95 protein-coding genes and 3 pseudogenes are annotated in these 112,682 nt (G+C 49.8%); 16 read left to right on the top strand and 82 right to left on the bottom strand.

Annotated features, from left to right (window positions below):
* The 15 genes from G358_RS0120645 to G358_RS0120575 all read right to left on the bottom strand — a co-directional run.
* Window positions 1–353 (bottom strand): hypothetical protein (locus tag G358_RS0120645; RefSeq protein ID WP_026342387.1); only part of this gene is annotated, 353 nt, incomplete at its 3' end.
* 445 nt (window positions 354–798) lie between these two features.
* Entirely contained in the window at window positions 799–1,440 is a 642-nt protein-coding gene (gene spoIIIAG / locus G358_RS0120640) for a stage III sporulation protein AG (protein WP_019639159.1), read from the bottom strand.
* Between the two features lie 15 nt (window positions 1,441–1,455).
* On the bottom strand, window positions 1,456–2,517 hold the full coding sequence (gene spoIIIAF, locus G358_RS31845) for a stage III sporulation protein AF (RefSeq protein ID WP_019639158.1): 1,062 nt from the start codon (window positions 2,515–2,517) through the stop codon (window positions 1,456–1,458).
* Window positions 2,518–2,531: 14 nt separating this feature from the next.
* Window positions 2,532–3,671, bottom strand: coding sequence for a stage III sporulation protein AE (gene spoIIIAE, locus G358_RS0120630; protein WP_240480078.1), 1,140 nt, complete (start codon window positions 3,669–3,671; stop codon window positions 2,532–2,534).
* Between the two features lie 80 nt (window positions 3,672–3,751).
* Window positions 3,752–4,141, bottom strand: coding sequence for a stage III sporulation protein AD (gene spoIIIAD / locus G358_RS0120625; RefSeq protein WP_019639156.1), 390 nt, complete (start codon window positions 4,139–4,141; stop codon window positions 3,752–3,754).
* Window positions 4,142–4,152: 11 nt separating this feature from the next.
* Entirely contained in the window at window positions 4,153–4,356 is a 204-nt protein-coding gene (spoIIIAC, locus tag G358_RS0120620) for a stage III sporulation protein AC (protein WP_019639155.1), read from the bottom strand.
* A 64-nt stretch (window positions 4,357–4,420) separates the two neighbouring features.
* Entirely contained in the window at window positions 4,421–4,939 is a 519-nt protein-coding gene (gene spoIIIAB / locus G358_RS0120615) for a stage III sporulation protein SpoIIIAB (RefSeq protein ID WP_019639154.1), read from the bottom strand.
* Complete coding sequence (spoIIIAA, locus tag G358_RS0120610) at window positions 4,932–5,933, bottom strand: stage III sporulation protein AA (RefSeq protein WP_019639153.1); 1,002 nt, start codon at window positions 5,931–5,933, stop codon at window positions 4,932–4,934. The genes spoIIIAB and spoIIIAA overlap by 8 nt, the downstream gene beginning before the upstream one ends.
* A gap of 115 nt (window positions 5,934–6,048) precedes the next feature.
* The gene (locus G358_RS0120605) at window positions 6,049–6,315 is read right to left on the bottom strand and encodes a YqhV family protein (RefSeq protein ID WP_019639152.1); all 267 of its coding nucleotides are present in this window, start codon (window positions 6,313–6,315) and stop codon (window positions 6,049–6,051) included.
* A gap of 197 nt (window positions 6,316–6,512) precedes the next feature.
* Entirely contained in the window at window positions 6,513–8,942 is a 2,430-nt protein-coding gene (locus G358_RS0120600; RefSeq protein WP_019639151.1) for a glycogen/starch/alpha-glucan phosphorylase, read from the bottom strand.
* A gap of 248 nt (window positions 8,943–9,190) precedes the next feature.
* Window positions 9,191–10,444: an aspartate kinase gene (locus G358_RS0120595; RefSeq protein WP_019639150.1), complete on the bottom strand. Its 1,254-nt coding sequence runs from the start codon at window positions 10,442–10,444 to the stop codon at window positions 9,191–9,193.
* 276 nt (window positions 10,445–10,720) lie between these two features.
* On the bottom strand, window positions 10,721–11,278 hold the full coding sequence (gene efp, locus G358_RS0120590) for an elongation factor P (protein ID WP_019639149.1): 558 nt from the start codon (window positions 11,276–11,278) through the stop codon (window positions 10,721–10,723).
* Window positions 11,279–11,357: 79 nt separating this feature from the next.
* Window positions 11,358–12,434 carry a M24 family metallopeptidase gene (locus G358_RS0120585; RefSeq protein ID WP_019639148.1) on the bottom strand — a complete coding sequence of 359 codons (1,077 nt, stop codon included), beginning with the start codon at window positions 12,432–12,434 and terminating at the stop codon, window positions 11,358–11,360.
* Entirely contained in the window at window positions 12,434–12,883 is a 450-nt protein-coding gene (gene aroQ / locus G358_RS0120580; RefSeq protein WP_019639147.1) for a type II 3-dehydroquinate dehydratase, read from the bottom strand. The genes G358_RS0120585 and aroQ overlap by 1 nt, the downstream gene beginning before the upstream one ends.
* A 76-nt stretch (window positions 12,884–12,959) precedes the next feature.
* On the bottom strand, window positions 12,960–13,463 hold the full coding sequence (locus G358_RS0120575; protein ID WP_019639146.1) for a YqhR family membrane protein: 504 nt from the start codon (window positions 13,461–13,463) through the stop codon (window positions 12,960–12,962).
* Window positions 13,464–13,619: 156 nt separating this feature from the next.
* Here G358_RS0120575 and G358_RS0120570 point away from each other — a divergent pair, with 156 nt between their 5' ends.
* Both G358_RS0120570 and G358_RS0120565 read left to right on the top strand, forming a co-directional pair.
* Window positions 13,620–14,615 carry a DUF1385 domain-containing protein gene (locus tag G358_RS0120570; protein WP_019639145.1) on the top strand — a complete coding sequence of 332 codons (996 nt, stop codon included), beginning with the start codon at window positions 13,620–13,622 and terminating at the stop codon, window positions 14,613–14,615.
* 7 nt (window positions 14,616–14,622) lie between these two features.
* Window positions 14,623–14,949, top strand: a complete 327-nt coding sequence (locus G358_RS0120565) for an SA1362 family protein (protein WP_019639144.1) — start codon at window positions 14,623–14,625, stop codon at window positions 14,947–14,949.
* Window positions 14,950–14,963: 14 nt separating this feature from the next.
* Here the strand turns inward: G358_RS0120565 and G358_RS0120560 are convergent, their stop codons facing one another.
* From G358_RS0120560 to G358_RS0120530, 7 genes are all read right to left on the bottom strand, one after another.
* Complete coding sequence (locus G358_RS0120560; protein ID WP_019639143.1) at window positions 14,964–15,929, bottom strand: patatin-like phospholipase family protein; 966 nt, start codon at window positions 15,927–15,929, stop codon at window positions 14,964–14,966.
* A 72-nt stretch (window positions 15,930–16,001) separates the two neighbouring features.
* Window positions 16,002–17,645: a family 10 glycosylhydrolase gene (locus tag G358_RS0120555; protein ID WP_019639142.1), complete on the bottom strand. Its 1,644-nt coding sequence runs from the start codon at window positions 17,643–17,645 to the stop codon at window positions 16,002–16,004.
* A 159-nt stretch (window positions 17,646–17,804) separates the two neighbouring features.
* A complete protein-coding gene (gene mntR / locus G358_RS0120550) occupies window positions 17,805–18,230 on the bottom strand; it encodes a transcriptional regulator MntR (RefSeq protein WP_019639141.1) in 426 nt (141 codons plus the stop codon).
* Between the two features lie 106 nt (window positions 18,231–18,336).
* Window positions 18,337–19,050, bottom strand: coding sequence for a cytochrome c biogenesis CcdA family protein (locus G358_RS0120545; RefSeq protein ID WP_019639140.1), 714 nt, complete (start codon window positions 19,048–19,050; stop codon window positions 18,337–18,339).
* A gap of 71 nt (window positions 19,051–19,121) precedes the next feature.
* The gene (locus tag G358_RS0120540) at window positions 19,122–19,916 is read right to left on the bottom strand and encodes a metal ABC transporter permease (protein ID WP_019639139.1); all 795 of its coding nucleotides are present in this window, start codon (window positions 19,914–19,916) and stop codon (window positions 19,122–19,124) included.
* Between the two features lie 87 nt (window positions 19,917–20,003).
* Window positions 20,004–20,765, bottom strand: coding sequence for a metal ABC transporter ATP-binding protein (locus G358_RS0120535; RefSeq protein WP_019639138.1), 762 nt, complete (start codon window positions 20,763–20,765; stop codon window positions 20,004–20,006).
* Window positions 20,766–20,796: 31 nt separating this feature from the next.
* Window positions 20,797–21,810 (bottom strand): metal ABC transporter solute-binding protein, Zn/Mn family, encoded by a 1,014-nt coding sequence (locus G358_RS0120530; protein ID WP_019639137.1) that lies wholly within the window; start codon window positions 21,808–21,810, stop codon window positions 20,797–20,799.
* A gap of 490 nt (window positions 21,811–22,300) precedes the next feature.
* Here G358_RS0120530 and G358_RS32535 point away from each other — a divergent pair, with 490 nt between their 5' ends.
* Window positions 22,301–28,657 carry an S-layer homology domain-containing protein gene (locus G358_RS32535; RefSeq protein ID WP_019639136.1) on the top strand — a complete coding sequence of 2,119 codons (6,357 nt, stop codon included), beginning with the start codon at window positions 22,301–22,303 and terminating at the stop codon, window positions 28,655–28,657.
* Between the two features lie 90 nt (window positions 28,658–28,747).
* Here G358_RS32535 and metG read toward each other — a convergent pair whose 3' ends face one another.
* The 10 genes from metG to adhE all read right to left on the bottom strand — a co-directional run bounded on the left by metG (window position 28,748) and on the right by adhE (window position 45,610).
* Window positions 28,748–30,721 carry a methionine--tRNA ligase gene (gene metG / locus G358_RS0120520; RefSeq protein ID WP_019639135.1) on the bottom strand — a complete coding sequence of 658 codons (1,974 nt, stop codon included), beginning with the start codon at window positions 30,719–30,721 and terminating at the stop codon, window positions 28,748–28,750.
* A gap of 412 nt (window positions 30,722–31,133) precedes the next feature.
* The gene (gene yidD, locus G358_RS0120515; RefSeq protein ID WP_019639134.1) at window positions 31,134–31,412 is read right to left on the bottom strand and encodes a membrane protein insertion efficiency factor YidD; all 279 of its coding nucleotides are present in this window, start codon (window positions 31,410–31,412) and stop codon (window positions 31,134–31,136) included.
* A gap of 1 nt (window position 31,413) precedes the next feature.
* Window positions 31,414–31,869 carry a Fur family transcriptional regulator gene (locus G358_RS0120510; RefSeq protein ID WP_019639133.1) on the bottom strand — a complete coding sequence of 152 codons (456 nt, stop codon included), beginning with the start codon at window positions 31,867–31,869 and terminating at the stop codon, window positions 31,414–31,416.
* Between the two features lie 176 nt (window positions 31,870–32,045).
* The gene (locus tag G358_RS0120505; RefSeq protein WP_019639132.1) at window positions 32,046–34,244 is read right to left on the bottom strand and encodes a copper amine oxidase N-terminal domain-containing protein; all 2,199 of its coding nucleotides are present in this window, start codon (window positions 34,242–34,244) and stop codon (window positions 32,046–32,048) included.
* A 188-nt stretch (window positions 34,245–34,432) separates the two neighbouring features.
* Complete coding sequence (gene nagZ, locus G358_RS0120500; protein ID WP_019639131.1) at window positions 34,433–36,112, bottom strand: beta-N-acetylhexosaminidase; 1,680 nt, start codon at window positions 36,110–36,112, stop codon at window positions 34,433–34,435.
* A 31-nt stretch (window positions 36,113–36,143) separates the two neighbouring features.
* Window positions 36,144–37,955: a cache domain-containing sensor histidine kinase gene (locus G358_RS0120495; RefSeq protein ID WP_019639130.1), complete on the bottom strand. Its 1,812-nt coding sequence runs from the start codon at window positions 37,953–37,955 to the stop codon at window positions 36,144–36,146.
* 27 nt (window positions 37,956–37,982) lie between these two features.
* Window positions 37,983–39,356: an extracellular solute-binding protein gene (locus tag G358_RS0120490; RefSeq protein ID WP_019639129.1), complete on the bottom strand. Its 1,374-nt coding sequence runs from the start codon at window positions 39,354–39,356 to the stop codon at window positions 37,983–37,985.
* 260 nt (window positions 39,357–39,616) lie between these two features.
* A complete protein-coding gene (gene pflA, locus G358_RS0120485; protein ID WP_019639128.1) occupies window positions 39,617–40,360 on the bottom strand; it encodes a pyruvate formate-lyase-activating protein in 744 nt (247 codons plus the stop codon).
* A gap of 87 nt (window positions 40,361–40,447) precedes the next feature.
* Window positions 40,448–42,709, bottom strand: coding sequence for a formate C-acetyltransferase (gene pflB / locus G358_RS0120480; protein ID WP_019639127.1), 2,262 nt, complete (start codon window positions 42,707–42,709; stop codon window positions 40,448–40,450).
* 285 nt (window positions 42,710–42,994) lie between these two features.
* Window positions 42,995–45,610 carry a bifunctional acetaldehyde-CoA/alcohol dehydrogenase gene (gene adhE, locus G358_RS0120475; RefSeq protein ID WP_019639126.1) on the bottom strand — a complete coding sequence of 872 codons (2,616 nt, stop codon included), beginning with the start codon at window positions 45,608–45,610 and terminating at the stop codon, window positions 42,995–42,997.
* A gap of 480 nt (window positions 45,611–46,090) precedes the next feature.
* Here adhE and G358_RS0120470 point away from each other — a divergent pair, with 480 nt between their 5' ends.
* Window positions 46,091–46,819, top strand: coding sequence for a Crp/Fnr family transcriptional regulator (locus G358_RS0120470; protein WP_019639125.1), 729 nt, complete (start codon window positions 46,091–46,093; stop codon window positions 46,817–46,819).
* An 89-nt stretch (window positions 46,820–46,908) separates the two neighbouring features.
* Here the strand turns inward: G358_RS0120470 and G358_RS30560 are convergent, their stop codons facing one another.
* From G358_RS30560 to G358_RS30555, 15 genes are all read right to left on the bottom strand, one after another.
* Window positions 46,909–48,570: a response regulator gene (locus tag G358_RS30560; protein WP_019639124.1), complete on the bottom strand. Its 1,662-nt coding sequence runs from the start codon at window positions 48,568–48,570 to the stop codon at window positions 46,909–46,911.
* Between the two features lie 38 nt (window positions 48,571–48,608).
* Window positions 48,609–49,439, bottom strand: coding sequence for a carbohydrate ABC transporter permease (locus G358_RS0120460; protein ID WP_019639123.1), 831 nt, complete (start codon window positions 49,437–49,439; stop codon window positions 48,609–48,611).
* On the bottom strand, window positions 49,439–50,323 hold the full coding sequence (locus G358_RS0120455) for a carbohydrate ABC transporter permease (RefSeq protein ID WP_019639122.1): 885 nt from the start codon (window positions 50,321–50,323) through the stop codon (window positions 49,439–49,441). Before G358_RS0120455 ends, G358_RS0120460 begins: the two co-directional genes overlap by 1 nt.
* Window positions 50,324–50,470: 147 nt before the next feature.
* A complete protein-coding gene (locus G358_RS0120450) occupies window positions 50,471–51,841 on the bottom strand; it encodes an ABC transporter substrate-binding protein (protein ID WP_019639121.1) in 1,371 nt (456 codons plus the stop codon).
* Between the two features lie 205 nt (window positions 51,842–52,046).
* The gene (locus tag G358_RS0120445; protein WP_019639120.1) at window positions 52,047–52,841 is read right to left on the bottom strand and encodes a formate/nitrite transporter family protein; all 795 of its coding nucleotides are present in this window, start codon (window positions 52,839–52,841) and stop codon (window positions 52,047–52,049) included.
* Between the two features lie 252 nt (window positions 52,842–53,093).
* Window positions 53,094–53,417: a nitrite reductase small subunit NirD gene (gene nirD, locus G358_RS0120440; protein ID WP_019639119.1), complete on the bottom strand. Its 324-nt coding sequence runs from the start codon at window positions 53,415–53,417 to the stop codon at window positions 53,094–53,096.
* Between the two features lie 20 nt (window positions 53,418–53,437).
* Window positions 53,438–55,870, bottom strand: a complete 2,433-nt coding sequence (gene nirB / locus G358_RS0120435; protein WP_019639118.1) for a nitrite reductase large subunit NirB — start codon at window positions 55,868–55,870, stop codon at window positions 53,438–53,440.
* Between the two features lie 243 nt (window positions 55,871–56,113).
* Window positions 56,114–56,824 (bottom strand): hypothetical protein, encoded by a 711-nt coding sequence (locus tag G358_RS0120430; RefSeq protein WP_019639117.1) that lies wholly within the window; start codon window positions 56,822–56,824, stop codon window positions 56,114–56,116.
* Window positions 56,825–56,977: 153 nt separating this feature from the next.
* Window positions 56,978–57,676, bottom strand: a complete 699-nt coding sequence (gene ric, locus G358_RS0120425; protein ID WP_019639116.1) for an iron-sulfur cluster repair di-iron protein — start codon at window positions 57,674–57,676, stop codon at window positions 56,978–56,980.
* A 191-nt stretch (window positions 57,677–57,867) separates the two neighbouring features.
* A complete protein-coding gene (locus G358_RS0120420) occupies window positions 57,868–58,434 on the bottom strand; it encodes an FAD-dependent oxidoreductase (protein ID WP_019639115.1) in 567 nt (188 codons plus the stop codon).
* A gap of 57 nt (window positions 58,435–58,491) precedes the next feature.
* Window positions 58,492–58,809 (bottom strand): winged helix-turn-helix transcriptional regulator, encoded by a 318-nt coding sequence (locus G358_RS0120415; RefSeq protein ID WP_026342385.1) that lies wholly within the window; start codon window positions 58,807–58,809, stop codon window positions 58,492–58,494.
* A gap of 262 nt (window positions 58,810–59,071) precedes the next feature.
* Entirely contained in the window at window positions 59,072–60,040 is a 969-nt protein-coding gene (locus G358_RS0120410; RefSeq protein ID WP_019639113.1) for a sugar phosphate isomerase/epimerase family protein, read from the bottom strand.
* 16 nt (window positions 60,041–60,056) lie between these two features.
* Window positions 60,057–61,136 (bottom strand): Gfo/Idh/MocA family protein, encoded by a 1,080-nt coding sequence (locus G358_RS0120405; protein ID WP_019639112.1) that lies wholly within the window; start codon window positions 61,134–61,136, stop codon window positions 60,057–60,059.
* Window positions 61,129–61,899, bottom strand: coding sequence for a sugar phosphate isomerase/epimerase family protein (locus G358_RS0120400; RefSeq protein WP_019639111.1), 771 nt, complete (start codon window positions 61,897–61,899; stop codon window positions 61,129–61,131). The genes G358_RS0120405 and G358_RS0120400 overlap by 8 nt, the downstream gene beginning before the upstream one ends.
* 92 nt (window positions 61,900–61,991) lie before the next feature.
* On the bottom strand, window positions 61,992–63,098 hold the full coding sequence (locus G358_RS30555) for a Gfo/Idh/MocA family protein (RefSeq protein WP_019639110.1): 1,107 nt from the start codon (window positions 63,096–63,098) through the stop codon (window positions 61,992–61,994).
* 149 nt (window positions 63,099–63,247) lie between these two features.
* On the opposite strand from G358_RS30555, the gene G358_RS0120390 reads away from it, so the two are divergent.
* Entirely contained in the window at window positions 63,248–64,066 is an 819-nt protein-coding gene (locus tag G358_RS0120390) for an AraC family transcriptional regulator (RefSeq protein WP_019639109.1), read from the top strand.
* A 162-nt stretch (window positions 64,067–64,228) separates the two neighbouring features.
* Here G358_RS0120390 and G358_RS0120385 read toward each other — a convergent pair whose 3' ends face one another.
* Entirely contained in the window at window positions 64,229–64,936 is a 708-nt protein-coding gene (locus G358_RS0120385) for a TerC family protein (RefSeq protein WP_019639108.1), read from the bottom strand.
* Between the two features lie 351 nt (window positions 64,937–65,287).
* Between G358_RS0120385 and G358_RS0120380 the strand changes: the two genes are divergently transcribed.
* The 3 genes from G358_RS0120380 (at window position 65,288) to G358_RS0120370 (ending at window position 67,245) form a co-directional block, all read left to right on the top strand.
* Window positions 65,288–65,902: a TVP38/TMEM64 family protein gene (locus G358_RS0120380; RefSeq protein WP_019639107.1), complete on the top strand. Its 615-nt coding sequence runs from the start codon at window positions 65,288–65,290 to the stop codon at window positions 65,900–65,902.
* A gap of 81 nt (window positions 65,903–65,983) precedes the next feature.
* Window positions 65,984–66,979: a peptide-methionine (S)-S-oxide reductase MsrA gene (msrA, locus tag G358_RS0120375; RefSeq protein WP_019639106.1), complete on the top strand. Its 996-nt coding sequence runs from the start codon at window positions 65,984–65,986 to the stop codon at window positions 66,977–66,979.
* A 74-nt stretch (window positions 66,980–67,053) separates the two neighbouring features.
* Window positions 67,054–67,245 carry a DUF2188 domain-containing protein gene (locus G358_RS0120370; protein ID WP_019639105.1) on the top strand — a complete coding sequence of 64 codons (192 nt, stop codon included), beginning with the start codon at window positions 67,054–67,056 and terminating at the stop codon, window positions 67,243–67,245.
* A gap of 34 nt (window positions 67,246–67,279) precedes the next feature.
* Here the strand turns inward: G358_RS0120370 and G358_RS0120365 are convergent, their stop codons facing one another.
* A complete protein-coding gene (locus G358_RS0120365) occupies window positions 67,280–67,942 on the bottom strand; it encodes a YitT family protein (RefSeq protein ID WP_019639104.1) in 663 nt (220 codons plus the stop codon).
* Window positions 67,943–68,397: 455 nt separating this feature from the next.
* Here G358_RS0120365 and hmpA point away from each other — a divergent pair, with 455 nt between their 5' ends.
* Window positions 68,398–69,624, top strand: a complete 1,227-nt coding sequence (gene hmpA / locus G358_RS0120360) for an NO-inducible flavohemoprotein (protein ID WP_019639103.1) — start codon at window positions 68,398–68,400, stop codon at window positions 69,622–69,624.
* A gap of 121 nt (window positions 69,625–69,745) precedes the next feature.
* On the opposite strand, the gene G358_RS0120355 is transcribed toward hmpA, so the two are convergent.
* The 7 genes from G358_RS0120355 to G358_RS0120320 form a co-directional block, all read right to left on the bottom strand.
* Window positions 69,746–70,249, bottom strand: a complete 504-nt coding sequence (locus tag G358_RS0120355) for a Crp/Fnr family transcriptional regulator (RefSeq protein WP_019639102.1) — start codon at window positions 70,247–70,249, stop codon at window positions 69,746–69,748.
* 130 nt (window positions 70,250–70,379) lie between these two features.
* Window positions 70,380–71,330: a hypothetical protein gene (locus tag G358_RS0120350; RefSeq protein ID WP_019639101.1), complete on the bottom strand. Its 951-nt coding sequence runs from the start codon at window positions 71,328–71,330 to the stop codon at window positions 70,380–70,382.
* Window positions 71,331–71,366: 36 nt separating this feature from the next.
* Window positions 71,367–72,731 (bottom strand): nucleotide sugar dehydrogenase, encoded by a 1,365-nt coding sequence (locus tag G358_RS0120345; RefSeq protein WP_019639100.1) that lies wholly within the window; start codon window positions 72,729–72,731, stop codon window positions 71,367–71,369.
* Between the two features lie 45 nt (window positions 72,732–72,776).
* Entirely contained in the window at window positions 72,777–73,586 is an 810-nt protein-coding gene (locus tag G358_RS0120340; RefSeq protein WP_019639099.1) for a response regulator transcription factor, read from the bottom strand.
* A gap of 254 nt (window positions 73,587–73,840) precedes the next feature.
* The gene (locus G358_RS0120330) at window positions 73,841–75,217 is read right to left on the bottom strand and encodes a glycosyltransferase family 2 protein (RefSeq protein WP_019639097.1); all 1,377 of its coding nucleotides are present in this window, start codon (window positions 75,215–75,217) and stop codon (window positions 73,841–73,843) included.
* A gap of 43 nt (window positions 75,218–75,260) precedes the next feature.
* Entirely contained in the window at window positions 75,261–76,454 is a 1,194-nt protein-coding gene (locus tag G358_RS0120325) for a HEAT repeat domain-containing protein (RefSeq protein ID WP_019639096.1), read from the bottom strand.
* A 36-nt stretch (window positions 76,455–76,490) separates the two neighbouring features.
* Entirely contained in the window at window positions 76,491–78,716 is a 2,226-nt protein-coding gene (locus G358_RS0120320; protein ID WP_019639095.1) for a glycoside hydrolase family 5 protein, read from the bottom strand.
* 739 nt (window positions 78,717–79,455) lie between these two features.
* On the opposite strand from G358_RS0120320, the gene G358_RS30550 reads away from it, so the two are divergent.
* The 5 genes and pseudogenes from G358_RS30550 (at window position 79,456) to G358_RS31360 (ending at window position 83,207) form a co-directional block, all read left to right on the top strand.
* A complete protein-coding gene (locus tag G358_RS30550) occupies window positions 79,456–79,824 on the top strand; it encodes a YhjD family protein (RefSeq protein WP_019639094.1) in 369 nt (122 codons plus the stop codon).
* Window positions 79,821–81,092 carry a DNA polymerase IV gene (locus G358_RS0120305; protein WP_019639093.1) on the top strand — a complete coding sequence of 424 codons (1,272 nt, stop codon included), beginning with the start codon at window positions 79,821–79,823 and terminating at the stop codon, window positions 81,090–81,092. The genes G358_RS30550 and G358_RS0120305 overlap by 4 nt, the downstream gene beginning before the upstream one ends.
* The gene (locus G358_RS0120300; RefSeq protein WP_019639092.1) at window positions 81,089–81,436 is read left to right on the top strand and encodes a YolD-like family protein; all 348 of its coding nucleotides are present in this window, start codon (window positions 81,089–81,091) and stop codon (window positions 81,434–81,436) included. Before G358_RS0120305 ends, G358_RS0120300 begins: the two co-directional genes overlap by 4 nt.
* Window positions 81,437–81,759: 323 nt before the next feature.
* Window positions 81,760–82,284 (top strand): annotated as a pseudogene (locus G358_RS32530) (IS1595 family transposase); the annotation flags it as partial.
* A 407-nt stretch (window positions 82,285–82,691) separates the two neighbouring features.
* Window positions 82,692–83,207, top strand: a pseudogene (locus tag G358_RS31360) (GrpB family protein).
* A 317-nt stretch (window positions 83,208–83,524) separates the two neighbouring features.
* Here G358_RS31360 and G358_RS0120285 read toward each other — a convergent pair.
* The 8 genes from G358_RS0120285 to G358_RS0120250 all read right to left on the bottom strand — a co-directional run bounded on the left by G358_RS0120285 (window position 83,525) and on the right by G358_RS0120250 (window position 92,934).
* Window positions 83,525–83,812 (bottom strand): stage VI sporulation protein F, encoded by a 288-nt coding sequence (locus tag G358_RS0120285; RefSeq protein WP_019639089.1) that lies wholly within the window; start codon window positions 83,810–83,812, stop codon window positions 83,525–83,527.
* A gap of 156 nt (window positions 83,813–83,968) precedes the next feature.
* Entirely contained in the window at window positions 83,969–84,814 is an 846-nt protein-coding gene (locus G358_RS0120280; protein ID WP_019639088.1) for a MurR/RpiR family transcriptional regulator, read from the bottom strand.
* 29 nt (window positions 84,815–84,843) lie between these two features.
* Window positions 84,844–86,319: a PTS transporter subunit EIIC gene (locus G358_RS0120275; RefSeq protein ID WP_019639087.1), complete on the bottom strand. Its 1,476-nt coding sequence runs from the start codon at window positions 86,317–86,319 to the stop codon at window positions 84,844–84,846.
* A 205-nt stretch (window positions 86,320–86,524) separates the two neighbouring features.
* Window positions 86,525–87,418, bottom strand: a complete 894-nt coding sequence (gene murQ / locus G358_RS0120270) for an N-acetylmuramic acid 6-phosphate etherase (protein WP_019639086.1) — start codon at window positions 87,416–87,418, stop codon at window positions 86,525–86,527.
* A gap of 380 nt (window positions 87,419–87,798) precedes the next feature.
* Window positions 87,799–89,850, bottom strand: a complete 2,052-nt coding sequence (gene recG, locus G358_RS0120265; protein ID WP_019639085.1) for an ATP-dependent DNA helicase RecG — start codon at window positions 89,848–89,850, stop codon at window positions 87,799–87,801.
* 14 nt (window positions 89,851–89,864) lie between these two features.
* The gene (locus G358_RS0120260) at window positions 89,865–90,734 is read right to left on the bottom strand and encodes a DegV family protein (RefSeq protein ID WP_019639084.1); all 870 of its coding nucleotides are present in this window, start codon (window positions 90,732–90,734) and stop codon (window positions 89,865–89,867) included.
* Window positions 90,735–90,777: 43 nt separating this feature from the next.
* A complete protein-coding gene (locus G358_RS0120255) occupies window positions 90,778–92,547 on the bottom strand; it encodes a DAK2 domain-containing protein (protein WP_019639083.1) in 1,770 nt (589 codons plus the stop codon).
* Window positions 92,548–92,574: 27 nt separating this feature from the next.
* A complete protein-coding gene (locus tag G358_RS0120250; RefSeq protein ID WP_019639082.1) occupies window positions 92,575–92,934 on the bottom strand; it encodes an Asp23/Gls24 family envelope stress response protein in 360 nt (119 codons plus the stop codon).
* A gap of 189 nt (window positions 92,935–93,123) precedes the next feature.
* Between G358_RS0120250 and rpmB the strand changes: the two genes are divergently transcribed.
* Window positions 93,124–93,312: a 50S ribosomal protein L28 gene (gene rpmB, locus G358_RS0120245; protein WP_019639081.1), complete on the top strand. Its 189-nt coding sequence runs from the start codon at window positions 93,124–93,126 to the stop codon at window positions 93,310–93,312.
* A 154-nt stretch (window positions 93,313–93,466) separates the two neighbouring features.
* Here rpmB and spoVM read toward each other — a convergent pair whose 3' ends face one another.
* The 6 genes from spoVM to rlmN all read right to left on the bottom strand — a co-directional run bounded on the left by spoVM (window position 93,467) and on the right by rlmN (window position 99,322).
* On the bottom strand, window positions 93,467–93,547 hold the full coding sequence (spoVM, locus tag G358_RS30540; RefSeq protein ID WP_019639080.1) for a stage V sporulation protein SpoVM: 81 nt from the start codon (window positions 93,545–93,547) through the stop codon (window positions 93,467–93,469).
* Window positions 93,548–93,684: 137 nt separating this feature from the next.
* Window positions 93,685–94,353, bottom strand: a complete 669-nt coding sequence (gene rpe / locus G358_RS0120235; RefSeq protein WP_019639079.1) for a ribulose-phosphate 3-epimerase — start codon at window positions 94,351–94,353, stop codon at window positions 93,685–93,687.
* Window positions 94,354–94,357: 4 nt separating this feature from the next.
* Window positions 94,358–95,266 (bottom strand): ribosome small subunit-dependent GTPase A, encoded by a 909-nt coding sequence (rsgA, locus tag G358_RS0120230; RefSeq protein ID WP_019639078.1) that lies wholly within the window; start codon window positions 95,264–95,266, stop codon window positions 94,358–94,360.
* A 56-nt stretch (window positions 95,267–95,322) separates the two neighbouring features.
* Entirely contained in the window at window positions 95,323–97,500 is a 2,178-nt protein-coding gene (gene pknB, locus G358_RS0120225; protein ID WP_019639077.1) for a Stk1 family PASTA domain-containing Ser/Thr kinase, read from the bottom strand.
* Window positions 97,497–98,267, bottom strand: a complete 771-nt coding sequence (locus G358_RS0120220; RefSeq protein ID WP_019639076.1) for a Stp1/IreP family PP2C-type Ser/Thr phosphatase — start codon at window positions 98,265–98,267, stop codon at window positions 97,497–97,499. The genes pknB and G358_RS0120220 overlap by 4 nt, the downstream gene beginning before the upstream one ends.
* 8 nt (window positions 98,268–98,275) lie before the next feature.
* A complete protein-coding gene (rlmN, locus tag G358_RS0120215) occupies window positions 98,276–99,322 on the bottom strand; it encodes a dual-specificity RNA methyltransferase RlmN (protein ID WP_019639075.1) in 1,047 nt (348 codons plus the stop codon).
* Between the two features lie 470 nt (window positions 99,323–99,792).
* On the opposite strand from rlmN, the gene G358_RS0120210 reads away from it, so the two are divergent.
* Window positions 99,793–100,500: a DinB family protein gene (locus G358_RS0120210; RefSeq protein WP_019639074.1), complete on the top strand. Its 708-nt coding sequence runs from the start codon at window positions 99,793–99,795 to the stop codon at window positions 100,498–100,500.
* 438 nt (window positions 100,501–100,938) lie between these two features.
* On the opposite strand, the gene rsmB is transcribed toward G358_RS0120210, so the two are convergent.
* The 12 genes and pseudogenes from rsmB to G358_RS32525 all read right to left on the bottom strand — a co-directional run.
* Window positions 100,939–102,414 (bottom strand): 16S rRNA (cytosine(967)-C(5))-methyltransferase RsmB, encoded by a 1,476-nt coding sequence (rsmB, locus tag G358_RS0120205; RefSeq protein ID WP_019639073.1) that lies wholly within the window; start codon window positions 102,412–102,414, stop codon window positions 100,939–100,941.
* Window positions 102,411–103,352, bottom strand: a complete 942-nt coding sequence (gene fmt, locus G358_RS0120200; protein ID WP_019639072.1) for a methionyl-tRNA formyltransferase — start codon at window positions 103,350–103,352, stop codon at window positions 102,411–102,413. The genes rsmB and fmt overlap by 4 nt, the downstream gene beginning before the upstream one ends.
* 8 nt (window positions 103,353–103,360) lie before the next feature.
* A complete protein-coding gene (def, locus tag G358_RS0120195; RefSeq protein ID WP_019639071.1) occupies window positions 103,361–103,843 on the bottom strand; it encodes a peptide deformylase in 483 nt (160 codons plus the stop codon).
* Window positions 103,844–103,961: 118 nt separating this feature from the next.
* Complete coding sequence (gene priA, locus G358_RS0120190) at window positions 103,962–106,505, bottom strand: primosomal protein N' (protein WP_019639070.1); 2,544 nt, start codon at window positions 106,503–106,505, stop codon at window positions 103,962–103,964.
* Entirely contained in the window at window positions 106,505–107,734 is a 1,230-nt protein-coding gene (coaBC, locus tag G358_RS0120185; protein ID WP_019639069.1) for a bifunctional phosphopantothenoylcysteine decarboxylase/phosphopantothenate--cysteine ligase CoaBC, read from the bottom strand. The genes priA and coaBC overlap by 1 nt, the downstream gene beginning before the upstream one ends.
* 88 nt (window positions 107,735–107,822) lie before the next feature.
* Window positions 107,823–108,050 carry a DNA-directed RNA polymerase subunit omega gene (rpoZ, locus tag G358_RS30535; protein WP_019639068.1) on the bottom strand — a complete coding sequence of 76 codons (228 nt, stop codon included), beginning with the start codon at window positions 108,048–108,050 and terminating at the stop codon, window positions 107,823–107,825.
* 52 nt (window positions 108,051–108,102) lie between these two features.
* The gene (gene gmk, locus G358_RS0120175; RefSeq protein WP_019639067.1) at window positions 108,103–108,675 is read right to left on the bottom strand and encodes a guanylate kinase; all 573 of its coding nucleotides are present in this window, start codon (window positions 108,673–108,675) and stop codon (window positions 108,103–108,105) included.
* A gap of 11 nt (window positions 108,676–108,686) precedes the next feature.
* Window positions 108,687–108,947: an extracellular matrix/biofilm regulator RemA gene (gene remA / locus G358_RS0120170; protein ID WP_019639066.1), complete on the bottom strand. Its 261-nt coding sequence runs from the start codon at window positions 108,945–108,947 to the stop codon at window positions 108,687–108,689.
* A gap of 52 nt (window positions 108,948–108,999) precedes the next feature.
* A complete protein-coding gene (locus G358_RS0120165) occupies window positions 109,000–109,890 on the bottom strand; it encodes a YicC/YloC family endoribonuclease (RefSeq protein ID WP_026342383.1) in 891 nt (296 codons plus the stop codon).
* A 35-nt stretch (window positions 109,891–109,925) separates the two neighbouring features.
* Complete coding sequence (locus tag G358_RS0120160; RefSeq protein WP_019639064.1) at window positions 109,926–111,815, bottom strand: bifunctional homocysteine S-methyltransferase/methylenetetrahydrofolate reductase; 1,890 nt, start codon at window positions 111,813–111,815, stop codon at window positions 109,926–109,928.
* A 74-nt stretch (window positions 111,816–111,889) separates the two neighbouring features.
* A complete protein-coding gene (locus G358_RS33185) occupies window positions 111,890–112,066 on the bottom strand; it encodes a hypothetical protein (RefSeq protein ID WP_157274436.1) in 177 nt (58 codons plus the stop codon).
* Between the two features lie 280 nt (window positions 112,067–112,346).
* Window positions 112,347–112,542, bottom strand: a pseudogene (locus G358_RS32525) (hypothetical protein); the annotation flags it as partial.
* Window positions 112,543–112,682 lie beyond the last annotated feature (140 nt).

Here is a 112,682-nt window from a genome sequence, read left to right as displayed (position 1 = left end):
TAGCCGCCACATCCTGCAATTGTGTTTGAAAAATCATACACATTTACTCGGTAGCTGCCCCATCCTGCAATTGTGTTTGAAAAATCATACACATTCACTCGGTAGCTGCCCCATCCTGCAATTGTGTTTGAAAAATCATACACATTCACTCGGGTAGCAACCTGATACAAGCAGTACGCCAAATCCGCGCCGAGAGGCCGAGAGCTTATTAATTGCTTTTCTGACGAGTTGCCTGCTTTCATTGCAAATTTCTCGGACGGGCAGTTGCTGTATAGCAGCACTGACTTCATCGCCCAACAAATTTTCGCCAAGCCATTCATTTCCTTACTTTCCAGGCCAACGATGCGGCGCATCTTCTCACCACTTACACCTAGATTCAAACTCTTTTTATCTGCAAAAGTTAAATAATTTTAATCATCCATATTCTTGTCTCCTTACTATTCCTAGTTTCCGGCCGCTGCATTCCGGAGCATCCTATTGCTGTCCCCCTGAGATTTATACACAATTTGCCACCCAGGTACTTTGAGTTCTTTGACCCTTGGACATACCACACCTGTTCTCTGTGACTTGTTGCTCCTTTGGCTCTAAGGTATATTGTCCTGTTCGCGGAGGCGTATTGCTCTTGACCCAAGGGGATTTGTTCCCGTTCTCCAAGGCTTGTTGCTTTTTGATTCTGAGTACTTATTGCTTTCCTTATCTCCAGAGCATACTGCCCTGTTCTCTGAGTCTTAGCTCTTCTGTTCCTTGGGTCTTAGCTCTTCTGCTCTCTAAGGCTTACTGTATCTGTTCATTTGGCGCTTATTGAGTCTGCTTTCGAGGAACGACTGAAATCCGGTATTCCGGAACGTTAAGCCCTTTCTCCACCGCATCGACAATCAAGCTTTTCACCGTTTTATTCTCGGCTCCTCTTGCCACGATCAATACACCGCGCACTTTAGGTTTGATTTTTTTCGTCACGATGGGCTTTTCATTTCCGCTCTCTTCATTCGTCACAATTTGACCGTCTCGGGTATACTGGGTAATATGCCTTTTTCCCCCGTCCCTATCGTTTTCCTCCGTTAATTGCTGCATGTCCTTCGTATTTCGTCCGATGATGAGCTCTTCCGTGGAGTCAATCGTTACAAGAACATCAACCGAGCCGACTCCGACTATTTTCTCCAATATTTCCTTAGTCTTATTTTCCAGTGATTGTTCTATGGCCTCGAAAGTGCCTTCAGCAGTTGCCGGATCAGGGCTGGACATCAAAACCTGCTGCTCTGCCGGTGGCTCTCTCCCTGCTCCGCCTGAATCGATTTTCTTCACATTTACAAACGAATTGAACAGCATGATCGCTACGCCGATTAGTCCGAGAATAATCAGTATTCGATAAGTGTTCAGTTTCTTCTTCCCATCCATCCCTTGTCCGAGGAGCTGTTCGAGCTTCTTCCACCATTTCAGCATTTTCATCCCCCCTTGCTACTCGTCATTTCCATTTACGATGACATGCACTACATTTCCGGGAATGCCCCATTCGCGAAATATGATGTCGCTAATATGCCTTGTCAAACTATATGAGCTTGTGACCTGCTGGCCTAGATTGCCGGAAGAATTATACTGGCCTTGTGTCTCGTTTCCCCCGGACTGCCTGGACACTTCATTCTGTGCAGACATTTGTATCTGGCCGGACAATTCGAGCGGTTCTGACACTTCAATATGAACAGGCTCAATCGGAGCAATCGCAAATCGTGATGTTTCATTACGCTGGCGTTCATTAGAGTTCCCATGATCTTCAGCTGCTTCAGATGCTTCATATACCTTTGATGCTCTAGCTGCTTCAAGTGCTTCCAATGCTTTAGGTTTTTCAGACACTCCAGACGATTTTGACTCTTTAAACCCTTCAAATACTCCAGACGCTCCAGACGATTCAGACGTTCCTGACACTTTAAGCACTCCAGGCACTCCAGGCACTTCAGGCATTTTAGGCACTCCAGACGCTTCAGACACATCAACCGCTCCATGCACAATTCCTGCATAGCCATGCTCTTCCGCACTGTTATCCTGCAAAATATAAACTTCTACCGCTTGAATACTTAACCCGTCTGCATTGTCAGAGGATTTGAGCTTATCTTCCGCTCGTTCCCCGGCCTCCTCCAGCTTCACGACAACTCGCTCCACGGTTTGACCTGTTTCCCGCTCGATCTGCTCTTGCATTTGCTTCGCCGCTTGCTCGCTTGCCCACTGCATCGCTTCCTGTTCACGCTTCATCCGCAGTTGCTCCCCCTGCCGCAATATTTCTTCCGTGGTAACGTCAGCCGAAGACTCCTCCCCAGACTGATCCATAAAAGAAAGATCTAGTTTTTTTTCCGCTTCCGGAGAAAAGATACGCATGACTGGTGAGATTAAAGTGAGTAAAATAAGTAAGCTTACGACCAGTTTCACATATCTCTCCATCGAACGATTTGGAAGCAGCAGGTCGATGAAAGCAGCCATCAGAACTACAAAAATGATTTCCTTCAACCATTGTGCAAGCCAGGCCATTCAAGCTCACCGCCTTATCTCATCATCACTGTTACATTGCCTGCAGTCAGCATAATCGTAATGGCCAGAAAGAACATCAGGCCTACCGCTGCAAGGGCAGCAAACACATAGATCATGCTTTTCCCGATCGTCTCGAGGCAAGTTACGATTGGCGTCTCTCCAAGCGGTTGCATTACAGCCGCCGATAAATTGTAGATCAGTGCTAACGTGATAATCTTTATCGCCGGGAACGCGCACAAAAACAACAAGATGATGACCCCGACCAGGCCGATCGAATTTTTGACCAGCAAGGATGCTGAAATGACAGTGTCCGTTGCGTCGGCGAACACTTTGCCTACGACCGGAACGAAATTGCCGGTTAAATACTTGGCCGCCCGCAGTGTCACGCCATCCGCAATCGACCCGGTAATTCCTCTGACGGAAATAACGCCCAAAAATATCGTCAGCATTACCCCGAGCAGCGACATGCTTATCGTCCGCAGCAGATTGGCGAGTTGAGTCAGCTTGTACTTCTCAGATAACGAGCTTACGATGTGCAGAACAGCCGAGAAGAACAATAATGGAAATACGATCGAGTAAACGACAGTCCCTACAGTATGAACCATGAAAACAACGAGCGGATGAGTGACGGAGACGGTCACCATGTTGCCAAGGGAGGCAAGCAGCATGAAGAGCAGCGGTACCATCGCCATCATAAAATCAACCATGCTTCGAATCGCTTCTGTAGCGTACGTAATCGCGACATGAAAACTATTAATGGCCAAAATAAGAATGACCATATAACAAATGGCATAAGCGACCTTGCTGACCTGTTTTCGCTCAAACGCCGACTGCAGCGTTTCCAGAATGCTGCTGAACACGGATAGCAGTACGATGGTCGCCAATATATGCCCGCTGTACAACACCTCATGCCACATATATTTCATCAGGCCAGTCAGGCCTGTTTTCACACTAAACACATCTTTGTTCCCATCCCCGTCCTGAAGCAGCATATCCATAAACGAAGGGATGTTCTGATCGGGAAAAAAACCGCCATATTCCTTCATAAGCTCCTGCCAATAGGATTCCACCTGATCCGTAGGCAGTTCCTCTGCCTGACTCTTCAACCATCCATCCTCTGCTTCTGCAGCAGTATGCGGTAATGGCCACAACATGAAAATTCCGAGGACAATCATTATCAATGAACGTTGTCGCCAAGTCAGTTCCGTCATCTTCATCCCTTGTCCCCATTTCGTTAAACAGGCAGCATCTTTATCACGGTTTCGATAATAATGCTGATAATCGGAATTGCCAGCACCATGATTAGTACCTTCCCAGCCAGTTCGATTTTGGAAGCGATGCTATCCTGACCGGCATCTCTCACAATCTGCGCTCCAAATTCAGCGATGTAGGCAATGCCGATAATTTTCAATATCGTCTTGAGATAAATCATCTGAACACCGGAGGATTCGGCTAGCTGCTCCAATACTTCGATGATTCCGCCAATTTTGCCGACCAGATACATAAATATCATGATGCCTGTGGAGACAGCGATCAGAAATGCAAACATCGGCTTCTGTTCCTTGATGATCAGAATGAGTATGGTGGCGATTAACCCCAATCCTACGATCTGTATCATTTCCACTGCCGGATCACCTACTGGAATAAAAAGATCGATTTAATTTCCTGAAACAGATTGTCCAGCAATCGGATCACCATAAACAGTACAACGACGAAGCCGATCACGGTCACCCAATGCGCCATGTCTTCTTTGCCCATTTGTTTGAGCACCGTGTGTATCATGGCAACAATGATGCCAATCCCGGCAATTTGAAAGATGGCGTTCACTTCTAAGTTCATTGATATGGCACCTCACGATCAATTTTGCAGTGACAATCATCGAGGATGTAGAGGGGAATCATCATCAATAGAGCAAAATAACGATAAACGCTCCGCCAAGCAGTCCCAGACTTCTGGACATTTTTTCGTAGCGGGCTTGTTCTTCTCGGGCGGCCTGTTCCTCGCTCTCCAGCTGGCGGATCGCCGTCGCAATATGCCCGATCTGGTTTTTCCGGTCGCTTGTCCCTAAAGTGAATCCAAGCTGAAGCATCACATCCTTCTCCGCAGATTTCATCGCCGTGTGCTTCCATCCCGTCTCTATGGCGTGCTGCAAGCTTTGCTGCGCGGTCCAGTTCAGTGGCGGAGTCATGTTGCCCGCTGCTCCCTCCATGAGGGACTTGACCGGTTCACTGCACTGATTAGCGATGCGCTGCAAAGCATCCGGCAGCGGTGTAAAGCCATACATGATTTCGGTCTCCAGCCTTTTCAGCGCCAAGATCAGATGACGGATTTGAGCGGGGCGGCTGGCAAACTGCCTTGCCTTCGCAAAACCGAATAAGGTTGCCGCAAGGACAATCAAGGCTGCGCCCAGCATTTTAACCATATTTCTCCCTGCCTTTCCGTGCTGCCTCTCCGTCATATATTCCCCTGAGCTTGTCATCCCATAGACGAAAAGCAAGCCCGCTGTCATTTCGTTTAATAACAGCGTATATTTCAAAAAAAGGCGGATCGGCCAGCTTGGACAACGCGGGGCGTAAAGCTAGCTCATGGACGTCAGAACCGTGGGCAGTGGCAATGACTTTGACGCCGGCATGAAGCGCTTCAGCCAGAGCATCTGCATCTTCCGGGCGGCCGATTTCATCTACGATAATAACGTCCGGTGACATGGAGCGAATCATCATCATGATTCCTTCCGCCTTCGGGCAGCCGTCCATCACATCCGTCCGCGGACCGACATCGAAGCTCGGCACCCCGCGCCTGCTCCCGGCAATCTCGGAGCGCTCGTCAATGATCGCCACTTTAAGGCCTGGCCATTTTGCGTCCGGATGCTGCCATGCGCCGCTGCTAATCCCCCTGGCTAAGTCGCGGATCAATGTCGTCTTCCCTTGCTGCGGCGGGGACAAAATCAAAGTATGATGAATGCTTCTGTGCTTAAAGTCAAGCAGCTTGGGCAAAATGCCGTCGCCTATACCAGGCACTTCCCTTGCAATGCGAACGTTAAAACCGCTAATATCCCTTAGATGCTCAACTTTGCCTCCGCTCAGTACCGTTCTGCCCGCCAAACCAATACGGTGACCGCCGGCAATAGTAATAAAACCTTTACGCAGCTCCTCCTCCATCGTGTACAAGGAATGATTCGTAATCAGGTCGAGAAGGCGGTTGCTCTCCTGCTTGCCTGGCTTGAAGGCAGCGGAGGGATCGCTAGTTATCCCGCCTGCAGAAGTCAGGAAATAATGGCGGCCGGCGGCATTCAGCTCCAATGGACGCCCCTCCCGCAGCCGGATTTCCTCCAGGCCTGAGAACAAAGCAGGCGGCAGCTTGAGTAATAGGGAACGGATATTTTCGGGAAATACAGTCATCCAGCTACAATTTTTCATCGTTGTACCCCCAAAAGAATAAGGCTTGTTTTTCCTGTAACTAAAGGCGGTTCGCCTTACTGAAGCTATATCTCATGTGTATGGCCTGTACTTGATCTTTATGCCGGGAAATCTATCATTTCTTCAAAATCCCGATTAAGAGACACGAAATACCGCATCCAATCCATATCATTTTATTCCATGACAGTTTATCCGCTATTCCGGCAAGCCCGATCATCGTCGTTACCATCAGCACGGTTGGCCCTACAAAGGCAAGCATAGCGTTTACCGCCAGTGCCTTATCGATGCGGCCAAGCCTAAACATGACGAGTGCTGCAATAATTTCGATGGAGCCGGATATGATGCGGATAGCTGCCATGCTAGTTACGTATTTATCAAGCATAGCTTCCAGAACACCCCCTCTTGTCCATGTTTCTCTTATCTTTATGCCCTTTCATCTCTTTTTATTTATAAGTTTTTCTTGCGATTATAGAATTGTTCAGATTCGCTGAAAATGTATAAATTCTATAATCTAAAAAAATAGAAAGAAGGCCCCGAATAAACGGTGACCTTCCAAAATATCGGCTAATTGTCTCTCCCTCAAGTAACGTGCGGCTCGATTCTCCAAATTCCAGAGGCATATTCCCTGATCGTCTGATCACTGGAAAATTTACCAGAATGCGCAATATTCATAATGGATTTCTTCGTCCATTCACTTGCATTTCGATATGCCAGATCAATTTGCAAGTGCGCCTCCACATAACTCGAAAAATCCTTGAGCACAAAAAACTCATCCTGATGATGAAGCACCGATTGGTAAATCGCTTCAAAATGTTGTCCCTCTGCACAAAAGCGGCCCGGATGGATCAGCTGATCCATTACTTCCTTCACCCTGGAATCCACTTCATAAATATGCCGCGGGCAATAATCGCCCTTCTGATTATGCTCCATCACCTGCTTGGCATTCAAGCCAAACAGAAACATATTATCATCGCCCAGCATCTGATGCATTTCAACATTGGCCCCATCTAAAGTTCCAATTGTAATCGAGCCATTCATCATGAACTTCATATTGCCGGTTCCGGAAGCTTCTTTCCCGGCCGTAGAAATTTGTTCACTGATGTCTGCGGCGGGAATTATTTTTTCCGCCAGGGAAACCGAGTAATTTTCCAGAAAAACGACCTTCATTTTTTCGCGTACGGCATGGTCCCGATTGACGGCATCCGCCACCGTATTAATAAGCTTGATGATGCTTTTGGCCAAATAATAGCCGGGTGCAGCTTTGGCGCTGAACAGAAATGTGCGCGGTACGATATCCGCCGAAGGGTTATCCTTAAGCTGATTATATAAGTGCATCATGTGCAGCACGTTGAGCAACTGCCGTTTATATGCATGCAATCGCTTGGCCTGCACATCAAAGATCGAGTCCGGATCGATATGGATACTCAGCTTTTCTTGAACGTATTTGGCCAGCTTCAGTTTGTTATTCCGTCTGACTTCGGTTATTTTTTCCATAAAGCCGGGGTCTCCGGCATATTTTATTAAGCCGATCATTTCCTGGGGCTGAGCAATCCAGCGTGTGCCGATCGCCTCGGTAATGAGCCGCGCCAACTCCGGATTGGCGTGAATTAACCAGCGTCTGTGCGAGATGCCGTTCGTCTTGTTGTTGAATTTTTCCGGATAAAGCTCGTAAAACACCTTCATCTCACGATTTTTCAAAATTTCAGTATGAAGTGCCGCCACACCATTCACGCTGTAGCTGCCTGCGATCGCTAAATTAGCCATGCGGATCTGATCGCCATAAATAATCGCCAGCTGGGATATTCGCTCCTGCTCCCCGGGATAACGCTGCAGCAGCATCGCACAGAAACGGGTATTGATTTCCTCTATGATCATATAAATGCGGGGCAGCAGTTGCTTCAGCATACCGGCCGGCCACTTTTCCAGCGCTTCGCTCAGAGTAGTGTGATTCGTATACGATACCGTCCGGGTCGTAATATGCCAGGCCTGCTCCCATGAGCAGCCTTTCTCATCCAGTAAAATCCGCATCAACTCAGGTATTACGAGCGTAGGATGCGTATCATTGATGTGTACAGCTACTTTATCCGGTAAAGATTGTACAGGCAGCCCCAGCTTGTCATATGTCCTCAGCACACTTTGCAATCCGGCAGAACACAAAAAATATTGCTGCTTCAAACGCAACTGTTTGCCCTCATATTCAGAATCGTCCGGATACAGAAATTCAGATATCGATTCAACGGATCGGTAATAATTTAAATAATTATAGTAGCTGCCATCTTTACTTGCCAGCGGTTTAATCGGCTCATTGCCGGGTCTGGCACTCCAAAGACGCAGCGTATTTACATGGCTCGAACCGCTTCCGACGACCGGAATGTCATAGGGAATTGCCCAAATGCTTTCATAGTCTGTTAGTTCAATTTGAAGGCGATTCTCCCTTTCCGACATATGTACTTGGCCGCCAAAACGAACCTCCACCTTCTTATCCTCACGGCAAACTTCCCAGACGTTGCCTCGCTGCAGCCAGTAATCGGGCAGCTCAACCTGGTGTCCGTCGATGATTTTCTGCTCGAACAACCCATAGCGGTAACGGATGCCACAGCCGTGGCCCGGCAGTTGCTGGGCAGCTAGAGAATCAAGGAAGCAGGCGGCCAAGCGACCTAACCCCCCGTTTCCTAAACCGGGATCATTCTCTTCCTCCTCGGCCGCTGCCAGATCAAAGCCCAACTCCTCCAAACCGTCGCGAACCATTTCCAGCACGCCTAAATTCAGCAAATTGTTCCCCAGCTGACGGCCGATCAAAAACTCCATCGAAAAGTAATACACCTGCCGCGCCTTGGCTGCCTGCAAGGACTGATTCGTATTCGCCCAGTCCGGACCAATCCGCTCCCGGATCAGCATTCCCAATATGCGGTATACGTCCGCATGCGTAGCCTGCAGTACAGGCTTTCCTAATTGACTGACCAGCTCTTTCTTAAACATATCCTTAAAGCTCTCTTTGTTATCAAACACGCATTAGTCCTCCCTGCTGATGTTGCTCAGAGCTTGTAGTGACTCGACAGGTCACCGCCCCTGATCCTATATTATGTTTAAACTGAAGGGCGTGATAAAATAACATAAATGATCATTTAATTTTTATATATCGTGCAAATAACCATTTAATCACTTAAAGCACCTTTACAATCCAACAAACAAAAAACGGCCTCACCTTAAAATTGATAAAAGGTGAGGCCGTTTTTCGATTTGTTCATAGATAAAAATTAACGCCGGTCCTGCGGTCCCCCGACAAATACCTGACTTTCCGCATCGAGCCCATAGGCGGTATGAAGCGCTTGGACCACTTCATGCAGCTTGCTTCCCTCGATGACGCAGGATACTTTAATTTCAGAAGTGCTGACCATCTTAATGTTAACGTCTTGCTTCGAAATGACATCAAACATTTTTGCAGCAACGCCAGGATGGCTGACCATCCCTGCGCCGACGATCGACACTTTCACAAGACCTTCCTCCGAGGTTACTTCATCGAATGGCAAGTTGTCGCGCAGTTTTCCAATGACGTCCAGCGCTTTCTCGCGATCCGTCAATGCTACCGTAAAAGAGAAATCGGCCTTCCCATTTTGCACGCCGCTCTGAACGATAATATCGACGTCGATTTTTGACTCTGCTAAAGAACCGAACACCTGAGCCAATACGCCAGGAATATGAGATACACCTAAAATACTGATTCTGGCTACGTTTTTATCGTAAGCTATTCCGCTGACTACAACACCTTGCTCCATCTTCGCTTCCTCCTTAACAACAGTACCTTCATTATGATTAAAGCTTGAACGAACGATAAGGCGTACATCATTATGCTTTGCATATTCCACCGCCCGCGGATGCAGCACCGCCGCACCCAGGTTCGCCAGCTCCAGCATTTCGTCATAGGAAATTTCCTGCAGTTTGCGGGCATTTTTCACGATGCGCGGGTCCGTGGAATAAATTCCGTCCACGTCCGTGTAAATTTCGCAATAATCAGCCGAAATAGCCGCAGCGAGAGCAACCGCCGTCGTATCCGATCCGCCCCGGCCAAACGTAGTAATCTCACCTTCTTCACTCATTCCCTGAAAGCCAGCGACGACGACGATGCTACCTTCCTGCAGCGCCGCTTGTACACGCTCTGGGCGGATATCCGTAATGCGCGCCCTGGAATGCTCCGCATCGGTCCTGAAACCGGCTTGCCAGCCTGTAAATGAAACGGCCTTCCGGCCGAGCGCATGTATCGCAATCGATAACATCGAAATTGAAATTTGCTCCCCTGTCGTCATCAGCATATCCATTTCACGCAAAGGCGGTTCCTTGCTAAGCAGCTTTGCCTGATCGATCAAATCGTCGGTCGTATCCCCCATTGCCGATACAACGACTACGACTTGATGCCCTTCATCCTGCTTCTCCACGATGCGCCGGGCAACGCGCTGCATTCGTTCTGTATCGCCTACAGAACTTCCCCCAAATTTCATTACGTATAAAGCCAACTCAGACCCTCCCCAATTTAATCTATCTTATTTCTCCCATTTCGCAGTACGGCTTATAAGCTTGATATAATCAATTCATATTTAGGCAGTAAAGCTTTAAACCAGTATAATACGAATGACCGCTAATAATCCATTGCTTTTCATAGCAAAATTCGAAGTTTTCAGCAAATTTCACAGTCCAAAGCAATCCAAAAAAATTCCTCCACTCGCGTAGAGTGGAGGACGATGCAACCCTATTCAAGGCATACATTTCCTCACAAAAATTTGCGCGGGAAATTATGCGCGGGAAATATATTTGCCTTCACGCGTATCAATTAGAAGAACATCATCCTGGTTAATGAACAATGGCACCTGCACGTTTAAGCCGGTCTCCAGTTTGGCGTTCTTCGTCGCACCAGTGGCGGTGTTCCCTTTAATGCCAGGCTCGGATTCCACTACGCGCAGTTCCACGCTGTTTGGCAGGTTAATGCCAAGAATTTCGCCCTGATAGCTGACGATTTTCACGTTCATATTTTCCTTCAGGAAGTTTAATTCCCACTCCAACTGCTCCGAAGACAAAGTAAATTGATCATAGGTTTCATTATCCATGAAAGTATGCTCTTGACCGCTTGCATACAAATATTGAACATCGCGGTTTTCGATCATCGCTCTGCTTACGGTTTCCCCAGCGCGGAATGTTTTCTCCACTGTGTTGCCATTGCGGAGATTTTTTAATTTGGAACGTACAAACGCCGCACCCTTTCCTGGTTTTACGTGCTGGAATTCAAGCACCGTAAAAATATCACCGTCAAATTCGACTGTCAAGCCCGTTTTAAAATCGTTAACTGAAATCACAAGTAGAACCTCCTATAGGATCAAATAAGTTGCACAACTGCTATATGATAATATAAATTACCCAATTTCCATCCGTACATTATGAATTAATGACGGTAAAGTCTTTGCTCGATTCGGTCAGCCTGCGAATTCCGTTCTCAGTGATGACGACATCGTCCTCGATCCGTACGCCGCCAAAGCCTGGAATATAGATGCCCGGCTCTACCGTTACCGTCATTCCCGGCTCAAGTACAGTATCGCTCAACTTGGACAGGCGCGGCGCCTCGTGCACTTCCATCCCAAGTCCATGGCCTGTGCTGTGGCCAAACTGTTCGCCATAGCCATAACGGGCTATTACATCACGGGCTAAAGCGTCGGCCTCGCGTCCGGTCATACCGGGGCGGAGATGCTGAAGCGTATGAAGCTGCGCTTCGAGCACAATATTATAAATTTCATGATGCTTAGCCGATGGTTTGCCAATCACTACGGTTCGCGTAATATCTGAGCAATAGCCGTTGAGAAGCGCCCCGAAATCCATTTTTACAAACTCATCACTTTGCAGAACCCGATCGCTGGCTACTCCGTGCGGCAATGCAGAACGTTCACCGGATGCTACGATCGTATCAAAGCAGCTTGACGTCGCTCCCTGCTTGCGCATAAACACTTCGATTTCAAGCGCCATTTCCCGCTCAGTCACGCCTGGGCGGAGCACATTCAACATATGCATAAACGTCCGGTCAGCCAATTCGGCAGCCTGCTTCATGAGAGTCAGCTCGTGCTCATCTTTATATACCCGTAAACCTTCAACAAGCCCTGCAACAGGCACCAGCTTCACGGGCTTCAAATCCCGCTCATACGCAAGATAAGCAGAGAATACGACGTTCTCTTCCTCGAATCCTAAATGATTCACCTTTTGCTCATGGAGCAGCCCCTTCAGGGTCTCCGTTACAGAAGAGCCGTGCTCCACAATATCAAATCCTGCCGCTTGTTCGGCGGCCTGCGTCATATAACGAAAATCCGTCAATAAATAGGACTTGTCCAGCGTGATCAATACGTAGCCGGAGGAGCCGGTAAATCCCGTCAAATATTGCCGGTTGATATTGCTTGTAATCCATACAGCCTCCAGCTGCTGAAGCTTCATAGCCTCCCGAAGGCGGCTTATTCTCGTATTCGCCATCATAAGCTCTCCTTATTCTCCAGATGACGCACAAGCGCCATTAGCCCCAGCTCATAACTATATGATCCAAAGCCGGAAATTTGTCCGACAGCCAGAGCAGCGGTAACTGAATTGTGACGGAAAGATTCCCGTGCATGAATGTTAGACATATGAACCTCTACAAACGGAATGGTTACCGTGGCAAATGCATCGCGCAGCGCATAACTGTAATGCGTCAACGCGCCTGGATTAATAATAATCCCGTCTATATTGCCTAGGGCCGCATGAATTTTATCAATCAGATGGCCTTCATGGTTCGATTGATAGAACTCCAGAGTATGACCCAACTGCTCACCCTGCTTCAAAAGCCTATCCTCAATTTCACTAAGCCGCTCTGCCCCATATACCCCGGGCTCACGTATGCCCAGCATATTTAAATTCGGTCCGTTCATTACCAGGATACGGTACATCCTTCCTCACCCTTCCTGCAAAATAACCAAAAGTAATTTTAACATAGGTATGAGGCAAATGAGAAGCCTTTATTACTTATTGCAGCGCTTTTTGCGGTTCTCTCTTCCGTTCATCGGTATATTCTACGGCTGTAGTGTAGCCAATAAACAATCCCCACAATAAGTACAGGCAAAATTCACTGATGATTGTATTAACCGGAAGCGCGGAAATCCGCTTCGTTATCCCGAGCATTGGGCCTGCTGCAATAAAGATGACCGCCCACCAGAAAATACCGTAAAGAAGCCCCGGGGCTGGCCCCTTCAATTTGCGGAACAACAAAGTGTACAGCAATGCCGCCAAAATCGAAAACAGGATAAAAAACAACCAGCCGACATAATATCCGGGTTGGCTTTTTAAAAAATGCGTCTTAAAAAATGGCTCTGCCAAATATCCGGGAACGATGACGGTCAGGTTTATAAAGTACATTAATCCTTTAACCCCGCCCCAAATGAATCCTGCAAAAAAACCGAGCTGCAGAGCAAATCCCCAGACATTCGTTTTCGTTGGTTTGTCCTGCTTTTGACGCTGCTGGTTTGACATAGTTTTTCCATCCTTCCTGTGCTTCTCCGTTACTTTCTTTCGCCATTTTAGTATGCTCATTTCCAAAAAGACTAATCAAACTAGAATTTGCCCCCCGGAATCGGGTACAATGGAATTATTCCAATGAATAGACTTTAATCAGGGAAGGTGAAATATTTGCCTCAACAATCTACACCAAACATTTACGGCGGCCAAGCCGTTATTGAAGGCGTCATGTTTGGCGGCAAACACGTTAACGTTACAGCAGTCCGTCGTAAAAATGGAGATATTACTTTTTTGGAGGTCCCCAAGCAGGATAAAGCGTGGGTTAGGCTGCTTCGCAAAATTCCTTTTCTTCGCGGAATTGTCAGCATTATCGATTCCAGTGCAAAGGGCTCCAAGCATCTGAATTATTCCGCCGAAGCTATGGCCGATGACGAGCTGGAGCCGGAAGAGCGCGCCAAGCAGAGAGAAAAGGAAGAGTCCGGCTTCTCTCTGACGATGGTCGTAGGCGTATCCATCGCCGGCGTTCTTTCTTTCCTCTTCGGGAAATTCATATTCACCGTTGTCCCGATGTTCGTCGAGCAATACTTGTTCCAATCCGCATTTGAAAACCAGGTGCTGCATACGCTGGTGGAAGGCGTAATTAAAATCGTCCTCCTGCTCGTCTATTTATGGGCGATATCGCAAACCCCGGTCATTAAAAGACTGTTCCAATATCACGGGGCAGAGCATAAAGTAATTACCGCTTACGAAAACGGGGAAGAGCTGACGGTAAAGAACGTGCAGAAGTACAGCCGTCTGCACTATCGCTGCGGCAGCAGCTTTATCGTCCTGACCGTCATCGTGGGCGTTATCATTTATTCTTTTTTCAGCTGGGATAACGTGTGGGAGCGCCTGTATATCCGCCTGTTACTCCTGCCGCTGGTCATCGGCGTATCCTTTGAGGTGCTTCGCCTGACGAACGCCCTCCGTGATATTCCGGTGCTTCGCTTTCTCGGATATCCCGGGTTATGGCTGCAATTGCTAACTACGAAAGAACCGAAGGACGATCAAGTGGAAGTATCCATTGCCTCATTTATACGGATGCGGGAGCTCGATGCTCAGTACGAGCAGGAAGGTGTTATCGAGACGACCGCCCACAGCACCGCCTTCGATCCTGTGAAAGGATGATAGAGGGATGAAGAAGCAGGCCGTCATCTTCTGGAGTGTTATTGGACTTGCCGCATTCGGCATTGTCAATGCCCTGTTCGGCAACGGCATGATGGACTGGAGCAGCTTGCTGATCCCGGTCATTATCGGGGGAATCCTATTCCTGCTTTACAAATATCCGCCGAAGAAATATAGAAAGGCCCGGCATCCGAAGGTCAAGCCGTCTGCCCGTACGATGGCAAAATTAGAAGCAGAGCGGCGGACCGCTTCAAAGCAGAAGCGCAAGCATTATCCGTTTCAAGTCATTGAAGGAAATAAAGGAAAGAACGACGAGGATATGCCAAGATATCATTAAATCAGGACGGATGTTTATTTGTTAGCCTGCTGATACTTTATGAACTGCTCTTCGTAATACTGGCTATTCCATTCATCGAAGAAATGGCTGCCAGATTGAAGGCCAGATTCATAAAGCAGCAGGCTTTCTTCTTTACTAATATCGAATTGGGTCGTTCCAACGCCGAGCGTAGGTATTTTTATCGTTCGATAACGGTTGGATTGTTCAATATATCTTTCATCATGTGCTGAAAGCATCGTTTCTACAAGCGCCTGGAGCATCGTAAACGGCCCTGTGATCGAACGTGGCTGACTGGAGTTTTTCCCCACCATTTGAAATCCGACCGTAGGTATCATCTTATCTCTAGGCTTACAGCTATCCTCATCAAACAGCCATAACGGAAAATTACTGAGCAGTCCCCCGTCCACAATATGCAGAAATTGATGCGAAAATGGCTTCCCCGCACTAAGCCGCGGCGGCAGGCGCAGCAAAACCGGATCAAAGAAATAAGGGATGCTGCAGCTCATCCGCACCGCACGCGCTACTTCAAATTTAAGGGGTGAAATGCCCAGCTTTTGCAAATCATCAGGGAGAATCAATATTCTTCCGCTCGTAATATCCGACGCGATAATTGTCAATTTTCCTTTACCCAAATCCCCGAACGTTTTGATGCCTTTATTTTTCAATAGCTGACGGATCCAATCTTCCAGCGCTTCGCCAGAATAAAGTCCTTTTTTAAGCAGTACGCGCAGTGCCGGCCCGACGATCCTTACGTTAAACAACGGAGATCTTTTCAGAAAATGAATAAAGGATGTTCCTATAATGATGTCCTTCATTTCCACTGCAGAATAGCCTGCGGCTATTAAGGCCGCTACAATCGAGCCTGATGAAGTACCTGCAATGCGGTGAAATTTCACATTGTGGCGTTCGGCAGCCTCTATCGCTCCCGCCAAGGAAATCCCTTTGACGCCGCCGCCTTCGAAAACCCCGTTTATGAGCATAAAGCAATAGCCCCCATTCCATTACACAAGTCTAATGCTTATGTATGTCACAGGGGCTATTCCTATGTCACTCTATGAACCGAAATAAGATTGTAATTTTGAAATAAGTCCTAGCGGATTCCTTCTCAAATCTTTAGCGCTAAAAAAGATGCTGCCGCTCACTTCCGGAACCCCTTCATTGTACTCCAGTTGATGAATAATTTCGTCGGCTGAATGCCAGCCGATTTCCGGAGTGCCGATTTTGTATGGAGCATGACCGATGTACAGCTTCACATTCGTCCCGCGAACTTCGCTGGCCCACCAATCTACCAATATGTCGTAACGTACCTCCTGCCGCGTTAAACTCCAGTACAACTGCGGGGTAACATAATCAATCCACCCGTTGCGAATCCAGGTCCGAACGTCAGCATAGGTACTGTCATAAGCAGATATGCCCGCTTTCGTCTCTGAGCCTGTAGCATCGGACGCTTTGTTCCGCCACACACCAAAAGGACTGATCCCGTAGGATACGCTTGGCTTTGCGGCATGGATGCTCTGACCCAGTTCCCGGACAAACTGATTAATGTTATCCCGGCGCCAATCTCCTTTACTGAGTTTCCGCGAGTTATACAGCTTCATTGTTGCATCATCATTAAACTTGTTCGCCGCGGTCTCCCCTGTCGGGTAAAAATAATCATCGAGGTGCACGCCGTCAATGTCGTATCCGTTCACCACTTCCATGACCGCATCGATGATATGCTGCCGGGCTTCAGGAATGCCCGGGTTAATGTAAAGCTTATCGGAAAATTTGACGACCCAGTCCGGATGCTGATGCACGATATGATTCGCGGGCAGCTTGCTGGCATCCGCATTCATGCTTGCTCGAAACGGATTGAACCAGGCATGAAACTGCATTCCCCGTCGGTGCGTTTCTTCCACAAGAAAGGCCAGCGGGTCATACCCAGGGTCCTTTCCCGCCGTTCCGGTTAAATATGTGGACCAGGGAACGAGCTTTGAAGAATAGAGCGCATCGGCCGTTGGCCTGACTTGAACAAACACCGCATTCAAGCCCATATCCTGCATTTCATCCAATAGCTTGACGTACTCTTCTTTCTGTTTGTCCACATTTCCGTAAGCCGCTTTGCTTGGCCAATCCAGATTTAGTACGGTGGATATCCATACGCCGCGCAGCTCAGCATGATCATTCTTGCCGTTAGCAGGCGGCTGCTCCGGTCGTCCTTCCTCCTGCGCCGGCGGTACTGCAGGCGGGGACGGATTTTCCGGGAAAATCGCTAAACCGCTTGATGTTAGTGCAATCCTCCTTGTGGAGGAATTCCAATCCACCTGCAGGCCGAGCTGCTCACTTACAAAACGAAGCGGAACCATCGTCCGGCCCTCATTAATTTCTACAGAGACATCCAGTTTCAGTGCCTGACCGTTCACCTGGGCTGTTGTACTGCCGGTACGCAGTACGACCGTATTTCCAGCTTTCGCGATGGTCACCGTTTTTGAGCTGGCTGCCCAGTCCACCTGAGCTCCCAATCCTTCGCTGATGACCCGAAGCGGAACCATCGTTACATTGTCCTTCGCTTTAATATAAGGAGGCACATCACTTGTTAATGTTATGCCATCCAAAATGATTTCGATTGGACGGGCCGCGGCCGCGTTCGTCTGAGCAGAGAATGGCCAAACCATCATCAGCACGAGGAGTAAAAAGAACAATCTGTGAAATTTCATCGGTTACCTCCAAAACAATAATATTAGTGCGGATTCAACGTCTTCTCTATCTCTAACGCCTTGTCCCCCCCAAGAGTTGCGCAATCAGTCGGAAAAAAGCTCCAAAAGCTGGTTAGAGGACAAAAAAAAGCATCTGCCCGTTCAAGACAGATGCGCTAACTATGATTCGTTCAAAAGTTCTTTCTCTACATCTCGAAGATCTTGAATTCTGGAGTCATCCCGCTTGAAATAATCGACCAAGGCGGCGATTTGATTAATTGAGTCCCAGCTCAAATGATGTTCGATCCCTTCTACATCTTTATAAATGTTCTCTTCATCGACCCCGATTATTTCAAGAAACTCCTCCAGCAAGTGATGCCGGTCAACAAGACGCTTGCCTATCTTCTTTCCTTTGCTTGTCAGCACAAGGCCGCGATATTTCTCATAAATGACATACTCGTCCTTATCCAGCTTCTGGATCATCTTCGTGACAGAAGAGGGATGTACTTCCAGTCCTTCGGCAATATCGGAAACACGCGCATATCCCTTCTCATCAATCAATTTATAAATGCGCTCCAAATAATCCTCCATACTAGGTGTTGGCATCAAACGAACCTCTTTTCCATGTGTTGAACGCGGTTATATCCTGCGCAACATCGCTACTATACTTTATGATACATGTTGTGCTTGTCCGTTGACAAGTTACCGTAATTTAGAATTTGAGCCATTCGGGAGTAATTTGCTGCAGCCAGATCGTAATTCTCGCCATTTGGTTCGTAAAGAGCAATACCCCCATCAGCAGCATCAGTCCGCCACCGATTTTCATAATGACTTCGGAGTAGCGCGTAATCCATTTCGTGGAGCCAACAAAGAAAGCCAGTACGAAGAACGGAAGCGCAAAGCCAAGCGTATACGCCGTGATCAGACTCAACCAGGCACCTGGTTCGGTGACAGCAAGCGAAATGATCGCTGCGAGAATCGGGCCAACGCAAGGCGACCAGCCGGCCGAAAAGCCGATTCCGAAAATAAACGAGGCGAAATATCCGGTTTTTTTCATATTTAAATTCATCTTGCGTTCCTTCAGCAAAAACTGCGGCTTGAAAATACCGAGCAGAAACAGTCCCATTAAGATGATTAAAATGGCGGAAATCTGACGGATCAGATCGCGGTAACTGATGAAAAATTCCCCGAACAATCCAGCGCCGAAGCCAAGCGTGTAAAACACGACGGAGAAGCCTAATATGAATGCGAGCGTATGCGTCAATGTTTTGAAGCGGACTTCCCGCTTATTTTGCTCGGCCCTTAGCGTCTGAACGGACATGCCGGTAATATAGGATAAATAAGATGGGTACAGCGGCAGAGCGCAAGGAGAGACAAACGAGGCAACCCCCGCCCCGAAAGCTACTAATTCATTTATATCAGCCATTGCAACCTCCTAACATTCATGTCGAGACTGATGCTGACTGTTATGTAACGACGCGGAGGCTGAACATTGCATTAAGCTGCAAGCCCTCTTTTGCCAGCCAGCGTGACAATCAGCATCGCGATGAGAAGCAATACAATCGTTGCACCTGGAGCCAAATTCCAAATGCCAGCCATCACTAACCCTGCGACGACAGCTATTTCTGCAATAATTACCGAGAATATGACTGAGGTCTTAAAGCTTCTGGCCATCAGCAAGCTGCATGCGGCAGGAATCGTGATCAGCGCGGAGACGAGCAGAGCACCGACGATTTTAATTGCCGTGCTGATGACGAGTGCTGTCAACACTGTAATCAGTAAATTAAACAGCTTAATTGGCAATCCGCTTACCGCAGCGGCGTCCTCCTCAAAGGTCAGCAAAAAGAACTCCTTGAAAAGCACAGCGACTATCGCGATAACGACAACCGTAACGGCGCCAACAATATATAAATCTTCCCTGCTTAAAGTGTAAATGCTGCCAAACAATACATCCGTATTGTACCCTATTCCGAGCGTAAAGAACAGCGAGGCAAGTGCCACCCCTCCAGACATGATGATCGCAATCGACAGCTCGGCATAGGCTTTATACGCTTTACGCAGCTTCTCAATCGCGAAGGAGGCCAACAGGGCAAAAGCCAGCCCGACCCAAATCGGATTGGCATGGATGAGAAAACCGAGGGCCACGCCTGCGATGGTCACATGGGCCAGTGTGTCCCCGATCATCGACAAGCGGCGCAGCACTAAAAAAATACCGATCAGGGGGGCCGTGATGCCGATGAGCAGCCCTCCTATCAGCGCTCTTTGAAAAAATTCTGCCGTTAATATTTCCAAGTTTCACATCTCCTAAGAGTTTTGCGGAGCAAAACTTACTTCGTAAGCATAGACTGAGTTTTGCTTTAGCAAAACTGGCTTCGTTATCTATTGAATGGAGTGTTGAAGATCGGAGATCGAACAATCCTGGTCATGGGAATGCTTTACATAGAACTTGATCGCTCCGCAGCGGTCAAGCGGCTCATTGCCCAAATTCTCCTCAATCATTTCCACATCGTGCGATACCATTAAAAACGTCATATGATGATGCGCGTGCATATGAAAGATCATTTCAAAAAAATCTTCCTGCGTCTGCGCGTCAATCCCCACCGTAGGCTCGTCCAAAATGAGCAGATCCGGCTTATTAATTAAAGCGCGGGCTAAAAAAACACGCTGCTGCTGTCCGCCCGACAGCTCCCCGATCCTTTTGTCCGCGATGTCTGTAATGCGCATAACCTCCAGCGCATCATGGCATTTTGCCAGCTCCGCCTTGCCGATGCGGCGAAACAGCTTCTTATTGTTATACAACCCGGACATGACGACTTCTTTTACAGTTGCCGGGAATAGCGGGTTAAATGAATTTTTTTGCGGCACATACCCGATCCGGTCCCAATCGCGAAAACGCCGAATCGGCTGCCCGAACAGTCTGATTTCCCCGTCAGCCGGCGACAGCAGCCCGACCATCATCCGCAGCAGGGTCGTCTTGCCGGCTCCGTTGGAGCCGATGACCCCGACGAAGTCCCGTTCTTTCACCGTGAAGCTGAAGTTCGAAATCACCTTCTTGTCCTTATACCCGAAGGAAACGCTGGCAAGTTCAATAATGTTATCATGGCAAACTGTTGCCGTTGTTGCTAAATTGTCCGGTTTCATCCTGACCGTCCTTCCGCTGGAATGTCTCTCTTTATTGTAAAGCGAGAACGAGATTTTGCAAATTTTTCTCCATCAATGTAAAGTAATTTTCCCCCGCCTGCTCCTGCTGCTTCGTCAAGCCTTCGACAGGGTTAAGCACCAAGGTTTTCACGCCCGCTTCCGAGGCCAGCGTGTTCACAAGCTTATCAGACACAAGCTCCTCGAAAAAGATATATTGAATACCCTCTTCCTTTACCAGCTTGGATAAATTGATCAAATCCTGGGCTTTCGGCTCCGCTTCCGGCGTCAGACCCATGATCGAATGCTGAGTCAGCCCGTAATCCCGGCACAGGTAGCCGAACGATTGATGGGATACGACGATCTCTTTCCGGTTCGTCTTCGACAGCTCCTCCGTAAACTTCGCGTCTAGCTGCTGCAGACGGGCATGCAGCTGTTCATAGCGGGCTTCGTACTGCTCACGATGAGCAGGATCGACCTCGATAAAGCTGTTTTTGATATTTTCAGCCATGATCATCGCCGATTTTGGGCTTACCCATGTATGCGGGTCAATGTGGCCGTGGTCATGACCGTGATCATTTTCAGCATGCCCATGTCCATCGTCCTCATGATGTTCTTCGTTTTCCGCGCCATGCTGATGTCCGTCTTCTTCATCGCTTGCGATCAGGGCAATCCCCTGGCTGACTTCAACTGTCTTTACCTGGGAATCGCTCCCCAATCCTTTAAGGAAGCTGTCCAGCCATCCTTCAAGCCCCGCTCCGTTGTATAAGAACAGCTGTGCTTTGGAGGTGTTGAGGATTTCCTGGCTGCGCGGCGTCCAATCGTGAGGCTCGACGCCTACGGGCAGCAAATTGATGACATTTGCTTCCTCCCCGCCAATCTCTTTTGCAAATTCATAGAGAGGATAGAAGCTCGTTACAACGTTGACTTTACCCGCAACGACCTTGTTTTCGCTATTGCCGCTTCCGCAGCCGGCCAGCATCAGAGCTGCTGCAAGCAGCAGCAGGGCCACCTTCCAGCCTTTATATATCTTCAAATATGAAGCCATTATGATCTTCCTTCCTAGTCATTCTTAATCGTAATTATTACTAAGAGGATTATAGGGTCAATATAAAACGATTGTCAACCGCTTAAATCTGACTTTTACCGTCTTGTCATCATTTAGTGTGAGCGCATGCTGGGCAAATTAAACAGCTCATGGTATCATGTGATTGCTTCAGGAGCAAATAAAATTGCATATTCTTATTCGAAATTTTCGTTTTTTCTTTCCAGGGATCATGATTCGCTGAAGTTACATAGAAATCTTGCGTATGGTATAACAGCTAATTAGTTTTAAGAAAACGCTTTCACAAAAAGGTGCGATACCAGCATTGAGAGGAGGTGTGCATCCAAGGAAAAAACCGAAAATAAATCGGGTCGATCCACCTGGGAAGTCGAGTCGAATCCGGCCTTCGGACGAGGTTACTCTTGATGGCGGTTCATAGATGTGTCCCGCCTATACCGATAGCTGTAGTTTGTATCAAAAGGAGGATGTATGAATGAGCAGAAAGCATACCGTTAGAAACAGGATATGCTCCGTAGCTATGACTGGGATGCTGTTGTTTGGATTGTTTCCTCCAATCGGCCTATCTAACGTATTCGCCGATAGCGTGAATACCGTCCATGCAGCCGCCTATATGGGGGCGAAGACAACGGCGGAAACGACTTTGCCTGACAACATGGAAGTGGACGGCCAGAGCGCGCCTGTGACCTGGAATATCGGCGAGGATACCTTTGGCGTGCCTTACGATACCGTGACGGTTACCGGTACGGCGGGAGGCAAGGCGGTCGTGGCCAATGTGGAGGTTATTCCGCCCTCAAGCCATCCTTTGGTTTATTTCGTGGATAGCGGCCGGGGCGGCGATTCCGTTGGCAACGTCCCTAGTTCCTCGCCGTTGTACGATGCGGTCAAGGAGCTGACCGGCGGACATTTGCTCAACCAGCTGCCGGACCAGAAGTTTGACGGAACCAACGACTGGGGATTCAACGATTCGATACATAAGGTGAAGAACTCCAAGGACGGGGGGCATACGGACCCCGCTGCCGATTCGTCGATATGGGTTGTCGGGCTGCGGGCTGCGGGCGATCATATCATTTATCAGCTAAAGGCCCTGGAAGCCGGAACATATACGCTCAGCAGCGGCTTTCACGATTGGTACGGCAGCCGCTCCCGGGTGATGCGGCCCAGCATCGAGTATCAGAATATTAGCGGCGGTACGCAGACCATTCATCTTGATCAGTTCAATACCAATGCGACCCAGTTCATTTCTAGCGAATTTACGATACCCGGGGACATTGACACCAGCGTTCCCATGACGTTGACCTACACTTATGTGTCTGGCGAAAAACCGATCTTGAGCTGGTTCGCCATTGCCGAGGGCGGGATCAAAGGAATGATCGAAGACGCTCGGCAAAATGCAGCTTCTGCGGTCAAGGTATTGCTGGACGGCAACGATATCAAAGCCGGCAATGTCAACGGCCTCACATTCAAGGGATTTGGCGTACTGAGCGCCAACAGCACTAGTGCTCTGCTGATGGATTATAAGGCTGAGCATCCCGAGGCTTACGCGGAATTGCTGCAGATTCTGTTCGGCGGGGATAACCCCATTATGACGCATGTCAAAATCGAGATGGGCAACGACCGCAACAACTCCACCGGCCCAGACCCGGCCACGATGCGTACGGCCGATGAAGACGCCAACGTTGCCCGGCATCCCGGCTTCCAGCTTGCAGCCGACGCCAAGGCCGTCAACCCTAATCTCAAAGTGAGCATCCTGCGCTGGAGCGCTCCCGCCTGGGCGGACAACAACGACAAAATCTATACCTGGTATAAAAACACCATTCTGGCCGCTTATCGCGAGTACGGCTATATGGTCGATTACGTCAATCCCCATATAAACGAGCATGCGCCGGATTTGACGTGGACGAAACAATATGCCTGGCAGGTCAGAACGGATAACACAGGCTTTACGAGCGAAGAAGAGAAAGCGCTTTACCACAGCATCGAGGTTGTCATTTCCGATGAAGTCGGAATCGGCTCCTTCGGCGGCAGCATGGTGAGCGACGCCTCTCTGCGAGACGCGGTATCGGTCGCCGCATACCACTACAACACCGACGATGACAGCGCGGGCAATTTCAAGCGGCTTGCAGAGCAATTCGACGTTGAGGTATGGAACAGCGAGGCGCAGGCCACCTTCAGCAACTCTTCCTTCCGTCCCAACAACAACATGAAGAATCCTGCAGCGGCAGGCACCGGCATAGGCGGAACAGGCAGCGCACTGGAAATGGGCAATACCATTATCAAGGGGTTTGTCAATTCCCGCCGGACGCATTTTGTTTATCAGCCAGCCATCGGCTCCTTCTACGAAGGCGGTCAATATTCCTTCAAAGAATTGATCAGTGCGCGCGACCCTTGGTCGGGCTGGATTCATTATGACGCAGGCCTTCTCGTCCTGCGGCATTTTAGTTGGTTCGCGAAGGTCGGCTGGGAGAACGGCAATAATGACGAGGGAATATGGAGAGCGGTTCCGCAAGCCAGCTACACCGGTGCAACAGGAACCAATCCGGTCAGCGGACGAAACGGCACCCCAAGCTACATGACGCTCGCAGCTCCCGACAAAAGCGATTTTTCAACCGTTATTGTAAATGACAGCGAGTATGAGAGAACCTACAAGTTCCAAACAGTCAATATGGCATACACGGGTAATCCTTCCCTGGAAGTATGGGAAACCCGCGCAGCCGACAAGGGAGAAGCCTTCAACAGCAGCTACATGCAATATCGCGGGAAAGTTTCTGCCGATGGAGGCGGGATTTACACCGTGCTTGTAAAACCTTATTCGATCGTGACCGTAACGACATTGGAAAACAGCGGGAACAATGTATATCATACACCGCTCCCCGTTGAGGGCCAGCGCACCGTGCTCGACACCGATGCGACCGGATCGGTTCGGAATACCGGGGACCGTATTCTTTACGCGGACGATTTTGACTATTCCGGCAAGTCGGTTCCAGTAATCGGAGCAAGCGGCCAAATTACGGGCACCCAAAGCTATATTGAATCCCGCGGCGGTCCAAAAGGAGCAATCCCCCGCTATACCCATGACCGCAACGGTACCTTCGAGGCGTATTTGGACGATCAAACCGGTAATTATGTTTTGCGCCAGCAGTTAGACCGGGCGCTTATGGGGCTTGGCGGTACGTGGAACAACGGTGAGCCCGTCACAGCCATCGGCGACTATCGGTGGACCAACTATAAGGCCAGTGTCGACGTTTCGTTCGAAACGAACAATACCCAGGGCGGCGCAAATTACGCCGCGATTGGCGCCCGGTATCAGGGCGGAGGCAGCTCCCACACCATCAATGGTACGCCATATGTGCTGAAATTCTGGTTCGACGGCGGCTGGCAGCTGCAGGCCGACAACCGTTCTGTGGCAAACGGGAATGTCGTGACTGGTTCCGGCGGCGTGAAGATCGATGGCTTTGACAACGCTTATAACGCATGGCATAACATTGCCATTCAAGTGGCGGGCAGTCAGGTGACAGCCTACCTTGACGGCGTAGAGCTTGCCTCCTACACCGATCCGAATCCCAAGTTGTCCGGCCGGGTGGATCTTGGCAGCGGATACTATCACGTTCGTTTTGATAATTTGCTGGTAGAAACGGTGGAAGGATACGCGCCGTACTATTCCGAGGCGCTTGATGATCTGGAAATGCACGACCTGGCCCCCGTTCCCAAGACTAAACTCGTTTACAGCGGTTCGTGGGCACATAACAACGGCCAAGGCATGTTCCATTATCAACGCTCTCTTTCCACCAGCCAAGGCGCTGATGCTGCGCTGGAATATACGTTTGTAGGCACCGGACTGGATATTCTGGGTCCCAATGACGGTTCGGCGAAGCTGGAGGTGACGGTGGATGGGCAGATTGTAATGCCTTCGGCCAGTACGCTGGCCTCCAAAGAATTGTACCAAACCTTTACACTTCGCGGACTTTCATACGAAGAGCATACCGTTCAAATCAAGGTATTAAGCGGCACATTAGTTGTTGACGCCATAGCGGTTATTTCTGGCGAAGTCCAAGGGGCACCCGATACGGCCGATCTCCAGGATGCGGTTGCAGCGGCACAAAGCATCAATCGGTTGGACGAATTCCGCGACAGCGACTGGCAGCTCTTTGAAGCCGCTAGAAACGCCGCATTGGCTGCCTTGGCCAATCCTGTTTCCTTCCGATTGGATCAGGAGGGAGCCGAACAACTCGCGTCGCGTCTGATTTTTGCCCAAAACCAGTTGTTTACAGGCGATATACGGGAGCTTAGCTCGCCTCATTACGCTGCCGCCTATGCGGGAAGTCCGCCCAAGCTCCCCGAGATGGTAGAGGCGACGCGCGAAGACGGGACTACAACGCTCGTAACTGTAAATTGGCAGCTGAACAACGTGAGCTTTGACACCGCCTACGAAACGGTAGCCGTAACCGGCACCTACGGAAGCCTTACCACCGTTTGTTACGTAGAAGTAGTCCCTAAAGACATTCTGTATTTCGCGGATCTTAATGCTACCGCAATCGGACTGACAGCAGGACATACATCTTCCGATACGCTCGGCTATGATTCGCCTGCTTACAGCGCTGTCGCGGCCCTTGCCGACGCTGCCGGCAAACCGCTTCTCAACGATGCACCGGACCGGATTTACAACTCCGTCAAGGGTTGGGGGCATGGCGGCTACAACGCTAGCGGCACGCCGTCCGTTTTTTACAAAGGGATCGTGAGCGGCCCATACAGCAAGCAAAGCACGACCGGCGTCTATACCACCGATCAGATCGGAGCGGCCCTTACCTACACGTTTGACAATCTGCCTGCGGGCGAATATATGTTAACACTTGGCACGTACAGTTGGTGGTCCGCATACTCCCGCACCGAAGAAGTCTATCTTGAATATGACAACAAAAGCATGCTTGTAGACACCATTACACTCGACAACAATTCGTTTGACACAGTAAAAGAGTATACCTTCTCTATGGCGGAAGCCGGATCATTGACTCTTAAGCTGGTCGCAGCGCAAAGCAACCAGTCGCCGATGCTGTCCTTTGTGGGCGTTGCACCGGCCAAAATTCCGGAAGCTGATCTAACGAAGCCGATTATTACTTTGCTCGGCGAACCGGTTGTCCATTTGCCCGCCGGCGCTGGCTACACGGATGCGGGCGCGACAGCGATGGATGATCGGGATGGCGATATTACAGATCGCATCGTGACTACGGTGACCAGCAGCGTATACGGACTGACGGCAATCGATACATCGATTCCAGACGTTTACACGATCCGCTACAATGTGAGCGATGACGCGGGCAACGCGGCTAACGAGGTGACAAGAACGGTCATCGTAACGGAAGGCGTCGAAGCCGATGTGACGAAACCTATCATTAACTTGTTAGGCGAACCGGTTGTTCGCCTGGCCGTTGGCGCCGGCTACACGGATGCAGGCGCGACGGCAATCGATGACCGGGACGGCGACATTTCGGGTCGCATCGTAACCACGGTAACTAGCGGCGTATACGGCGAAACCAAGCTCAATACATCCAAAGCTGGAGCGTACACGTTCCACTACAATGTAAACGATGCTGCGGGCAATGCGGCTGACGAAGTTACAAGAACCGTGATTGTCTATAACAAAGACCGCGACGACACGGCAATGGCTCCTTCGTCGAACGCGCCTTCAGCTCCAGCAGTGCCTAAGAGTCCAACGAAACCCGAGATTCCATCGAACACTCTGGTGCTTGGTGCAGACGATTTACGAGACGCAGTCGATGGTACAGTGATCATTCGTATTTCGGAGAATCAAGATACCGTCATTCTTCCGGGGAATATTGCAGAAGTTCTCGGAGATAACCGTCTCCGGTTCGCAGGGCCGAAGATGACTATCGAATTCCCTGCTGAATCTCTAAAAAGCATCCAAGCCGTTGTACCTGGAGATGCGGCCGAAGAGGCGCAAATTCATTTCTTAATGCGGCTCGTTCCAAAGGATGAAGCCGCCCGGCTTGTTCGCAACTCTGCCGCCAACCTTACGGCTCAATTGATGGCGGCAAGCGATATGTACAACTTCAGTATGTACTTCGTTGGCGCGGACGGAACTTCCGTACCGCTCACGGCCTTTACCAAGCCATTAACGATGGCGTTTCAAGTCGATCCGAATGCCGCCCCAGATTTATTGGGCATTTACTTTATTGCTGCAGACGGAATCCTTGAGCATATGGGCGGAACGTTGGCGGACGGCATCATAACTGCGAAGCTTCTTCATTTAGGGAATTATACTGTACTGGAATACAACAAAACGTTTGTTGATGTAGGAGAGAACCACTGGGCGATTCAAGCTATTAAAAGAATGGCGGCAAAGCACATCATCGCAGGGGTCGGCGATACGCGTTTCGATCCGCAAAGAAACGTAACTCGAGCCGAATTCGCGGCGATGCTGACACGCGCGTTGGGGCTAACCACTGCCGCTCCCCTGACGTTCACGGACGTGAGTCCCGATGAATGGTATGCCGAGGCGATAGCCAGAGCAAGCAGCGCTGGGATCGTGCAGGGGCGTGATTCAAGCACATTTGCACCAAATGCCGTCATAACCCGGGAAGAAATGGCCGTTATGATCGTGCGTGCGTATAAGCATTTGCACGGCGCAGAGACAACCGCGGCAAACCCAAGCTCGTTTAGCGATAACGATCGAATTGGAGCTTGGGCGCAGGACGCTGTGGGAACCGCGCAAGCAATGAATCTCATCCGAGGACGCGTGAATAACGAGTTTGTCCCGAAAGCACCGATGACGAGAGCGGAAAGCGTGCAAGTTATTTCTAAAATTCTAAATTAAACGGAATTTATTAATGAAAATAGGCGAGTCTGCGCATAAATAGCGCTGACTCGCCTTTCAATTTCTTTGATGCTAGCCTTACCTATCTACCTACTTGACGATAGCGCCGTTCGGCATATTGTCAGGAACCGTCGCCAGCGTCAGCTTATCCCCTTGTGAGGCAGCCAGAATCATTCCCTGAGACAGCTCCCCGCGCAGCTTGACCGGCTTCAGGTTCGTTACGCAAATGACTTTGCGGCCTACTAACTCCTCCGGCTTATAAAACTTCGCGATACCGGAAACGACCTGACGCTGCTCGTAACCGAGATCCAGCTGCAGCTTCAGCAGCTTATCCGCCTTAGGAATCGGCTCGCAGGCGATGACCTCGGCCACACGCAGCTCGACCTTGGCGAAATCGTCGATACCGATCTCCGGCTTCGACTCCTGCTTGGCAGCTTCAGCCTCCTGCGCTTTGGCAGGCTCCTCCGCGGCAGGCTCTGCTCCCGCAGACATCGAATCGACGATGTATAGGATTTCCTGCTCGGCATCGAGTCTAGGAAAAATCGGCTCCCCTTTGCCCAGCTTCGTTCCGGCCGGAATCAGGCCGAACGATTTCGCGCTCTCCCAGGAAGTGAGCTCTCCTGGCTCAATGCCCAGCTGCGCCCAGATTTTTGCCGGAGCCTGGGTCAGGAACGGCTGCAGCAGAATGGAAGCAATCCGCAGAGATTCCGCTAAATGAACCATAACCGAAGCAAGCTCCTCCTGCTTCGCTTCATCTTTAGCGAGCACCCACGGCTGCGTCTCGTCAATGTACTTGTTCGTCCGCCCGACGAACGAACTGATCGCCGCCAACGCAACGGAGAACTCCAGGTTCTCCATCACTTCTTCCACCTTTTGAATCGTCTGCTGCGCCAGTTCAGACAGCTCAGCATCGTACGGCGTAACGTTTGGACGATAGGCGGGAAGCTCCCCGTCAAAATATTTACCGATCATGGCGACCGTGCGGTTCAGCAGGTTACCGAGATCATTCGCCAGATCGGAGTTGACGCGCTGTACGAAGCTCTCCGGCGTAAAGGAGCCGTCAGAGCCGAACGGAACCTCGCGAAGCAGGTAGTAGCGCGTTGCATCCAGGCCATAACGGTCGATCAGCATGTTCGGATCGACGACATTTCCTTTGGACTTAGACATTTTTCCGCCTTTGGTCAGGAGCCAGCCATGCCCAAATACTTTCTTAGGCAACGGAAGATCCAGCGCCATGAGCATAATCGGCCAATAAATCGTATGGAATCTTACGATTTCCTTCCCGACGAGGTGGACATCCGCTGGCCAAAAGCGGTCATACAGCTCCGGATTGTCCGTACCGTAGCCCAGTGCCGTAATATAGTTGGACAAAGCGTCGATCCACACGTAGATGACATGCTTCGGATCGCCCTTAACCCGAATGCCCCAATCGAATGTCGTACGGGAAACCGCCAAATCCTCCAGACCCGGTTTAATGAAATTGTTAATCATCTCGTTTTTGCGGGATTCCGGCTGGATAAAATCCGGATTGTCTTCATAGTACTGCAGCAGCCGATCCGCATAATGGCTCATTCGGAAGAAATAGCTCTCCTCCTTCACCAGTTCAACCGGACGTCCGCAGTCGGGGCAATTGCCGTCTACGAGCTGACGTTCCGTAAAGAACGATTCGCATGGCGTACAGTACCAGCCCTCGTATTCGCCTTTATAAATATCACCCTTCTTCACCAGACGGTCAAAAACTTCCTCGACGACGACTTTATGGCGCGGCTCCGTCGTGCGAATGAAATCATCGTTGGAGATGTCCAGTTTCCGCCACAAATCCTTGATACCAACTACGATATCGTCGACGAATTGCTGTGGTGTCTTGCCGCTCTCCTGGGCCTTGCGTTCAATCTTCTGCCCATGTTCATCTGTGCCGGTCAGATAACGCACATCGTAACCGCGCAAACGCTTATAGCGTGCGATAGCGTCCCCGGCCACCGTCGTATAGGCGTGACCGATATGCAGCTTGTCGCTTGGATAATAAATCGGTGTCGTAATATAGAATGTTTTTTTCTCAGTCATATTTCATCGTCCTCCTTCATATTCAAGCACAAAAAAACAAAAAAAACTCCCACCCCCTATGGGGCGAGAGATGACTCACGCGTTACCACCCAAATTCCCTGCGTCTTCGCAGACAACAGGCTCTTCCGGTCTTACGACCCTCCAATAACGCCGGATTTCGCGCCGCTCCCTTACCGCCGGTAACATACACAATTTAACCTCGGCTCGAAAGCGGTTCCTCCCGGACCATATTCGGAAGCAATCCAGACCGGTTTGCAGCTGCCCCGGCTCTCTGTCACTGGATCCGTCTTCGTACTTATCCGTTCACTGGAAATATTTTAACATCAACTACTGAACTATTAACTAATATCTTAGAAAAAGACAGGCGGACTGTCAAGCTCCCCGCTCGAAGCAGCGGTGACCGAATGACAGCTTATTCAGGCAGACCGCTGTCGCCTAGTTTCTTGCTCCTTTTGGACTTGGACTGCCCCTTCGGCGGAACCGGATCCAGGCCACCCGGGTGAAAAGGATGACATCTGGCGATGCGCCGGGCCGCAAGCCAGGATCCCTTTAATGCGCCATGCACCTCAATCGCTTCCAGCGCAAAGGCCGAGCAGGTCGGATAAAACCTGCAGGTCGGCGGCTTGAGCGGTGAAATAAATTTTCGATATACGATAATCGGGCCTTTGATTGCTTTGCGAACTATGCCCATTTCAAGAGGTCCCGCTATGCTCGGGCAATCGTTCGCCTTCCAATTCAGGGCGGCAATCTTTGCAATAGCCGAAAACTTCAAATTTATGCTTCACCACTTGGAATTGCTCCGGCGCATCGGTCAAAGGCATCGGACAGAAATGAATCGGATACGTCCGTTCGCACTGCAGGCAGATCATATGGTGATGATGATGACCTTCGCTGCAGCTGGCCCGGAACTTAAGGCCGTCTTCAAACATCACCTGCTCGAGAACGCCAAGCTCCTCCATGACTCTCAAATTACGGTATACGGTATCAAAGCTGAGCCCGCTATATATTTTTTCCATATATTCATAAACGTCTTTAGGCGTTAAATATCCGTCGCGCTCTGCAAACAGCTTGGCTAAAGTTCTGCGCTGGTCTGTTATCCTTAATCCCCGGGCAGACATGATTCCGATAATTTGTTCATTCGACAGCATGTACAATCCTCCCGTCTGAGCTTGCGCTGAGCATGTGTCTTTACTATCTTATAATGCCCCAAAAAAATCGCACCGTCAATGAACGGTGACGCCTCTTCCGCTTGCGGCGAACAAGAAAAAAAGGCAAACCAGTAAAGTAAGTGCTGGTCTGCCTTCATCGCATCATATTATAAGTGCTAATGTTTGATTTCAGGTAATGGCTGGAACAGCAAGTTTACCGACAAGCTGCTGCCCGGCGCAGCCGTAAATACCAGTTCCACCGTTTCCTCACGGTCCCCAGTCCGGTGCAGTACCCCGGATTCGTGAGGAGCTCTTAGGCCGCTCGTCTCGGGCACTTGAACGACGTATCCGTTCACCATGATTACTCCGTCATATTGTCCTCCACGCGGATTGAACGTAATCAGCGTTTGCGGCGCGACACGGTACAGCTTGATCCGGTATAATACGCCAAAGTTTCCGGCATTCACCTGGTACGCCTTGGTCATGCCGTCCGTACCGATTAAATAAGGATCCTGCGAGTTGTCGCCGATCAACAGGCGGGAAGGCGTTAAACCAATTAACTCACCATAGTGGATATTTTTTGTCGCATCATAAAAGGTTCCCCGGCTATGATTGTCCGGTGCTAAAGCAGGCAAATTAGGCAGTGCTTTGATCGGGTCTCTGCTGCTGTCAATCATAATCACATGATATTGAAGCGTACGATCGCTATATAAGTCCGCAAACAATGAAATGACGTCACCCTGCCTCATTACGGTTGAACTTAGCTCGCTGAGTATCACCTTGCTTTGTCCCGGGGCAATCCATATATCTTTATATTTGTTGCCATACTGCATCGACTCGAAATAACGCTGGACCGACATTTTACCGGAAGCGGTCGCGTATTTTGTCGGTCCCCCCATCCCGAGATTGGTCTGGGTCAATCGTGCGGTTTCCGAATTCCGGTTTGTGGCAATCACATACATCCTCACATTTTTACGTGTTGCATTCACATGGTGCAGCATAAATCTTGTGCTTCCGATCGCCGAATCCCGATAGACGACCCCTTCGGAATAAACGGTCTCGGGGCTGTTGCTGCGAATCAGTGTTACCGGTTCCGTATCATATTGATAAGGGACTTTGTCCCAGGCAGGTATCTTTGTGCCGTCAAATGAGTATTTCCAGCCAACCGGCGTATAAATTTTGTAAAAATCATCGCGGGTGTAAAGCGTCTCGTCACTGATCATGATCGTCTTTTCATACGTTGAGGACAGCCCGTACTTGTTCTCTACGACCAGACGGATCGTCTTGGGTCCCGGCAGGAAGAAGGCCAGCTCATTGTTGTACCATTCCCGCTTCACAATCGCGTTGTTCTCGTCCGTACTATAATCCGTGTATGTAACGAGCTCTCCCATCTTATAGGTGTCTTTATTCGTCGTGAAGCTGGCAACAGGCGGCGAATGCGGCTTGCTGACCCGAACGGTGAGCCAGAACGTATCGCTCCATTGTCCGCTAGAATCTTTAACGCGATAACTGACAACGAAACTGCCTGGCGACATAAATATGTCTTCGCGGCCCTCCCACTGCTCCTCTATGATGGGCAGCCCTTTGGGCGAGAACGCACTAGGAATGTACTGGACTAACGTTTCCCCGGCAAAAATCTCCGGATTCCCGATGCGGAACGAGGCAACCGGTTTTGATGACAGGCTCAGAATGACTTTCTTCTCCTGCTGGTTCACTGTATAAGGGATGCCTAGCGCTTGCGTGATGGAGGTTAGCGGAACCATGAACACATCCTGGGAGGAATAGGAAGGTCCTTTCATCTGTTTAACGGTTCCATTTACTTTATAGCTCTTGCTGTTCAGCTTGAATCGCAGCTCGTCGCCGCCCCGCCTAATAATTGTCTCCTTCGTTTTATTATCGAAGGATAATTTCAGCCCGGTCCGTTCAACGATGGCCCGAATCGAAATATAAGAGACACCGTCTTTGACCGTCATTGGATGAGGGGCCAGATACTGCTTGCCGTCCTGATACATTTTGTTGCTATTCATCATTAATACCAGCTGACTCACATCCGGATCAGTCGGGCTGGCCGACCCCGCAGTTGCAACTCGCTGTTCCTGAGGAACGATTGGATAACTATTCTCCAGCGGTTGCTCTGTGCCGTTAAGCAAGGGTGGATCGTCCGTTGGGCTCTGATCAGGCTGTAACAGCTCGGTACCGGCATTCATTCCTTGCTGTGTCTCTGTCAGATCCGTTGTTATGCTCATTTCGTCTGTTTGTTGGTCTGTAGTACTAAGAACACTTCCTGACACGGTCTCCGCTGCATTTACGGGTAGTACCATGGTCACTAGTGAGGCAACTAAAACGCTGATGAGGACCATTTTTTTCAATTTCATTGCTAAACTCCTTCTGCTCCCAATGATAATACTGTCATTTGTACATTAATATTAAACGCGGAAAAGGGGTAAAAGTTGCTCCTGTTATCAGCGACACGCAAAAACCGGCAAAATCCGTCATGTAATACGGACTTATACCGGTTTAGTAGGTAATTAGTGCCATATTAAAATGATGCCGCTCTCCGAGCTCACAAGCCGTGTCCAATCGGGAACCGGGGATTGAGGCCAACCGGAAGCTTGCCCTGCGGGCGAAGCTGCCCGAACAGCACTTTGGCAAGCGCGTCAAGCGAATACTGCCGATTCTCATACAGGCACAAATAGGTTCCGATTTCAGGAAAAGAATTGATATCATATGGATTCCGCGTAGATACAACTATAATACTAGAACCATGAATTTCATTCAATCCCTGAATTAAGGAAATTTGTCCTGTCGATACCTCTCCTTCCGCAGTGTAAGTAAGCACGATAATTTGCTTAAAATTTCTGCTCTGTTCTATCGCATCGCGAATCTCACCGCTGTCCGGAAACGTGCCTACGGTAACCAGCGTCACTTGCTCCGCATATGGAGCGATCGCGTCTGCCAGCGTATAACGATGCACAGCTGGCTCATCCACCTCGGTCCGGCGGCGCAGCTCCGGCCAAATGACGAGCACAGGCTCGCCTCCGTCTAAGGGCAAATTGCGGCTTGCATCGCTTACGAGCGTCACGCTGCGCTCTGCGATTTGCCGCAGCAGCGGCTCGCTCTCCTCCTTGGGCGTGAGAGGGTTGCTGCAATCCCCCGGTGGCGGGCTCTCTTGTGCAACGCCAGCAGCAGCAGCACCAGTAGCAGCGCCAACGCCTACTCCTGCTCCAATGCCGATGCGCTTCTGCTTCAATGACAGAATACGCCTCACGGATTCATCGATTTGCTCCTCGCTTAACCGTCCGCTTTGCACGGCGGCGAGCACCGTTTGGATGGCCCGCACCTGCTCCTCCAGCGTATGGCTCACCAGGACGATATCCGCTCCGGCCTCGATGGCCCGTACGGCGCCCTCGGCGATGCCGCAGCTTTTGGAGATCGCATGCATCTCCAGGCAATCCGTGATGATGATGCCCTCGAAACCAAGCTCGTTGCGCAGCAAGCCGGTAAGCACGCGGCGGGACAGTGTTGCCGGGATCCCGTCCGGCTCGAACGCCGGAAATATGACATGTGCTGTCATGATCATGTCTACGCCGTTCTCAATCGCCTTGCGAAACGGCGGCAGCTCGACGCGGTATAGCCGCTCTTTGCTATGCGGCACGCTGGCCAAGCCGTGATGTGAATCAACAGCTGTATCGCCATGCCCCGGAAAGTGCTTGGCCGTAGCGCTGACTCCCTGGTTCTGGTATCCTCGGATCGCTGCCGCGCCATGTTCAGCTACCCGCAGCGGGTCCTCGCCGAACGAGCGGACGCCGATCACTGGATTAGCCGGATTGTTGTTGACATCAACACACGGCGCAAAGTTCAGGTTGATGCCCAGGGCGGTCAATTCCTTAGCTGCCAGCGTAGCGGCCTCTTCCGTCAGTGCCAGATCGTTTGCGGCTCCGAGCGCCATATTTCCCTGAATTCGGCTTACGCCGTCATGATCCAGCCTTGCCACCATCCCGCCTTCCTGATCCATGGAAATAAACAGAGGAATTTCCGGTGTACTGCGGGGCAGCTGCTGCAATTCCCGGGACAGCCTGGACAACTGTTCCACGCTATCGATGTTCCGGCGGAAATAAATGACACCGCCCAAGTGATGCTCCGCGATCAGCGCCTTGATTCCTTCATCTGCTGCGGTTCCGGGAAAACCGCAAATGAACATTTGCCCGATTTTTTGCTCTAACGTTAGATTTGACAGTTCCAACCTTCTACACCTGCTTTCATATATTCGACTATTAAGTAAAACCATGTCTCGGAATGACGCATTGAATCGTCGTGCCTTGTCCGGGAGCCGAGCAAATGAACAATCCGAATCTATGGCCATACTGCAAACGCAGCCGGTCATGAACACTTCGCAGTCCCAGGCCCTGTCTTTCCGGACTCGGATAAGGCTTCAACGCATCGTACTGAACTTGCCCTAGCTCCGCATATTGGATGGAGGATAGCTGCTCCCCGGTCATGCCGATCCCGTTGTCTTCGATCCGCAGAATCATCCGGTCTTCCTCCAGGAATCCTGTAATCGTGATATGCCCCGGATATTCAATGCCGTCGAAGCCGTGCTGAATGCTATTCTCCACGAGCGGCTGAAGCGTTAATTTGAGCAGCTGGCACGGCATCATTTCCTCCGGGATATCGATGGTATAATCGAACAAATCGTCGAACCTGATCTTTTGGATTTCCAAATAGCTGTACAAATGCTCGATTTCGAGACTAAGCTTGATCTCTTCCTTCTCCTGAATGCTGATCCGCAAAATGCTGGCCAGGCGCAGCACCATTTCGCTTACCTTCCGCCCTTCGTTCTGAATGGCCAGAACGTTGATCGACTCCAGCGTGTTAAAGAGAAAATGCGGCTTGATTTGCGCCTGCAGCACCCGCAGCTCCGCATTGGCCTTCTGCTCCTGCTCCGTCTTGACCTGCTCGAACAGCTCGTTGATTTTATTCATTTGATTGTTAAAACCCTTTTGCAGCAAAAATAGCTCGTCATCGCCTTTCTCTTCGACTCTGGCTTGTAAATCCCCCGCCTCGACCTTGCGCATAAACCGGACGATTTTGCCGATATTGCCGGTGATCCGGTTCATGAACAACACGTTGAACAGCGTCGCCGTGATCAAGCATATCAGCAGGATGGCGATAAACCATTTGGCGAAGGTGGTAACCTCCTGCGACAAATAGCTCCAGGAAGTCACGGATACCAGGCTCCAAGGATAACCTTGCAAATTGTAAATGGAAATGATGCTCTCCTGCCCGTTGAACTTTCCCTTGAAGCTCTGATAGGTATCATTCGGGAGAAACGCTTTGTTAATATGCTCCTGGATGTGCTGCCCGTCAAACTCGGACTGGTGATCGTATAAAACAAGACCATCGTCATTCACGAGCATAAAGCGGGTATCCTTCATTTCACTGCCCAGCCTCAAGTTCTGGAAAATTCGCTCAAACTCCCAGTTCTTAATCTGCACCGCCAGAATGCCGAGCGGCTTCATCGTGTTTTTATCCTTGATCAGCCGGATTTGCGTGAATACGTTTTCAGAACCTGTCAGCTCGGGATACTCATAAGGTGCAATCCACTTGGATTGGCCCTTGAGCGCCTTCACTTCCTCATACAAGGGATGCAGCTTAAACTTCTCGTACGGCAGTGTCTTAAAGCTCTCCTTGTTAAACAAAGTTACCACATTCGAGGTTTCACCGTATCCCCGTTCGCTGTACAGAAAAGCATAATCAATCGCAGGGTGATTATACAGCAGGGAACGGAAATTTTTCTGGTTCTCGTTCAATTGAATTTGGCTGACCAGGTTCTGGGAGTCGGGATCCTCGGCCATAAGCGCCATCTTGAATATTTCGTTGGAAATTCCGTTATCCGTCACATTGTCCATCTCTTGAAACACTTTTTTGATGCTATAGCTGATGGCCTTCAGCGAATATTCGGCCTGCTGGCTATGCTTCGTCTCGATCGATTGGAAGGTAACGAAAAACGTGACGACACCCAGAATGAATAGCGGTACGATAACAAGGCCGAGAAAAGCCGTCAACAATTTAATCCTTAAATTCATAGGTTGTCTCCTAATGGAAAGTAGTTCTTACGGAAGCTCCGTGTTTGCTGCCTGCTGCGTCCGCTGCAGCGCTTCGAGCATTGCTCCCGGCTCCGCCGCCCCGCTGAGCACTTGCTGGAATCCGAGCCCCAGGGCCTCATTGACCGGCGTCTGGACAAGCGCGTCATAGGCGGGATATGAAATATCAATTTGCTCTACGCCGTTAAAAATGTCCTGCAGCAAGGGATCGCTTACCGTATCCGCAAGACGTTCGGCATCGATGACCAAAGCAGGGAGCACGCCGTCCTCTTTCAGCCCGCGCAGCTGCATTTCCTCCGTCCAAAAATTCACGATGAACCGCTTCACCGTCTGCAATTTACGGGGATCGTCCGCCAGCGAGCTTGAAAAACCATACCCGTTGTTAAAGTCGTTCATGACGATGTATGGGTCACCCTCCGCTTCCGGCGGCATGTTGAAATAACCGATTTTGCCGATTAAATCACCCGCCTGATCAGGATCTCTGAAAACTGAGTTCGCCCAAGATCCGTCCATCATCATCATCGCTTCGCCGCTAATGATTTGATTTCTCATTTCGGTATATTCCGAGGCCAGCTCGCCGGGCATGTAATATCCTTTATCAACCCATTCCTTATGCTTCTCGAAGGCCCGTACGACATCCGGGTCGGTCCACTTGGCAGTGCCTGACCTGAAGCCGTACGTAATTTCGGGCCCCGCGAAATACGACCACAAATTGTTCGTCGTCATTAACGGAACCCACGCTTCCTTAGAGGACTGGGCAAACGGAATTTTGCCGTCCGCCTTAATGAATTCCGCCAACTGCTCCAGCTCGTCAAGCGTCCGTGGCACGTGCAGCCCCTTCTCTTCGAAATAAGCTTTATTATAAAAGAAACCTTCGATTGATGCTCCTGCGGGCAAACCGTAAATTTTTCCGTCATGCGTATACGCCTCAAGGCCCCTGATTTTATTTTTGAGCCCCAGCTCATCCAATATGGGGGTCAAATCGAGCATCAGTCCTTCCCGCGCATAAATCCCGGAATCCGGGCTGCCAAACACGTCAAAGATGTCCGGCGGCTTGCCGGCAGCCATCTCGCCGCGCAGCTTCTCCTTGCGGTTCACCTCGGAATCCACCGCATCCAGCCGGATTTTCAAACCGGGAATATCCGCTTCGGTCTGCCGAACGACATCTTTTAGAATCGCCAGCCGAAATTTCTTGGATTCCCCGACCTGCGTATGCCGAATCGTCACTTCAAAAGGCTCGTCACTAATTTTTTCCTGCTCCCGGATGGAGGATCCATTCGCCCCTGCCGGACTAGCGCCCTCGTTCCCCTTATCACATCCAGACGCAAGCATAGCCGCAGTGATAAAGAGCAGAAGCAGGCATAACATGGAACGATTTCTCATTGAATGCAAAGCCCCCTATTTTATATGAAGCTGTCACTATCTGTGACTATCTAAAACTATGTGTCATAATCTGTCACTTTCTATCGAGTGCATATCACTACCTATCACTACCTAACTCTATTATAGACCGTGCACATCTGTTTCGTAAGTGAACAAATCTATGGAACAGGGGGAGGATTAGACGGTGAAGCCGCGCACAAAAAGGCCGTCCCAATTAGTCGGCAACTAATTTGGGACGGCCCCGTCCAACATAGATCGTATTATGAAATCGCGGATACCGCTTGCTTTCTTCCTTCTTCAATGAGCTCGTATGCCCGCTGAACCTCCGCCTCCGTCGGCGAAGGCACGCCTTCCAATGGATAACTCCAACCCAGCTCCTGCCATTTGTATATGCCCATCTGATGATAAGGAAGTATTTCGAATTTCTCTACCGCGTTCAGCTCTCCGATAAACCGTCCGAGATTCAGCAAATCCTGCTCATCGTCGGTAAGGCCTGGAACAAGCACGTACCTGATCCACATGCTGCGGCCTTCCTTAGACAGCCATTTCGCCATATTCAGCATCCGATCGTTCGGCTTGCTGGTCAGCTTGATATGCTTCTCGTTGTCGATATGTTTCAAGTCGAGCATGACCAGATCGGTGACATCCAACAGTTCGATAATTTTCGGGCCTTCATTGTAACCGTTCGTATCAAGCGTTGTATGCAAATTCCAGCGCTTCTTCACTTCACGGAACAGTTCCGTCACAAATGGCGCCTGCAGTGTAGCCTCTCCACCTGATACCGTCAACCCGCCGCCTGACGTCCGATAGTAGTTAAGGTACGGCTCAATTTCAGCGAGCACCTCTTCCAGTGTCATTTCCTTCCCGTCCGTCAGGCTCCATGTATCGGGATTGTGGCAGTATTGGCATTTCAGCAAGCAGCCTTGCATGAAGAGGACGAAGCGAATGCCTGGGCCATCGACCGTTCCGAATGTCTCCAATGAATGTATGCGACCTTTAAGCATGTTTCGTCACCCTTTCTGTTGTTGGCTGCAGTTATTGATTTTCATACCCTGTATTTATTTCATTGAAGCATGTATTTATTACATTTATTACATTGCACCATGGAATGTGCGGTTAATAACATCGAGCTGCTGCTCACGAGTCAGTTTGATGAAGTTAACAGCATAACCGGATACGCGAATCGTCAGCTGCGGATAATTTTCAGGGTGCTCCATCGCATCCATCAATTGCTCGCGGTCAAAGACGTTGACGTTCAGGTGATGGGCTTTGCTGCCGAAGTAGCCGTCCATCATGGCAACCAGATTGTTCTTGCGAATTTCCGGTTCTTTGCCGAGCGCTTTTGGCACGATCGAGAACGTATTGGAAATACCGTCAAGGCTGTGCTCGTAAGGCAGTTTCGCTACGGAGCTCAGGGATGCCAGCGCACCTTTCTTATCGCGGCCATGCATCGGGTTAGCCCCTGGCGCAAACGGTTCGCCTGCTTTACGTCCGTCAGGCGTTGTACCTGTCTTCTTACCATATACTACATTGGAAGTAATGGTCAATACGGATTGTGTCGGCATGGCGTTGCGGTACGTTTTGTGCTTGCGGATCATCTCCATGAAGCTCTCTACAAGTTCAACGGCAATTTGGTCAACTTTGTCGTCGTTGTTGCCGTAGCAAGGGAATTCGCCTTCGATTTCAAAATCTACCGCGATCCCGTTCTCGTTGCGGACCGGTTTGACTTTAGCGTATTTAATCGCGCTAAGTGAGTCAGCCGCTACGGACAAGCCGGCGATGCCGCAAGCCATCGTGCGGAGAATGTCGCGGTCATGCAGCGCCATTTCGATCCGCTCGTAGCAATATTTATCGTGCATGTAGTGAATAACGTTCAGTGTGTTCACATACAGTTTAGCCAGCCATTCCATCATCGGCTTGAAGCGTTTCATCACTTCATCGTATTCCAGATATTCAGACGTGATAGCCGGGAATTCAGGAGCAACTTGTGCGCCAGATTTCTCGTCTTTACCGCCGTTTATCGCATACAGCAGCGCTTTAGCCAAGTTCGCACGGGCGCCGAAGAATTGCATTTGTTTCCCGATTTCCATCGCGGATACGCAGCAAGCGATACCGTAGTCGTCGCCGTAGATCGGACGCATCAAGTCATCGTTCTCATATTGGATCGAGCTGGTCTCGATAGATACTTTGGCGCAATATTTCTTAAACGCCTCCGGCAATTGCTCAGACCAGAGCACTGTAAGGTTAGGCTCAGGCGCAGGACCCAGATTATAAAGAGTATGCAGGAAACGGAAGCTGTTCTTGGTCACGCGAGTCGCTCCTTGTACCGTCATCCCGCCGATCGATTCAGTTACCCAAGTAGGGTCTCCGCTGAACAGATCGTTGTATTCCGGCGTACGCAAAAATTTCACAATACGCAGCTTCATGACGAAATGGTCAACCAGCTCTTGCGCTTCTACTTCCGTAATCGTGCCTTCGGCAATGTCACGCTCAATGTAAGCATCGAGGAAGGAGGATACGCGTCCAAGGGACATAGCCGCACCGTCCTGCTCCTTAACAGCAGCCAAATATGCGAAATAAAGCCATTGGAATGCTTCTTTTGCTGTCGTCGCAGGTCTGGAAATATCGAAGCCGTGCATTTCGCCCAATTGCTTCAATTCACCGAGTGCGCGGACTTGTTCGGACAGCTCTTCGCGCAGACGGATAACATCTTCGTCGATCACATCGACTTCAAGACTTTTCAGTTCATTCTGTTTTTGCTTGATGAGGAAGTCTACGCCATAAAGGGCCACCCGGCGGTAGTCGCCGATAATCCGGCCGCGTCCGTAAGCATCGGGCAGGCCTGTAATGATGCCTGCTTTGCGAGCCGCTCTCATCTCCGTAGTATATGCATCAAAAACGCCTTGGTTATGCGTCTTGCGAATCGTCGTAAACATATCAACAATGCTCTCTGGCAAATCAAATCCATAAGCTTTGCAAGAGTTGAATACCATATTAATTCCACCGAAAGGATGGATCGTACGCTGGAAAGGCGCGCTGCCTTGCACACCGACGATTTGTTCCTTGTCCTTATCCAAGTAACCTGGAGCGTGGGATACGATCGTGGATGGTGTGTTCACGTCAACATCGAGCACTCCGCCTGCGTCCCGCTCTTTCTTCGTTAGGTCGGACACGATGTCCCACAGGGCGACCGTGTTGTCCGTTGGTCCTGCCAAGAAGGATTCATCTCCGACATAAGGAGCAATGTTATTGTCGATAAAATCGCGTACATTGACTTCCCTCATCCATTTTCCTTTTTTGAAACCTCTCCAAGCGGACTGTACACCTTGTACTTCTCTTTCAATCACCGACATCTTGATTCCCTCCATTTATATAATGTATGCGGGCTGAAGGTTTATAAATCCCGCACCCTTGGATCCCTAAAATTTGTGATAATTTTCACAACTTTGACACTGATAAGCTATTTCTATCTGTATGCGAATCCACTGAACTCATCAATCATTGGGGGATCTCTATACTGCAATGATATACCAGTTTGGACAAAAGGATTGTGACAAATATCACTCGAAAAGTGATATTTGTCACTATTTTTTGAACGCATTAATTTTAATACTTTAAAATTTTAGACGGCCCGGATTTTACTCTTCGAAGCGGCCGTAGAATGCGTCGCGGTACACTTCAGCAAGCTCGCTTACGAGCGGCAGCTTCGGATTCGCCGTCGTACATTGGTCTTCAAATGCACGGTCAGCCAAGTAGTCGACGCGCGATTCGAAGTCTTTTGCATCGAAGCCAAGCTCCTGGAAGCTCTCTGGAATGCCAAGCTTCTTGTTCAGATCGCGAATCGCTTTGATCAGGCTCTTGACGCCTTCTTCCGTCGTGCGTGCAGGCAGTCCCAGGATGCGGGCTATTTCCGCATAGCGCTCGTCGGCCACGAAGTTCGTATATTTAGGCCATGCTGCGAATTTCGTAGGCTTTTTCGCATTGTAGCGGATAACGTGCGGCATCAGAATCGCGTTGGTGCGGCCGTGTGCGGTATGATACTGACCGCCCCATTTATGCGCCAAGCTATGGTTGATGCCCAGGAATGCGTTGGCAAAAGCCATACCTGCCAGCGTCGAAGCGTTATGCATTTTCTCACGCGCCAGCTTGTCGCCGGTCAGCGCCGATTGCTCCAGGTATTGGAATACGAGTTGAATCGCTTTGATCGCAAGTCCATCCGTATAGTCGTTAGCCAAAACCGATACGTAAGCCTCGATCGCATGTGTCAAAACGTCCATACCTGTATCTGCGACAGCCACTTTAGGCAAGCTGTACACAAACTGAGGGTCGATAATCGCTACATCTGGAGTCAGCTCGTAATCCGCCAAAGGATATTTCGTGTTGCCGTTGATTTTATCTGTAATAACCGTGAACGGAGTAACTTCCGAACCTGTACCCGAAGTGGTAGGAATCGCCACGAATTTCGCCTTTTGACCGAGACGCGGGTATTTGTAAGTCCGTTTGCGGATATCCATGAATTTTTGCTTCAGGTTGTGGAAATCAGTATCCGGATATTCGTAGAACAGCCACATTCCTTTCGCAGCGTCCATCGGCGAACCGCCGCCGAGTGCGATAATGCAGTCCGGCTGGAACTTGGCCATCATTTCAGTACCGCGTTCTACCGTCGTTGTCGATGGATCCGGCTCAACATCCGAGAACACTTCAATCGCAACCGGGGTTTGGCGTTGGCGCAAATAGTGCTCCACTCTTTCCACATATCCGAGCTTAACCATCATCGGGTCAGTAACGATCAATACGCGGCTGATGTCCGGCATTTTGGCCAGATATTGCGTCGAGTTTTTCTCGAAATAGATTTTGCTTGGTACTTTGAACCACTGCATATTCACGGTACGACGATTCACCCTTTTCACGTTGATCAAATTGACAGCCGTTACGTTCGACGAAGTCGAGTTGCGTCCGTAAGATCCGCAGCCCAGCGTAAGCGATGGCAGGTTCGTATTATAGATGTCACCGATACCACCTTGCGAAGACGGTTGATTCACCAGGATCCGGCAGGTTGGCATGCGGTCCGAGAACTTTTGAATAATTTCTTCATTATTGGAATGGATGACCGACGAGTGTCCCATGCCTCCGAATTGGACGATTTCCAGCGCGCGGTCGATGCCTTGCTCTGCGGTTTTTACTTTGTAACAGGCGAGCACAGGGCTCAATTTTTCAGCGGACAACGGGAATTTAGGTCCCACGCCTTCGATTTCGGCTACCAGAATTTTCGTTCCGGCAGGTACGTCGATGCCGCACAGTTCGGCAATCTTCGTAGCAGGCTGGCCTACGATTGTAGGGTTCACCGCGCATTTATCAGCAATGATCGCGCCAGCTGTCAGCTTGGCAGCTTCCTCTTTGTTGACAAAATAACAGCCGTTCGCAATCATTTTCTTCTTCACTTGATCGAAAATCGGTTCTTCGATGATGACCGCTTGCTCAGAAGCACAGATCATGCCGTTGTCAAAAGTTTTGGATAAAATGAGGTCGTTGACAGCTTGATCCAGGTCAGCGCTTTTCTCGATGAAGCAAGGCACGTTGCCAGGGCCAACGCCCAGCGCAGGTTTGCCGCAGCTGTATGCCGCTTTAACCATTGCCGAACCGCCTGTCGCCAAAATACAGGCCACATCAGGATGATTCATCAAGGCGTTCGTCCGATCCATAGAAGGATCTTCGATCCATTGGATGCAGTCCGCTGGCGCGCCATGCTTAACCGCTGCTTCCAGCAAAATTTTCGCCGCTTCAGCGCTGCAGCGCTGTGCGGATGGATGGAAGCCGAAGATGATCGGGTTACGGGTCTTGATCGCGATCATCGCTTTGAAAATCGTCGTGGATGTCGGGTTCGTCACAGGCGTGATCCCCATAATGATGCCGACCGGCTCAGCGATTTTTTGGAAGCTGTCATAAGGATTATCCTCGATGACGCCCACCGTCTTGTCGTACTTGATGCTGTTGTGGATGTACTCGGTCGCGAACATGTTTTTAATAATTTTGTCTTCATATACGCCGCGTCCAGTTTCCTCCACAGCCATCTTCGCCAAATACATGTGCTTGTCGAGACCGGCCAGAGCCATCGCTTGTACAATTTTGTCGATTTTCTCCTGATCCAAGCCCATGAATGCCTCAGTCGCTTTCTTGGCTTTGTCGATCAAGGATTGGATGTAATCCTCTGCGGTAGGCTGCTGCTTTGTGGTCACATTGTTTTTTACGGCCATTTCTCTCATCCTCCTAATTTCAAATGGATCAACCTGTCTAGTCTCTCAAAGGGGGCGTTGTGAATATTTTCACTTTATGGTTTATCCATTGGAAGCTTTTTGCTTCTCTTTTGTTACCTTGATCATACCACACGATTCTCGGTTTGTATAGTGAATAATTTCACATACTTTAAAGAAGTTGAAAACTTTCAACTGTATTGACGTTATTTTCAAACCTAGTTTACATTGGGATAGACGAAATTGCTTTCTCCACAGCGCCTTCTCTTACCCGATCCCCTGATCTGACGAAGAATACATTTCATAGCGATTCCCGTTCTGCAATGAGTTTTTTGGCGTTATGATAGTGAAAATAGTCACAATGTTAGAATTTAGACACTTTTCAGGCCTTGCAAGCCGCCCCAAAGCTTTGCGTTCAGTATATAATTAATTTAAATTAATTTAAAATTTTCAGAAAAATTTGGAGTATGAGGGGGATTTAAAATGACTGAATTCGCAACGGCAACGGCAACGGCAACCCCGCCCCGTGGGAATACGAGCTGCTTTACGGAGCAAAACTTCAATCGTCTTCTCGTCACGATGAAAGATAAGACGTATCCGGAAGGAACGCATCTGTTCTGGGAAGGCGACTTCTCCGACAAGCTGTTCTTCGTAAAAAGAGGGCGCATCAAATTAACCAAATCGACGGATGAAGGCAAAGAGCTTATTCTATATATGTACGGGCGCGGAGACATGGTCGGCCAAGCTGATCCCTTCTTCAGCTCGAAGCACAGCTTTACCGCCGAAGTAATTGAAGACAGCGAAGTCGGCATTATTGAACAAAAGGATCTCGAAATCCTGATCTGCCAGCATTGCGATTTTGCCATTGACTTCATGAAATGGATGGGCATCCATCACCGCCTGACGCAGACCAAATTCCGCGACCTGATGATGTACGGCAAGCCGGGAGCGCTCTGCTCGACCCTGATTCGTCTCAGCAATACCTATGGCGAGAAGCAAGGCGATAACATTTTGATCAACAAAAAGATTACGCATACGGATCTCTCCAACATGATCGGCGCGACCCGGGAAAGCGTTAACCGGATGCTCAGTGATTTGCGCAAGAAAGATGCGCTGGAATACGTAAACGGCATGATCCTTATAAAAGACCTTGTCATGCTGCAGGACATTTGTCACTGTGAGCTGTGCCCGAACGAAATATGCCGGATTTAATAGAGGCAAGACGCAGGAAGCAACCTCATCTCGACCGGGAGGAGGTTGCTTTTCATTTTGCCGCAAGCGCAAGGCTGTTCCTGCGGGACTTAAGTTTGCTGTTTGTTTGAATCCCCGCTCGAATCCGTACGCACATTCTCCTGCGCATTGCCGCTCCCTGGCAGTTCTTCCTGCTCCCGGTACTCGGTTGGCGTCACGCCGGCATAGCGCTGGAACACCTTGGAGAAATAACGCCGGTCGCTATAGCCGACCAGGACGCCGATTTCAGTAACGCTGCGGGAAGTCAGACGCAGCATCGTCTTGGCCAGCTCCATGCGCTGCTTCCGCAAATGTTCAACAAACGTCTCCCCGTAATAGTTCTTAAACAAATGGCTGAAATAGCTTGAGCTTATATTCAGGTAATTCGCAATATCGTCGACCCCAATATCCGTACTCAAATTGCGTTGAATATATTCCCCTGCAGAAACCATCAGCAGCTCGCTGGACTTCTTATTGATTTCAAGCTCCCGGATATGGCTTTCCAGCTCCGTGATGACGTTTAGCAAATCCTTCACGTTTTGGCTGTGCTGCAAATGCTGCCACATCTTCCCCTCTTCCTGGGAGTTCATGAAATCCAGCTCACGCATTTCCCGCAGCAAATGAATGATGCTGTATTGCAAAAACTTCTCAATGCCGAGCACCGAACGCTCGGAAATATGCGGCAAATTGGTTTTCAACTGCTCCAGCCCCTGCTCGACCTTTGATTTGTCGAACATTTTCAGCCCCGATGTAATTTCCTCGACGAGCTGCCATTCCGATACCGCCGCCGCATCATGTGCCAGCGCATCTTCTGTCAAGGGCAGCAGTTGCTCATGGCCTGCATGGAGCATGAGGCCACGCTGCAGCTTGTTGTACGCCCCGGACAGCGCCCTCAGGTTCAGCAGCTCTTGATTCCAGGCTAGGCTGACCGTCAGTTTGATATGCTGCTTGACGGCACGCTGGATTTCCCGAGCCCATTCCTCCAACCGCTCCAAAGCAGCCTCATCGCGCGAGCGCCGCGCGAACTCAATCAGCACGCACCACTCCCCTTGCCGCATTTGGACGACGGTATAATGAGGTTGCTGGCCCGGGATCGCCTCCTGCAGCACATTGCGCACCGCAAAGTTCCACAGCTTGCGCTCCTGCTCCGTCCAGGACACAGTGTGCTGGGCATAACCGTCCAGATCGACCAGAAACAGTCCGTATCGAAGCTCGCCGCCCTGCTCCTCCTCCGCAGCCCAATACCGCGGCAAGCCGTCCGCAAAGCCCATCAGCACGTCGAACATCATTTTCTCGTGCGCCAGCCCCGTCATCCTTTGCAGCTCCTGCTCCGCATTGCGCCTCTCCGACCGCCGGCAACGGACCTCGTCCGCAAGTTTGCCAATCGCCGCTTCCAGCTCCGTATAATTGATCGGCTTTAATATATAATCCTTCACTCCATGCTGCAGCGCCAGGCGGGCGTATTCGAACTCCTGATACCCGGTCAGCATAATGACCTCAGTCTCATACCCGAGCTGGCGGAGCTTACGGAGAAATTCCAGGCCGTCCATGAGCGGCATCCGGATATCGCACAAAATGAGGTCCGGCTCGTATTCCACGACCAGTTCCAGCCCCTTGACACCGTTCCGGGCCGTTCCAACAAGCTCGATCCCCAGCTCGTTCCATGGAATCGCATTTTTCAAATGATTGAGTATAAGAGGCTCGTCATCAATGAGCAGCGCCTTGATATCCACAGAGCATTCCCCTTCGTAGTCACCGTTCTACTGTTAATCTATCCTTTTACGCCTCCGGCCGTCAAACCTTCTATGATCTTCTCTTGCAAAATCGCATAGATCACCATGACAGGTACGACACTGTAGACGATTCCCGCCGACATTTGCGCATAGTTAATGCTGAATGCATCGCGAAAGCCTACCATCCCCACTGGAAGCGTCTTAAGCGAGTCCTCGGACAAAAAGTAATTGGCAAGCAAAAATTCATTCCAGTTGCCAAGGAAGTTAACGATAAAGACGGTCACGAGCGCCGGAACCGTAAGCGGCATCACCACTCTGGCAAAGATACCGGGAGATCTCAGCCCGTCCACGACGGCGGCTTCCTCGATCTCGCTGGGCAGCGATTTCATGAAGGCCGTTAAAATGACGACCGAGAACGGGATAGAATTTGCCGCATAAGGGATGAGCAGCGCCCAGTGCGTATCCAGCAGGTTCGTCGAGCGCATCAGATTATATATCGGCAGCAGCAAAGCGTTGCCCGGTATGAGTATGCCGAGAATGATGATCTGGTACAGCATTGGACTAAGCTTCGTGAACCGCATCCGGGTAAGCGCGAAGGAGGCCATGGAAGCCATGATGATCGTCGCTACCGCGGCGATGACGGCAATGTATAAGCTGTTCAGAAAGTAAGTGCTGATTTTCGCATTCACCCAGGCTTCCACGTAGTTCGTCCACTGGAATTCCTTCGGAAAGCCGAACGGATTTTGGGCGATCGCCAGATTGTCGGTCTTCACCGATGAGAACACTACGAACAAGAATGGATACAGTATGACCAGCAAATAAATCAACAACAGAATATGAGCCAGGCTGCCCTTGAGTTTTTTTGTCATCAGTATTCGATCCTTTCCGTTCTTCTCACTACAAGGACTTGATAAAGCGCAGTAATGATAAGTGTAAAAATAAAAATCAAGACCGCGATGCTGTTCCCGTATCCGTACTTAAAGCTGGTGATGGAGTGCTTCAACATATAGGTGGCCATCACCTCAGTGGATCCAGCCGGTCCGCCCTTGGTCATGACGATGATGATGTCCGCCGCCTTCATGGCTCCGGCGATCGACAGCATGATGACGACCGACACGATCGGCATAATGAGCGGCATCGTGATCCGCATGGCCCGCTGGAAGCCTGTCGCTCCGTCAATCATCGCCGCTTCGTCCAGCTCCTTCGGAATGGAGATGATCGCGGCCAGCACCATAACGATATAGAATCCTGTCCACTGCCAGGCATTCGTGATCAGGATGGAGATCATGGCCCAGTTCCGATCCGACAGCCAATAAACTTTGTCGATGCCGAACAGTCCAAGCACATTGTTGAACAGCCCGATATCCGGTTCATAAATAAATCCCCACAAAATACCAATCACCGCCGTCGACATGACAGAAGGCATAAATACGGCCGTTTTATACAACCCCTTCAGCTTCTTGACGTTCGCAATTAAAAGCGAGAAGAGGATAATAAGCGGAACTTGGATAAAAACAGAAAACAGAATAAAGAAGCCATTATTTCTGACCGACACCCAAAACGCGTTTTGGCTCATGGACTTCGTATAATTTGCGAACCCGTTGAAGTTGTACGTCTTGGCAATCCCGTTCCAATCGGTAAAGCTGTAAAATGCGGCATTAATTACGGGATAAATAAAAAATAATACGATACCGATAAAGGTCGGAATTAGAAACAACGCATACATCAGCGGATTTCTCATCGCCTTATTCATAAAAAAACCTCCAGCTTCTTACTTGGTTGCAACATGGCTATGCTGTGAAAAGGAGCACCACCTGGATTGCCTGGGGTGCTCCACATGTTTCGCACGTTCCGAATGTTCTACATGTCATCCGAATGTTCTACATGTCAATTGAAATGATTATTCGCCGGCTGCATTCGCTTCCTCTTGTACTTTTTGCAGGGCGTCAAGCATAGCCTGCGGATCCTGCACGCCTTCGATGACGCGATGGATGCCGCTGCTAAGCTCGGTGTTGACCTCAGCCTGCACCAAGGCATCGAACGCTGGCCATTTATACTCTAGTTCATTCATGCGCAGAATAATTTCCTTGATCAAATCATTGGCTGCATTAGCCTGCAGGTCTCCCTCGCTCAAAATCATCGAAGGCAGCAAGCCGTCCTCCTTCAGACTTTGCAATTGAACTTCATCGCTGAAAAAGGTCTTAATGAACGCCTTGACCGCTTCCAATTTCTGCGGATCATCCGCTACCTTCGCAGAGAACCCGTAACCGTTGTTCGAATCGACCATCGAACTGAAGCCGTCTCCTTCATTCAGCGGAGGCATTACGAAGAAGCCAAACTTGCTCTTGCCGTCAGCGTCCACCGCATCGTTGAATACAGAGGATGCCCAGGAACCGTCGTACATCATGACGGCTTCATCCGTCAGCAGCTGGTTGCGCTGGCTATTGTAGTCGATGCCGAGCTCGCCCTTCTTGAAATAACCCTTTTTCACCCATTCCTGATGCTTGCTCACGGCCTCGACCATTTTCGGATCGTTCCATTTCGATTCCCCGGTCTTGAATCCTGCCGTGAAATCCGCTCCCGCATAGTACGACCACAGGTTATTCGTCGTCATGAGCGGTACCCAAGCATCCTTGGAACCTTGGGCGAAAGGAACCTTGCCATCAGCCTTCACCTTCTCGGCAAGCGCTTCCAATTCGGCAAGCGTTTTCGGAACTTCCAGTCCTTTCGCAGCAAAGTACTCTTTATTATAGAAATATCCTTCGATCGATCCGCCCTTCGGCAGGCCATATATTTTGCCATCGTATGTCCAAGGATCCAAGTTGATGAAGCGCTCCTTCAAATTCAACTCGTCCAGAATAGGACCGATGTCGAGAACCAAGCCTTCTTTGGCGTAAACGCCGATATCCGGGCTGCCGAAGGCATCGAAAATATCCGGAGGATTGCCTGCGGCCATTTCACTTCTCAGCTTGTCTTTCCGGTTGACCTCGCTGTCCACGCCGTCCAGCTTGATCGTCAAACCAGGAACCTGCTCTTCGGTCTTCTGCTTAACAGCCTCCAAGCGAGCCAAGCGGTTTTTGTTCGGCTCCCCGATTTCGATGTGGCGCATTTTCAGCTCAAACGGCTCCACTTTGCTGCTTTGCGACGCATTCTCGCCGTTGGTGGTGCCCGTATTCACCGGCTCTGCGGAGTTGTTGCTTTTTCCGCAGCCTGCCACCAGAGCGCCGGCTACAAAAATCAGACTTAACATCATAATCAGACTTTTTCTCACTGTTTGACCTCCCTAATAATTGAGTAGTTTTGCTTTGCATCCTCATTATAAAATAAGGCCTCCGGCCTGTAAGGATGACAAATCCACTATTAGAGGAGATATTTCTATGGACTTCATTGAGGCAGCAATTTGGCGCAGCTCCAGCCAAAAAAAGCGCCCTCCAGCCGTATGCGGCTGACAGGGCGCCTTATTCAAAGCAGCTCTATCATTTCGAAACGTTGTTATTGTTACGTACAGGGGAGATGAACCAGTAAGCCATGCCGACAAATACGATGCCGCCTACCATATTCCCTAACGTTACCGGAATCATGTTGTGGAGCCAGCCGGCGATCGAAATAGTTTCCGGATGGTTTGGCAGCAGGACGGATAAGCTCAGCAGGGTCATATTGGCGACGCTATGCTCGTAGCCGCTCGCAATGAAGGCAAAGAGGCACCACCAGATCAGCACCAGCTTGGAAATATCATCTTTCGCCCGGTTCGCCATCCACAGCGCCAGACAGACGAGCCAATTACACAATATGCCGCGAAAAAACAGCTCTGACACCGGAGCGGCCATCTTCTTCGCAGAGGCAGCGAAGATCAAATGCTCCGGTCCTGCGGCCTTGAACAAGCCGGAACCGACGACGAGCAAGCTTAACACCACCGCTCCCGCCAAGTTGCCGAGGAACACGATAACCCAGTTCTTCAGCGTGTCCCCCGGCGTCGTCCGCTTAGCTAGCGTGCTGATCGTAAAGAACATGTTGTTGCCTGTAAACAGCTCCGAGCCGGCAAATACGACCAAGGTGAGAGCAATCCCGAAGGATGCGCCCATGACGAGCGATTGAATAGGGGATTCCGCCTTGGCCAGCGGAGCTCCAAGGCTAAATATAAGTATGATCCCTAGTCCCACATAGGCGCCGGCCAGCAGCGCGGATACAATGTACCTGGGCAGACTCTCCTTCATCGCATCTCTTTTCTTGACTGCCGCTTCAATGATGGCCTCCAAATTTTGCGTATACATAACAGTTCTCTCCCCTTTGCTCCCATCTTGCATTAAATGCGTTTAACGCCGTGTCCAGATCTGCTGCTTATGTCTGCATCTATGCCTACATCTTCTGACTGTGTCTATCGACGTCTTATGTCTGCATTCATAACCATATCTTCTAACTGTGTCTATCCACGTCTTATGTCTGGCTAAGTGTTCTTAACTAATGCCGGCATCTAACACCCGCATCTAATGTCCATGTCTTATATCTGCTTCTACATCCTCGCCTTACGGTCCGATCCAGACGCTGCCATCTTCTACTTTCACCGAATACATCTTTACCTGTCCGGTATCCGGGGCTTGAACGAGCCCCGTAGCCAGGTCGATCTTCCAATCGTACAACGGATCGTATAAATACTGGCCCGATACGATGCCCTCGGCCAGCGGTCCGCCTTTCGGATGCGGGCTCCTGTTCTCCACGGCATACAACCGGTCGCCGGAGTCACGGAACACGGCGATCTCCTCGCCGTTTAACTCCACCACCCGGCCGATCTGCTTCATAAACAGTTCCAGCGTACCTACATGGTACATCGTCTTCTGCTGTGCTCCCATATTCATTCTCCTTTCGATTGTTATCCCTTCATTTCTACGCTATGGAACATTTTGCTGCAGCTGTCATGGTCATTCAGCATTTTGCTCCATGGCTCCTCCACCTGCTTCAAGGCAAACTCGACGCGTTCCACCAGGGCCTGGCGATTGTCCACATTGTCGACAACTACAGCCTTGATTTGCTCTAGGCCGATTCGCTCGACCCATTCCGAGGTTCTCTCCAAATAATTGCCCGTTTCCCGGTAATATTGGATGACCGCGCCGCATACCTCGATCAGTTCCTCATCCGTCTTCACCTTGCAGAGCGAATCTGCCAGGCGGGCTTTGATGCCGCCGTTGCCGCCAATGAAAATTTCCCAGCCTCCGTCGTTGCCGACGATGCCGATGTCCTTCGTGCATGCTTCCGCACAATTGCGCGGGCAGCCATTAACGGCCATTTTGAACTTGGCCGGGTAGTCGATCCGCTCGAACTTGCGTTCCAGCAGCGCTCCCATGCTCATCGAATCCTGAGTGCCAAAGCGGCAGAACTGGGAGCCTACGCAAGTTTTGACAGTACGCAGCGATTTTGCGTAAGCATATCCCGACGGCATGTCAAGCTCCTCCCACACTTTCGGCAGGTCTTCTTTTTTCACGCCAATCAAATCGAGACGCTGCCCGCCGGTCACTTTAACCACCTTAACGTCGTATTTCAGCGAAACATCGGCAATTTTCTTCAGATCCTCCGGCGTCGTTACGCCCCCGTACATCCGCGGCACGACCGTATACGTTCCATCCTTCTGAATGTTGGCGTTCATCCGCTCATTGACGAAGCGCGATTCCTTCTCATCCTCATGGGTGTCCGGATAAATCATGCCAAGGTAGTAATTGAGCGCAGGGCGGCACTTCGAGCAGCCCTCCTGCTGACTCCAGCCGAGAACATGCATGACCTCCTTGGTCGTCTGCAGCCCTTTCGCTTTGATCTCGGCGACAATTTCGTCGCGGCTCAGCGTCGTGCAGCCGCAAATGCCTTGTTTCGCCGCAGTTTTGAACCCGTCTCCCAGCACATATTGTAAAATTTGTTCGACGACCGGCTTGCAGCCTCCGCACGAACGGGTTGCACCGGTGCAGGCCTTGATTTCATCCACGGTCGTTAAGCCCTGGTTTGTAACCGCATCGACAATATTCCCTTTCGTCACACCGTTGCAGCCGCATACGATTTCATCGTCGGCCATCGCTTCGACCGAGGCCGCTTTCTTTGCTCCTCCGCCGCCGCAGCAGCCCGAGCCCATCAGCGTATTGTACAGCTCGTCGGTCATGGCCGCTTTTTGCTTGATCAGCTTTTGCAGCTCTGCCGAATCGGTAATATCCCCGTACAGTACGGCGCCGACCATGACGCCCTCTTTGAGCAATATCTTCTTATACGTGCGCTTCCAGTCATCCTTGTTCGCGATAACCGTATGCTCTGGCCCGTCGATGAATTCACCGGTTGAGAATACGTCCACCCCGGATATTTTCAATTTCGTGGATACGATCGAGCCTTCATAGGCGGCGGTTTCTACGCCGCAAATATGCTTGGCCAGCACCATTCCCTGCTCGAAGAGCGGAGCCACGAGGCCGTAACATACGCCGCGATGCTCATTGCACTCGCCTACCGAATATACGTCTTTCATCGATGTCTGCATGTAATCGTTGACGACGATGCCGCGATTCACCTCGATGCCGCTGTTCTTGGCCACCTCGACGTTCGGCTTGATGCCTACGGCCATCACGACGAAATCCGCGTCCAGCACAGTATCGTCGGCAAAGCGAAGTCCGCTTACTCTTTCGCCGCCAAGCAATTCGACCGTCTGTGCCTGCATTTTGAACTTAATGCCCTGGCGCTCCAGCTCCGTGCGCAGCATAAGCGCAGCCTGATGATCGAGCTGCCGCTCCATCAGATCCTCCATCAAATGGACGACCGTAACGTCCATGCCCAGTTGCACAAGTCCTTTGGCAGCCTCTAGCCCCAGCAGTCCCCCGCCGATGACAGCCGCCTTTTTATACGTCTTGGCCGCCTCCAGCATCTGGTTGCAATCCGCAATATCGCGGAAGCCGATAACGCCCTGCTTGTTGCTGCCCGGAATAGGCAAAATAAACGAATTTGATCCTGTCGCGATAATCACCTTGTCGTAAGGAACCCGTATTCCCTCTTCCGTCACTACTTCCTTGTGCGATTCGTCGATTTGCACGACTTTGGTTCCTGTGTGCAGCGTAATACCATTATCGGCATACCATTGCCAGTCATTAAGCACGATATCGTCGATCGTCTTGCTTCCCTCAAGTACATAGGAGAGCATGATGCGATTGTAGTTCGGATGCGGCTCACTGCCGAATACCGTAATTTCGAATTGTGTTGTCAGCTTCAAGATTTGTTCGACTGTACTAATTCCGGCCATACCGTTCCCGATCACGACCAGTTTAGGTTTATTTTCTATCATTAGGAATGCCTCCTTTTCAACTGAAACCTTTCATTCACTTGCCACGATATACCTAAATTATATATTTAAATTCCAAACTATATTGTGATTTGTTTCACATTGATTGTGAAAAATATCACTTTAAGTGCCACATTTTTCTCTTATTTTCTATTGCAAAATCCAATTCGCGAAGAACGCGTCATGAACAAATATAATTTGTCCGGTTCTTCGCGAATGGTTCACGCTGTTCCCTGCTTAAAGCCGTTACAAGCGAATGAGCTCCAGCTGTACATTATCCTGCGGCTTCAGGCGCATTTCCAAGCCATTCTCCATCAGTTGCTTATTATTTACTTTCAGTATCCATCGCTCGTTGATTGCCGGCTGATGACCGTTTACGGCAATGATATGCTTATTGTTCGGATTGAATTTAACGATACCGCTTAATCGCAGCAAATCCCTCACCGTCATGTTATCTTCATAACGATTAACATAATACCTTAGTTCTCCTATGTTGCCTGAACCGCTATTTACAGACAATATGAGCGATCTCTGCTCGGATAAATCTATTTCACTGTTTACCGTCTTGACATAGACGAGAATCACGTCGCCTTTTTTCAGCTTGGTGCTCCAGGCTTCCGGCTTCAAATCCTTCTTATTTAATTTTACGCCCCATTCCAATGTTGAATCAAGCGATACATCGCCAACAGACAAAATTGCTTTGCCATCGCTCGTAAGCTGGATCGTTTGACTGCTCTCCAAGGCCTGGCGAACAGTAATACCTTCCATATAATCAAAATGCAGGCTGCTTGTAACGTCGGGTATAAATGTACTGCCATCGATTTTCAGCGTAAGGTCATGCTGATTTGCTTCGTGTGGCTGAACCGGCGGCTCATCCTTAGGCACAGCTGCGCAGGATGTCCCGAGCAGAACGAGGGCTACTGCCATAATTAGAAGTAATCCGGATTTGTATATCATTACTGCACCTGCTTTCCGTAATGCCAGATAGAGTTTTATCCCTTTATAGCATAACGGACTTGATAGCAGTTCTCAAACTAAAAAACAGGGTGATTGAAAAAAATAAATAAAAATATATATCGTACATCCTAAAAAAGATGCACCCCATTCAGCCTATTCATATCGAGGAAATAAAATGTTATTTTCCAAATGTACGTGCGTAAAAGTCATTTCCTCAAGCTCGCTCAGCCTAGCATAAGTCAACCGGTACGTTGTGCATGCATGATCCGGGACCTCAAAATCCTGCGTAATCCGCCGGATTTGTTTGAGAATATTTCCAGCCGTGTCATGCTCTGCCTCCAATGCCTCAATGGCCTCGCGCAGCTTCGCGCGTACTGCAGCATCAGCGGTTAGATCGGAGTTAACCATCTTAGGAAACACTTCGGCCTCCTCTTTATCTGTATGCTCCAGCAATTCATGCTTCAACTGGCCAAACAACGATTGCATTTCCAGCAAATGCGGCTCCGAATCTCCATGAACCCTGGCAACCTTAGTCACGTATTTTTGCAGTTCAGGAAGCTCCTCGCGCAAATAAGCATGATGCTTGCTTACGATATGGCTAATCAACTCTCCACTTTCCGCCTCTGCCCAATTATAGTCATTCCCGGTAAATGGCTGCTCTGTCGTGAACTCGTTTAACTCCTCAATCAGCTGCTCCACTGAAACGCTGCTCTCATCGGCCGCTTCCCGCAGAGGGCGATTTCCTCCGCAGCAAAAGTCAATGCGATGATTCCGAAAATAATCCGCAGTTCTAGGATAGCGAACGACAACGTCACGAACGAGAGTGTTTTCATGCAAATACTGCTGTTCCATTGTTCTCCCCCTCCATACGATGAAACTTCTCCTTACAAGGATACCTCCATCGTAAAACAGTGTAACAGACGACCTTGTGATTGCAGTCACATGAACATTAATTTCTATGAAATTGAATTTCTTCTGTGAAAAAAGAAATGAAAAAAAGGCCCCCTCTTGTCTGGGCAGCCCATAGTAACGAACAATAATTTCTACTTTAATATATCGTGATCCACATAGCGTTCGCCATTCAGTTCACTGAGCAGCTCAATGGCTACTTTAGCGCCGTCACCTGCAGTAATAATTGTATGCACACTAACCCCGGCAACTGTTCCGGCAGCCCATATCCGTGCATTACTCGTTCTGCCGGCACCATCGGTCTTTATGACCGTTTTGATCCGCGGCTCAGTTCCTTCTCGCAGCTCAAGGCCAATGCTGTTAGCCAGTTCGGTCAAAGCACCGGTAGCCAAAATAATATGAGATGCTTCAAAGCTGCGGCCTGAATCCGTTTTAACGGTTACTTTAGAGCCACCGTTCGTATCAATGTCCGTTACTTTCTCTGTGATGAATTTGGCCCCGAACTTCTCTGCCTGTTCACGTCCAACTTCAAGTAAATCCGGGCCTGATATTCCATTTACTCCGTAATGGTTATCAATCCAGGCCCGCTTCGTCATGCTCGTATTGCTGTCAAGAACAAGGGTCTCCTTCCCTGCCTTTGCCAGGAACAAGGCTGCGCTGGCTCCCGCTGGCCCCGCCCCGATCACAATGACCTCAGCCACAAGTACACCCACTTTCTTTAATATTCGTGCCGATCCGTCACAGGCAACGGCACGAATCTAGTCAATCCAATGTTCGGCCCAGTTCTGGACTTCTCCCATCACCCGCTCTAAGGCCAGCCCTTTATCCGTTAATTCGTATTCAATCCGAACGGGCGTCTCCGGATACACATGCCGCACAAGGATGCCTTCGTTCTCCAAATCCTTCATGCGTTCAGACAACATCTTGTCACTCATCGAGGGAATCAGATTCGAAATATCCTTAAACCGCTTCGGCCCGCTCATTAACGAGTGTATGATCAATCCGTTCCATCGCTTCCCCAATATTGAGAAAGCAGATTCAAACCGGGGACATAGTATTGGGGTGCAATCTTCCACTCTTCTTCACCTCTCTTATCCGAGACGGACTAAAATAGCCTAAAACTTACGTTTTGTTAGTATGTATCATACCTTAACATATTTTCTTAACTGTGAAAACCGGGATAATATTCGATTATACTGTAAAAAGAGTGTAAAATGAATCCGCTTTAAGTTTTATTTTGAAATAACCGGTGCTTGGACTGTATCAGCCATTTTACTAAAAAAAGCGGCTACCCTTTGCGGGCAGCCGCTACTTCTATTATATTGTTTCCGTGGCCAATTATACCCACCACATATCCGCTGCAGCGTCTTCGATAATAATACCTTGCAGGTTGCGCACCGCTTTAGTGAATCCTTCCTCAACGGACATCAAACCATCCTCATGCTCAATGCTTACAACATAATCATAGCCGACCAAGCGCAGAGCGCTAATTATATCGCTCCATGTTTTCAGGTCATGTCCGTATCCAACCGTCCGGAACTGCCATGCCCGATCCATCATCGCCGTATATGGCTGCATATCGGTAATGCCATGCATATGAATGTTCACCGGGTCCAGAGACGTATCCTTCGCATGGAAATGATGAATGGCTCCCGCGCGGCCAAGGATGGATATGGCCTGCACAGGGTCAATTCCCTGCCACCACATATGACTCGGATCCAGATTCGCTCCGATCACTTCACCAGCCGCCTCACGCAGCTTAAGCAAAGTTCCCGGTGTATGAACCGAGAATCCACCATGCAATTCAAGGCCGATTTTCACATTGCGGTCTGCGGCATATTTGCCCCACTCGGTCCAGTATGGAATCACTTTATTTTCCCATTGCCAGTCGAGAATTTCCTGGTAATCGTTCGGCCAAGGCGCTACCGGCCAATTCGGATATTTCGCATCCTCATGGTCACCCGGACAGCCCGAGAACGTGTTCACGACCGGAACTTCAAGCCGCTCGGCCAGTTGTACCGTCTTGACAAACGTATCATGAAATGGCTGAGCGATCGCTTTCTGCGGATGCAGCGGATTGCCGTGGCAGCTTAGGGCGCTGATGATCATCCCGCGGGATTCCACCGCTTTCTTGAAGCGTTCCAGGGCTGCTTTGTCTGCAAGCAGTTCATCCGGATTACAGTGGGAATTGCCCGGATAAGCCCCTGTGCCGATTTCCACCGCTTTCAACCCTTGTGCTGCTGCCATGTCCAATGCATCCTCCAAAGAGCGTCCGCCGAACAAGACGAGAAATACACCTAGTTTCATGAAATAGCCTCCTTAATTAATCAAAATATACCGTCTTGCCTGTTTTGGCGGAAGTGTAAATAGCTTCCAAAATTTCAGTGACTACAAGCGCTTGCTCCGGTTTGACCAGCGGTTCCTTGTCCTCCAAAAGCGCCTCGACCCAAGCTCTCGCTTCGCGGGTCGCATCGGTCTCTTGCTCGCCGTCAAAAAAAGCGACGCCGCCGGAACCGAAATCGACCTTTGTCTCATACAGCCTGCTCAATTTCTCGCCGTTAATCCGCAGACCGTCCTTCATGTCCGCTCCGCCTTCCGTACCGCAGAGCAGCGTCTTCGCTTCGCCCGTCTCTACCACGTTCAGCGCCCAGCTGGATTCCAGCATGATCGTGGCGCCGTTCTTCATCGTAATGAAGCCAAAGGCCGAATCCTCAACTTTGAATTCCTCCGGATTCCATGGTCCAAATGCGTTGGCTGCATTTTCGCGGCTGCCCAGCTTGTGGAATACCGAACCTGTAACGCTTTTTGGCTCATAGTTGTCCATCAGCCATAACGTCAAGTCGAGCGCATGCGTACCGATATCGATGAGCGGCCCGCCGCCTTGCTTCTCTTCATCCAGGAACACGCCCCATGTCGGTACGGCGCGGCGGCGAATGGCGAGTGCTTTCCCCAGATAAATGTCGCCAAGCTCCCCGTTTTCGCACAGCTGCTTCAAATACAGGCTGTCGCTGCGGAAGCGGTTCTGATACGCAATGCTCAGCTTCTTCCCAGTACGCTTTGCCGCATCCAGCATTTGGCGGGCCTGTTCCGTCGTTTTGGCCATCGGCTTCTCGCACATGACGTGCTTGCCGGACTCCAGCGAAGAAACCGTGATCTCAGCATGCGAGTCGTTAGGCGTACAAACATGAACAACGTCGATATCTTCCTTGAGCAGCTCGCGGTAGTCCGTGAATACTTTAGCGCCTTCCACACCGTATTCCGCCGCAGCTTTTTGAGCCCGCTCTTCTATAATATCGCAAAAAGCGACTAATTGAACCTCCAGCTGCTGGGCCAAGCTTGGCAAATGTTTGCCGTTAGCGATTCCTCCACAGCCGACGATAGCTACTTTTAATGTTTTAGACATTGATTTTTCCTCCCTCTCGAACATAACCTTTAATCCATTCCATACTTGCCGCGATGCTGTCCAGCGAATCTCCGGCACAGTAATCCTGCTCTACAACAACCCAATCGATCCCGTCTTTAGCCGCTGCATCGGCAATCGCCTTGACGTCAACGATCCCCCGGCCCAGTTCTACCGTTTCCGCCGAACCGTCCTCTTTCTTGACCATATCCTTCAAATGCAGCAGCGGAAGTCTGCCGTTGTACTTCGCTATGTACGCCAGCGGATCGAAGCCCGCATAGGATACCCAGCACGTATCAAGCTCCACCTGCAGCAGTTCTGGAGCAACGCGATCATAAATCGCATCCAGTACCGGCTGACCATCAAGCGTCTCCGTCAGCTCAAACTCGTGATTGTGATAGCAAAGCACGATGCCTGCTTCCGCGCATCTTTGGCCAATCGCTTGCAAATCTTCAATCACTTCAGGCCAGCGGTCGCGCTCATCCTCAGCCAAGTAAGGAAAAATAAGATAACGGTTGCCAATCGCCTTGTTAAAAGCAATCTCCTCATTCAGAGCATCGCGCAAGCGGCTGTATGGCGTATGAGCACCTATGACGGCTAATCCTGTTTCTTTCAATAAGGCTGACACTTCCCCAGGCGTACGGCCGTAATAGCCGGCGAATTCAACGCCTTTATAGCCAAGCTCCGCTACTTTACGCAATGTACCTTCAAAATCTTTTTCCAAATGATCTCTAACTGTGTACAACTGCAATCCTACCTGTGTCATATTATCACCTCATATGATATTTAGGATGAAGCCTCAACCAAACCGCCGCCGGCAAAACGCCGCTATTCTGCGCCGTCCCGGCAGCGAAAGCTCTACAGGAATACCGCTTTAACTGACTGGCTAGGAACAGCGCCAAGACTTAACGATGAAGCACTCTCCAGTAAAATATGCCTGCCTTCTGCAGATGAAGCATGAAATGCGTGCATCGCTTCGAGCACATGATAGGCAAGCATGCCGCTAGCCCGGTGCTCCCTGCCCTCCAGAATAGCTCTGGCCATATCCTCTATGCCTTTCCCTCTCTCATCAGAAGCTGCGGCAAATACATGCGGGAGGATACTCCATTCCTCTGAACCGTACGTGCGGATTTTTACATCGCCGTCAAAAAAGTTCGGATCAGGAACAAGCAGGGAACCTTCTGTCCCGTATATTTCGATTCGCGGCAATGTGCTGCCTCCAGGAATATCAAAACTCGTGACTAAGGTGCCAATCGCGCCAGAAGCAAAATCAAGCGTCCCGCTATAATGCGTCGGAGTATACACCGGAATACGCGCACCCGCGCGCGGACCGGATTTCACAACGCGCTCTGGAACGAGGCTGGCCGCAGAACTGCTAATGCGGTTGATCGGCCCCAGCAAACTGACGAGTGCCGTCAAATAGTAAGGACCCATATCAAACATCGGTCCCCCGCCCTCAGCGTAGAAAAATTCCGGATTAGGGTGCCATCCTTCGGGACCTGCCCCCATCATGAAGGCGGCGGCCGCTACCGGTCTGCCGATAAGCCCATCCTCGATTGCCATGCGGCTGGTCTCGATTCCCGCTCCCAGGAACGTGTCTGGAGCACAACCTACCCGTAAACGGCTGGCCGCTGCGAGCTCGAGCGTTTGTTTCGCATCTTCGAGTGAAATCGATAATGGCTTTTCTGCGTAAACATGCTTTCCATGTTCAAGGGCAGCGATATTGACTGCCGCGTGGGCAGCAGGAATGGTCAAATTCAGTATGATATCAATATCGGGAGACTTCAGCATTTCATCTACAGTAAGCACCCGCTCAATCCCATACTCCTTAGCCCGCTCTTCCGCCTTCTCCAGCAGTAAATCTGCAAGCGCTGCCACTGTCACAATGTCACTTTGTCTTAAATACTTTAAGTAGGCTGGGCAGATGTTTCCGCATCCGATGATTCCTATTCTCATGCCCATCATTGTAGAGGCACCCCCAAGAAGCATTATTGTTGTTTTGACTTCACTCTATTAACATAGTAATCAGAACAGCTTCATTATAAAATGAATAATATGATTGAGACATGAACAATCTGCTCATTATTTTTTAACAAAGCAATGGAGGACAACATATGAGAGTTCATACTGACTTGCAAATACTGACAGCAGGCTACTCACTTCACCGCAAGCCGTTCCACATGTCCAGGTGCGAAGGACTCGGTCAATATTTAATACGTCTGCAGACGGCAGGAAGATGCCGAAGCCGGATCAACGGCCAGCTAGAGCTGCTTGAACCGGGCGATCTGCTCCTCTTCGCCCCTGATGAGCCCTATGAACTAAAAATCGAAGCGGAGCAAAATAAGCTTGGCGAGTTCACGGTGGACAGCGCGGATTATCATATTTTCCTGTCCGGCGATTGGATTGAGAAATGGTGGAAGCAAGCTTCACGTCCTAATAAAACCAAAGTCACACTGTCCGAAGGTATTGTTGGCGCCTTCCGGCAAATTATGCTGGAGCAGCGCAGAATTTCAAATCCCACGCCGGAAATAGCTGAATATTATTTAAAAATTTTATGTCTGGACATCGACCGGAATTTACAGCAATATCAAGTTCCGTCGCATCAAACCTATCTTGCCCACCGCATTAAAAATTATATCGAGGAAAATGCCTCATCCCCTTTCAAGCTGGAGGATGTAGCTTCCCATATCGGCATTAGCGTGTCCCGGGCTGTCTATTTGTTTAAAGAAGCGTTTGGCACCAGCATCATTCAATACACGCTGGAAATTCGCATAAATATGGCGCGTGAGCGCATCATTTTTAGCCCATTATCTTTAGAGCATGTCGCCGAAAGTTCTGGTTTCCCGAACTATAATTATTTCCATAGAGTATTTCGCAAACGTTACGGAATGTCGCCTAAAGAGTTTCGTCAGAGCGCCCGCAACAACGTTTAGCTGCAGAACAGCAAGTACAGCACAGGGAATAAGGAAGCACAGCCAGCGGCAGGATGCCGCCTGCCGACCGCTGCGGCTGTGAATATAAAAGAAGCCCGAGTAAGGGGTCCCCTGCTCGAGCTTCTTTTGCTATATAATGTTAAGCTTTGTTCACGTGCAAGCTTAAACCGGAAAGTCTCCTTGCTTCAAAGCCTGTTCGATTTGGCGCTTCTTTTCTTGATTTTTTTTCGCGTAGGTTCCGATCGCCAAAACGATCACAATACAAATGATTTCAAACCCGTATTTTACCCAGCCATTTACAAACCAGCTATGAATGAGCGGCTCATCGATGATCATTTTTGACGCTGTCCAGACGAGTACGGCCGCACCGATCGTAATGACGAACGGATACCGGTCGGTGAGCTTCAGAATCAGTGTACTTCCCCAGACCATAATCGGTATGGAAATGGCCAGCCCGATCACAACCAGCGTGAAATGGCCATCCGCAGCACCAGCCACCGCCAGGACGTTATCCAGTCCCATCATCGTATCGGCGATAATGATCGTGCGAATCGCAGCCCACATTTGGCTTCCTGCATTAATTTCATGATTTTTCTCATCGACCAGCAATTTGTATGCAATGTACAGCAGCATCAGGCCCCCGGCAAGGCGAAGCCCTTTAATGTTGAGCAATTCCAATACAGCCACGGTCATAATGACACGAACGATAATCGCACCGACGGTTCCCCAGAGGATTACTTTCTTCTGATCCGCCTTCTGTACGTTGCGCGCTGCAAGCCCTATAACAATAGCATTGTCTCCGGCAAGAACGAGGTCAATCAGCACGATCGACATTAAAGCGGTCCAAAAATCCAGCGAAGTAATGTCCATACTTTCTCTCCCTTCTTCTCTAGCGATGAACTTGTCCCATAAAAAAAACGCCGTGCCAGTATCGGGCACGACGCTTACGCATCAAAAAAACCTTCACCCAATACTCATGCGGGCAAAGGTCTCGCCAACAACATAAATGTTGTCAATAAAGCCGGGGATGGTTGATTTCCCGTAATGACGACTTTACTGTTACAGCTACTCCCCTTTGGGAACCATGCATCTTATAATGGGAACATTATAGCATGAACTTTCCGCTTGTGCCATACATTATGAAAAAATATGAAACCAACACGCAAGTTTCTAAAGCCTTCGTCTCTCTGGTATGATACGAGAAGAAGGAGAGGCTTCCCTATGAAGAAATGGACCGTTGTTCTAATGTACTCTACTTTATTTGGCGTTACTTATATATACCGCCATGAGCTTGCAGTATGGAGCCAGGAATCCCCGCCGGTATGGATGCTGTTTGCCCTCTCAACACTGCTGGCGCTGTTTCCCGTCATGCCATATAAAATTGTAATCGCAGCGGCAGGATATGTGATGGGGACATGGATCGGCGGAACGGTTATAATGTTCGGCTCTACACTGGCTGGAGCTATTGTATATTGGGCAGCAGCGATTTTCCGGAACTCGGCTTCAGGCTGGTTAACCCGATTTAAACAGGTTGAGCGGCTGGCTGAATATGCGGCCAACAGACCGTTTCGCACCATAGTGATCTGCCGCTTGATTCCGGTCGTTCCCCAAACTGCGGTTAACATTTATGCAGGGGTGACGGGGATGTCCTTCATTCCTTTTATTGTTGGCTCCCTCGTCGGCAAGATGCCCGCGGTTTTCATTTATGCTTATGTCGGCTCAGCTGCAGAAGAGCAGCCTGTAACGGCAGCGGCTATCGCCATTGCCTATTTTGTCATTTTATTTATGGGGCTGTGGGGATACAAGAAGCTGCGCGGCCACAGAAGCCTGCGCTGATTCTGTTCACTGGCAATAGTTTGGGGATTGCTGCAAAAAAAGATATAATAAAAATCATACAAGTGAAACGGAGGGATAACGATGAATACAACACCATCTTCCAATAAAGAACTGGCTACTTTTGCCGGCGGTTGTTTCTGGTGCATGGTCGCACCTTTCGAGGAGCTGCCTGGCATTTATGGGATCGTCTCCGGCTATACCGGCGGTCATACTCCAAATCCAACATATGAAGAGGTCTGCTCTAACCGAACCGGGCACTACGAGGCTGTACAAATTACGTTCGATCCCGCTTTGTTTCCTTACCGGAAGCTGCTCGAGCTGTTCTGGCAGCAAATCGATCCGACCGATGAGGGCGGTCAATTCCATGACCGTGGAGATTCATACCGGACCGCTATTTTTTATCACAGCGATCAGCAGCGTAAGGAAGCCGAAGCGTCCAAAGTGGAGCTGGAGCAAAGCGGGCGGTTCGACAGCCCGATTGTTACCGCTATTCTCCCGGCAGCTCCCTTCTATGCTGCGGAAGAGTATCACCAGCAATATCACAAGAAAAATCCCGCTCATTACAAGCGGTACCGCAAAGGCTCCGGACGGGAGGACTACATTGAGCGCCATTGGTCAGGCCCTGCCAATGCGGAGGAACTGAAGCAGCGGCTCACTCCGATCCAGTATGAAGTGACGCAAAATAACGGTACGGAAAGACCGTTTACGGGAGAGTATTGGGATCACGAAGAAGATGGCATCTACGTAGATATCGTCTCCGGCGAGCCGCTGTTCAGCTCCAAGGATAAATACGACGCCGGTTGCGGCTGGCCAAGCTTTACCCGGCCTTTGAGATCGTACAGCATTAAGGAAAAGGTGGATACGAGCCATTTCATGGTTCGCACCGAGGTTCGCAGCCGTGAAGGCGATTCTCATCTGGGTCACGTGTTTGAGGATGGGCCGCAGCCGACCGGACTGCGGTACTGCATCAATTCCGCCGCACTGCGCTTTATCCCCAAGGAAGAGCTGGTGCAGGAAGGATACGGGGAGTACCTCTACCTGTTCGAAGAGCCAGGGCAGCCCGGCAGCGATGAATAATAAACCGCGTTAGCGTGCGTCTGAATCAGGGTAATAAATATAGGAATACTACTCTCACAAGGAGGAGATCATCCATGCCTTGGAGCAAACAGGATTACCCGGTATCCATGAAAAACCTGGACGCGCGCGTCCGCAACAAAGCGATTGAAATCGCAAACGCCCTGCTTGAGGAAGGTTATGAGGAAGGAAAAGCCATCGCGATCGGCACGGCCAAAGCGCATGAGTGGGACGAAAACCACCCCAAACATCATGACGACAAAAAATAATGCCGCCGCAAACGGCAAAAAACAGCTCAGGCCATCAGGCCCGGGCTGTTTTTTCTTTGATTGCATATGGCACACGTAGAACTGCGGTATCTTGCTTTCCGCAGTGTACGGTCCAGGTGATCGTCTTGCCGGCGATCAGCACAGCCATGATCGTGAACACCGTTTCCGTAAATGGTAAATATATTAAAGATATGCCTAGAACCAAGGCATCCATCAGAATGAAAACCGTACCGATCTTCAGGCCGGATCGTTCACTGATAATAAGGGACAGCATATCGTCCCCGCCGGTAGCCCCGCCTGTCCGCAGTACGACGCCTGCGCCAATTCCCGTGAACACACCCGACAGCAGCGCAGCGATCGGCAAATTATTCTGCAGATTCAAGGTAAGCGGCGAGAACTGCTCGCACAGCTCATAAAATGCCGAGAATGCCAGTGATGCAAATAACGTATTTGCAATAAACTTGCGTCCTTTTAAGAACACGGCGGCGATCAGTACCGGAATATCCAGCATGATCATGCTCAAAGCCGGCGGCAAATCGAACAAATACTTGCCCAGCAGCGCCAAGCCCACGAATCCGCCCTCGGCTAAACCGTTCTGAAAATTAATATGATAATACGTGAAAGCCAATAAAAACGTGCCCAGCAACAGCATTGTTACCTGCAAGCTCAAGGCCTGCCAGTCTACTCTTTTCCCCATTTCCAATCCCTCTTATCGTAGTTTGGTCAGCCTTGCGGCCGCACCCTACAAAGAAGGTTGGTGAGGAGTTCATCCTTCGCATGATTCCACGCTTCCTTCGTAGGGTGGTTAAAATAAATCACCGGCAACACTACGAAAAGAAGCTAAGTGTAAGAGAGATCACAACGTTTCCAAATCGTCCTTAGGGATTTCGTCCTTCGGGAACCCATGGTATCCTGATCCTTTCTTTTTTGGTTTGTATCTATCTTTATTATAACACAGCGGGAATGATGACTAAACAGCTAGGAGGCGGATCTGTTTTCTTTTTTCGTTAATTTGTGACGAATATCATTGCATTTTTGGGATTGTTCACATTTTAGGAAATTTTCGTGTGATGATAATCACCTTTTGCTGGCAATTGCAGTCCTATACTGATGAGGATGTTTGAACAATTCATGAAGAAAGAGGGTACTGTTATGCTTGATTCCCGAACAATTGCCATCATTAAATCCACTGTCCCGGTACTGGAAATTCATGGAGAAACGATTACCCGTACATTTTATCAGACGATGTTCAGAAATCATCCGGAGCTGCTGAATATTTTCAACCACGCCAATCAGCGCCAGGGCAAGCAGCCGACAGCGCTAGCTAATGCGGTTTATGCCGCGGCCGCCCATATTGACAACCTAGGGCAAATCCTTCCGGTCGTGCGCGGTATCGCCCACAAGCACCGTGCGTTAGGCATCCTTCCGGAGCACTATCCGATCGTTGGCGAAAATTTGCTCGGCGCGATCAAAACGGTGTTAGGCGAAGCTGCGACAGATGATATTTTGGAAGCCTGGAGCAGAGCTTACGGGGTCATTGCCGATGCATTCATTAGTGTAGAAGCCGACATGTACGAGCAATCTGCCCAGCAACCTGGAGGATGGCGGGGATTTCGCCGGTTTGTCGTCGAGCGCAAAGTGCAGGAAACGGACGAAGCAGCGTCTTTCTATCTCGTACCGGAAGACGGCGAAGCGTTCGCCTCCTTTGAACCAGGGCAATACATTACGGTTCGCGTTAAGCCTGAAGGGCAGGAGTTTACGCATCTTCGCCATTACAGCCTGTCGGCTGCACCCGGAACTGCGTATTACCGCATTACCGTCAAACGGGAAGACGACGGCCTGAACAAGCCGGCTGGCATCGTATCGACCTATTTGCATAACAATGTGAAGCAAGGGGACGTACTTGAAATTAGCGCCCCGGCAGGCGACTTTACGCTGAATCAAAACCGGCAGACAACTGTCACCCTCATTAGTGGAGGAGTCGGTCTTACGCCGATGATCAGCATGCTGGAGACGCTGCTGGCGCATTCTGACCGTGAAGTTGTATATATTCACGCTGCGCGCAGTGAAGACCGCCATATCATGAAGGAGCATACCGCTGCCCTTGCCGCCAAGCATTCCCAGCTCAAATGCTATACCGTCTATGAAAAAGCCGAAGCAAATGGCAGCTGCGACAAAATCGGTTATATCGACGCTGCATGGCTTTTGAGCGTAGCGCCGCCACAATCCGACTTCTACTTCTGCGGCCCCGTGCCGTTCATGCAAGCCGTCTATCAAGCGCTGCATGAAATGAATGTGCCGGAAGACAGCATTCATTACGAATTTTTCGGGCCAGCTGGCAGTCTGAGCAGCGCCGGTTCAGCCCCTGTCTCCAATTAGACGATGGGCTATAGACCCCTTACCGGTCAACTGCAGCTAGGTTAAATCTATAGGCACTTATGGATTACTTTAACCTATAGGTCTTACTTTAAACGTAAGGCACTTCACCTAAAGAGCTGACTTAAGTGTGCTGCCCGCGCAGCAGCCGATTGACCGTCTCACGCCGGATGCCGATTAGTTGTCCTATCTCCTCCTGAGTTAAATAGTCCGTAAGAGGCATCCCGTTTGCGTGATGACTCAGCCATTTTTGCAGCAGCTCCAGCCGTTCGCTAGGCGTTCCTACGGTCAGGTGATCGAGGCGCTCCTGCATGAAACGTACCTTCTCCTGAAGGAGGCGGGCTACCTCAAGCGGCTTTTTAGGATTGTCCTCCAGCTCACGGTACCACTCCTGGGCGGATATGACTTCCACCTCGCTGCGAATAAGCGCCACAGCCGTACCGTGGATTTCCTTCGGAGAGATCAGGGAGTGATGAGGCACGGTTTCGCCAGGATACAAAATATTAAAAAGGACCATATTTCCATTTTCGTGCAGGCGGGTTACCTTGAACAATCCGCTCTTAATATGGTATAAATACTTGCCGTCATCTCCCTGGCGAAATAAAATCTCACCTTTATGCAAAATCATCGGAATCGCTCCATTTCGTTTGGTACACAGCTTATATAGATGATTATAACAAAAAAAATCATTCCCTAAAAAAGTTTCATACCACCAGCAAGCCCAGCACCGACAGGCGCTGGGCTTTTTATTAGTAAAGCTATTTGGACTGGCCGTCCGAAGACGCTTCCTCTTCTTTATGGGCAACCTTGGTTTCCTGCTTAGTTCGCCATGCTTCATAGTTATGAACGGCCACGCCTTCAAAGGAGGAATGCCTGTTCACGAGCGGAATCAGCTTATTTATTTCCTGGTGTACGGATGACAGCGATTGTTCGTGGAAGGATACTCCCGGTCCCTCCGTACTCTGGCCCAGTTCAACTCCGACCCACACCTGCTTTTTTTGCTTGTCCGCTTCCTCCAGCGTTGTACGCGACACATTGTAAATCGCTTCGGCAGAATCGCGGTAGGCCATAATGGCCACATAATCAAACTTATCGACCATCCACCGCCTCAAATCGTTGCCTTCGCCGAGCTCCTCGTGCTCAACCCCGTCGAGCCAAAACGGCACTGCGGCTCCTATGGTGAGTTGATCACGTTCCGCGTTCTCCACCCAAACCCGCGCGCTCTCCATCCACTGTTCAACGATCGAGGCCTGCTCGGTACTCCAGCCTTTTAACAAATAAGGCTCTACGTCCAATTGAACACCGGCGAACCTCTCCTCAGGCTTAGACTCCCTATTGTACTTCTTCACCCAATTCAGAAATTCGGCAGCCTCCCTGCGCTGCTCACGCAGCGCCCATTCGGGATGTCCGTCCAAGGCATGAACCTCCATGTCTGCCTTGCTTGCAGCCGCTACAAAATGCCGGTACGACGACTCGGTTACGCCATTTCCAATTTGCAGAAATATGGTCACAACCCCTTGCTGTTTGGCAAACTCAATAATATCGTCCGTATGATGCACAACCTGCTGGCTGTCCCACAGCCAGGTCGCCTTCGATTCGGTTACAGAAGGACGGAGTACAACAATAAACAGTATGGCAAGCAGGGCAGCTACTCCTAATGACATAATCACAAGTCCTTTATATTTTGTATAAAATGCCTTGAGATCCATCTCCTCCCCACTCCTTCCTTCTATAAAAATCTCTTTTTATCCTACGATCAGCACCTCTTCCTGTTCATTTACATGCTGTACGGAATGGCCGATTTTGTACACATGCGGCAACTGGAATTCCTTAAATGCATTACGGGTATCCAGAATAGGAACCCCGAGTCCAGCAATGGCACTGTAATCCAAATTCGTATGATTCGTCACCAGCACCATGCAATCATAAGTTTTAAATTTGTCCAGGTCGTATGCTACGCTTTGAATAGTAACTCCTGCTTTGTCTCTAAAGCTGGTAGCGAACGGATCATAATATTCGACCTGCGCACCGCTGTCTTTATAAAGTTCATATACTTCAAGACCCGGCGACTCCCGAAGATCGCTAATATCCGGTTTATAAGCCATACCGAGAATAAGAATGTTCGATTTTTTAATAGATTTTGCATACTCATTCAAAATTTTTGATGTCTTGTTCACTACATAGTAAGGCATATTATCATTTGTTGATTGAGCGAGTTCAATAAACTGACTGTAGAAGCGGAACCCTTTTGCTTTCCACGACAGGTACATCGGATCCAGCGGGATGCAATGCCCGCCGATTCCCGGTCCCGGGTAGAACGGCATGAAGCCGAATGGCTTCGTCTTCGCAGCATCGATCACTTCCCATACATCGATGCCCATCCGATCGCACATCAAGGCCATTTCATTAACAAAAGCAATGTTTACACTGCGGAATGTATTTTCCAGAAGTTTGGACATTTCAGCAACCTTCGGCGAAGATACGGGAACAACCGTCTCGACATATCGGCTGTATACAGCGACGCCAAGACCAAGGCAAGCCTCCGTCGTCCCGCCGATCACTTTCGGTGTATTAAACGTATTGAATCTAGCATTGGACGGGTCTACCCGTTCCGGTGAGAAGCAGAGAAAGAAATCCTCGCCCACAACATGGCCCAGGCTCTCCAGCTCACGTTGAATGAGCTCTTCTGTCGTCCCAGGATAGGTCGTGCTTTCGAGCGTTATCAAAATTCCTTTTTTCATATAGCGTTTAATGTTTTCTACTACTCTTACGATGTAAGAGGTGTCTGGATCCTGATTTTCACTGAGCGGCGTCGGTACGCAGATGCTGATCGCGTCCACATCCCGCAGAGCGGCATAATCTGTCGTAGCATAAAAGCGTCCCGACTTGACGACTTCGTTTAACGTATCTGAAGAGATATCATGAATATAAGATTCCCCGCGAGAAATTTTATCGATTTTTCTGGAATCCAGATCAATGCCTACGACTTTAAATCCTTGCTTGACCATTTCCACAGCCAGCGGGAGCCCGACATATCCCAAACCTACGACACACAGCACGGCTTCTTTCGATTCGATAGCTTTCAATAAATCACGGTATTGTTTATTCACAGGTTTCAACCTCCATTTATTTATCTATTATGAGTGTTTTTCTGTTCAGTGAATGCAACGTCGAATCCGTGCGTCCAGTTCAACCGGCGAGAAAGGCTTTGTAATATAATCGTCTATGCCGCTCTTGAAGCATAAACTAATGGTTTGCTCTACCCGCTGCTCGGTCAATACAACGATTTTCGGGACAGTTTTGACATTAAGCTGCTGTATATGATGAATATAAGGCAGACCATCAATCCCATACAGGTTCAATTCCGTCAGCACCAGGTCAGGGTTCCAGCTCTCAATGAGCTCCAGCGCAGAAATCCCATTATCCGTCACGGCCGTCTCATACCCCTGCATCTGTAGTCTGATTTGCAAGAACTCCCTTACGGTGGCATCGCCTTCCACGATAAGAATGCGGGTTTGTGACGGCTGGAATTCTTCTTTGGTGAAAATATGGATGTCTCCGGCCGGGCTTAGCTTTGCGGACTCTTCCATTTGTTTCAGCAGCTGCTCATTCAGCTCGCCTTGCTCGGGAAAGCTCGACAACGCCATGTGAAGCTCCAGGTCTCCGTTAATCTCTTGAATCCGCTGCTTTAGCAGCAAGCCTTGAAAATGAACCGTGTCAAGTGTTTGCCCTGGCAGCAAAACGGCTATGCTCCCAGGCTGATGGCCGCTCCACATGGCAAAAGTTACGCCAGGCTGGGATTCCAAAATCCCGCTAATTTGCGATTCCAGATAAGACGGAGCGTTTACAGAATAAATGAATAGAACCCCGTTTGCCTCATGGGCAGACTCCTTCACCTTTTGTATGATCGTTACATATAAATTGGATTGCTCAATTTCAGTTTGCAGTGCTGCCGTATTCGGCATGATTGATTCCCGCCTTTCTTTTATTTGGATTGTTCAGCTGCTTTATTTCATTGTTCTGACCTTCATCAACTCCCTTCCTGTCTGCTGCGGATTAGCGCCAGTTTCTGCTGGTTAGCGCAGGCTTTGTTGATTAGCGCCAGATCCTGTCGGCCAGCACAGGCTTTGTTGATCGGCATCAGGTCCTGCTCGTTAGCGTTAGGTTCTGCTGGTCAGCACTAGTCCTGCTTATCAGCGTGAGTCCCCGCTGATCTTCCTTACGCCGTCTTCGCTGCTTTGCTCTCTTCTTTCCAGCTCGTCCGGGTCATTGTGCCCCAGGAATTGTTGTTGCGCAAATATTGAATGTGGCCTTGAATCCGCCACAACCCGCCAAGCTGGGCATACCCGAAAAATTTCAATGCGGAGAAGAGCAGCAGACGGGCTAGGTCGGACACCTTCGTAAATCTCTTGAAGGCGAGCTCCTCCAAAAACAAGGCGCCAATACTGAGCAGATAACCGCTCAAAATGTTGATCAGTCCAAACACCACGAGTATTTTCCAGTTCGTCATATCCAGCAGTGTATACCCGACCAGTGCGAGCAATCCGGTAATTTTGAAATAAGGATTGAGCGCTTCGAAAATAATGTTATAAGGCATTGTCAGCAGCCCCATCACCCTGTATTTCGGATTAAAGGCCATATCGTAATTCTCAATCATGTTCTTCAGGTTACCGCGTCCCCAGCGCTTCCGCTGGTTGGACAAAATACGGTAGGAGTCTGGCGCTTGCGTCCAGCATACCGCTTCCGGGCAAAAAGCAACCCGGTATTTCAGCTTGTTCTCCAGCATGTAACGATGCAGCTTGATAATAATGTTCATGTCCTCGCCCGGATAGCCTCCGCGGTATCCCCCTACGGCGATGACATAGTCCTTGCGGAACATCCCGAACGCTCCAGATACGATAATCAGCCCATTAATGGCACTCCAGCCGATACGCCCGCCAAGAAATGCCTTCAAATATTCCACAGCCTGGAACATCGGCCACATTTTACGGGGCAGCGATACTTCCTTAACCGCGCCATTCTCGATCAGACAGCCGTTAGCAATCCGCACATCGCCGCCGATAGCTACCGTCTCCTCCGGATTCTCCATATACATTCGGGCCATTCTGATCAGTGCATCCTTTTCCAGCAATGAATCGGCATCGATCGAAGAAATGAGCGGATAGTGAGACAAATTAATACCCGCGTTCAAAGAGTCCGCTTTACCGCCGTTCGGCTTATCTATTACAAACAAATGGGGATACTGAGGATTATGATAGACCGCACGAATCGGCTGACAGTCGATAGAGTTGCGCATTTCCGGATTCGGAAGCGGCTCCAGACCGAACTCCTCCCGCAATACCTCTAACGTATTGTCACTGGAACCGTCGTTAATGACAATCACTTCATAGGTCGGATAATTCAAGGTCAGCAAGCATTTCACATTTTCGATTACCGTAAGCTCTTCGTTAAAGGCTGGCACCAGCAAGGACACCGAGGGTACAAGCTCCGAGCCGGAAAGCGTGTTATATTTCGAATACGCCGATCTGCGAAATATCGTCATAATGTTACGGAATGAAAAAGTCAAAATCGTAAAATAAATCGTATTTACCGTCATCACGTAATAAATAGCAAACAGACCGTAAATAAGTAAAATATCTCTAAGCAGTGTAATCGCCTCCGACCGCTGCGACCTGACGAATCGGCCTTTTTTCGGCGACGCCGAAATACCGTTCGTACAGCAGCTTTTTTTTGTTATAGGCGACCATTTGGTCGAGTTTCTCGTGTTCATTGTTCTGCTGCATCGCTCTCTCAATATGGTACATCGCGGTCTCACGCTCGACTCCCGATCCATTCATCGCGACTTGACAGAGCACTTCAAAACCGGTCTCTCCCAGCTTGGTCAAGCTTTCGGCACTGTTGTTTCTCACCCACCAGTTCGCATCCTTAAGGGCGCTGCGCAGCAGCGGGATACTTCCTGCAGCATGCAGGGAGCCGAGAGATTTGGCTACGGCGGCCCGGACTTCCCAGTCTTTGTCAGCCATCAGGCTCTTGATCGTGTCATCTTTCAACACCGGGTTGGAACTCAAATAGAGCCTCACCGCTTCGGCCCGGACATCTGTCTGTTCGGCGCCAACCAAGCGATCCAAGGAAGGCACTACTTCCGGTATCGCCTGCCCCCACATCGCTACAAGGGCAACCTTGACCAGATCCGGATTTTCGTCATCCAGCAGCTTAAGCAGCAGCCGGCTGGCATCCAGCTGCGACTCCATCACAATGTCCGCAGCCATATTGTGAATTGGTTTACCGTGACGGAGCAAATGCTGCAGCATTTCTTTTAACTGCTCCTCCTGCTCAGCGCTTTTGGCCACCGCACGGGCTACAACGATCGTAAGCGGCGTGTACTTTTCACTTTCCAGCATCTTCAGCAGCCGGGGAACAGCCTCGGCCGCCCGCATTCCGCCAAGCCGGTAAGCAGCGGCAATACGCCGTCCGTAGAACAAGCTGTCGAGCAGCTTAATATCTTCGCGCACAAAGCCTGCCTCATAACATAGCCTTACCAGCTTCTCGCGATAATCGCCCTTGAACTGGCCGATCCATTCGATGCATTTCTGCTGAATGACCCGCCACTCCAATTCCTTCAGCTTACCGGGCGGAAGCGGCAGCGCTGCCGTGCCGTTCAAATGCGTTTGAATAAACTTGAAATAATCCTGATGCTTCTGCAAATAGTACTTGCTCTTTTTCTCTTTATTCAAATGGCTGAGCCGTAATGTGAATAAGAGTGCAATGCCAATCCCGATCAATCCCAGGCATACGTAAATGAAATAAATAGCCAAGGTAAGATGCGTGTACATAAAGAACATTCCTCCTTCTATATACCAGACACCGGACTATTCAGGCTCATGATCCGGCAAGCTTTCGTAATACTCTTTCAGGGCATAATAGCCGGATTTCAAATTCTCGGTGTAATTTACAGTTTCCCAAGGCGACCAAGTATATTTGGGCTGCTCCGCAAAATCGGCGGGTCCATCACTTCCTGGTCCGAATACTTTCTGGCTTTGACGGTCCTTGACCCAGGGGACGAAGGTAATCCCTTCGCTTTGCGTCGTTGTGAACGTGCGGTCTTTCTTCAGCGGTCCATAATCAATCACCTGAAGTGAGCTTGGGTCCGCGAAGCCGAGCAGCATCCACGGAATACGCAGCTCCACTTCTCTGCCGCTATATTGCCATGAAGTCAGCGAGTTAAAGTTGTCACTTTGGCGATCTGAAATTCCACGCACCAGCTTGCCTACCGTCATATCCTTAAAAGGCTGACTTAACCTCGTATCCGGCGGTGACATCGTCAGGCTGACAGCAAGTTTCCAAGGCTGAAACTGCACTTGCTGCTCCTCTGCCGGATCATCCAGCATCCAATAGCCATACCGCCCATAAAGACGCTGATGGAAGTCATAGCTCGGTGCTATCCTCACTTCCGTCTCTTCATCCCGCCCGACGATGACTAAGCCTTCCAGACCATCGCTCAGCTTAATTCCGGGAAGTTCCGTGACCGGCTCGTCCCCTCCTTCTTGCGTATGCGTCCCAAGGTATATTTGCCGGGTTTCCGGATCAAAGTCTTCACTTAGCGTAAGCCCCACATAAACATAAGCCTCGTCATGGGTCACGCGGAACCGCTCTATGCCGGGAGCGGGTTTGTCCCAGTACTTCACTTCCCCTTCCGGCAAAGCATCCCAGTCGTTCAACCGGCCGTCGATGATAATATCGTCCTCCTTGCCCGGACCCATGGCGACGATGCCAAACAGTTTCTCGTTCGTCAGGACATTCAGCCAATAAGAACGGCGGTCCTCGGGAATTTCAAAGCGCATCGTATTCCACGTCTTCTTGAACCATTCATCCTGCCACATGAACAATATGGCGCCGGAATAGCCCTCATCGTAAATGTCCTTGGTCAAGGATACGTCGATTTCAGCCTTTTCGGCATCGCTGTGCCCCCCCTGATTCCGTCCCCCGGGACCGATATGCGATACGCCCAAGGACGCAGGTACGCCGTACTCGGTAACCATGACCGGGATATCCTTGTAGTGCTCCTTTAACTGCCGTAAATAAGCCTTATACGTATTGAACCCGCCGTTTCCATCCGGGATCGTTTCCAGCGTCTTGTCCAGATGGAAGAAATCCGGATAATACGGGTAGACGTGATAGGCAGCGAAATACCCGGCTTCCCAATCCACCGGCTCGATATGCGTCGCATCCACGCTGGCTAAATCCTCTTCAAACAGAGGCTCGCCGGGATGCTCAAGCACGTCCGTCGTGACCCAGTTCGTGAAGGTCATCGGATGCTGCCAGCCGTAAGAGGATTCCAGCTCCGCCGTTTGATCGATCAGCTCGGCCAGCCAGCTCTCGAACGGGCTAGCTTTATCCAGCGCCGAGAAATGCTTGCCCTGATAAGGCTCCGTTGAGGCATACAGCTTGTTCGTATTGTCAACCATCTCGGGATCCCACTCCGTGCCGATATGCCAGGCCATCAAATAAGGTCCTGCATTCGCCCGGTACTTTCCTCCCGAGGCTCCCGGATGAACTGGTACTTTCAAATCTCCATATACGGCTTTCACCGCTTTTTCGATTTCCTTGTGGAATGTCTCCTTGATTCCCGGGTTGTACGCATCCTTAAGCTCGATCAACTGCTCCTCCGGCGACCAAATGCCCTGGATGAAGTACAGCGGGTCGTCTCCCTTATCCTTGTTGTATTTAACTAAAGACGTATAGAACACCGGGTTGTGAACAGTATAAATACGTATGACGTTTGCACCCATGTCATCAATTTGTTTGAACCAGCGCATATAATCTTGTTCTGTAATCGGGAATTCTCCCGGAAAATGTCCAGGAACCGTAGCCCCTAAATTCACGCCTTTTACAAAAATTTCCTGCCATTTACCGTCACCTTTATACTTCATAAAGCGGTCACCTGATGTTTGGAATTTGATTTTCGCACCGTCCGAAGCCTCGAATGTGATGTGGGACGGCGGGAAATTCCAAGCGATGAGGTAAATGCCCCCGGCGATAAAAATACCGCCAAGTACAAGTAAAACTATCAGCCGTTTTCGCGCTAACGTTGTCATCGGTTTTACGCTTGTCACCTCGCTATTTTTTTGTATGCAGGCGATTTACAGTACGGTCCCCTCACACCTCCACTCCTCGTATTACCTCTATCATTAACCAAGTACTCGAATAAAGTAACTAGGCTAATAGAAGCGTTTTGCATCTGGGCCTTCCTTGTGTAGTTTAGAGACTTCCAGCACCTAATTGCCTGTTTATTACATTAAAACCTTTAAATTACTTCGTCCTGCATCGGCATGAAAACAACTTGAAAATAAAGCAATACCTTGCTATGTTTCCAAGTTGCTGTTTTCATCAGAGCCCAGTGCTCCTGCTGTTCGCTCATATTAGACGCACAACTTATTGCGAAGTTTCGTTCTATTTTTACACCCGTTTCCATAAAGGTTACAAAATTGATACCAAAGTCTCGCTAAAAAATCGCCTAACCATGCGGCTTTCGAGCGTTTTGCCAAATTGTGGAACCCTTCTAAAAAACGTACGCTGGTCCTATATTAGGCTTAATGGTTGCCTTCCTACTTCAAGAGAAATTTTCTTGCCAGCCTGCTTGGTCCCGCAAATGACTTCTTACCTATATAATTTTTTGTTTTTAAATCCAATATATTACATTTTACTTAATATAAAGGAATCATCTTTACTTAAATAAACGAGCCATTTTCCAGAAAATTCACTTGCATAACGAACTTACGTTCGGTATATAATAAATAAAACGAATATACGTTCGCATTATGGTGGTGTGATATCATGACTAACCCAACATTCGAGACAGAAGAGGATATTCAAATCATCAAAGAGTACACCTTGCTGCCTATTTTGCTGGATATGCTGGCAAGGGATATCGCTGAACTCAGCAGGCACCAGAATAAAATGATCTACAATCTGGTTATTTTTTATCTAAAAGGCGTCGAGGATCTGATTCATCGTGAATTGAAAGCTCTGAGGGCCAAAATGAGGCAGCAGCGCATCCAAATCCTTGCTACGACGATGGACGCGCTGGGCGTTGAGGTGGAGTATAAGGTTCGAGGTTATATTCATCATTTCAAAATGCTGAGAAGCTTGGTTAAAGCGGAGCTTATGATTCTTTTTATGAAGCTGTGGGAGGCACCTAGATGAAACACGCACACGAAAGAACGATCTTCCTGGCAGATTGCCAGAGCTTCTACGCCAGCATCGAGAAGGCGGATCACCCCGGTTGCAAGAACAAGCCGGTCGCCGTTGCCGGAGATCCGGCCCGCCGTTCAGGGATTATTCTGGCGGCTTGCCCGATCGCGAAAAGCTTTGGAGTGACGACAGCGGAGCGATTAGGGGAGGCGATCAGGAAATGTCCTGAGCTCGTAGTCATACGCCCGAGGATGCAGCATTACATCAATGTATCCCTGATGATTACGGAAATCTATAAGGAGTATACGGATTTGGTAGAAATTTTTTCGATCGACGAGCAATTTCTTGACGTATCGGGAAGCCTTCATTTATTTAACGGCGATCCTTTGGCGATGGCCAGGTCGATTCAGCAGAAAGTGCTGAAGCAAACCGGAGTATGGGTACGAATCGGCATCAGCTCCAACAAAATGCTTGCTAAGCTGGCAACCGACATTTGGGCGAAGAAAAATCCGAGCGGGCTGTACACGCTCCCCCCTGCCAACGTCCCCTCCGTGCTTTGGCCCGAGCCGATTCACAAAATGTTCGGCGTCGGCTCGCGCATGGCAGCTCATTTTACCCGGCTCGGGATGTACCGGATTGGAGATGTCGCCAGAACGCCGCTGCCGCTCCTGAAGGATAAGTTCCGCGCCCGTTTTGGGAAGCAGAGCGACATCCAGGCGGAAATCATGTGGCGAACGGCGAACGGCCTCGATAATTCTCCGGTTACGCCGCGAACGTTTGAGGCCGCCCCGAAATCGGTCAGCCATATGATGACCCTGCCGAGGGATTATGCCGAGCCTGACGAGATCGACACGATTTTACTGGAGCTTGTAGAGGAGGTGTGCCGGGATTGCCGGCGCAAGGGATATATGGGCCAGGTCGTTGCAGTCAGCTGCCTGTGCAGCCCTTACGACGCACGAATCGGCTTCTCCCGGCAGATGAAGCTGCCGGACCCGACGCACCATACGAATACCGTATATGAAGCGGCCAAAGCGCTATTCTACCGCCATTGGAACGGCTTGCCCGTGCGCCGGGCAGGCATCGCACTGAGCAGCCTGGCGTCAGATAGCCATTACCAATTGACCCTTTTCGAGGATCAGATAAAGTACAGGGCCTTGGATAAGGCGACCGATGAAATTAAAGATCGTTTCGGCAGTGCAGCTATCATAAGAGCCTCCTCTTTAACCGCATCAGGTCAAGCGAATGAACGGGCACAGAAAATTGGAGGGCACTACAAATGAGTAAAAAGCTTACAAACAATGGGTTATGGGAATCAAGCCGCATGATGCTTCCCCAGCATAAGGAGGCTCACATCCTTCGAGAGAAAACTGCAGGCAAGAAAGAACGGCCGCAAATCGATGAGCAGGAGGCGGACCGCCTTTCGCGCATCATCGCCGAATCGATGCTGTACGGCCAAGAGGTGACGCTGCTTGTATTTGGACAATTTAATGAAACAGAATTAAAAGGCATCGTGACGAAAATAGACCAGCAGCGAAAAAAAATCAGGCTCATCCAGGGCCATGATGTATTTTGGGTGAGCATAACGGATATTATCGGCGCGCAATTGCAATTTAGAGATTTCTGACTACTACTTCAAGCCCGGTACCCCGAGACGTCCCCTCTGAACTATAATCTGGATCGGCTCTAGGCCGTGGGCTACCTGAATCGCCATGCTGCAGAGACCATATCCTGAGCCGTGCTGTGGAACATTCGGTGAGCTATGCCTTGAGCTATACCCTGTTTTGAGAAAATCAATATAGGATATCCTGCCTCCTCACCTATGTGGGATTTAGCTGCCGTAAGGCCCTCCAGCAACCTTTTTAATTTTGGCTTGGTTAAACTTTGTTGTTGATATTTGATAACTACGAACAACAAGGGTAATATCACTGTTCGGAGATGATTTGCCCTAATATCACTGAACGCAAGCCACGTAAACGTGGTGGAAAAGCCAAGTATCGTGGTATCAGTTATGACCAAGTGTGTGTACTCGTTGCTCGTGACCGCCAGAAAATGACGTACTCTGGCGTTCTTGGACGTGGGCGTATTCGCACAACGAAATTGAATGAGGTAATTGGTGGTCATTTATCCGACTCAAACGTGCTCTGTACTGATTCATGGAGAGCATTCAGTTCCTATGCGAATGCTAAAGGATTAGCTCATTTCCGATTCAAGTCCGATGGAAAACAACGTGTGAAAGGCGTGTACCATATCCAAAACGTCAACAGCTACCACAGCCGCTTGAAAAAGTGGATGGATCGCTTTAACGGTGTTGCAACTAAATATTTGCAACATTATTTGGCTTGGTTTCGTTACGTAGACAGCAAGGAATATGAAAATACCGCATCGAATAAGAAAAATATGTTGGTCAAATCATGCCTGTTTACTGTGACCGACACAAACACCAAACTTCGGCTTTCTGCTTATTCTTGTTAAACTAACAGACGGTTCTATAACATCATGCGAAATATATTACTTTAATCTATATAAGTTGAACTAGTAATAATGGATGTGGGTAATGGGGTAAGTGCGTAAATGTTCAAAAGGTCGCTGTTGCTCAACAAGCTGTCTTATATTTAGATGCCGCACACTAAGATGCATAGACCAAGTTGTCGCGCAATAAATGGAATTCATGTATCTAATTATGCTCTAAACGAATGTTTCAGGGGATTAGATGGATTCTATGCACTAATATCAAGGATCCAGCCCATGATAGGAAGCCTCCCTACTTTTAAGGACATCTGATACATTTAAATTTATTTTCCCTTCTTTTTCGCAGAAATTAAATACTACGAATCCATTTATATAAGTTGAACTATTATAATACAAGTAAGGAGGCAGTTATGAAGGTTAGGTTAAGTGAATTCAGTGAAGATTGGATTAGGCTTTTTCACGAGGAAGCTAATTTTCTGAAAACCATATTTAACGATGAGATCGTACGATTTGAGCATTTTGGAAGCACATCGGTTCCTGGAATGAAAGCCAAACCTGTAATTGATATGATGTGTATTGTAACAAGCATCAGTAAAATTGATTTGTTTAACGACAAAATGCGTTCTCTTAATTATGATGTTGCTGGAGATTGGGGTATCCCAGGAAGAAGGTTATTCCGCAAAGGTGGAGAGAACAGAACTCACCACATCCATTTCTATGAAATTAATAACCCCCGAATCGAACGGCATCTCGTATTTAGAGACTATTTAAAAGCATCCTGAAGAGGTTTTGAGATACAGTCGATTTAAGGAAGAATTAACCCAACATTTTGAAAACACAAACGAATATAGCCCAGCAAGAAGGCGTTTGTAATGGAAATGAAGCAACTTGCTCTTGCTTGGTTTATAAAAAACAAAAAATACTAATTTATTCCACTAACAGGAAGCGATAGCTCAATAAAGCCGCCTATTTACCAGGCGGCTTTATTATGGTCAGTTATCAACAGTTGAATTTAACATAGCCTTAATTTTAAAATTCCAGCTTCTACTTGATTAGATGTAAATAACCTATGTGGGCCGCCCAACAAAAGGTTGCCTGTCATAGGTCCAGTTGCTTCTCACTCCCTTTGCCTATTAATATAGGGGACAATAAAGCGCCGCAAAATGTGAAGAAACCGTTCGCCCCTGGGCGAACGGTTTTTCCTCCTGACGTCTCTTACTTTGAGTCTTGCTGTTGCATCTGCTTACCTGAACATTCCCCACAGCTTAAGCAAATGAAGCGTGTTGCGGGGGTCGATTTTCTGCGCAATAACGAACTGTACCATTTGCTCCTCTTGCTGGCCGGTCAAGCGCTCATTCAACACCGAGGCTGCCGATTTAACAAGCCGCTTCACCTTCGCCCGATCTTGCAGATCCGCTTTGGTAAGCCCATCAACCAAGCCCTTAATACGTTCTTTGATGACCGGGTTTTTCATTTTAAGTTTAACCCGCTCCACCAGCTGCGGACTAATGCCGTAGTGCTGATAACTCAAAGCTGTACTACACCTCCCGTCACATGCTGATCCTCATTAATATATGACGGATAGGATGTACATGTTGCCACAATTCAGGCGCCGGAAAATATGCCCCGCATCGGGAAGCCCGTTTAACCGCTCTCACTCATGTTTCCCAATACGACCGTAACCCTGTTATTTCAGGAATGAAATCGCCTCATGAGTACGTCCGAGCTTCGCAATAGTCTCCTCATACTGCCTTGAAGCATATGCAAAAAATAAAATATCGATTACAACGAGCTGAGCCAATCGCGAGCCCGTAGCTCCGCTGCGCAAAGTCGCTTCCGGGGCAAGCGGCGTAAACAGCATCGTATCAGCCAATTCCGACACTTTATGATTCCCGAAGCGGGATAGGCCGATGCTGCGCACTCCGTACTGTCTCGCCACGCGGAACAGCTGGACGACTTCCTTCGTATTGCCGCTGTAGGAGACGCCCATAAATAGCGCTTCGGGCGGAGCACTGGCCAGTGCCGCCGCAAGTAGATGCCCATCCCCCAGTGCGGAAGCCTGCTTGCCAAGGCGCAGCCATTTCTGCGCCGCATCGGCAGCAACAATCCCGGACGCCCCGACACCGTACATATAAATCACCGGCGCTTTCCGAAACTGCTCGACCACTTGCTCAATCTGCTCCGGCTGCAAATGCAGCACCGTATCCTGAATAGCCTGCAAGCTGTTTGCCACAGTTTTCTGAATTACATTGTGCACCGCTTCATTATGCTCAATATCATAGTAACCGGGCTTTTGCGGTTTAGCGTTGTCGACCGACAGCCGTACCTTTAAATCCGGGAACCCGCTTAAGCCAAGGGAACGGCATAGACGGGTAATCGCAGCCGCGCTCGTTCCTGCTTGTTCCGCCAACGCATGAATGCTCAATTTGGAAACCTGTTCAGGCTTATCCAAAATATACTGAGCGGCTTTTCGCTCGGACTCCGGCAGCTGCGGCAGCACAGCCTCGATTTGCACTACAATGCTTCCCGTCATACTTCATCTCCCCTGTCCATGAATCACTCTTACTTATTATGCTCTACAAGCATCTGCTTTGTAAAACCGAAGAAATAAGTAAGCAGAAATCCAGCGGTATAAGACATGACCAATCCAGCCAAATAAGCCAGCACAGTCATTCCAAAATCCATCGGTCCCTTCATTAATGGAATCAGAACGAGACCCGAAGGCCCGATTGCGACAGAGCCGATGAACCGTTCCGACATTGCGAACAATCCCAGCAGCGCACCGCCAAAGCCTCCGCCAAGACAAGCCGTAATAAACGGGCGCCCCAGCGGGAGACTGACGCCGTAGATCAGCGGCTCTCCTATACCGAGAAATCCGACGGGCAGCGCCCCCTTGATCAAATTGCGCAGCTTTGTATTATGCTTCAGCTTAATGTAAATCGCTATTGCAGAACCTACCTGACCCGCGCCAGCCATAGCCAGAATAGGCAGCAGTGCCGTATAGCCTACCTGATTGATCAGCTCGGCATGAATTGGAATAAGTGCCTGATGCAGACCGAACATAACGAGCGGTAAAAACAAGGAGGCCAACACGAACCCGGATAATGGCCCGCCATGAGCCAGCAGCCATGTCGTTACTGTACCGATTCCTTGGGAAATAATTCCCGTAACCGGCATAAGCAGAAATACCGTTAACAATCCAACGATAAGCAAAGAAAGCGTAGGCGTCACAATGATATCGATCGAAGCGGGAACACGCTTGCGGATAAATCGCTCGACTACACAGACAAGTCCTGCGGCCAAAATCGCCCCAATTATTCCGCCCTGTCCGGCATTCAAGCTGATTTCGCCGAAAAATGGATATGTGTAACTGATTTTGGTCACAGCAGGCGCGACGATAATAGCGGCAACTGCCCCGCCCAAAGACGGTGTCCCGCCAAATTCTTTAGCCGCATTAATGCCGGCGAAGATCGTCAAGTATCCGAAGAAGGCGGAGCCGATGACGCTCAGAATTGGCTGCAGCGTAACGAGCCAGGCAGCCTCGTTGCCTGAAGTAATAAGATTGTTCATCAGTCCGGCGATACCGTTAATAATCCCAGCACCGACCAGCGCCGGGATGAGCGGGATAAAGATACTGCCTATTTTGCGCAGAAAATTTTTAAAGGGAGTATTATTTTTGTTTTTCAATACCGTCTTAATGTCCTCACTGCCCTGGGCGGCAGACGCTTCGCTACTCTTCCCGCCGGACAAACCCTGGTCGGGTGTTTTCTGGCCTTGCGGCTGCTGAAGGAGCTTGCCAAATTGCTCTGCTACCTTGTTTACAACCCCCGGTCCAAGAATGACCTGATAAGTCTCATCATTGACTACACCAAGCACGCCTTCTGTCTCCTTCAGAGCAGCCTCGTTAATCAGGCCGTGATCCAAAATACTGATGCGGAGCCTGGTCATGCAATTCGTAAACTGCCTGACATTGCCGGCCCCCCCGATATAATCGAGTATTTCTTCTGCCAACACTGCATATTTGTTCGTTTGCGTCATCTGCTTAACCTCCCTTATCATTGTGGGAATAGCTCAGAGAACTTCATTTACACTTACAGCTGGACATACAGCTTCACTTACAATTTCAATAACAATTTCACTTACAACTCTGCTTACAACTCTGCTTACAACTCTGCTTACAACTCTGCTTACAACTGCATTTCAACTACTGTACCTGCAGCATTCTAGCAGCCGATATTTACAGTTACAGTTCGCCTACAGCCGGACTGATAAAGCCTTCTGTCCGCTTCAACTTCTCTGTCGCCTCCGCATACGAGCAGCCTGTCAATATCATTAAAATCGCCGGCTTCGCTTTATGTTCAGCCAGCTCCAGCGTCTGCTCAGCAGTGGTGAAATCGCATCCGGTCGCCTCCATAACGATCCGTTTTGCCCGCTCCACCAGCTTCTCATTAGAGGGCTGAACATCGACCATCAGATTGCCGTATACTTTACCGAGTCCAATCATAGATGCGGTCGACAGCATATTGCAGACGAGCTTCTGCGATGTTCCCGCTTTCAGCCGGGTCGAGCCGGTAAGCACTTCTGGGCCGTTCTCCACTTCAATCGCAATATCCGCTATCGAGCTGATCAACGCCTCTTTGTTGCAGCTGACGCTAATCGTTACCGCCCCTGCCTCCTTGGCATAGGCAAGACCGCCAATAACATAGGGTGTCCGGCCGCTGGCCGCCAAGCCGACTACAGCGTCACTGCTAGTAAGCTGCAGACGCTGCAAATCCTGGGCCCCAAGCTCCTGGCGATCCTCCGCCCCTTCAACGGCCTTAATAAAAGCATTGCTGCCCCCGGCGATTAGGCCTATGACCTGATCCGGCGAAGTGCCGAAAGTAGGCGGGCATTCCACGGCATCCAGCAGGCCGATTCTCCCACTCGTGCCAGCACCCATATAAATGAGCCGGCCGCCGCTGCGCAGGGCGTCTGTAATAGCGCGAACAGCTTCAGCGATTTGCGGAATTTGCTGCCGGACTGCTTCAGCAACCTTTGCATCTTCCTCATTCATTACCGCAAGCAGCTCGGATGTATCCATTCGATCGAGATGCATCGTCCGTTCATTCCGCGTCTCTGTTGTCAATTTGTCTAACATCTGCCAGCCTCCTCGCTATATGCGTTAATTTTGGAATCGCTTTCTTCACCGTCATTATATACCCTTTGATATATAATTTCAATATATAATATTATTATTAAAATAATATTTCAATGTCATTTTCTTGCTCGCCTTACTTACAGCATTTCAAGCATTTCAAGCATTTCAAGCATTTCAATATTTCAATATTTCAGTATTTCAGTATTTCAACATTACATGGTTTCATGATTTCGGCATCCCAGCACCTCAGCACCTCAGCACCTTAGCACCTTAGCACCTTAGCATCCCGGTTCTCGCGCTCTGTCCCCTCGGTGAATTGCCCAAATATAAAAATGCCTTCCCCAAGCTACAAGACGCTTGTGAAAGGCATTTTCGCTCATCTAATCGATCAATTCACCCTGAAAAACCTGCTCCCGCTGCAAGTACCCGCGCAGCGGCTCATACTGCGGCGACGTCCAAAAGGACGCGTCGCGGACCAGGCGGGCGGCATCGTCCCGCGCCGCCTCCAGCACCGCAAAATCGCTGACCATGTCCGCGATTCGGAATTCCGGCACCCCGCTCTGCTTGGTGCCGAAAAAATCCCCGGGACCGCGCAGCTCCAGGTCCCGGCGAGCCACTTCGAAGCCGTCGTCCGTCTCGGTCATGACCTTCATCCGTTCCTGACCGACCTCCGACTTCGGCTCGGCGATGAGCACGCAGTACGAAGCGTGCTCCCCCCGACCCACCCGGCCGCGCAGCTGATGGAGCTGCGACAGGCCGAAGCGGTCCGCGTCCATGACGATCATCAGCGTCGCATTCGGCACGTCCACCCCGACCTCGACCACGGTCGTCGAGACGAGCAGCTGCACCTCATTGTCGTAGAACGCCCGCATGACCTCATCCTTCTCGGCCGCGGTCATCCGTCCGTGCAGCAGGCCGACCTTGAAGTGCGGAAAAGCCTGCTGCATCGATACGTGCAGGTCGATCGCATTTTGCACATCCAGCTTGTCCGATTCCTCGATCAATGGACAGATCAAGTAGGCCTGCCGGCCTGCAGACACTTCACGCTGAATGAAGCCAAGCACCCGGTCCATCATATGATGCTTCACCCAATAGGTCGAAATCGGCTTGCGCCCCTTAGGCCGCTCGGACAGCGTAGACACATCCATATCGCCGAAGGCGGTAATCGCCAAGGTCCGGGGAATCGGCGTAGCCGTCATCGTCAATACATCGGGATTAAATCCTTTCCGCCGCAATATGCTGCGCTGATTCACCCCAAAGCGATGCTGTTCATCTGTAACGACCAGACTGAGTGACCGGAAAAAGACATCCTCCTGAATAAGCGCATGGGTCCCTACAACAATATCGGTTAAACCCATTTGCAGCGACGCCACCAAATCCTTGCGCTTGCGCCCGGTCACACTTCCGGTCAACAGCCCAACGGTTATGCCGAAAGGCTCAAAGAGCCGGCTTAACGAACGCATATGCTGCTCTGCCAAAATTTCCGTCGGCACCATAAAAGCGCCTTGATGCCCTGATTTGACCGCGGCATACAGGGCGATCGCCGCCACGACCGTTTTGCCGGAGCCGACATCCCCTTGCAGCAGGCGATTCATGCAAAATGGAGCACGCATGTCCTGCAATATTTCCAGCTCGACTTTTTTTTGGGCATCCGTCAACTCGAAGGGAAGGCTGCGCACAAATTCGCGAATCGTCGCGTTATCAACCTCATGGCTGACCCCATCCATCCGCTCATGGTTCATGGCGCGGTACGCCTGCAGCTTCAGCTGAAACAGAAACAGCTCCTCATACACCATCCTGCGCCGGGCCTGCTGTCCTTCATCGCTATCCTGGGGCTGGTGAATACGCCAAACCGCTTGCCGCCTCGGCATCAGCCCGTATTCACGCAGCAGCTCGGGCGGCAAAATTTCCGGGATCATTTCCCCGTATTGCTGCAGAGCCTGTCCAATCGTCTTGCGCATCCATGCCTGCGTAATTTTGCCTCCTACGGAATAAACCGGCTGGAGACTTCCGCTGCGCAGCGTGCCGCGGTCGGGAAACTCTGATTCCGACACCGTCAATTGACTGCGGCGCTGATCCCATTTTCCCGTCAGTACGATTTCCCGTCCTGCTGTCAGCTGCTCCTTCAGAAAATGACGGTTGAACCAGGTCGCCGTAAACATCCAGTCCTCCGCCACCATTTTACACGTCAGCCTGGATTTCCGGCCATAACGCTGCAATACCGGCAAACCGATAATTTTGGCCTGGACTGTAATTTTCTCCCCGTCCTTCACCTCGAACAATGAACGCAGCCGATAGTCCTCATATCGAAACGGATAGTATTCAATCATATCGTTTACCGTAAAGATGCCAAAGGCGTGAAGCTCCCCTTCTTTGAGAGCACTCACGCCGCTAACTTGCTTAACTGGAATTTCATGCAAATTCAAATTCATTTAAATCCCTCGCTTCAAGCCGGCCATACGAATATAGCTACGACACCGGGACCGGTATGTGAACCTACGACTGCGCCGATGTCCGTACGAACAACCTCATGCAGCGTGAAGTGCTGGGACAGCAACTCCACAAATTCCTGCGCGAGCTCCGGGTTCACGCCGTCGCAAACCGCTACATTCAAATCTTTATGATCTTTAAAATCATTAACGAATAACTCAATCACCCGGGATACGGCCTTCTTCCGGCCTCTCGCCTTGTCCACTGCATAAATAATGCCTTCCTGATCCACAGACAGAATCGGCTTAATGTTAAGCAATGTGCCAAGAATAGCTGCCGCTTTCCCGATCCGGCCGCCCTTTTGCAAATACTCCAAAGTATCAACCAGGAAATACAGTCTGCGGCTCTGACCCAGGCGCTCCACCTCAGCTTTAATTTCCTCTACAGACGCTCCCTTGCGGGACAATCTGGCAGCTTCAACCACCTGCAGTCCGAAGCCGTATGAAGCGCATAAAGAGTCGATGACCGTAATATCGAGCTCGGTTCCCGCCTCTTCCTCCAGCATCGTCTTGGCCAGCAGCGCTGACTGGTACGTTCCACTCATACCGGAAGAAATATGAATCGATACAATCGGCGAACCCGGATGCTGATCCAGTAAGCTGCGGTATACCTCGGCATATTGGGAAGGGGAAGTCTGCGAGCTCTTCGGCAGTTCACGCGACTTCGTCAACTTCTCGTAGAACTCGTCCGCGCTGATATCGATCCCTTCTAGAAAAGATTCCTCCCCAATCGTAAGACGCATAGGTACAATATGAATGCCGTATTCCACGACTGTAGCTTTAGGTATATCCGCCGTACTATCCGCAACGATAACAACCTGCCCCATGAGCTCCCCACCCTTTCGACTCTCATTCATTTCCAGTACATGATCAGGCTTCTACAGAAAACAAATAATAATATATCGGCTGTCCGCCGCTGTGGATCTCCACCTCGACGTCCGGATAAGTTTCATGAATCCAGGTTACTAGCCTATCCGTCATATCCGAAGCGGCTTCCTCTCCAACGAGGATCGTAACAATCTCGTCGCCGCCTTCCAGCATTTTGGCGATCAGCTCCTGACTGGTTTCCAACAACCCGGGTTCCGTTGCCACAATTGTGGAATCTGCTATCCCGATATAATGCCCGGCTGTAATTTCCAGATCATCGAATACGGTATCTCTGACAGCATAAGTAACCTGTCCTGTCTTCACATGGTGTACGGCATCTAACATGCTTTCCCGGTTCGCATCAACGCTCTCGTCCTCCTGAAACGCAAACGCCGCTGCAATGCCTTGCGGTATGCTCTTGCTTGGGATGACGGTTACTTCGCGTTCCCCTTCCAGAAGATCACGCGCTTGCTGGGCTGCGAGCACGATGTTGGAGTTGTTCGGCAGCACAAACACATGCTGGGCCGAGATGGATTGAATCGCTTTGACGAAATCCTCCGTGCTCGGATTCATCGTTTGTCCGCCGGACAAGACGACATCTACACCAAGGCTTGTAAAAATATCCGCTATCCCTTCGCCCGAAGCTACGGCAATGAAACCGTAAGGCGCCAGCTCATCCGCCGGCATTTCCGCCCGGTCTGCCTGCCGCAGACTCTCGGCCGGAATGTCCGCGAACAGCTCCGGCATCGGAGCAGCATCCATACCTGCAGACAACAGCTCACGATGCTGCTCACGCATGTTCAGAATGTGAATTTGCGTAATTTCTCCATAGCGCAAAGCGAGATTCAAAACTTCACCAGGCGCTTTAGAATGAACATGTACTTTAATTACTTCATCGTCTGCGATAACAATGATTGAATCTCCATTTATAGACAGCGCTGTCCGGAACTGATTTTCGTCAAATGGCGTGTTTTTGGCCTCACCAAGCGTACGGTTAATGAAAAACTCCATATCGTACAAAAACTCAATATCCTCGGTCTCCAGCCTGGACTGTGCTGAAATTGGCGCTTCTGGTGTAATTTTCAAACCAGTAGAAGCTGGCTTTGCAGCCGATGAAACAGCTTGTCCCTCTGCCGGTATTGCGGCCGGGACGGTCCCGTCAGTCAAGACTTGCAAAAATCCCTCATAAATATAGACAAGTCCTTGCCCGCCGGAATCTACTACTCCCACCTGCTTAAGAACAGGCAGCAGCTCGGGCGTATGAGCCAACGCCTCTTTTGCCTTGGCTAGAACCTCTGTCATCAGCTCCGTAATATCCGTTGTTCGTCTGGCATAGAATACGGCGTGCTTGGCCGCTTCCTTGGCAACAGTAAGTATGGTGCCTTCTACCGGTTTCACAACGGCCTTATAGGCGGTATCGACACCGCTTTGCAGTGCAGCGGCAAAATGGATTGTGTTCAGTTCCTCATAGGAAGCGGCATACCTTGCAAAGCCGCGGAATAGCTGGGACAAAATAACGCCCGAGTTCCCCCGTGCCCCCATTAGCAATCCTTTGGACAGTACGCCTGCTCTGCTGCCTACGCCTCCTGCGCCGTTGTTTTTCAACTCGGACACGCCTGCGGTCATCGTCAAATTCATATTCGTTCCGGTATCTCCATCGGGTACCGGGAACACGTTAAGGGAATTGACGTGTTCGGCATGCTGGTGAAGCCTCTCCGCCCCGGCCAGTACCATGGCGGCAAAATCTGTTCCATTTAGAGAACGCTTACTCAATGAAAATTCCCCTTCCTAGCTTACTTCCTAGCTTGATACACGTACGCCTTGAACCGAGATATTGACATACGCTACTTCAAGTCCAACGACTTCAGTTAGTACATATTTCACTTTTTGTTGTATGTTGTGTGCAACCTCGGAAATTTTCGTGCCATAACTAACTATAATATGAAGATGAATTGACAATTCATTATTCTCCAGGTTAACTTCCACACCACGGGCAAGATTCTCCCGCCCAATCAACTCGGCAAAGCCGTCCTTTAACTGTTTGCGACTTGCCATTCCAACCAATCCATAACATTCCATGGCCGCTGATCCGGCAATGATCGCTATCGCTTCATCCGAAATTGTAATGTCTCCATAATCGGTATTCAATTTAATAGCCATACCCGCATCTGCTCCTTCCTGAAATTATTATGGACTAATCAACATTGTACTATAAGAAGTAAGAGAAATAAATAAAAGAAGAGCAATGTAGCTAGAAATAAAGTAAAGTCACTGGTTGACGCCGCTTTTTTTACTGTGATATTATAGATAAGTGTTGTTTTAAGAGGTTGTTATTAGGAGGTGTAATGAATGTCTCGCAAATGTTATGTAACAGGCAAGAGCCCAAGCACGGGGAACAATGTATCCCACGCAAACAATCACACGAAGCGTACTTGGGGCGTGAACGTACAAAAGGTACGCATTCTTGTAGACGGCAAACCAAAACGCGTATACGTTAGCACACGGGCCTTGAAATCCGGAAAAGTGACTCGCGCGTAATGGTTGTAATAGGTATATAAACAAAAAGCACCTTTTCTAAAATAGAGGTGCTTTTTTGATGCCTGTTTTCCGCGGCACCTTCAAAATTTTCCCGCAGCAAAAGGCGAAAGTGAGGCCGTCTCCCTTTTTCCGTAAGTCCGGTACATGCCCCCTCTTAGCTTTTGTGAAAAGTATTAAGTATAGCTTTGACGAATCCGCCCAAAAACTTAGGCAGCTTGATCGTATAAAATTTCATCCTTCACCCTCCCCATCATTCTCATGCCTTCACAACAGTCTATGTTTCAAGTCTGCTTCCCGTGTATTCAGGACGAAAAAAAAAGGGCACATGAGAACCTTGCTCATGTAACCCATTGTATGCGAAACAGCCCATCCCTATACCACTCTGATACTATTACGAATTTCCGCAATCGCAGCCGCCCGGTCCTCGCGTCCAAACACGGCGCTCCCGGCCACGAGCACATCCGCGCCTGCTTCAGTTACAAGCGGAGCAGTGGCAGCGGTAATCCCCCCGTCCACTTCGATATGCAGGCCGCTTAGCCCTAGCTGCTCCCGCCACTCGGCAATTTGTGAAATTTTGCGCAGTGTTCCCGGTATGAAGGCCTGTCCTCCAAAGCCCGGGTTTACGGTCATTACAAGCGCAAGATCAACATCCTCAATGACTTCGCGGACAGCCGCTGCAGGTGTGCCTGGGTTAATAGCGACACCGGCCTTAACGCCCAAGCTCTTAATAAGCTGAATAACCCGGTGCAAATGCACACAGGCCTCGGTATGAACCGTAATTAGGCTGGCCCCCGCCTTGGCGAATTCAGCGACATATTGTTCCGGATGCTCGATCATCAGATGCACGTCCAGAAACAGCTTGGTATGGGGAGCGACCGCGGCCAGTACAAGCGGGCCAAACGTAATATTGGGGACAAAATGACCGTCCATCACGTCGACATGAAGCCAGTCCGCACCGCTTCGCTCTACTTCAGCGACTTCTTGAGCCAGTTTCCCAAAATCCGCAGACAGAATAGACGGTGCTATGTTGATTTTTCTCATGTAGTCAGTACCTCCGTTTTTTATCCTTCATTTCCTCATAAAATTGCATATAGTGCTCGTAACGGCTAGCCGTAATCTCGCCTTCCTCCACCGCCGCCCTGACATGGCAGCCTGGTTCATGCAAATGGCTGCAGCCGCGAAATTTGCACCGCTCTGCATAATCGTTGAATTCGATAAAGCAGGAGGCGAGCTCCTCCACACCAAGCTCCAGGAAGTCCAGCTGGCTAAATCCAGGCGTATCCGCGACATAGCCGCCGTTATCCAGCGGAATAAGCTCGACATGACGGGTCGTATGGCGCCCGCGCCCCAACTTTGTGCTGATTTCGCTCGTCTCAAGGGACAGTCCCGGAAGCATCGCATTCAGCAATGATGACTTGCCTACACCCGACTGCCCGGCAAAAACGCTGATTTCACCCGCAAGCCGGGCTTTCACCGCCGTTATTCCAGTGCCTGCCAAGGAACTCGTAACAATGACCTCGTAGCCGACCTTTTCATAAAGCCCGACCACCTGCTTCGTCAGATCGCGGTCCGGTTCATTCTCCGGTTCATCCAGCAGATCTTCCTTCGTCAAACAAATCAGCGGACGCAGTCCCGCGTGCTCGATATGTACAAGAAACTTGTCCAACAGCTGAAGATTAAAATTCGGCTCCTTCAGTGAAAACAGAAGAACAGCTAAACGTGCATTGGCGATGGGTGGCCGGATCAGCTCGGTTACCCGCGGCAATATTTCATCCACCGTGCCTTCCCCGTTCTCGGTTGGAGTATAGAGAACATGATCACCTACCAGCGGAGTAATCCCTTTTTTCTTGAAAATGCCGCGGCCCCGGCATTGGAGAATGTTCTCCTCTGCCGAGGCTTCTGGCTTTACGTAGTAATATCCGCTTAATGCCTTAACAATTAAACCTTCAGGCATATGTTGCCGGCCTCACTTTCGTTTCTTTCTGTCTAATCTCAGTGCATATTGTTACGTTACTTATACCCTTTATCTTTATCTTTATCTTTATCTTTATCTTTTCCTTTACCATTTCCCTTACCGTTATTCTTGCTTTTATTGTCTTTTACGGCCTGCGCGACAGCGCCATTATCTATCCATCCGGTATCAGGGTTCTCCATTTCCCCCTCTTCCCAGTCATTGTAAGAGTTCTCCTCTACACTACTTCCCGGAAGCTGTGGAACCGGTACTGTTCCCTGCTTGGCATCGATATACGAAACAAGATACGTATCAAACAGCTCGCCATCCCGAATGACCGAGACGGCCCCGTTTTTATTCGGGGCAAGCACCAGCTCTACAGCGAACGTTTGGGTCGTATTGATCGTTTTGGTGCCCCACTCTTTGTTATCTCCGCGGGCGTCGCCGTAAACGATGCGAATTTTACTGTTCTTGCCCTCCTCAACCGGGGCAGCCGGCACTTCGAACGTGTATTTGATCGCTTCTGGCGGATAGCCCGAGCTCACGGTCAGAACCATTTCAGTACCTGGTGTTGCCAGGCTGTTCGGCGCAAACGGCCATTGCCCGATCACTTTGCCAGCCTCATATTCAAAGCTTGGCTCGGTCTTGATCCCGTCCTTAGCCAGCTTCAAGCCCAGTTCCTTGATCGTTGCCTCTGCCTCTTCCTGAGTTTTGTCAATTAGGCTCGGCATATTAAATTCCTTAACTCCTTTGCTCACTTTAAGCACAATGCTGTCAGTGGAAGGATCATAATCGGCTTTGGCATCCGGGTCTTGCGCGATGACTTTGCCTACTTCCATCTCGCTGAATTCTTCAGACTTGGTAATCCGATCTTCATCAACCCCTGCCTCAACCAGCTGGGCAACGGCGTCATCGTAGGTATATCCGATCAGCGGCGGCATTTTCTCCGGCGGCTTGATTATACTAACTTTTAAATCAATAACTGCACCTTCTTTAACTTGAGCTCCGTCCGGCCTGCTCTGTTCATAAACGATCCCTTCATCGAAGCCTTCTTTGTATTCCCGCTTAACATCGCCTACTTCCAGGCCTTTATCCTGCAGCGTTCTGACTGCATCCTCTTCACTTAGGTTGATTACATTCGGTACTGTAACATCCGGGACGGTAAAGGTTTTGTTTACGTACCATACTACCCCCGCCATAGCCAAAAGCAACAACACGGTAAGACTTACCCACAATACGGGTTTGAACCAAATGCGCTTGCTGGCCGCCTCTTCCCGCTCACTGTCTCCTTGTGCATCTCTGGACAGCTTGGAGCCGCCTCTTGCGGAGGACGACACCTGCGGTTTAATCGCTGGGACAATGCGTGTGCTGTCCTCATCCTCTTCGTCGATGAAGCTTAGCTTAGACTCCATTCGTCTTTCAGGCAGCAAGCAGGTCTCTAAATCATGGAGCATTTCCTTGGCCGACTGATAGCGTTCCCCCGGATTTTTACGCATCGATTTCAGAATAATATTCTCAACGCTTTGCGGAATCATCGGATTCACGGAACGAGGCTCCTCAAAATGTTCCTGCAGATGCTTCAAAGCAACGCTAATCGGGCTCTCTCCTAAAAAGGGAAGACGCCCCGTCAGCATTTGATATAATACAATGCCCAGCGAGTATAAATCTGACTTCTCCCCCGTAGCTACTCCTTTAGCATGCTCCGGTGAAAAATAGTGCACAGACCCGACTACGGACCCGGTTTGCGTAATTGTCGTAGACGTAACCGCACGGGCAATACCGAAATCCGTCACTTTAACCCGGCCATTGCGGCCGATCAATATGTTATGAGGCTTAATATCCCGATGAATGATTTGGTTATGATGGGCATGATCCAAAGCATCGGCAATTTGCGATGCGATGCGGATGGCCTCGTCCACTTGCAGCGGGGCGCGCTCCTTAATAATTTCATTCAAATTCTGGCCTTCCACGTATTCCATCACAATATAATGAATATCGTCTTCCTGTCCTACATCGTATACGCTCACTACGTTAGGATGAGATAAAGATGCGGCAGATTGCGCTTCCCGCCGGAACCGGCGGATAAATTCCTCATCGTTCACAAATTGTTGGCGCAGCACCTTGATCGCTATATTGCGATTAAGCAAAATATCATGGGCTTTATATACAAGCGCCATTCCACCGCCGCCAATTCGTTCGATAATTTGATAACGACCGCCCAATTCGTGTCCGATCATGAGTTCCACTCCTTTATGCTTGGCCCAGCCTCTTCGTAATTCTCGAGCAGTGCAACGGTAATATTATCGTCGCCTCCTGCATTCAAGGCAAGCTGAAGCAGGTGCTGAGCGCGATCCTGTAAAGAAAGATCGCCCGCTCCGAGCGTAAGCATCATTTGTTCACGGGTGACATGATTGCTGAGTCCGTCACTGCAAAGCAGCAAAATATCCCCTGCTTCCAAAACAATCTGGTCCAAATCGACCTCGACCTCGGAATCGGTGCCAAGCGCTCTCGTCAGCACGTTGCGCCGCGGATGAGTCAAGGCCTCTTCTTCACTGATCTGCTTGTTCTTAAGCAGCTCATTAACGAGCGAATGATCTTCCGTTAACTGGGTAAGGCCGCCTTGACGGTACTGATATACCCGGCTATCGCCAATATGACCGACGACTCCATTTTGACCGCTCAAAAGAACAGCAACGACCGTCGTCCCCATGTTGTGATATTCCTGATGCTCCGATGCTTTGCGGAATACGACTTCATTGGCATGTAAAATAGCTTGCTTCAACGCTTCGCCGCACGCTTGAACAGACAGGTTCGGAGCTAACTCCACCATGTCCTGCACAATTGTTTCTACCGCCAGCTGGCTGGCCGTATCCCCGGCCTGATGGCCGCCCATGCCATCGGCAACGATGCCGATCGTGTAGCCTTGCTCAAGGCGGGAAATCCATGCGCTGTCCTCATTGACGGGGCGAACGCGCCCAACATCACTTACATACACCATTTTCATTGATCAGATCACCTCACACCAGACTCCATATGCTTTGCCCGCAGCTGACCACAAGCAGCTGCGATATCATGCCCTTGCTCGCGGCGGATCGTCACATTGATGCCATGGTCCGCCAGTATGCGCTGAAACTGAAAAATGTCATTTCTCGCAGTTCTTACATATTTGCGCTCCGGCACGTGATTAACAGGAATGAGATTCACGTGACAAAGCATGTCCTTCAGCACACCTGCCAGTTCTTCCGCATGCTCCGGCTGATCGTTGACACCGCCAATTAGCGCGTATTCAAACGTAATTCTGCGGCCTGTTTTGGCAAGGTAATACCGAAGTGACTCCATCACATCGTCAAAAGGAAAGCGGCGATTTACCGGCATCAATTTGGAACGGAGCGCATCGTTGGGCGCATGAATGGAAATAGCCAAATTAATTTGCGTATCTTCGTCAGCGAACTTGTAAATGTTCGGAACAATTCCGCTCGTTGATACAGTAATATGTCTTTGTCCGATGTTCAAGCCTTTTTCATGAATCATAATCCGTAAAAACGCCATCGTCGCATCATAGTTTTCGAACGGCTCTCCGGTTCCCATAATTACGATACTGCTTACCCGTTCCCCGCGGGTATCGAGAATTTTCTGGGCTTGCACGACTTGAGCGACGATTTCACCTGCAGTTAAATTTCGTTTCAGCCCACCGAGCGTGGAAGCACAAAACGTGCAGCCCACCTTGCAGCCGACCTGCGTCGTTACGCAGATGCTGTTGCCGTAGTTATGCTTCATAATGACCGTCTCAATCGCATGATCGTCATGCAGTCCGAACAGGAACTTGACCGTTCCATCTTTCGATTCAAACTTGGTGATCTCCTTCAAAGTGACGAAAGCGAACTGGTCGTCCAGTTTCTGACGGAGCGACTTGGACAAATTAGTCATGTCCTTAAAAGAGTCTACACGTTTTACATACAGCCAATCAAATATTTGCGCGCCGCGGAACGCAGCTTCCCCTTGCTCAACAGCCCATTCTTGCAGCTGCTCCAAAGTATAATCATATATAAAGGGTTTCATTGTCACACACCTGTCCTATAGTATATCGTATGCAGTTGTCCACTCATTCTTTCTATTTTAGCACAAATCATTTTTACACTAAAGTACGGCAAGTTTCAACCCTAAAGTGCAGCAAGTCTTAATCTTTACTGTGAATCTGCCTGAGTAAAAAGTATTTTTTAATAAAAAACTATGTTAAACGATATTGTTGATATTCGAAAAACGAGAACGTACGCTCCATAATTATAAGTACAATCCAAATTCAGGTATGATCCAAATGCGGAGTGATTTCACCTCGATTTGAAGGACTTAAAGGGACTCCTGGCTTGGTTCCGTTATTTTAAATAGCAAGGAATATGAGAACACAGCGTCGAATAAGAAAAACATGTTGGTTTCTTTCCGTTTCCTGTAAACGAGACGAAGGCTCATCTTCGTCAAGCATTGTTTGCTTGCTAAGGGAACGGGTCATTTTTATTCTCGAGGTGATTTCAATGGATTTAGAACAAAGGAGAATTTGGAATAAAAACCATAAGGAGTTAACTGAAACCATATTAAATCCAAGCGAACACGTTCGAGTAATTGAGCTATTTCTCAATCACCATGCTTGGTTGTACTCATCAAGAATGAGTAACGCCAGCATCAATACTCTGGAGGATTTTGTTTTGGAAAGTCTGGAGGAAAGTGTGTTAAGGAAGTATCCTGTAAATGCTCCAGATACAAAGAATTCAATCGCATGGCATCTCTGGCATGTTGCAAGAGTCGAGGACATGACGATGAATATTTTAGTTGCAGACCGTCAGCAGGTGCTTCACTCTGGTCATTGGCTGCAAAAAATGAACATCAGATTTCCCCATAGCGGGAACAGCATGAGCGATGACGATATCGCAGAACTAAGTTCAGTTATTAATATAGATTCACTATTAGAATATAGAATAGCTGTGGGAAAACAAACCCGACAAATAATTTCGTCACTGCAACCAGGCGAGTTTAGAAATAAAGTGCAAGATTGTAGAATCAAAAAGTTATTTGATGAAAATGCTATTCTTCAAGAAGCAAGCGGTATTGCTGATTATTGGAGCAAAAAGACCATTGCAGGACTTGTGCTAATGCCAGCAACGAGACATAATTTTTTGCATTTGAATAAATGTGCCCGTATAAAGGTTAAGCTCCAAAAGGAAATGAGAAAATCATACCGATAAGATCAACAAACTGGCATACGATGCCTCAACTACCGCCTTGGAAAGGCGGTTTTCATTTTGATTAGCAATCAACAATGCTAATTAACATAGCCAACAAAAAGAAAGCCGAGCATGTGCCGGCAAACCAGCGCTAAATCACTAGTGAGGGTTGCTTTACAAAACTAATGCGTCACCATCGGACTGAAATCACCGCGGCTTAAAGGGTCAGCATCGTACAATGCGACGGCTCGTCCTGCAGCCGGCAAGTTACGCCAGAAGGTTTCTGCACACTGCGACCAAAGCCCTCTATCTGGTACGACTGGATAAAGTGATAAATTGAGGGATTTATGCCCGCAAAAAAACACACCCCGCTAATCGACCATGCCGATAGCAGAGGTGTGCTTCACCACTAACTATTGTAAACGAGATTGCGTTAGGCGCAAACCCTTTTTTTCCCAATCATGATATTGCGGAAGTACGCTTCATTAAGCGGGCGATGTAAAAGCCATCCGAGTGATAATGCTGGGGCAGAAGCTGCAGACCATAAGCTTCCTTGTCTCCAGCCTTATTCAATTCCTGTCCGGCAAATTGAGCAGGAGCAAGTTCATATTCGGGATGGCGCTCCAAAAATTGTTTTACCATCCCTTCATTTTCACTCGGTTCAATCGTGCAGGTGCTGTATATAAGCACCCCTCCAGGCTTAAGCAGTGTACTCGCCGCATCCAGCAGCCTCTGCTGGATACTTGTTATTTCGGCAATATCCTCCGGCGTCTTCGCCCATTTCAAATCCGGCTTGCGCCGGATCACCCCGAGGCCGGAGCAAGGGGCATCGAGCAATATGCGGTCAAAAGTTTCCGGCGCAAAACGCTGAGGAAGCTCCAGTGCATCTCCTGATAAAGTCTGTACATTATCAAGCTTCAGGCGTATAGCCTGTTCCTTGATTAGCTTCGCTTTATGGGCATGAATATCGTTAGCGGCAACCTCGCCGTTTCCGCCCATTTTTTCGGCGATATGACAGGTCTTGCCGCCAGGCGCTGCACAGCAATCCAGTACGGACATCCCGGGCTTTGGATCGACTGCTTCGGCCACCAGCATCGAGCTCTCATCCTGAATAGACAGCAAGCCGTCGCGGTACCAATCAGTTAACGCCATGTTGCCTCCGCTCGTTACGATAATCCCATCGGCTGAAATTCGAGAAGGGACCACCTCCAGCCCCTGCTGCTCCATCCTCTTCATCAGCTCGTCCCGGCTAATTTGAAGCGAGTTGACTCTAACGCTTACTGGAGGAGATTCATTATTTGCTCTGCAGATGGCTTCGGCCGTTTCAACACCGTATTGCTCAATCCATCTGGATACTAGCCATTCAGGATGCGACTGCTCAAGGGAAATTCGTGACACAGGAGGCAGATCAGCTGGCAGCTGCAGCTGTTCTTTACGCCGGAGCACATTCCGCAGCACGCCATTGACCATCCCCGAAATCCCCTGATGCCCTCTCCGCTTGGCAATATTTACGGCCTCATTCACGGCGGCATGCGGAGGAATCCGATCCAGATAATAAATTTGGTAGAAGCCCAGCCGCAGCAAATTCCGCACCCAGGGCTGCAGCTTCGCTACTCCTTTGGCCACAAATTGATCCAAATAATAATCGATTGTATTTTTTCTGGAAATAGTGCCATAGACAAGCTCCGTGGCAAGGCCAGCTTCAGGTCCGGTTAAGCCGGCCTTCTGAAGCGCCGTATTCAACAGCAGATTGCTGTACGCACCCTCCTGCTCCACCTCTGTAAGCACGTGCAGCGCAGTATCGCGGGCGGAAGCTTTGAACCGCTGCGATTTCCCGCCATTAGAACGCTTGCCGCTGGCTGGAGCCCCGCTGCCTTGCTTGCCGCGTTGCTCGCTCTGTATTCCTGGCTTAGCGCTTTTATTTTGCCCGCTCATGATAGTACCGTCCCCGGCTTCATCACTCCGCCGCGAATAAACTCGGACGCGTCCATCGCCTTTTTGCCGGCAGGCTGAATCCGGGTGAGCAAAATAGAAGTATCCCCTGTCTTGACTTCGATCCCCCGCTCCGATAAGTCCAGCACTGTACCGGGAGCTTGTCCGCTTGCCTGAACCCCTTCGCCTTCAACAAGCTTCGTCGCCCATATTTTAAACACTTCACCGTTCCACAAAGTGTAACCACCGGAATACGGCACCAGCCCTCTGACACGGTTATAAATGTCTCTTGAAGACGCCGCCCAGTCGATCCGTTCATCCTCGCGGGACAAGTTAGGCGCATACGTCGCTTCGGATTCATTTTGCGGAATGCGCCCGGCTCTGCCCTCGATGATAAGCGGCAGCTGTTCCGTCAGCAGAGCTGCTCCTGCAGCACTGAGCTTGTCAAACATCGTTCCAGACGTATCTTCGTCCCCGATGGTCACAGCCGATTTAGCAATCATATCGCCGGTATCGAGCCCTTCAGCCATATACATCAGTGTAATGCCGGTCTCTTTCTCCCCATTTATAATTGAGCGCTGAATCGGCGCGCCGCCCCGATATTTCGGGAGCAGCGAGCCGTGTACATTCAAGCAGCCATACTTAGGCAAATCAAGTACAGCCTTCGGTAAAATTTGTCCGTAAGCCGCGGTAACAATTACGTCTGGCTGCAGTGCCGCAATTTCCTCTATCGCCTCAGGCGATCTCATCCTGTGCGGCTGCAGCACGGGAATGCCGTGACGCTGTGCGGCTTCTTTTACAGGCGTAGGCGTCAATATTTTTTTCCGGCCTTGCGGACGGTCAGGCTGCGTCACAACGGCCACCACGTTATATCCCTCGCGAAGCAATGCTTCGAGGGAAGGTACGGCAAAATCCGGAGTCCCCATAAACACAATATTCAACAGAGACGTCACTCCTTTTCCTCACCCTCAGGCGTAATTTCGTACACTCTTTCGGCGATATCCGTATAAAGCACACCGTTCAAATGATCGATCTCATGCTGGAACGCCCGTGCCAACAGCTCTGTTCCTGTATAAGTCACTTCCTTGCCGTTTCGATCCAGGCCTTTGACCGTAACTTCCATCGCCCGTCTTACATCGCCCCGGTAGCCCGGAATGCTGAGGCATCCTTCAGGACCAAATTGCTCGCCCTCCGCAGATACGATTTCGGGATTAATAAGCTCAATCAACCCATGCTCATCTCCGACATCAATGACGATTAATCGTTTAAGGATTCCTATTTGCGGAGCGGCCAGTCCTACTCCTTCCGCATCATACATCGTATCTGCCATATCGCTGAGCAGCTTCTGTACGTTAGGCGTAATCTTCTTCACTTCTTTTGCTACCTGATGCAGCACTTCATCCGGTTCGTGGACAATAATCCGAATCGCCATACTGTCAACAACCTCCTATAGCCTCATCTTATGTTTAACCTGATCTTTACAAAATATATGCAACTGTCCACACCGATGCTCCGGCTGGATCGCTATAAAATAAAAATATTGCCGTATATTACATAAGCATTTGCGGATCAACATCAATGCTAATTTGCAGCGACGCATCCCGCAGCTGATCCATCGTAGCGGATGCCGTCTCCCGGACGAGGGATACCGCATCGAGATCCCCCCGATATTTTACCATACATTGAAATCTGTAACGGTTTTTAATACGCGGAATGGGCGAGGCTACCGGCCCTAGTATGTCAAGCGCCTCGGCTGTTCGTCTGTCCAGATCTCCGTACCAGCCAAGCCGCTGGGCTCTGCCCCGCAGCTCGCTGGCAAAGTTCTCGGCCAGCCGCAGCAGTACAGGGAGTTGTTCATGAGATAGCGTAGTGAGAATAAGCCTGCTGTAAGGCGGATAGTGGAGCGCTCTTCGATGCTGCAGCTCGTCTCTCACAAAAGAATGATAATCATGCCCGCTGGAATGGATGATCGAGTAATGATCCGGCATATACGTCTGTATAAACACTTCGCCCGGCAACTGATGGCGTCCGGCCCGGCCCGCCACCTGCGTAAGTAGTTGGAACGTCTTCTCTGCCGAGCGAAAATCCGGGAAATAGAGCGCCGTATCGGCCGCGATGACTCCAACTAGCGTAACATCGGGGAAATCCAGCCCTTTGGCTACCATTTGCGTGCCAAGGAGGACATCTCCTTTTTTGTCTCGAAACGCCTGAAGCAATTTTTCATGAGCGCCTTTCTCACTCGTCGTGTCCACATCCATGCGAATAACCCGGATGCCCGGGAACAGCTTGGACAGCTCTCCTTCGACCCGCTGGGTTCCGGTTCCGAAATAACGAATATGCTCGCTTTGGCACTCCGGACAGACGGATGGCGCAGGAGCGGCGTAGCCGCAATAATGACAGCGTAAATTGTTCGACTTCTGGTGATAAGTTAGCGAAATGTCGCACTCTGGACAGCCTGCCACATAACCACAAGTCCGGCACATGACGAACGTTGAATATCCGCGCCGGTTCAGAAACAATACCGTCTGCTCTCCGCGTTCCATCCGCGCCGCAATTCCCTGGTGCAGAGCCCGGCTGAACATCGAACGGTTGCCCTCGCGCAGTTCCTCGCGCATGTCCACGATATGAACACCGGGTAACCGGCTTCCAGAAGGGCGCTGCTTCATCTCTAAAATATGCGGCGCAAAATGGTCATTCGCCTGGGAGCGTGCAGCATGATAGCTTTCCAGCGAAGGGGTCGCAGACCCCAAAATGACCGCCGCGCCTTGCTGCCGGGCCCGCTCCACCGCTACATCACGAGCATGATATTTCGGCGTTTCTTCCTGCTTATATGAAGTTTCATGCTCTTCATCCATAACGATAAGTCCCAGATCAGCAAACGGGGCAAACACAGCAGAGCGCGCTCCAATTGCTACCTGCACTCGGCCTTCACGGATTTTGCGCCATTCGTCATACCGCTCCCCCGTAGATAGCCGGCTGTGCATTACCGCAACTTTACTGCCGAAGCGCCCCTTAAACCGCTCCACCATTTGCGGTGTCAGCGAAATTTCCGGCACGAGGACGATTGCCTGACGACCGAGGGAAATACAGCGTTCAATCGTCTGAAGATAAATTTCGGTTTTCCCGCTGCCAGTTACCCCGTGCAGCAAAAACACGCCATAGCGGCGGGCATCCAGCACCCCTGTTACCGCCTGGTATACGTACTCCTGCTCCGCAGTTCGTTCCAGCGGCTCCGTCGCTTTGAAGCGGCGATCCTGATACGGATCGCGAAACACCTCTACATCCTCAATCACCGCCAAGCCTTTGTCCGCCAGACTCTTGACCGTTCCTGCTGTGACGCGCAAAGTCGACAGCACTTCCTGCATCGATAAAGGAACGCCCGTCTCAAGTAAAAATTGCAGTACTTCCTTCTGGCGGCGCGCCTTTGTCCCGAACGATGCTAAAGCTTGCTGCGCCGCCTCGCCGCTTACCGCTGCCGCGACCACTTTGATTGTCTTCTTCCGTACCTTGTCCTTAATCGCCTGGCTTTCGAACAAAATCCCTTGACCCAGCAGCCCTTTGATCATTTGTGCCTGTTCTGGAAAACGGGCGCTTAAATGCGCCATCGTAACGGGGCCGGAACGTTTGACGTAAGAGACGATGTCCCGTTCGGTTTGTCCCAGCAAGGACCAGCCATCGAACAGCAAGCTTTCCTCGGCCCCAGCTGTCTGCCTTTCAGCCATCTGGTGCTCTTCGGTCACGTGAATGTATCTCTCTGCCTTCCCTTTTAAGGCGGAAGGGATCATCGCCTGCAATGCCGAAATCATGCTGCAAGCATATTTGCGGCTCATCCATGCCGCTAACTCCACTAAATCCGGCGGAAGCGGTGGGAGTAAATCCAGCAGCTCAGCAATCGGCTTCATCCTTGACGCTGCCATTTCCAGATCTTCGTGGAGGGAGATAACAAATCCTTGCACCGTCCGGCGGCCAAACGGCACACCTACCCGGCTGCCAATTTCGATCCAGCCGTTGAACTGCTCAGGAACTAAATAGTCAAAAGGCCGGTCGGTCTCCCGGCTCGGCACATCGACAATTACTTTTGCCATTTTGTACATTACTTAAACTCTCCTGTCAAACGCTCTGCAGCCAGTTCCATAATGCGCAGTCCAATTTCCTCCTTGGACAGCTGCGGGAGCGATTGCACCAACCCGTCCTGATCATAGACATGCACGATATTTGTATCGGAGCCGAAGCCTGCGCCTTCTGCAGTCACATCGTTGGCAATAAGCAGATCGCAATTTTTCCGCCGCAGCTTGTCGAGAGCATTTTGCTCCAATTGATCCGTCTCGGCGGCAAAGCCGATCAAAAATTGCCCCATCTTGCTGCGGCCGAGCGTTTCCAGTATGTCGATGTTTTTAACGAGCTCCAGTGTCATCGTCTCCCCGGATTTCTTCATTTTCTGCTCCGCAATTTGTTTAGGCCGATAATCAGCTACCGCTGCCGCCTTCACCAATATATCCGTATCCGCCCAAATCGCATTAACCGCTTCATACATCTCCAGGGCTGATTCCACGCGGGTGACCGTTAGCCCTTCTGAAAAAGCCGGTGGCGACACTTCCGTTCTGCCGGCAACGATGACCACCTCCGCACCGAGAGAGCGGGCTGCTTTCGCGATCGCAAATCCCATTTTTCCCGAAGAATCATTAGTAATATAGCGAACCGGATCCAGCCGCTCCACGGTCCCGCCCGCGGTAACGACCACCTTTTTGCCAGCCAGCGGCTGCTCCGCAACCCGCTTTTGACGGGCAAAATAGTTGGCCAAAACGGCAACAATCGCCTCCGGCTCCTCCATTCTTCCTTTGCCAGTATAGCCGCAAGCAAGCTGACCGCTGCCAGGCTCGACGATCAGCACCCCTCGCCCTGTAAGCTCAGCCAAATTGCGCGTTACCGCAGGGTGAGTATACATATGTACGTTCATCGCTGGTGCGATCATGATCGGGGCCTCCGTGGCCAACAAAGTCGTGGACAGCATGTCGTCGGCAATGCCTACGGCCATTTTGGCAATGATATTTGCCGTAGCCGGGGCAACGAGGGCGAGATCAGCCCAGTCCGCCAGGTCGATATGAGCGATAACCTGCGGGTTCTTCTCATCAAATGTGTCCGTATAGACGGGATGCTTGGAAAGCGCCTGCAGCGTCAGCTCTGAAATGAACTGGGTCGCCGACCCTGTCATAATGACGCGAACCTCCGCACCTTGCTGCACCAGCTTGCTGCAGAGCGATGCCGCTTTATATGCAGCAATGCCCCCGGTAATGCCTAGTAAAATTTTTTTCCCGGTTAACATAGGGTAATCCCCTCTCTTTCCTACCTATTCATTACAGAAAAAAACAACAACCTCGCGGTTGTCGTATGGTAGCCCGAAAGGCCATTCCTTATGATTCGTCGTCTGTAAGGGGCGCTCCTTTGGCATCCCGCTTAATCCGTACGAAGTCACCATATATTTCTTCGAGAGCTACGCCGACCTGTTTATGGGATTTCGGCTGCTGCAGCTCACTCTTCTCCCCTTCTCTTAGCTGTCTTGCTCTCCGTGAAGCAGCAACTACAAGCGAGTATTTACTATCGACTTTATCCAACATTCTATCAATCGATGGATACAGCATGTTCCACAACACCTCTTCTAAATTATCAATGTCACACCAAATACGTACCCGGTTATTTTCTTATTTTACAATGCTCGGCCGTAATGATGGATTCTATTCTTTTGCAGGCAAGATCTATTTCGTCATTGACGACGGCATAATCATAATTTTTGAGCAATCCGATTTCATCCACCGCTACCGACATTCGATGATCGATCGTTGCCTGATTTTCGGTTCCCCGCCCTTGAATGCGTCCCTTCAGTTCATCCAATGATGGCGGAAGCAAAAATACAAAGATGCCTTCAGGAAACTTCTCTTTCACTTTAAGGGCACCCTGAACCTCAATCTCCAAAATAATATCTTTACCGCTCTCGATCGTCTGTTCCACAAAATCCCGCGGCGTGCCGTAATAATTGCCGACATACTCGGCGTATTCCAGAAGTTGATCATTATCAATCATGTCCAAAAACTGCTCGCGGGTTTTGAAAAAATAATTTACACCGTGTTCCTCACCGAGGCGCGGCTGCCTTGTCGTTGCCGACACGGAATATACGAGCTCCGGCAAACGTTGTCTTAATTCGCTGCAGACCGTCCCTTTACCGACTCCAGACGGTCCGGATAATACAATAAGTAGCCCTTTTGCCATTGTTCTCTCCATTATTCGTCGTTGTCGTCGTCTTTGATGGACAGACGATGCGCGACCGTCTCCGGCTGAACCGCCGACAAAATCACATGATCGCTGTCTGTAATAATTACCGCCCTTGTCCGGCGGCCATAGGTTGCGTCAATTAGCATATGGCGGTCCCTCGCCTCTTGAATAATTCGCTTAATAGGCGCAGATTCAGGACTCACAATAGAAATGATCCGATTCGCCGATACGATATTGCCAAAACCGATGTTAATAAGTTTAATTGCCATGGTTAGGTAGTTCCCCCTAATTTCCTCGACTCACCTGCATCGAATGGTCGTATTATTCCATATTCGCTGCCTGTTCGCGAATCTTTTCCAATTCCGCTTTCATTGTTAAAACACGGTTCACGAGAGCCAAATCGTTGGCCTTAGATCCGATCGTATTGGTTTCACGATTCATTTCCTGTATTAAAAAATCCAGCTTGCGGCCGATCGGCTCACGGGTATGCAGCAATCCGCGACACTGCTCAAAGTGACTCTTCAGCCGGATCAACTCCTCGTCAATGTTGGAGCGATCCGCAAATAGAGCAACCTCCATCGCAAATCTTTGCTCATCCAGCGTCCCTTCAAACAATTCGCTGAGACGCCCCTGCAGCCGGGTGCGATAGTCGCTAACCACTTCCGGGGCCAATCCGACGAGTTCCGCATGGATTTCATCCAGCTTATACAGCCGGCTTTCCAAATCGCGAACAAGATGAAATCCTTCCTGCTCCCGCATTTCCAGCAGCCCTGACAGCGCCTCCTCCAGTCCTTCATGAAGCACGGCCTCCCATCCATGATGCTCTGAATCGAGGCCGTCCAAAGACGGTTCCGGCGCGGTAAACACATCGGGTAAGGTCAAGATGTCTGTTGCGCTAAGATTAGCGCTGATACCGTAATCGCGGCTTAGCTCCTCCGCAGCCTGCAAATAAGACCGCACGATGGAGTGGTTCAATACAAATGGCAAAGAGCTGTCATTGTCACGCTCTTTGCTAATGTATATATCAATCCGGCCCCTTTTGATATGACGCTGCACAAGGCGCCGCAGTCCGTCTTCATAGCGTGTCCACTCCCGTGGCAAACGAAGCACGATTTCAGCATACCGGTGATTGACGGATTTCATTTCAAATTGAATAACATAACCGCCGAACTGTCTGGCGGACTGTCCGTATCCTGTCATACTGTGAGACAAAGGTATCACATCCGTTACCCTATTGTAATTGATAATTATGAACGAGACAAGTAGCGTGATTGATGTGCGGTTTTCTCCCAAACATAATTGCTCAAATCAACAGTCATTTCATAGAACATAAATGGCGTTATCAAATAAATACCGTTAAAATGCTTCACTGCCGTATCCAGCAGCTCCTTGGCAATTTCTACCCCGACCTTGCGGCCTTCCTCCCCTTGCAAGCCCTCCATCCGCTTCCTTACGCTGTCTGACAGCCTGATTCCGGGAACCTCATTGTGCAAGTATTCCGCATTTCTGCCGCTGGCCAGCGGCATGATCCCGATGAAGACCGGGATGTCCAAATGCGCCGTAGCCTCTTTGATGGCAACGATCAGTTCGGGATCGTATACAGGCTGCGTCATAATATAGTCGGCACCGGAGGCTATTTTTTTCTCCAGGCGCTCGACCGCCTTATTTAAATGCTTCACGTTTGGATTGAATGCGGCGCCGACGACAAAGTTCGCTTTCTGCTTCAATGGCTTGCCTGAGAAAGCGACGCCTTCATTCAGTTGTTTGATCATGCGAATAATTTCAAAGGACGTTAAATCATAGACCGAGCTTGCCCCTGGCAAATCGCCGAAGCGGGCCGGATCGCCAGTCACCGCCAGGACATGGTCGATGCCAAGCGCATCGAATCCCATCATATGCGACTGCGTACCGATCAGATTACGGTCACGGCAGGCGATATGAATAAGCGGCCGCAGCCCCGTCTCGCTCTTGACGAGATGGCCCAGCGCCATATTGCTCATCCGTGTAACCGCCAGCGAATTATCGGCCAGTGTCAGCGCGTCTACGCCCGCTTCCTTCAAGGCAGCTGCGCCGTCCATAAACCTGCGAATATCCAAATCACGCGGGGGATCAAGCTCCACGATGACAGTATGACGCTCCTTGACCAATTGTACAATGTTCGGCTCCGCCGCTTGTCCGCCGGAGATGTTCTCCGCCTTCTCCTCCCGCTCTGCAATAGCGATGGCGGGATGAACAACAGGCAGCGTCTTTCCTTCATGAAGCGGCTTTGGCACATAACCTTGCAGCGCACTGGCGATTTCTGCAATATGCTCCGGTGTCGTACCGCAGCACCCGCCGATGAGACGAGCCCCCAAGTCTGCGAAAGAAACTGCGCACTCGCCGAAATATTCCGGCGTTGCTCCATATACATACTCTCCATCTACATAGTCAGCTAAACCCGCATTTGGAAACACGGATAATGGCATGTCAAGCGGCCCTTCCAATCCTTCCATTACGCTCATTATTCCTTTTGGACCGGAATGACAGTTGAAGCCGAGAACGTCAGCGCCTTCCTGGCGCAGCATGCTGAATGCATCGGTAATGCTGTAACCGTCCAGTGTCCGGCCGATCTGGTCGACAGCGAACTGGCAAATGACCGGGATTGAGCTTAATTTGCGAGCTCTACCCAGCGCGATTCTCATCTCTTCCATATCATAGAACGTCTCCAGCAATAAAGCATCGACGTCTTCCGCCAGCAGTGCAGCAATTTGCTCCTCATAATATTGCTTTAGCTCCTGCACGGAAACGTTAACTCTTTTGCCGCCGCGGATCGAGCCGACCGCTCCGGCAACATAAGCGTTGTCCCCAGCCACACTTCTGGCGATCCGGACGGCCGCTCTGTTGATTTCTTCCACCTTGGATTCCAAACCGAATTTAGCGAGCTTATAGTAATTCGCGGAGAAGGTGTTTGTCTCCAGCAATTGAGCCCCAGCTTCTATATAACGGCGATGTACGTCACCGATGACTTCAGGTCTTAATAGATTAAACTCTTCATATGAAATGCCGACAGGGAATCCCAGCTGATATAAGTAAGTGCCCAGTGCCCCGTCGCCGATCAAAACTTCCTTTTCCATTCTCTCCCGCAAATCCGGCCTCATCTTGTACCTCCGCAACTTTATTCTTGCTAAGCTAATTGTTTTTGTATTCATCATTATTGAGTCTAGTAAGGCTATCAATCTATTTCCATTCTTAATGTAACATAATTTCGCTCTGAATGGTAAGAAACCGCCTCGATTCCTGCCTTTTTAACACTTCCTGCCTCATTTAGCAGCCCCGATCCCCAGCCGATCACGAGACGATCCAGAGACGATCCAGAGACGATCCAGAGCCAATCCTGAATCGTTCCCAAACCTGTCCCGGTAAAAGGACGATTGCCAGCTATCCAGCAACAGGGCCTTCTCAGCTGTAAAGCAACAATGCAACATTGTAGCAAAGCAACAATTCAACATTGTGACAAAGCAAATGGGGCGTTTTAAGGTACTTAGAGAGCTTTAATTTATATAAAAGCATGACCACCCGTCCAACGGGTGGTCTGCTCTTGGGGTATAACCCCCTGTTGCCAAACTGCGCCTAAAGACGCTAGCCTGGCCACAAATCTGTTCAAGCTCAGTGTTATTTGTCACTTTCACTTACCAGTTAAACTGTTTTATTTCTTTCTTGCTCTTGTTGCTGCTGAGCGGATCTTTATACTCTTTTACACTCCGCTTATCTATGGCTGGATCATGTGCTTCTTGTTCACGAATGTATTTCGCTACAGTTCCGCTACAGTTTCGCTACAGTGGCTTCATTTAGGCCCACTGTACTTACATCATATCCTTCTGCCCAGGGCTTAGATCGAAAATGCGACTCAAAACATGAACGAAATTTTATAACGAAGCTGATGATCGCTATCTGTGTAAAAATAACCCTTCCCAAAATGTAACGAAGCTGGGCAACGTTATTTCAGTCTTTACTGCTCCAAACAG

This window comes from Paenibacillus fonticola DSM 21315 (assembly GCF_000381905.1).
In the GTDB taxonomy this organism is placed as follows: Bacteria; Bacillota; Bacilli; order Paenibacillales; family Paenibacillaceae; genus Fontibacillus; species Fontibacillus fonticola.
This window is presented reverse-complemented; position numbering and strand designations above follow the sequence as displayed.

What these genes read in the sequence shown, in the direction of transcription:
- nirB (WP_019639118.1), bottom strand. Translation starts at nt 55,870, where the DNA reads ATGATAGAAAATAAACCTAAACTGGTCGTGATCGGGAACGGTATGGCC.
- G358_RS0120585 (WP_019639148.1), bottom strand. Translation starts at nt 12,434, where the DNA reads ATGGCGAATACGAGAATAAGCCGCCTTCGGGAGGCTATGAAGCTTCAG.
- recG (WP_019639085.1), bottom strand. Translation starts at nt 89,850, where the DNA reads ATGAATTTGAATTTGCATGAAATTCCAGTTAAGCAAGTTAGCGGCGTG.
- G358_RS0120410 (WP_019639113.1), bottom strand. Translation starts at nt 60,040, where the DNA reads ATGAAACTAGGTGTATTTCTCGTCTTGTTCGGCGGACGCTCTTTGGAG.
- aroQ (WP_019639147.1), bottom strand. Translation starts at nt 12,883, where the DNA reads ATGTACCGTATCCTGGTAATGAACGGACCGAATTTAAATATGCTGGGC.
- spoIIIAG (WP_019639159.1), bottom strand. Translation starts at nt 1,440, where the DNA reads ATGCTGAAATGGTGGAAGAAGCTCGAACAGCTCCTCGGACAAGGGATG.
- G358_RS0120300 (WP_019639092.1), top strand. Translation starts at nt 81,089, where the DNA reads ATGAGTAAAAAGCTTACAAACAATGGGTTATGGGAATCAAGCCGCATG.
- G358_RS0120495 (WP_019639130.1), bottom strand. Translation starts at nt 37,955, where the DNA reads ATGAATTTAAGGATTAAATTGTTGACGGCTTTTCTCGGCCTTGTTATC.
- G358_RS0120330 (WP_019639097.1), bottom strand. Translation starts at nt 75,217, where the DNA reads ATGACGGTAAATACGATTTATTTTACGATTTTGACTTTTTCATTCCGT.
- G358_RS0120605 (WP_019639152.1), bottom strand. Translation starts at nt 6,315, where the DNA reads ATGCTTGATAAATACGTAACTAGCATGGCAGCTATCCGCATCATATCC.
- G358_RS0120320 (WP_019639095.1), bottom strand. Translation starts at nt 78,716, where the DNA reads ATGACAACGTTAGCGCGAAAACGGCTGATAGTTTTACTTGTACTTGGC.
- spoIIIAA (WP_019639153.1), bottom strand. Translation starts at nt 5,933, where the DNA reads ATGAAAAATTGTAGCTGGATGACTGTATTTCCCGAAAATATCCGTTCC.
- G358_RS0120510 (WP_019639133.1), bottom strand. Translation starts at nt 31,869, where the DNA reads ATGCTGTCGAATGAACAAATTATCGGAATCATGTCTGCCCGGGGATTA.
- yidD (WP_019639134.1), bottom strand. Translation starts at nt 31,412, where the DNA reads ATGGGCATAGTTCGCAAAGCAATCAAAGGCCCGATTATCGTATATCGA.
- G358_RS0120445 (WP_019639120.1), bottom strand. Translation starts at nt 52,841, where the DNA reads ATGTATACGCAAAATTTGGAGGCCATCATTGAAGCGGCAGTCAAGAAA.
- G358_RS0120350 (WP_019639101.1), bottom strand. Translation starts at nt 71,330, where the DNA reads ATGGATCTCAAGGCATTTTATACAAAATATAAAGGACTTGTGATTATG.
- coaBC (WP_019639069.1), bottom strand. Translation starts at nt 107,734, where the DNA reads ATGTTAACCGGGAAAAAAATTTTACTAGGCATTACCGGGGGCATTGCT.
- priA (WP_019639070.1), bottom strand. Translation starts at nt 106,505, where the DNA reads ATGTACAAAATGGCAAAAGTAATTGTCGATGTGCCGAGCCGGGAGACC.
- G358_RS0120405 (WP_019639112.1), bottom strand. Translation starts at nt 61,136, where the DNA reads ATGTCTAAAACATTAAAAGTAGCTATCGTCGGCTGTGGAGGAATCGCT.
- G358_RS0120530 (WP_019639137.1), bottom strand. Translation starts at nt 21,810, where the DNA reads ATGGCTTCATATTTGAAGATATATAAAGGCTGGAAGGTGGCCCTGCTG.
- ric (WP_019639116.1), bottom strand. Translation starts at nt 57,676, where the DNA reads ATGGAACAGCAGTATTTGCATGAAAACACTCTCGTTCGTGACGTTGTC.
- remA (WP_019639066.1), bottom strand. Translation starts at nt 108,947, where the DNA reads ATGGCAATTAAACTTATTAACATCGGTTTTGGCAATATCGTATCGGCG.
- G358_RS0120535 (WP_019639138.1), bottom strand. Translation starts at nt 20,765, where the DNA reads ATGAAACCGGACAATTTAGCAACAACGGCAACAGTTTGCCATGATAAC.
- G358_RS0120470 (WP_019639125.1), top strand. Translation starts at nt 46,091, where the DNA reads ATGACTGAATTCGCAACGGCAACGGCAACGGCAACCCCGCCCCGTGGG.
- G358_RS30555 (WP_019639110.1), bottom strand. Translation starts at nt 63,098, where the DNA reads ATGATGGGCATGAGAATAGGAATCATCGGATGCGGAAACATCTGCCCA.
- G358_RS0120505 (WP_019639132.1), bottom strand. Translation starts at nt 34,244, where the DNA reads ATGAAATTGAAAAAAATGGTCCTCATCAGCGTTTTAGTTGCCTCACTA.
- G358_RS0120575 (WP_019639146.1), bottom strand. Translation starts at nt 13,463, where the DNA reads ATGTCAAACCAGCAGCGTCAAAAGCAGGACAAACCAACGAAAACGAAT.
- rlmN (WP_019639075.1), bottom strand. Translation starts at nt 99,322, where the DNA reads ATGAAACCCTTTATATATGATTATACTTTGGAGCAGCTGCAAGAATGG.
- def (WP_019639071.1), bottom strand. Translation starts at nt 103,843, where the DNA reads ATGGCGATTCGGATTATTGTCCACGAACCGGATGAAGTGCTGCATCAG.
- G358_RS0120325 (WP_019639096.1), bottom strand. Translation starts at nt 76,454, where the DNA reads ATGTACACGCATCTTACCTTGGCTATTTATTTCATTTACGTATGCCTG.
- spoIIIAB (WP_019639154.1), bottom strand. Translation starts at nt 4,939, where the DNA reads ATGGTTAAAATGCTGGGCGCAGCCTTGATTGTCCTTGCGGCAACCTTA.
- G358_RS0120250 (WP_019639082.1), bottom strand. Translation starts at nt 92,934, where the DNA reads ATGGCTATTAAATTGAATACCGATTATGGAGACATTACAATTTCGGAT.
- G358_RS0120280 (WP_019639088.1), bottom strand. Translation starts at nt 84,814, where the DNA reads ATGACGGGAAGCATTGTAGTGCAAATCGAGGCTGTGCTGCCGCAGCTG.
- spoVM (WP_019639080.1), bottom strand. Translation starts at nt 93,547, where the DNA reads ATGAAATTTTATACGATCAAGCTGCCTAAGTTTTTGGGCGGATTCGTC.
- G358_RS0120455 (WP_019639122.1), bottom strand. Translation starts at nt 50,323, where the DNA reads ATGAATAAGGCGATGAGAAATCCGCTGATGTATGCGTTGTTTCTAATT.
- adhE (WP_019639126.1), bottom strand. Translation starts at nt 45,610, where the DNA reads ATGGCCGTAAAAAACAATGTGACCACAAAGCAGCAGCCTACCGCAGAG.
- G358_RS0120220 (WP_019639076.1), bottom strand. Translation starts at nt 98,267, where the DNA reads ATGAAAATGGTGTATGTAAGTGATGTTGGGCGCGTTCGCCCCGTCAAT.
- spoIIIAC (WP_019639155.1), bottom strand. Translation starts at nt 4,356, where the DNA reads ATGAACTTAGAAGTGAACGCCATCTTTCAAATTGCCGGGATTGGCATC.
- gmk (WP_019639067.1), bottom strand. Translation starts at nt 108,675, where the DNA reads ATGGCAAAAGGGCTACTTATTGTATTATCCGGACCGTCTGGAGTCGGT.
- msrA (WP_019639106.1), top strand. Translation starts at nt 65,984, where the DNA reads ATGAATACAACACCATCTTCCAATAAAGAACTGGCTACTTTTGCCGGC.
- G358_RS0120545 (WP_019639140.1), bottom strand. Translation starts at nt 19,050, where the DNA reads ATGGCTGATATAAATGAATTAGTAGCTTTCGGGGCGGGGGTTGCCTCG.
- G358_RS0120490 (WP_019639129.1), bottom strand. Translation starts at nt 39,356, where the DNA reads ATGAGAAATCGTTCCATGTTATGCCTGCTTCTGCTCTTTATCACTGCG.
- G358_RS0120210 (WP_019639074.1), top strand. Translation starts at nt 99,793, where the DNA reads ATGGATTTAGAACAAAGGAGAATTTGGAATAAAAACCATAAGGAGTTA.
- G358_RS0120460 (WP_019639123.1), bottom strand. Translation starts at nt 49,439, where the DNA reads ATGACAAAAAAACTCAAGGGCAGCCTGGCTCATATTCTGTTGTTGATT.
- mntR (WP_019639141.1), bottom strand. Translation starts at nt 18,230, where the DNA reads ATGCCAACACCTAGTATGGAGGATTATTTGGAGCGCATTTATAAATTG.
- G358_RS0120305 (WP_019639093.1), top strand. Translation starts at nt 79,821, where the DNA reads ATGAAACACGCACACGAAAGAACGATCTTCCTGGCAGATTGCCAGAGC.
- pflB (WP_019639127.1), bottom strand. Translation starts at nt 42,709, where the DNA reads ATGTCGGTGATTGAAAGAGAAGTACAAGGTGTACAGTCCGCTTGGAGA.
- G358_RS0120555 (WP_019639142.1), bottom strand. Translation starts at nt 17,645, where the DNA reads ATGAAATTTCACAGATTGTTCTTTTTACTCCTCGTGCTGATGATGGTT.
- G358_RS0120565 (WP_019639144.1), top strand. Translation starts at nt 14,623, where the DNA reads ATGAAGAAGCAGGCCGTCATCTTCTGGAGTGTTATTGGACTTGCCGCA.
- spoIIIAF (WP_019639158.1), bottom strand. Translation starts at nt 2,517, where the DNA reads ATGGCCTGGCTTGCACAATGGTTGAAGGAAATCATTTTTGTAGTTCTG.
- G358_RS0120385 (WP_019639108.1), bottom strand. Translation starts at nt 64,936, where the DNA reads ATGGACATTACTTCGCTGGATTTTTGGACCGCTTTAATGTCGATCGTG.
- hmpA (WP_019639103.1), top strand. Translation starts at nt 68,398, where the DNA reads ATGCTTGATTCCCGAACAATTGCCATCATTAAATCCACTGTCCCGGTA.
- G358_RS0120430 (WP_019639117.1), bottom strand. Translation starts at nt 56,824, where the DNA reads ATGATATACAAATCCGGATTACTTCTAATTATGGCAGTAGCCCTCGTT.
- G358_RS0120400 (WP_019639111.1), bottom strand. Translation starts at nt 61,899, where the DNA reads ATGACACAGGTAGGATTGCAGTTGTACACAGTTAGAGATCATTTGGAA.
- G358_RS0120275 (WP_019639087.1), bottom strand. Translation starts at nt 86,319, where the DNA reads ATGACGCAAACGAACAAATATGCAGTGTTGGCAGAAGAAATACTCGAT.
- spoIIIAE (WP_240480078.1), bottom strand. Translation starts at nt 3,671, where the DNA reads ATGTTGTGGCCATTACCGCATACTGCTGCAGAAGCAGAGGATGGATGG.
- metG (WP_019639135.1), bottom strand. Translation starts at nt 30,721, where the DNA reads ATGACTGAGAAAAAAACATTCTATATTACGACACCGATTTATTATCCA.
- rpoZ (WP_019639068.1), bottom strand. Translation starts at nt 108,050, where the DNA reads ATGCTGTATCCATCGATTGATAGAATGTTGGATAAAGTCGATAGTAAA.
- G358_RS0120355 (WP_019639102.1), bottom strand. Translation starts at nt 70,249, where the DNA reads ATGATTTTGCATAAAGGTGAGATTTTATTTCGCCAGGGAGATGACGGC.
- rpe (WP_019639079.1), bottom strand. Translation starts at nt 94,353, where the DNA reads ATGAGAAAAATCAACATAGCACCGTCTATTCTGTCTGCGGATTTTGGG.
- G358_RS0120260 (WP_019639084.1), bottom strand. Translation starts at nt 90,734, where the DNA reads ATGGGGCAGGTTGTTATCGTTGCGGATAGTACGGCGGATATACCTAAA.
- G358_RS0120160 (WP_019639064.1), bottom strand. Translation starts at nt 111,815, where the DNA reads ATGAGGCCGGATTTGCGGGAGAGAATGGAAAAGGAAGTTTTGATCGGC.
- rsmB (WP_019639073.1), bottom strand. Translation starts at nt 102,414, where the DNA reads ATGAGCGGGCAAAATAAAAGCGCTAAGCCAGGAATACAGAGCGAGCAA.
- G358_RS0120370 (WP_019639105.1), top strand. Translation starts at nt 67,054, where the DNA reads ATGCCTTGGAGCAAACAGGATTACCCGGTATCCATGAAAAACCTGGAC.
- G358_RS0120390 (WP_019639109.1), top strand. Translation starts at nt 63,248, where the DNA reads ATGAGAGTTCATACTGACTTGCAAATACTGACAGCAGGCTACTCACTT.
- G358_RS32535 (WP_019639136.1), top strand. Translation starts at nt 22,301, where the DNA reads ATGAGCAGAAAGCATACCGTTAGAAACAGGATATGCTCCGTAGCTATG.
- G358_RS0120560 (WP_019639143.1), bottom strand. Translation starts at nt 15,929, where the DNA reads ATGCTCATAAACGGGGTTTTCGAAGGCGGCGGCGTCAAAGGGATTTCC.
- rpmB (WP_019639081.1), top strand. Translation starts at nt 93,124, where the DNA reads ATGTCTCGCAAATGTTATGTAACAGGCAAGAGCCCAAGCACGGGGAAC.
- murQ (WP_019639086.1), bottom strand. Translation starts at nt 87,418, where the DNA reads ATGTTAGACAAATTGACAACAGAGACGCGGAATGAACGGACGATGCAT.
- pknB (WP_019639077.1), bottom strand. Translation starts at nt 97,500, where the DNA reads ATGATCGGACACGAATTGGGCGGTCGTTATCAAATTATCGAACGAATT.
- G358_RS0120340 (WP_019639099.1), bottom strand. Translation starts at nt 73,586, where the DNA reads ATGCCGAATACGGCAGCACTGCAAACTGAAATTGAGCAATCCAATTTA.
- nirD (WP_019639119.1), bottom strand. Translation starts at nt 53,417, where the DNA reads ATGGGAGCACAGCAGAAGACGATGTACCATGTAGGTACGCTGGAACTG.
- G358_RS30550 (WP_019639094.1), top strand. Translation starts at nt 79,456, where the DNA reads ATGACTAACCCAACATTCGAGACAGAAGAGGATATTCAAATCATCAAA.
- G358_RS0120380 (WP_019639107.1), top strand. Translation starts at nt 65,288, where the DNA reads ATGAAGAAATGGACCGTTGTTCTAATGTACTCTACTTTATTTGGCGTT.
- pflA (WP_019639128.1), bottom strand. Translation starts at nt 40,360, where the DNA reads ATGCTTAAAGGTCGCATACATTCATTGGAGACATTCGGAACGGTCGAT.
- rsgA (WP_019639078.1), bottom strand. Translation starts at nt 95,266, where the DNA reads ATGCCTGAAGGTTTAATTGTTAAGGCATTAAGCGGATATTACTACGTA.
- G358_RS0120365 (WP_019639104.1), bottom strand. Translation starts at nt 67,942, where the DNA reads ATGGGGAAAAGAGTAGACTGGCAGGCCTTGAGCTTGCAGGTAACAATG.